This is a genomic window from Pseudomonas sp. WS 5532, assembly GCF_012985445.1.
In the GTDB taxonomy this organism is placed as follows: Bacteria; Pseudomonadota; Gammaproteobacteria; order Pseudomonadales; family Pseudomonadaceae; genus Aquipseudomonas; species Aquipseudomonas edaphica.
Map to the genome: position 1 here is coordinate 111540 of NZ_JAAQWK010000005.1, position 113783 is coordinate 225322.

Sequence of the window (113783 nt, forward strand, 5' to 3'; positions counted from 1 at the left end):
ATAGTTGTGAGCCACTCAGTCTCTGAATAGTTACTTGTTTTTATTCGGGTTTGGGTGTGGAAATGACAAATATTGAAGCAGTGAAAGTATCACCCATCTTATTCAGTACAGGGGCCGATGAGCCTCCTGCGGCTGGCGCCAGGGTTAGCACCGATAAAGCACATGATGAACGCAACACGGATGCTCAGGTGCCTGACACCCCCGAAACCCGGGCGGTGGCTGACGCTCAGTTGGCGAGGCCCTACGCGTTAGCATTAGCGACGCGCTCCTTTCACACCTCAATGGGGCCAATGGATGTTCAAGTGCCTGCGCAGTCCACACTCGGTCGTTGGCGGACCCAATTGGACGACGCCTTTAAAAGCCGGGGGTTTTTATCGTGGGCGAAAGAACAGGGCCTTGATAGCAAAAGCCTCAAAGTGGATCCGTTCGCCGGGGAATTGACGGGAATTGTAAATGGCAAGATCCACACTTTTTCCTTAGAAGACAATTCGGGTTGGTCGGACATCTCCAGGGTGCTGTTGTCGATTGCCAGGGTGATCGCTCCAAAGCCTGGGCAGGCGTTCAGTTATCCTTGGCCGGACGGTAAGGTGCCGCTGTACACGGTGGGTCGATTTTACGCAGAACCTATCGATCTCTCCCCTTCGCAAGCCGCCGCGCATCGAGAGAAACTGAGGGCCGGGTCAGCGTTTGAGTTCGCACCTGTGGGTCATGCGTCCCAGCGATCTGTCGAGGCGTTAGTGGAGCAGGGCAAGGCGCTGGGTGATGACGCTAATCGTCATGCACTTATCGCGGCGCTGAACGCCCAGGTAGACGATGCTGAAGGGAAAATAGATCTGAATAACGTTATGGTCCCGATTGACCGACGTTCAAGTTTATTTATCGAGGAGCAGCGCCGGGAGATAAGTGTTGCTCAGATGCTCGAAAATAAGGGGCATAAGCTACCTGGCAACCGTGCGCAGGCGCTTGGCTTGGCGAACGCACTCTCCTTTGACCTTGCCCATCGGATGCCTGGGGCCGACGGTGGGGGCGTCAGGCATATTGCTGGACTGCTGAATAAAACCGCGTTGCGCAAGATGAAGGCGGTAGTGGAACCGTGGAAGTTGAAACATGCAAGCCCGGCTGCTGATTCTCACGCAGGAGCCGGCAGTTTTATACGTAGCCTGATGAACAGGCCTGGGGCGCCTGCCCAGAAGATGATTCTGGACAATCCCTCATTGGCATTGGACCAGCTCATTCGGACGCCCGATGCACAGACGTTGGGCCTGGACATACAAAAAAGAATCAGCTCAGCAGAGTCGCCGACCGGTGCGATTGAGGCATTGACTGCGGCGCTCTTGCAGGACCTTGATCCTAACCCGGATAAGTCATGCTTCAACGTGGCGGGTTATAACCTCTATCAACGCGACAATATGGGGGCTAGCGCTTCTGAGATTGTTAAACGTTTTACGACTTATCTTGAAACTAAGCTGGGCGCGGATGTGGCCCCTCTTGCTGCGCAGCTATTACTGTCCGCCGTCGCCCCTGAACTCAAAGTAAAAAATATTCCTCCCGAACTGGTTTTTGGGTCTTATACGTGGACTGAATTTTCTATAGCGGTTGCACTGGTAGAGCAGGAAGATCGCGGCGGCGCATCGGGAAACATGACGTTTCGTCAAATAGTGAACTATGCCGATGTGCAACTTAATCTCCTTGAGGATGAGGACGCGTTAGCAAGCATGTCGATCAATCCGCTTAGGGCGTGGGGGGTCGCTAACAAGGTGATAAAATACAGCCCCGACGGTCGATATACGCCCGAGGAGGTTGAGCAATCACAGCGCGTGTTAAAGAAGCAGAAAAGGGAACTGGAATGGGCACGCACTGAGTTATTGAAGCCGCCACCGACGCGGGAGTCGGAGGCGCTGTCTGAGTTCAAACGGGTGTACCCGGATGTTGATCCGACGAAGACAACCTTATGCAGTGTCATGGATAGCCGTTATATCGTATCGCCACTTGATGTCTATATGACGAAGCCTTTTGAGCCAGACAGGTGGAAGTCACGTGATGAAAAGGAGTTGCCTTGGACGCAGATGAAGTCTCGCTTTTCTGAGCTTGATAACAATATCGGCCAAACGTTTGCTGAGAAGTTTGAGGGCTATAAAAAGACTCAGGCCGCGGGGTGGGCTATTCAGTTCAAATATCAGGCGTCTTTGCTGTCTATGGCTGAACAGGAGCGTATAAGTCAATCAACTGTAACGTTCATGCGAGTGTCTCGTCCTTTTTTGGGCACAGAGGAAACGAACAACCTACAGCTTTACCCCGGACGCCAACCCCGAAAGCCCACTCCACACGAACTCAAAGAGTTGGAAGGGGGGCAAGGCTTGCTTATGAAAGTTGAGGGCGGGCAGGGGGCGGTTGAGTACTTTAGTTATTTTCCAGCCCTGGGAAAAATTGTTAAGGAAAAGGGAGTGCCGGCAGAGCAGCCAAACTTTGACGATCGCAGGTATTTTTCTCCGGGTTACGAGGCACGAGTCCCTGGCACGTACAATGTGTTTACAGAATTTGCCACCAATAATGAGCGTGATTCGCCTGATGTAATCGGTGAAGCAAGAACGCCGTATTTTTCTCAACGAAACGGTTCGCTGGGTGCCGCGGTGGGTGATTTTTTTACCAAGGATTATGATTATTTAAAAACAAAGCTTTTCGGTGAAACGAGGATTGAAAAGAACACCAGAGCTAATCAAGCTGTCAACAATTTTCTCCTTTCGCTTATTCCCTTCTATGATGGTATTAAAGATGCGATCGACGGCAATGTTGCCGGCGCAGCTTTTAATATCGGGTTCGATTTTTTAGGGTTTTTTCTCCCCGGGGCGAGTGCCGCGAATAGGGCCTTGAAGCTTGGTAAGTCAGCAGGCAAGGTGCTCAAACGGTCTTTTTTTGCAGGGGTCGGTGCTTCTGTGGGGGTTACCGATATCGTTGATCTGCCAAAAAACTTTAAACGGGGGATAGTCGCCTTAGGTAAGGATTTAAAGACGGTACGCAAACATTCAGATGAGGTGCTTGCTCGACTGAAAGGGAATTACAGATTTTATGAGGTGACAGGAAGTTACAAGGAGGGTGATATTGTCAAGGGCTTCTATCAGGTGGAGTCGGACGGTGTAAGCAGGCCAGTAGTTGCGCTATTTAAAAAGGGCGCTTGGTATGCATACAGTACTGTTACCAATACACCCTTTGGCCCTCAGTTAGCACAGTTTGGAGTGCTGAATGCACTGACGCCTTCGGATAAACCATAATGGTTTTAACGGGCGCGGCTTAGCGAAAAAGTCGCCGCGCCCGTCTGAGTTGTTAATAAGTTCGCGTTTGGTTGAGTCGTCGGGCTGCGATTTTTAGTATCCGTGCGGCTGACGCACTGTGCCTGTGTGCCTGGATCGTTTTTGCCGACGTTGTTGTAGGTCAGTGGCGGGTGCGTATTTTTTTATAGCCTGGAACTGTATGAGGTATTTGTGTCACCTAATGGCTGAAGGAAATGGATGGCTTTCTAATTAAAACTAATTATTAGGCAGAACGTTATGATATTTGCAAATGCAGTTGAACGGCCATTGGTATGCTCAAAGATTTCGAATTTTTTCAGTGGCGGATGGACCAGAAGCGAGCCGCCTAGCCCTGTAAGAACACCTGATGCTCCCAAGATAGAGGGCGCGGCAGCGGCCAAACCCGCAGACGGTAGCAATAACGGTTTTGATCAGGGGTTCATTGATAAACAAGTGACATCCCTCGAAGGTCCGGGGCACGCCAGTGGCCAACGACAGCCGGGGCAGGCCACTGATACAAATGCCACTGCTTCGCAAGTGGCTGACTATAGAGAAGCGAACAGGAAAAAGTGGCAAACGCAAAAAGATGCTGAAGCCCGTGACAAGTTGTTCGCTCAGCCCACACCGGGTCGAGTCGATGGGCAAGAGGTTCCACCGTTCTCTTCTCGAGCGCTTGAGGAAAATGCAGCGGATTTAAGCAAAGCCTCAGGGGCGGAGTCCAAATTTGAGCTGGGTAAGGCGTATAAAAATGCACTGGTGACGTCATCGATTACTTTGCCAGTTACGATAGTTGCTTTTGTGACCATCGGAACTATCAATGAAACTATTAAGCCTCACCTCAGTGCAACCCCCGTTGCTGAGGGTGCCCCCGTTGCTGAGGGTGTCACCGTTGCTGAGGGCGCCCCCGTTGATGAAGGAAAGCTCGTCGATCGTAAGCAGACAAGTGTATTTCAAGTGGCCAATACCTTAGCCAATCTGCGGGGCGAAGGGCATGTTGGGCCATCGGACAAATGGGCAGCGCAAACCGATGAGGAACGTTTGGATTCTCTCGATGCAATACTTGACTATTGCGAGCCCGAACTGGTTAAGGATGCACAAAAGTACGGCGTTAAGTTTCAACCTGCTACCTCGGGCGGTGATAGCGACGATATAAAGACCCGCACAGCTGTCATCGATTCCAGGCTGGCGGCCCTGACGGCACTGTTCGGTGTCTTAAAGGGGAAAGTATCGGGCAGTGCCAACTAGTAGGCCGGCGCGTGTCACGGGTCAGGCGATTGGCGGGAACGAGGTCGACGCTGCGCTGAACGCCTGCACTCTGATTGACCTGCACTCTAATTAAAGAGTGCGGGCTTTTCTTGCGGGTGAAGTAATTTTTTATGACGTGCTTATGTGAGTGCTTCCGGTTTCTGCTGATCTTGCGCATAGCGCTATCGGCGCTGATTGATTGGCATAGAGAAGTGCTGGGCCGGGATGAACACGTTCATCGCGTACGAAAGTGCGCTGCAGCGCCGGCCTGAGCGGCTGTGCAAGTCTAAAAAGATAGCTCGAACAGCAAGGTAGGTGGGAACGCTTAAAGTGTCGAGTTTAACGCTGTGCTTCATCCGTGAGACGGCTTTGTCTTACAGGGCGTGTTGGCAGGCTCTGGCTGGAACTGTACTGGGTGGGGTGCCCACTCATTCAGGGCAACTGCTTAGAGTGTTTTCATACAATAACAATCACGCTGGTGAACACTATGAACATTATTCCTTCAATGGCCACTTTCATTGCTTCACACCCTGTATCCGTCGACCAGCCTGCTGCGCAGCTCGAGTCGTATAAAGGCGATCCTGCTGATTGGCCTTTGTCGCAAACCAAGGGGGCCATCGAGAGCAAAAACCTCAAGTGGGGAGGTGGAAGGGGGCCGAGGCCTCCATCTCCACCACCTGCTCCTGCTCCTGGGCCGCCGCCGCTACCACCGCGCCCACGTCCGCCCGTGCCGCCCAAGCCGAAACCAGATCCTAAACCCGCGCCGCCGAGCAAGCCCGGGCCTGCACCCAAGCCCCAGGGCGGTGGGTTCAAGGACGCGGGGAGCACTGTCATGCAGATCAATAAAATCAAGGCCAATGACGAGTTGATGATGGCCAATTTGCGCAAGCAGGCGCCTATCAGTGTGGCGGAGGCTGCCAAGCGAGTTTTTGATGCCGACAGACTGGTCAAGGCCGGTGTGATTGATACCGGGCCAAGCGCCCTGCGCGTTGCTCGTGATGCGGCTATCAGTGCCGGTATCACCGGGATGGTCAGCGCGCCGATCAACGTAGCAGCCTATGCAGGCTCCGTGGCCGCCGGAGAGCGGATCAAGTCTTCTTACGCCCCTGGTGTATTGCCGCCACCGTTTTTGCCCGGCGCCAGCAGCCCGCCCAAAAAAGGTGACGCTGCCGAGCACGTTGATTCGACGCCCGATTCGACAGCCGATTCGGCAGGCACGATTGACCAGCGCCTGGATGATTTCGAGATAAAGCTGTTGGGCATGGGCTCCACCGTCATGATTCTGTTGGGCGAGAACAACCGTGTATTTACCAAGAGTGAACGTTGGCCAACCGATAACGACGCACGCTTAAGCAACCTGGAAAAGATACTCAGGTTCTCTGAGCAACAATTGAAGAAGATCACCCGGCAGAACGGAATTATTTTTAAACCATATAAACCCGGCGAACCCATACCTGCCGATGCAGAAGGGCGTCTTGACCTGATCGACAAGAAGTTCAAGCGCATGGACGAGGCCTATGAAAACCTGCGTTTGCTCGCTGCTTTGAAAGCCAGTCAGCGCAAAACTCAAGCACCCGCCATCGCTTGAGGATGGCACTATCGAGCGAAATGCCAGACGCATTTCGCTCGCCCGCTGACCGTTTAAAAGGTGCGATTTCCTACTCCCTGCGCTAACCTGCCTCGATGTTTACGAGGTCAACTATGCACATTCATATTCTGGGTATCTGCGGCACATTCATGGGTTCGATGGCGGTCCTGGCCAAAGAGTTGGGCCATCACGTTACTGGCTCCGACGCCAACGTTTATCCGCCCATGAGCACGCAGCTTCAGGCCCAGGGTATTGAGCTGACCCAAGGTTACGACCCCTCACAGTTCGACCCGGTCCCGGATCTGGTGGTGATCGGTAACGCCATGTCACGTGGTAACCCGGCGGTCGAATATGTACTCAACAAGGGCTTGCCCTATGTCTCCGGCCCGCAATGGCTGGCCGACCATGTGCTGCAAGGCCGCTGGGTTCTTGCTGTGGCGGGCACCCATGGCAAGACCACCACCAGCAGCATGCTGGCCTGGGTGCTTGAGCATGCGGGCATGAGCCCGGGTTTCCTGATCGGCGGTGTGCCGCAGAACTTCTCGGTGTCGGCGCGTTTGGGCGATACGCCGTTTTTTGTGATTGAGGCCGATGAATACGACAGCGCCTTCTTCGACAAACGCTCCAAGTTCGTCCATTACCGCCCGCGCACCGCGATCCTCAACAATCTTGAGTTCGACCACGCGGACATTTTCCCTGATCTGGCCGCCATTGAGCGCCAGTTCCACCATTTGGTGCGCACCATCCCCAGCGAAGGCCTGGTCATTCACCCGACCACCGAGCCGGCCCTGCAGCGCGTGATCGACATGGGCTGCTGGACGCCGGTGCAAACCACCGGCGCGGGCGGGCAGTGGCAGGTCAAGTTGCTCAGCGAAGACGGCTCGCGCTTTGAAGTGCTGTTCGAGGGTGAGGCCCAAGGCGTCGTCGAATGGGACATGACCGGTCAACATAACGTCGCCAACGCCTTGGTCACCCTGGCGGCCGCACGGCATGTGGGCGTGGTGCCTTCCATGGGCATCGCCGCCTTGAGCGCGTTCAAGAGCGTGAAACGCCGTATGGAAAAAGTCGCTGATGTGAACGGGATTACCATCTACGACGACTTTGCCCACCACCCAACAGCCATTGCGACCACGCTGGATGGCCTGCGCAAGCGCGTCGGTGATGCCAATATCATTGCCATTATTGAGCCGCGCTCCAATTCCATGAAACTCGGCGCGCACCGCGATGGTTTGCCGGAAAGCGTCAACGACGCCGACCAGGTGGTTTGGTACGCCCCGACTAACCTCGGCTGGGACCTGCCGGCGATTGCGGCGCTGTGCACGGTGCCTTCCATCGTGTGCGACTCCATTGAAGCGATCATCGAACACGTCAAACATCAAGCCAAGCCCGGCACCCATGTGGTGGTCATGAGCAACGGCGGTTTCGGTGGCCTGCACGGCAAGCTGGCCGAGGCGCTCAAATGAGTGGCCCGGAACGCATTACCCTGGCGATGACCGGCGCGTCCGGTGCGCCTTACGGCCTGCGCTTGCTGGACTGCCTGGTGCGCGAAGACCGCGAGGTGCACTTCCTGATTTCCAAGGCCGCGCAACTGGTGCTGGCCACCGAGACGGATGTGCAACTGCCGGCCAAGGTGCAGATGATGCAAGCCTTCCTCACCGAGTACACCGGCGCGGCTGCCGGGCAGATCAAGGTGTACGGTAAAGAAGACTGGATGTCGCCGGTAGCGTCCGGCTCCGGTGCGCCGGCGGCGATGGTGGTAGTGCCGTGCTCCACCGGCACCTTGTCGGCGATTGCCACGGGCGCCTGCAACAATCTGATCGAGCGGGCGGCTGACGTTACCCTGAAGGAGCGCCGCCAGTTGATCCTGGTGCCGCGCGAGGCGCCGTATTCGAGTATTCACCTGGAGCACATGCTCAAGCTGTCGAACATGGGCGTGACCATCTTGCCGGCCTCGCCAGGGTTTTATCACCAGCCGCAAACCATCGATGACCTGGTGGACTTTGTAGTGGCGCGCATTCTCAACCTGCTGAACATTCCCCAGGACATGCTGCCACGTTGGGGCGAGCACCATTTGAGCAGCGATGAATAAGGCGCTGCTGGTAATGTTGGCGCTGCAACTGACAGGCTGCGCCACGGCGCGCACGCTGGATGCCGCGCAACCCGGGGCGCCGGTGGTGTATGCCGGCACGCGGCTGGATGTGTATGCGATCAATGGCGGCTGTTGCGCCAAGGATCGATTTGGCGCTGAGGCGCCGAGCTATCCGCATATCGACCTGCCGGCCAGTGCGGTGCTCGACACCTTGCTGTTGCCGCTGTCGTTATTGACGGTGTTGGGTGTGGGGTTTAACGCAACGGGCGGGCTTTAGTGTTGCGTTGAGTGTGCGGGCCCCATCGCGGGCAAGCCCGGCTCCCACAGGGGAATGCCTTCCAAAGGTGGGAGCTGGCTTGCCTGCGATGGGGCCCGCACAGGCGCTGCTAGATCATTTGCCGAGCTTGCGCAACTCATCCGACTCCACCACCCGCACGCCATCCTGCTCTTCCAGCGCCAGGCGCCACATGGCGCGGGCCAGTTCGCAGACTTCGATACCGTGGTATTTGCCCGGAATCAACCGCGATAACGGCCCGGCGATTTTCTCGGCCAGGCGCGATTCCAAGCGTTCCCCCAGCAGCAACGAAGGCCGTACGATGGTCAGTTGCGGCCAGTCCTGAGCCTTGAGCGCTTGCTCCATTTCGCCTTTGACGCGGTTGTAGAAAATCGAGGACTTCGGGTCGGCGCCAATCGCGCTGATCACGATCAGGTGCCGAGCGCCCATCTCCCGTGCGCGCTTGGCGAAGGCCACCACCATGTCCAGGTCGACCGCACGGAAGGCTTCTTCTGAACCGGCTTTTTTAATCGTGGTGCCCAGGCAGCAGAAGGCGATATCAACCTGGCCGCTCAGTTGCGGCAGGAACACCGCCGGGTCACCCACCGGGTTTTCCAGGTGTGGGTGCTCGGCCAACGGCTTGCGGCTAGGTGCCAGTACGCGGGTCACCGTGGGTTCGTTGAGCAGGCGGTCGAGCAGGTGTTCGCCGGTCAGGCCGGAGGCGCCGGCGAGCAGGATATGCTGAGGTGTCAGGTACATGGTGTTTCCCCCTTGTTACACGTTACAGCTTAGTTGCCTTTGGCTTCCTTGCTATTCATTGAGACGCTTTCGAGCGCCTTTCGTGCCTGCTGTTTACGTAACAATTGCCAGTGGGCGATCACGCCTTTGGGCGCCCAGATCTGCGGTTCAGAGGCTTCGAAGTTGTCCGCCTGTTCACGCTCGGCCACGTGCAGCTGCGCCAGTTTGAAGGCTTGTTGCAAATCGTCGGTCTGGTTGAAGGCCTGGGCGAACAGGGCGTCGCCGAAGTAGGTGAAGTCCGCTTCCTCGGAGCAACCGAAAGACACGCGATCCGCGCGCGAGGCGGTCATGATCAGCGTGTGCTCGTCCTTCAGGGCCGGGATAAACCCACCGGAGTAGCAGGCGGAAATCACGATGATCTTGTCGCGGTCCTTGAGCGGCGCAAGCACGGCGGCCAGCTCATCGGCGGGCAGGTCGGCCAGCTCCATGCGCGGCTGGTCGAGCACCAGTTCATGTTCGTGGGTGCCGTGGCTGGTCATGTAGATAAACACCAGGTCTTGCGGCCCGGTGCGTTCGGCCAGGGTTTGCACAGCGCGGCGCAGGCTTTCGCGGGTGGCCAGCGGGCGGTCGGCGATGTGGTCGCGGTGGTTGACCAGACGAATCTGCCCGCGCGCACCGAAGCGCGTGGCGAGCATGTTGCTGACGTAATCGGCTTCGCGCAGGAACACGCTTTGTTTGCCATCGCCGGCCAATACCAGGGTGTACAGCTCGACGGCAGGCGTGGAGGGTGGCACGGCGGCAAGGGCGGCATCGAGCAAGCGGCCTTGGGCCAGTATGCCGACCTCCAGTGGGTCGGGCAGCAACTTGCCGTCGGCATCGCGCACGCGCATGCCGTTGACCCAAGTGCCGGCCTGCACAGTGCCGTCGGTGAGTACCAGGGTGCCTTTGCCCTGGTAGCTGTCGCTGTCGAAACCGCCGACATAGAAACTGCCGTCGGTGAGGTTCAGACGGCCTTCGCCGCTGAAGCGCCATTCGCTGAACTGGCCCACGTAGTGGCTGCCGTCCACACCGATCAACTCGCCTTTGCCGCTGAGCGCGCCTTCCTTGAACTGGCCGATCCACACGTCGCCGTCGGCGTTTTCATAACGGCCCTTGCCGTTGAGCTGGTTCTGTTTGAACTGGCCGACATAGATATCGCCGTCGGCACTGTTGAAGGTGCCATTGCCTTCAAGCTGGCCATCGACAAAACGACCACTGAACTGGTTGCCACTGTCGTCGTTGCGCTGGCCTTCGCCATTGGGTTTGCCGTGCACGAACTGGCCCTGGTACTGGCTGCCGTCGGCCAATTCCAGGCGGCCAAGGCCGGAATATTGATCGTTTTTGAATTCGCCGCGATAGGTCATCTGCCCCTCTTTGAGGGTGCCTTCGCCGTTGCGTCGCCCATTCTTGAAACCGCCGACGTAGCTGCTGCCCGCCGTGGTCAGGCTGCCTTGGCCATCGAACAGGCCTTGCTGGAACTGGCCTTTATAGACCTCGCCGTTGCTGCCATGCCATTCGCCCTGGCCGTGCCACTGGCCTTTGTCGAACTGGCCGGCGTACCAACTGCCATTGGGGTAGTCCACGCGGCCCTGGCCTTGCAGCAAACCGTTGACCACATCACCCCGGTAACGGCCGCCGTCGGGCAGGCGCGCATCGGGCGGCAACAGCGATTCGCCGTCTCCGCAAGCGGTGAGCAACAGGGCAAGGGCAAGGGGAGCGAGTGGGCGCATAGCGGGATCCGGATAATTGAGCGCCGAGTATGCCGCAGCTGCGAGATTCATACATAAATTTACATACACTGTGGCAAGGTTTATTGCCTCGCCACAGGCCCGGCCTTACACGAAGCAGAGTGACAGCGACTCGGCGATGTAAGCAGGTTTTTCCTGGCCTTCGATTTCCAGGGTGGCGGTGGCCTTAAATAGCCATTGGCCAGGTTTTTTCTCGGTCACGTCGGTGAGGGTGACGTTCAGGCGGACTTTGGAATTAACCTTTACCGGCTGGATAAAACGCACGCTGTCCAGCCCATAGTTGACCGCCATCTTCAGGCCTTCGGGCATGATCAGGATGTCTTCCATGAGCTTGGGCATCAACGACAGCGACAGGAAACCGTGGGCGATGGTGCTGCCGAACGGGGTCTTGGCGGCCTTGATCGGGTCAACGTGGATGAACTGATGATCGCCGGTGGCTTCTGCGAACAGGTTGATGCGCGCCTGGTCGATGGTGAGCCATTCGGAACGTCCCAGTTCCTTGCCGACATAATCTTTGAGCTGCGCTACAGGTACATAGGGCATTGCGACTCTCCTTGGTTCATCGATTCTGTTTTTTATGAGTTACAGAGAACCAATGTAGATCATCATGGGCAACCCACCCGGTCAACCCACCATGCTTTTGGCGAATGCCGAAGCATATGGCGGGCGTGCTTATAATGCGTCCCAGCTTTAGAGGGGGGAGAGAGCGATGCTGTTACGGGGCCTGACCTGGCTGGTGCTGTTTCAATTGATCGGCACCGCGATCAACCATTTGCTGTTGCCGGTGCTGCCGGGGCCGATTATTGGCTTGCTGCTGATGCTGGGTTTTTTGATCTGGCGCGGTGAAGTCGGCGAGCCCCTGAGCCTGGCTGCCAGCAGCCTGTTACGTTACTTGCCGTTGCTGCTGGTGCCGCCGGCGGTGGGCGTGATGGTCTACGCCAAGGACATTGCCGCCGATTTCTGGGCCATCATCGGCGCGCTCGTTTTGTCGCTGGTGATCGCCATGGGTTTTGTCGGCGTGCTGATGCAGCGCATGGTCAAGCGCAAGGAGCGCGATCAATGATCGGCGACTGGCAGGGCGCGTGGGCTGCGGTTATTCATCATCCGTTGTTCGGCATCGGCATCACCCTCGGCGCCTATCAACTGGTGCTGGCGGCATTCGAGAAAACCCGCTGGGTCTTCCTGCAGCCGGTGCTGGTGTCCATGCTGCTGGTGATCGGCGTGCTGCTCAGTTGCGGCCTGACCTACGTCGAGTACCGCAAGAGCACCGAGATCATGGGCATCCTGCTCGGTCCGGCGACGGTGGCTTTGGCGGTGCCGCTGTTCTTGAACCTGCGACGGATTCGTCAATTGTTCTGGCCGATTTTTACTACGCTGGTGATAGGCGGGGTGGTGGCCACCGGCTTGTGTGTGCTGCTGGGCTGGTGGTTCGGCGCCGAACACATGATGCTGATGACCATGGCGCCCAAGTCGGTGACCTCGCCGATTGCCATGCTGGTGGCTGAGCAGATCGGTGGTGTGGCTGCGCTGGCGGCGGTGTTTGTGCTGATCACCGGGGTGATCGGCGCGATGATCGGCCCGGCGTACCTGTCGCGCCTCGGTGTGCACAGCCCCGAGGCGCGTGGCATGGCGCTGGGCATGACCGCCCACGCCGTCGGCACCTCGGTGGCCTTGCAGGAAAGTGAAGAGTGCGGCGCCTTCGCGGCGTTGGCCATGAGTCTGATGGGCGTGGGCACGGCGGTTTTCCTGCCGTTGGCCGTGTCGGTGATCGTTTAAACCAGGTTTAAGGAAACCTTTATGAGTCTGGCGCTGTTCCCGCTCAATACCGTGCTGTTCCCTGGCTGCACCCTCGACTTGCAACTGTTCGAGGCGCGCTACCTGGACATGATCAGCCGCTGCATGAAAAAGGGCGAAAGCTTTGGTGTGGTGTGCATCCTCGACGGGAAGGAAGTCGGCATGGCCCCGGACGGCTACGCGCTGATCGGTTGTGAAGCGTTGATCCGCGATTTTAAACAGCAGGACAACGGCCTGCTGGGGATTCGCGTCGAAGGTGGCCGCCGCTTCCGCGTGCGCGACGCCGGCGTGCAGAAGGATCAGTTGCTGGTGGCCGAGGTGCAATGGCTCGAGGAACTGCCCGACCAGCCTTTGGAAGAAGAGGACGCCGACCTGCTGGCGTTGCTCCAGGCCCTGGCCGAGCACCCGATGGTGGCGTCGCTGGACATGGACGCGCATGCCGAGGGCCAGCAAGCCTTGGGCAATCAGCTGGCGTATCTGCTGCCGTTCACCGAGGCCGACAAGATCGACCTGCTGCAACTCGATGACCCGCAGCAGCGCCTGGATGCGATCCAGATGCTGCTCGACGAGTTGCAGGGCGAACTGTTCACTCAGTAGGCGTAGCGCAACAGGGCGTGGGGTGTGCCGGTGAGGGCGATAAAGCTCAGCACCGCCACCAGCACCGGGAGCAGCAGCCACCAGGTTTTCTGCGGCATGGCCGGCAGCGGGCTTCGATACTGGATGACGGCCAGGCTGAAGGCGCACACCGTCATCGCCAGCAGCGTGCCGGCCAGTATGTCCGTGGGCCAATGCGCGCCCAGGTAAACCCGTGACAGCGCAATAAAAGCGGCGGGAATACAGCCCAGCAACATCCAGGTCAGGCGCAGGCGCGTGGGTTGCCCGCGCCCGGCCAGCACCGCCAGTGCGAGAAAGAACGCAAAGGCGCCGGAGGCGTGGCCGCTGGGCATGCTGAAACTGGTCAGTGGTTCTGTGAGGATTTCCGGGCGGCCACGGGCGAAAAACAGCTTGGTGCCCGTGTTGATCACCGCCGCCCCCGCCAACGTAGCACCGACGAACACGGCATGCCGCCATTGCCGCGCCACCAGCAGCAGGCCAGTGAAAATCGCGCTGGCGATAAACATCTTCCTGAATTCACCCAGTTGGGTAATCCGCACCATCACCTCGTCCAGCCACGGGCTGCGATGCTCCTGGACCAAAGCACTGAGGCCCTGGTCGAAGTGGTTAAGGTGGGGATAGCCGATAAACAGGGCGATCAACAAAGTCAGGCTGGCGCAACCGACCCACAAGGTGGCACGACGATGGCCGCGCAGGCTGCTGTTCAAGCTCAGCCCCAGCAACACCGCGATACACCCGGCGACAATCCCGGCTTCCAGCCAGAAACCTTCCGGCAGCGGCAGGCGGAAGGCGGCGCCAGTGGCCCAGCCTGGCAGCAGGTAGGCCACCGACCAGCCGGCGGCGGCCACAATGCTTACGGCGGCAAAACGCGGGAACGGCATGTCGCACATGCCCGCCACCATCGGCAGCATGGGGCGCAGCGGGCCGATGAAACGCCCGACCAGCAGGCTGGCGATGCCGTACTTGTGGAAGTAGGTTTCGGCGCCGTTCATCCATTCCGGATGGTGGCGTAAACCGGGCAGGCGGCGGATGTTCTGATGGAAGTGTCGGCCCAGGTAGTAGGAAACGCCGTCGCCCAGTAAGCCGCCGAGAAAGCCCAGCAGCAAGGTTTCACTCAACGACAGCGCACCGCTGCCGGCCAGGGCCGCAATGGCAAACAGCAAGACGGTGCCTGGCACGATCAGACCGGCGATGGCCAGGCATTCAACGCACGCGACGATAAATACCGCCACCGCCAGCCATTCGGGGTTCAGTGTGAGCCAGCCGGTAATGCTATCGAGCCATTGGCCCATAAAACTTCACTCCATTTATGTCGGCAGTGGCGATCAACTGTGGGAGCTGGCTTGCCTGCGATGGCGGTGTGTCAGTCACCTCGAGAGTGAATGTTCAACCGCTATCGCAGGCAAGCCAGCTCCCACATTCGATCTGCTGGGCTGCTTCTGTCTGTTCAAATCAAAAAATAATCACGGCCTTCGACCTGGCCCCGGCGCAGCGGGTTCCGGGTGCAATACGGTGCATAACCCGCATCCACGAAGCGGTACATCAGGTGTTCATCGCGCCCGCTGGGGATGCCCAGGCGGGTGGTCTGGATGATTTGCGTCGGGGTTTGGCCCACGTCTTCAACAAACAGCAGTTCCTGATCGAAGCGCTTGGCGTCCCACATCGGCACTTTCAGGCCCAGGGCTTTGCACAGCAGCGTTTGGCCGGCGCAAAGTTTTTGCGAGGGGCGTGGGTGGCCATTGGCGTCCGGGTTGTTGAGCAGCATCTGCGCCAGGCTCGCCGGGCCGGACAGCTCATCGACCCACGGATAAGCCGATTTGATCAGCACCGCATTGCCGGGGCCGTGAGCGCTGAAGTTCAGTGAATCGCCGCCACGGGCGTAGTACATGTAGATGTGCCCACCATCCAGAAACAAAGCCTTACGCTTTTCTGTGTAACCGAGTGAGGCATGGCTGCCTTTTTCGGCCACGTAATAGGCTTCGGTTTCGATAATTCGCGCCGAAAGCCAGGTTTCACCGACGCGGTGGCGGATGACTTTGCCGAGCAATTCGCGCGCAAGTATTTGCGCGTCACGGTCGAAGAAGCTGTCGGGCAGGGCGCTGGCGGGCAGTTGGGGGGCAAAACTGGACATGGCGGTAAGGGTTAATACGGCTAAATGTGACCGAATAATAACAACTCCCACCTTAATTACCGCTGAACCCCAAGTTTTTACAGTTCATTTCGACCATCCGCCCCTCACCGCTGTCAGTCGGGCGGCGTCACAGCTATAATCTGCCGCTTTCCTCTTTGCCAAGACTCCCTGACCATGACTGAGTCCGTTCTTGACTACATGACCCGCCTGGGTCGCGCTGCCCGGCAGGCCTCGCGGTTGATCGCCCGTGCGAGCACTGCGCAGAAGAACCGTGCCTTGCTGGCTGCCGCCGATGCTCTGGATGCTTCGCGCTCCGAGCTGGCCGCCGCCAACGAACTGGACCTGGCCAACGGCCGCGCCAATGGCCTGGAGCCGGCCCTGCTGGACCGTCTGGCGCTGACCCCGGCACGTATCGACGACATGATCGAAGGCCTGCGTCAGGTGGCCAAGCTGCCTGACCCCATCGGTGAAATCCGCGATATGCGCTACCTGCCCTCCGGCATTCAGGTCGGCAAGATGCGCGTGCCGCTGGGCGTGATCGGCATCATCTATGAGTCGCGCCCGAACGTGACCATCGACGCCGCGAGCCTGTGCCTCAAGTCGGGCAACGCCACCATCCTGCGTGGCGGTTCCGAGGCCATTCATTCCAACCGCGCCATTGCTGTGTGCATCCAGCAAGGCCTGGCCGTGGCCGAGCTGCCGGCTGAAGTGGTGCAGGTGGTGGAAACCACCGACCGCGCCGCCGTAGGCGCGTTGATCACCATGCCGGAATTCGTCGACGTGATCGTGCCGCGTGGTGGCAAGAGCCTGATCGAACGCGTCAGCCGTGATGCCAAGGTGCCGGTAATCAAGCACCTGGACGGCGTGTGCCATGTGTACATCGACATCGCGGCCGACCTCGACAAGGCGATCCGCATCGCCGACAACGCCAAGACCCACCGCTACGCGCCATGCAACACCATGGAAACCCTGCTGGTACACGCTGGCATTGCCGAGCGCGTGCTGCCGCCGCTGGCTGCCATCTACCGTGACAAGGGCGTGGAACTGCGTGGCTGCGAACGTACCCGTGCACTGCTGGGCGCGGACGTGATCGAAGCGACTGAAGACGACTGGTACACCGAGTACACGGCGCCGATCCTGTCGATCCGCATCGTTGATGGCCTGGACCAGGCCATCGAACACATCAATAAATACGGCTCCAAGCACACCGACGCTATTGTTTCCGAGCATTTCAGCGATGCCCGGCGTTTCCTCACCGAAGTGGATTCCGCCTCGGTGATGATCAACGCCTCGACGCGTTTTGCCGATGGCTTCGAGTATGGCCTGGGGGCGGAGATCGGCATTTCCACCGACAAGCTCCACGCACGCGGCCCGGTTGGCCTGGAAGGCCTGACCAGCGAGAAGTACGTGGTGTTCGGCGACGGTCATGTGCGCACTTGATGGGTAAACGCATCGGGCTGCTCGGCGGCACCTTCGACCCCGTGCACATCGGCCATTTGCGCAGTGCCCTGGAAGTCGCGGATGCCCTCGCGCTGGATGAGTTACGCGTGATGCCTAACGCGCGGCCACCCCATCGCGATATGCCGCAGGTGTCTGCGCAGCAACGCCTGGAGATGGTGCGCCTGGCTGTAGAAGGTATACCGCCGCTGGTGGTGGACGACCGCGAACTCAAACGCGATAAACCGTCCTACACTGTCGACACCCTGGAACTGATGCGCGCCGAGTTGGCCGCAGATGACCAGTTGTTTCTGCTTTTGGGCTGGGACGCATTTTGCGGCCTGCCCTCTTGGCATCGCTGGGAGGAACTCCTCCAGCATTGCCACATCCTGGTTTTGCAACGCCCGGATGCCGACAGCGAACCGCCGGATGCCTTGCGCAACCTGCTGGCCGCGCGGTCGGTAAGTGACCCCTTGGCCCTGACCGGGCCGAACGGGAATATTGCATTCGTCTGGCAGACCCCGCTTGCGGTGTCCGCCACCCAGATCCGTCAACTGCTGGCCAGCGGGAAGTCGGTACGTTTCCTGGTGCCTGACGCGGTCCTGGCCTACATCGATGCGCACGGGCTTTACCGTGCGTCGAACTGAAAAGGCGCGCTTGATCGCACGAACATTCGTGCAGCGGGCGCCCGAACATACGAGCAAAACGAGTTTTATATGACGAACAAAGACGTAAGCAAAGTTAAGCGCAAAGGCACTTTCAAAAGCGCCCCGCTGCCAGTAGAAGCGCACACCGGCCCTGAGCTGGCTGGCGAAGAGCTGGTAAAAGTCGCCGTGGCTGCCCTGGAAGACGTTAAAGCCCAGGACATCCAGGTGCTGGACGTGCGCGACAAGCAAAGCATCACCGACTTCATGATCATTGCTACCGGTACTTCCAACCGCCAGATCGGCGCGATGCTCGACAAGGTTCGCGAAGCCGTCAAAGCCCAAGGCGTCAAGCCACTGGGTGAAGAAGGCAAGGGCGACAGCGACTGGGTACTGCTGGACATGGACGACGTGATCGTTCACATGATGACCAGCAACGCCCGCCAGTTCTACGACCTGGAGCGTCTGTGGAAAGGCGCCGAGCAGAGCCGTGCGGCTGATGGCAAGCACCACAGCCCGGAAGTGGGCCATGCACACTTCGACAAGCTCAACAAAGACCAGGAATAAGGAACGGCTGTGCGCCTGCGTCTGATCGCTGTCGGTTCACGCATGCCCAAGTGGGTGGAAGAAGGCTGGCACGAGTATGCCAAGCGTCTGCCCGCTGAGCTGTCGCTGGAGCTGGTGGAAATACCGCTCAACACCCGGGGCAAGAATGCCGACGTGGCGCGCTTTATCCGTCAGGAAGGCGAAGCCATGCTGGCCAAGGTCGGCCCCAACGAGCGCATCGTCACCCTCGAGGTGCACGGCAAGCCCTGGAGCACCGAGCAGTTGGCGGTGGAACTGGACCGCTGGCGCCTGGACTCGCGTACCGTCAACTTCATGGTCGGCGGCCCGGAAGGGCTGGCGCCGGAAGTCTGCGCGCGGGCGGACCAGCGCTGGTCGCTGTCGGCACTCACGTTGCCGCACCCGTTGGTAAGGATTCTGATCGGTGAACAGCTGTATCGCGCCTGGACAGTTCTGTCCGGGCACCCTTACCACAAATAATCTGCGCCATTGCCGATGACCCAGCCGATCCGCATCAAGGACCACGAGAAAGACGCACGTCTGGTACGTTCGCGCGTGGTGTTTGGCGCTTTTTTGGTGGTGGGCTTGATTGCGGTGCTGATTGCGCGCCTGTATTACCTGCAGGTGATCCAGTACGACTATCACTCCACGTTGTCGGAAAACAACCGGGTGCATGTGCAGCCGATCCCGCCGACCCGCGGGCTGATTTTCGACCGCAATGGCGTGGTGGTGGCAGACAACCGGCCCAGCTTCAGCCTGAGCATGACCCGCGAGCGTTCCGGCGACTGGCAGCAGGTCCTCGACGTAATCGTCGAGGTACTGCAACTGACGCCGGAAGACCGCGTGATCTTCGAAAAACGCATGAAGCAGGGGCGTCGGCCGTTCGAGCCGGTGCCGATCCTGTTCGAGCTCAACGAAGAGCAGATCGCGCGCATTGCGGTGAACCAGTTCCGTTTGCCAGGTGTGGAAGTGGTGGCGCAGTTGGTGCGGCATTACCCGCAAGGGGCACACTTTGCGCACTCCGTCGGCTACATGGGGCGCATCAACGAGAAAGAGCTGAAAAGCCTCGATCCGGTGAATTACAGCGGCACCCACCATATTGGCAAAACCGGCATCGAGCGCTTCTACGAGCCGGAGCTGCACGGCCAGGTGGGTTACGAAGAAGTTGAGACCAACGCCCGTGGCCGCGTGCTGCGTGTGCTCAAGCGCACCGACCCGATCCCTGGCAAAGACATTGTGCTGAGCCTGGACATCAAATTGCAGGAAGCGGCGGAGATGGCCCTGGGCGGTCGTCGTGGCGCCGTCGTCGCGCTCAACCCGGCCACCGGCGAAGTGCTGGCGATGGTCAGCCAGCCGAGTTTCGACCCGAACCTGTTTGTGACCGGTATCAGCTTCAAGGCCTATGCCGAGTTGCGTGATTCCATCGACCGGCCGTTGTTCAACCGTGTGCTGCGCGGGCTGTACCCGCCGGGTTCGACCATCAAGCCGGCGGTGGCGATTGCCGGTCTGGATTCGGGTGTGGTCACGGCATCGAGCCGCGTGTACGACCCTGGCTACTACATGCTGCCCAACTACGATCACAAATACCGTAACTGGAACCGCACCGGTGACGGCTATGTCGACCTGGACACCGCAATCATGCGCTCCAACGACACCTATTTTTATGACCTGGCCCACAAGCTGGGGATTGATCGGCTGTCTGCCTATATGGGCAAGTTCGGCCTCGGTCAGAAAGTCTCCCTGGATATGTTCGAAGAATCCCCTGGCTTGATGCCGTCGCGGGAGTGGAAACGCGCGACCCGTCGTCAGGCATGGTTCCCGGGCGAAACCCTGATCCTCGGCATCGGTCAGGGCTACATGCAGGCCACACCGCTGCAACTGGCCCAGGCCACCGCGCTGGTGGCCAACAAAGGCGTGTGGAACCGCCCGCACTTGGCCAAGACCATCGAAGGCCAGAAGCCTGTGGATGAAAACCCGATTCCGGACATCGTGCTGCGCGACCCGTCCGACTGGGCCAAGGTCAACCACGGCATGCAGCAAGTGATGCACGGTGCCCGTGGCACGGCGCGCAAGGCCGCGGCGGGCGCGCAATACCGCATTGCCGGCAAAAGCGGTACGGCCCAGGTGGTCGCGATCAAGCAGGGTGAGAAATACGACCGCTCCAAGGTTCAGGAGCGTCACCGCGACCACGCCTTGTTTGTCGGCTTTGCGCCGGCCGACGACCCGAAAATCGTGGTGGCGGTGATGGTCGAGAACGGCGAGTCCGGCTCTGGCGTCGCGGCGCCTGTGGTGCGTCAGATCATGGACGCTTGGCTGTTGGCCGACGACGGCAGACTCAAATCCGAATATGGTGGCCCCCCTTCAAGCACCGAGGTTACGGCCCGTGAAGAGTAATTTTGACCGCATCCTCTCCAGTGAGGATGTGATGCGTCGGCGTGCGACGTTGCTGCAGCGCCTGCACATTGATGGCCCGTTGCTGATCCTGCTGTTGACCTTGGCGGCCGGCAGCCTGTTCGTGCTGTATTCGGCCAGCGGCAAGAACTGGGACTTACTGATCAAACAGGCGTCGTCGTTCGGCCTGGGTCTGTTGTCGATGGTGGTTATCGCCCAGCTGGAGCCACGTTTCATGGCGCGCTGGGTGCCGCTGGGGTATGTCGCCGGTGTTTTGCTGCTGGTGGTGGTGGACGTAATGGGCCACAACGCCATGGGCGCGACCCGCTGGATCAACATTCCGGGGGTGATTCGCTTCCAACCGTCGGAATTCATGAAGATCCTGATGCCGGCGACCATCGCCTGGTATTTGTCCAAGCGCACCTTGCCGCCGCAGCTCAAGCACGTGGGCATCAGCCTGATATTGATCGGCGTGCCGTTCATTTTGATTGTGCGCCAGCCCGACCTCGGCACCTCGCTGCTGATCCTGGCGGGCGGGGCGTTCGTGTTGTTCATGGGCGGCCTGCGCTGGCGCTGGATCCTCAGCGTGCTGGCGGCGGCGATCCCGGTGGCGGTGGCCATGTGGTTCTTCTTTATGCATGACTACCAGAAGCAGCGGATCCTGACCTTCCTGGATCCGGAAAGTGACCCGCTGGGCACTGGCTGGAACATTATCCAGTCCAAGGCGGCGATTGGTTCCGGCGGCGTATTTGGCAAAGGTTGGTTGCTGGGCACCCAGTCACACCTGGACTTTTTGCCCGAAAGCCACACCGACTTCATTATTGCGGTAATGGGCGAAGAGTTCGGCCTGGTAGGCATTTGCGCGCTGTTGCTGATCTATTTGCTGCTGATTGGTCGCGGCCTGGTGATTACCGCCCAGGCGCAGACGCTGTTTGGCAAATTGCTCGCCGGCAGCCTGACCATGACTTTTTTTGTTTACGTTTTCGTCAACATCGGTATGGTCAGTGGCCTGTTGCCGGTGGTTGGGGTGCCGTTGCCGTTCATTAGCTACGGCGGAACTTCGCTGGTGACATTGATGTCAGCGTTTGGGGTTTTGATGTCGATTCACACGCATCGCAAGTGGATCGCGCAGGTTTGAATAAGGTGAAGATGTCAATGCAAGTAATGCGCGGCTGGGCGACTCGGCACGCGTCCTGGATGGGCCTGATTGGGCTGCTGGGCGCGACGCAAGAGGTGCAGGCCGGTGACTACGATGGTTCACCCCAGGTCGCCGAATTTGTCGGTGAAATGACCCGCGACTACGGTTTTGCCGGTGAACAACTGATGGGCGTGTTCCGTGAAGCCCAGCGCAAGCAGGCGATCCTCGACGCGATCTCGCGTCCCGCCGAGCGCGTCAAACAGTGGAAAGACTACCGCCCGATGTTCCTCACCGACGCCCGTGTGGCGCGGGGCGTGGACTTCTGGCGCCAGCACGAAGCGGTGCTGGCCCGCGCCGAGCAGGAATACGGCGTGCCGGCACAGGTGATCGTCGCCATCATCGGCATCGAAACCTTCTACGGGCGCAACACCGGCAGTTACCGGGTGATCGACGCCTTGTCGACCCTGGGCTTCGATTACCCGCCACGTGCCGAGTTTTTCCGCAAGGAGCTGCGTGAGTTCCTGCTGCTGGCCCGTGAAGAACAGGTCGACCCGTTGACCCTCAAGGGCTCCTACGCTGGTGCGATGGGCCTGCCGCAGTTCATGCCGAGCAGTTTCCGGGCGTATGCGGTGGATTTCGACGGCGACGGCCACATCAATATCTGGAGCAACCCGGACGATGCCATCGGTAGCGTGGCCAGCTACTTCAAGCGCCATGGCTGGGTGGCTGGCGAACCGGTGGTGATCCGCGCCGATGTCACCGGCGAGCGCGCCGACGAAGGTTTGACCCAAGGTATTGAGCCGGTCAAGACCGTCGGGGAGTTGCGAGCGCTGGGCTGGTCGAGTCAGAATGCGCCACGCGATGATATGCCGGTGACGGCGTTCCGTCTCGAAGGCGCAAACGGCCCGGAATACTGGATGGGCCTGAAGAATTTTTACGCAATCACGCGTTATAACCGCAGTGTGATGTACGCCATGGCCGTGCATCAGCTGTCAGACATGCTGGTCCAAGCACGGGGCAACAAGTAATGCGGGTATCGCCGTTCCAAAAAACGCTCAAGCTGGTGGCGTTCGCCGCGTTGTCCTTGCTGGTTGTCAGTTGCTCCTCCACCACCAGCCGTGCTCCGGCGCCGAAGGGCGGCGCTGTCGTTCGCGCCCAGCCGGGCCTGGACATCAACCGCGCGCACAAAGACGGCGCGCCGTGGTGGGATGTCGACGTATCAAAGATCCCGGATGCCACGCCGACCCTGCACACCGGGCCTTATAAAGCCAACCCGTATACCGTGCTGGGCAAGAATTACTTCCCGCTGCAGGAATCCAGGACCTACTCGCAAACGGGCACGGCGTCCTGGTACGGCACCAAATTCCATGGCCAGAACACCGCCAACGGCGAAGTGTATGACCTGTACGGCATGAGCGCGGCCCACAAGACTTTGCCGCTGCCCAGCTATGTACGCGTGACCAACCTGGACAACCACCGCACGGTGATCCTGCGGGTCAACGACCGTGGGCCGTTCTATTCGGACCGGATCATCGACTTGTCCTACGCCGCCGCGAAGAAACTCGGTTATGCCGAAACTGGCACCGCGCGCGTGAAAGTCGAAGGTATCGACCCGGCGCAGTATTGGGCTCAGCGTGGCAAACCGGCGCCATTGATGCTCAACGAGCCGCAAACCCCGCAACCGCAAGTGACCGCCTCGGCGGGCAAGATCGAGCAGTGGACACCGCCACCGGCGCAGCACGCACCCGATACGGTCGTGGTGCCGCATGCAGCGCCAGGCGCATCTACAGTCGGCGGCCAGTACCTGCAGGTCGGCGCTTTCGCCAACCCGGATGCGGCAGAACTGTTAAGGTCCAAGCTCAGCGGTATGGTCAGCGCGCCAGTGTTTATCAGCTCCATCGTGCGTAACCAGCAAACTCTGCACCGTGTGCGCATGGGCCCGATTGGTTCGCCAAGTGAAGTGGCGCACGTGCAGAACAGTGTGCGCCTGGCCAACCTGGGGCAACCCAGCGTCGTCACGGCTGAATAAGTAAAAGGATTGATGGTTCAGGTTCGCCTGAACCCAGGTTGTTGGCTCGTGAACAATAAAAACCCAGGGGCAAGGGGTGAGCGGGCAACCGAACACGCGACAGTCTGGCAGCGGGCTGTCTGAATAGTTTTGCCCGCGAGGGCAAGTTTCCATAAGCAATTTCGAGAGACGGATGAACATCACCACCTTAGCCAAACGCACGTGCCTGCTACTTTCGCTGATCATTACCCCGGCCGCCTGGGCGGTGGAAATGGTGCCAGCTTCCCCGCAACTGGCCGCCAAGGCCTGGGTCCTCATGGATGCCGCCAGCGGCAACGTGCTGGTCGAGAACAACGGTGACCAGCGCCTGCCCCCGGCCAGCCTGACCAAGCTGATGACAGCCTACATCGCGACCCTGGAAATCCGTCGCGGCCAGATCGGCGAGAATGACCCGGTTACCGTCAGCGAAAACGCATGGCGCACCGGCGGTTCGCGGATGTTCATCAAGGTCGGTTCGCAGGTTACCGTCAGCGACCTGCTGCACGGCATCATCATCCAGTCCGGTAACGACGCCAGCGTGGCCCTGTCCGAGCACATCGCCGGCAGCGAAGACGCGTTCGCCGACTTGATGAACAAGACCGCCGGCGACCTGGGCATGACCAACAGCCACTTCATGAACCCGACCGGCCTGCCGAACCCGGAGCACTACTCGTCGGCTCACGACATGGCCGTGCTGGCTCGCGCGATCATCCGTGTCGACCCGGTGCACTACGCGATCTATTCCCAGAAGGAATTCTTCTGGAACAACATCAAGCAGCCTAACCGTAACCTGCTGCTGTGGCGTGACAAGACCGTCGACGGTCTGAAAACCGGCCACACCGACGAAGCCGGCTACTGCATGGTGTCGTCCGCCGTACGTGATGGCCAGCGCCTGATCGCCGTGGTATTCGGCACCAACAGCGAGCAGGCCCGTGCGGCCGAGACGCAAAAACTGCTGACTTACGGCTTCCGCTTCTTCGAAACCCAGACCTTCTACCAGAAGGGTGCCGAGCTGGCCCAAGCCCCGGTATGGAAAGGCGCGACCCACCAAGTCAAGGCCGGCCTGGCCGATGACCTGACCCTGACCATGCCTAAAGGCCAGCTGAAAAAGCTCGCGGCCAGCATGACCATGAACCCGCAATTGGTCGCTCCAATCGCCAAGGGTGATGTGATCGGTAAAGTCGAAGTGAAGCTCGATGACAAGGTGGTGCATAGCGCCGACCTGATCGCACTGGACGCCGTTGACGAAGGTGGTATCTTCCGCCGCGTGTGGGATAGCATCCGTCTATTCTTCTACGGCTTGTTCAACTGATTGTGCGCACCTGCAAAGCCCCGCGTTGATCCAGCGCGGGGCTTTGCCCGTCGCCACGGCTTAGCGCTTACGAGGCTGTTCTGCCATGACCGATAAAGAAGTAGAAGTAAAGGCGCCAAAGATCGAATTCCCCAACGTGGACTATCCCGTCAAGGTGATCAGCGATACCGGTGTAGGCAACAAAGACAAGATTCTCGAGATCGTGCGTAAACACGCGACGATCAACGACAACCGGGTGGACGAGCGTTTGAGCTCCAACGGTAAGTACACCACGATCCAGTTGCACATCGTTGCGACCGGTCAAGACCAGCTCTACGACATCAACAGTGAACTGCGGGCCACCGGCTTCGTGCACATGGTGTTGTGATGTCACAGGTTTTGGGCTTTCGCGAGCTCGGCCAGATGGCCTACGAGCCGGTCTGGCATGCCATGCAGCGCTTCACCAACGAGCGCGGCACCTCGGCTCCGGATGAAATCTGGCTGGTAGAACACCCGCCGGTCTTCACCCAGGGCCAGGCCGGCAAGGCTGAGCATCTGCTGCTGCCGGGTGATATTCCGGTGGTGCAGGTCGACCGAGGTGGCCAAGTGACTTACCATGGCCCTGGTCAGCTGGTGGCCTATTTGCTGCTGGACGTGCGCAAGCTGGGTTTTGGCGTGCGTGACCTGGTAAGCCGCATGGAGGCTTGCCTGATCGAGCTGTTGGCCAGTTACGGCGTGACTGCCGCGGCCAAGCCCGATGCACCCGGTGTATACGTGGACGGCGCGAAAATCGCCTCCCTCGGTTTGCGCATTCGCCATGGTTGTTCCTTTCATGGCCTGGCCCTGAATGTGGACATGGACCTGGCGCCGTTTCGGCGCATCAACCCGTGCGGTTACGCCGGGCTGGCGATGACTCAACTGAGCGACCACGCCACACCGATTAAATTTGCCGAGGTAAGTGCCCGGCTGCGTGCGCAGCTCGTCAAACACCTCGACTATGCTGAGCAGACGACCCTTACGGGCGGAATCGACTGATTATGACTACTGATGCAGTGCAAACCATGATCCCGACGCTGGACATCACCGAGCGTCCGGCCCCGGCCCCGCGTGCCAAGGTCGAAGCCGGCGTCAAGCTGCGCGGCGCCGAGAAGGTTGCACGCATCCCGGTGAAAATCATCCCGACCACCGAACTGCCGAAGAAGCCTGACTGGATCCGCGTGCGCATCCCGGTTTCGCCGGAAGTCGACCGTATCAAGGCCCTGCTGCGCAAACACAAACTGCACAGCGTGTGCGAAGAAGCTTCCTGCCCGAACCTGGGCGAATGCTTCTCCGGCGGCACCGCCACCTTCATGATCATGGGTGACATCTGCACCCGTCGTTGCCCGTTCTGCGACGTTGGCCACGGCCGGCCGAAGCCATTGGACGTCAACGAGCCGGAAAGCCTGGCCATCGCCATTGCCGACCTGAAACTCAAATACGTGGTCATCACTTCCGTAGACCGCGACGACCTGCGTGACGGCGGTGCCCAGCACTTTGCCGACTGCATCCGCGAGATCCGCAAGCTGTCGCCGAACGTGATGCTCGAAACCCTGGTGCCGGACTACCGTGGCCGCATGGACGTCGCGCTGGAAATCACCGCGGCCGAGCCACCGGATGTGTTCAACCACAACCTGGAAACCGTGCCACGTCTGTACAAAGCTGCGCGCCCAGGTTCGGACTACCAGTGGTCGCTGACCCTGCTGCAAAAATTCAAGCAGATGATGCCGCACATCCCGACCAAATCCGGGCTGATGCTGGGCCTGGGCGAGACCGACGAAGAAGTCATCGAAGTCATGAAGCGCATGCGCGAACACGACATCGACATGCTGACCCTGGGCCAGTACCTGCAGCCGTCGCGCAGCCACTTGCCGGTGCAGCGTTTTGTGCACCCGGACACCTTCGCCTGGTTCGCCGAGGAAGGTTACAAGATGGGCTTCAAGAACGTGGCTTCGGGCCCGCTGGTACGTTCCTCGTACCACGCCGATGAGCAAGCCAAGCTGGTCAAGGCGAGCCTGGTTTCGTAAGCGTTTCCCCTCTGTAGGAGCAGCCAAACTGCTCCTACAGAGTTTCCCTCCTTTTCTCCCTTCTGTTTGCAACCATCACTGGCTAGAGTGCCTGGGTATCCAACCACGGAGAACCATGGATGACGACTCAACTCGCGGCTGCCGTGCCCGCCCTGCGCACCGAAGGCGTAATTGGCCTGATTGCCCCCGCCGGCCCTGCCGCACTGGATGTTGAAAAAGCCGGCCAGTGGATGCGCGCCCGTGGCCATGAGCTGCGCATATTCCCCGGTGTGTATGAGCGCGACGGCTACCTGGCCGGCAGCGACGAGGTGCGTCTGCGCGATTTGCATGCGGCGTTTGCCGATCCCGAAATCGATGCCATCTTCTGCCTGCGTGGCGGCTATGGCACCCCGCGATTATTGGATCGGCTCGATTTTGACCTGATTAGAGCCAACCCCAAGCCATTTGTGGGGTACAGCGACATCACCGCGTTGCACCTGGCCATCAACCGCTACGCGGGTTTTGTGACCTTTCACGGGCCGATGCTCAATGCCGATCTGCTCGGTGGCAAGCAGCAGCCCACCGAGTCGTCGTTGTTCAGCATGTTGCGTGGGCAACTGAGCGAGTGCAGCGTGCTGGCACACCCGGTTGCTTACCCACTGACCACGATTGAGCCGGGTGTCGCCTGCGGGCGTTTGCTCGGCGGCAACCTGTCGATGATTGCCGCGGTAATGGGCACGGCGTTTGAGATCGACGCCGAAGGCATCATTCTGTTTATCGAAGACGTCAACGAGCCACTCTACCGAATTGACCGGCTGCTGACGCACTTGCGCCTGGCGGGCAAACTGGCTCAGGTGGCCGGCGTGTTGGTCGGGGATGTATCGGGGGTGGATAAGGCGGCGTTGGAGCGGCTGCTCAAGCAGACCTTCGAGCCGCTGTGCATTCCTGTATTGTCCGGCTGGCGCAGCGGGCACTGCGATCCGAACCTGACGCTGCCGATGGGCGCCTTGGTGCGGTTGGATGCGGGGGAGCAGCAGTTGGTGTTGGAGCAGGATGTAGTGTTCAAGCCCTGAGCGTCGATCGTTCCCACGCTCTGCGTGGGAATGCATCCCGTGACGCTCCGCGTCACCCCCTCAAGAGCAGACGCAGAGCGTCCAAGGCGGCATTCCCACGCGGAGCGTGGGAACGATCGTGGTCTCAGCGGCTCTGCAACGACTCCAGCAGCTTCACTGTCGGAAACCCATCCGCCGGCCAACCCAACGACTGCTGCGCCGCCCGGATCGCCTTGCGCGTGTTGGCGCCGATAATCCCGTCCGGGTTGCCCGCGTCATAGCCCTTGGCACTCAGCACCGTCTGCAGGTCGATACGCTGGGAGCGACTCAGCGGCAGCTCATCCTTGGGCCAATCGCCACGAATCACTCCGCCGCCAGCAAACCGCTCCGACAACAGGCCTACGGCCAGCGCGTAGGACGACGAGTTGTTGTACTTGAGGATCGCGCGGAAGTTATCCAGCACCAGGAACGCTGGGCCACGGTAGCCGGCCGGCAGCAGCAGGGCAGCTGACAGGTGCTCGACGTTCGGTGGCATGCTCGCGCCAGGTGGCAGCTGGATACCGAGTCTCATCCACTCGCCAACGGTCTTGCGTATGCCGCCGTCGGCCAGGGCGTAATCGAAGTTCGTCGGCAGTTGTTTCACCTCAAAGCCCCACGGCTGGCCGCGTTGCCAGCCGGAGCTTTGCAGGTAGTGCGCAGTGGAGGCCAGGGCGTCGCCCGGGCTGTTCCAGATATCGCGGCGACCGTCGCCATCGAAATCCACGGCATGGGTGTTGTAGGTGGTCGGGATGAACTGGGTCTGGCCCATGGCCCCGGCCCACGAACCTTTCATCTGGTCGGCAGAGATATCGCCATGCTGGATGATCTGCAGCGCCGCCAGCAGTTGCGCCTGGGCGAACGCCGGGCGGCGGCCTTCATAGGCCAGGGTCGCGAGCGAACGGATCACCGAGTTATTGCCCTGGAACTGGCCAAAGTTGCTTTCCATGCCCCACACCGAAACCAGCGCCTGGCGATCAACGCCATAACGCTCTTCGATGCGTTGCAGGATATCGGCGTATTTGATCAGCAACGCTTGGCCATTACGCACGCGTACTGGCGACAGGGCACCGTCGAGGTATTCCCACACCGGGCGGGAAAATTCCGGTTGGCTGCGATCGGCGCGAATCACCGCCATGTCGGGCGTCACGCCAGCAAAGGCGTTATCGAAGACGGCGGGTGTGATCCCCGCGCTCAGGGCTTGCGCACGAAAGCCAGCCTGCCATTCGGCAAAGGTCTGGGTCGGCTGGATATCAAGATTGTCCACGGCCAAAGGGGGGACCACGGCAGGCGCGACGGCAGGCACGGTCTGGAGCTTTGGCAGGGGTTGCGCGTCCGCGGCGGTGGGTTTCTCGGCGCAGGCGACAAGCAGAATGAGGCTGGAGGCAGCAATCAATTGGCGAAGGTGCCAACGACGGGAAAGGCTAGAGGGCATGCACAGGTCCAGGGATTACAAATCAAGTACAGACCTTATCATGCCGGAGGGGCGCTTGCCTTCAGGCAGCCAGAAAGTAAGAAGCCTCCCAGCTATTAGACTGGAAGGCTTCGCGGCGGTAGCTGCCTTTGCCCTTGCCGGCGCGTTCCTGACGGCTGCGGAACAGTGGCTGGGCGATGATGGATTTGGCTTTGTTGGGGCCATGCTTGGATGGCTTTTTGCTCATGGTCGGTACTCTCTCGAGGTGGGGGGCTTGAGGTGGGGTGAAGCGGTGCAAATCATCTGCCGAAGTGGCGCGGCTGTAAAGCCCTGCGATGTGTAGGTGGTTTCACCTATTCAAGTGGGCACGGTCAATGTGGGAGCTGCTTGCCTGCGATAGCGGTCCATCAGCAAAAATGTAGTGGCTGACACACCGCTATCGCAGGCAAGCCAGCTCCCACAGGGGGCAGTGGGGTTATTCAGCGGGGAGTGTCAGGCGTTGGCCAGACATCAACAGTGACAAACGGCTCAGGCTCATCCACGGCGAACCTGCCGCCTGGCCTTTGATCTGCGCGTCGATGCGTTGCGCTTCCAACAACAGCTGCGCCCAGCGTTGCGCCGAGTGGCGTTGCAGGGCTTTGCTCATCAGGGGTTTGCGCTTGTCCCACACCGGCGGCCTGGCCTGGCTGAAGCATTTGTCCAGCGGCGTGCCTTGGCTGTATTGCAGGGCAATATTGGCCAGCACTCGCAACTCTCGAGCCAGCGCCCACAGAATCACCGGCGGTTCCACACCTTCACCGCGCAAGCCTTCGAGCATGCGCAGGGCGTGGGCGGGTTCGCCATTGAGAATCGCGTCCACCAACCCGAACACATCAAAGCGCGCGCTATCAGCCACCGCGCCCTGGACGGTTTCGACGGTGATCTGCCCGTCTTCGGCCATCAGCTTGAGCTTTTCGATTTCCTGGGCGGCGGCAAGCAGGTTGCCCTCGACCCTGGCGGCGATGAGCTCGACGGCATCTTGCGTTGCCGACAGCCCTGATTGCGACAGGCGCTGACGTATCCATTGCGGCAACTGGTTGCTGTCTACTGGCCAGATCTGGATGAACTGGGTTTGCGGGCCTTCTACCAGCGCCTTGCCCCACTTGGTTTTCTGCGCGCTGCCATCAAGCTTGGGCAAGCTGATCAGCAGTACCGTGTCCTCAGCGGGGCGTGAGCAGTATTCCATCAACGCCGCCGCGCCCTTGTCACCCGGCTTGCCTGAAGGCAGGCGCAGTTCCAGCAGGCGTTTCTCGGCGAACAACGACATGCTCGCACCGGCTTGCAGCAGCGTGCCCCAGTCGAAACTGGCGTCGGCGCTGAACACCTGGCGTTCATCGAAGCCTTGCTGACGTGCGGCGGTGCGAATCGCGTCGGCCGCTTCCTGGCACAGCAGCGGGTCATCACCGCTGACGATATAGACAGGCGCAAGGCCACCTTGCAGGTGCTTGGCGAGTTGGGCGGGGGCAAGTTTCATAGGCGGGGCGAACGGGGCGCCAGGGGCGCCCCGTCTGGCTTACTCGACAGGGACTTCGGCAGGCGATTGTTTCGGCGTGTTGTCTTCGTATTCTTGCGCAGCTTTCAGGGCATCGGCGTCAGCCTTGGCCTTGTTGTCGGCGGTCAGTTGCAAGGCGGCCAGTTTCTCTGGCGTCAGCTGTTGCAGACGAATCATCAGACGCTGGATCACCTCACGACGCATTTCCTTGCGAACCTGGATGATCTCCGAGTCCGAGCCCACCAGGTTGTTACCGTCGTGGCTCACGACTTTCTGCACTTCAACCTTGTCACCCATCAATGGCAGGTGGTCGCGGCCTTGCAGTTCATAGACGACCAGGGTGCTCAGCTCAATGTCCGACGCACGGCCGGCACTGGCGTAGCTGAGGTTACGCTGGGTTTCTTTCTCGTCCACCAGATTCAGTTTGTAAGTCGCGCCGGAACCGACGCGTACACCGCTGCTTTCCAGGGCCTGGCGCAGCTGGGTCACGGTCTCGCCGTAGGCGTTGCGTGCGCTGACGTCCAGTTCCTTGATGCTCAGTTCATTGGTGGCGGTGCCACGCAGCTGGAAGCCGCAAGCGCTCAGCAGCACAGCGAGGCCCATCACCAGCAAATTGCGTTTGATCATTTTGTTGCTCCCCTTGAAACCATGTGGGCCTTATCGAGGCCTTAAAGGTTTAGTTCGGCGCAGGGCTCAAGCCCTGCGCCCGATCCGATTAGCTGGCGACGATGTTGACCAGTTTGCCCGGCACTACGATCACTTTGCGGATCGTCAGGCCTTCGGTAAAGCGCAGCACATTTTCGTTGATGCGCGCTGCGGCTTCCACGTCTTCACGGCTGGCGCTGGCAGGCATGTCGATCTGGCCGCGCAGTTTACCGTTAACCTGGATAACCAGTTGCAATGTGTCCTGTACCAGCGCGCTGTCATCCTGCACCGGCCAGCGCGCATCGATGACCGCGTCGCTGTGGCCCAGGCGGCTCCACAGTTCATGGCTGATGTGCGGCGTGATTGGCGCCAGCAGCAACACCACAGCTTCCAGGCCTTCCTGTACCAGCGCGCGGTCCTGTTCGGTGGCTTGCGGGGCTTTTTCCAGCACGTTCATCAGTGTCATCACCTGAGCGATGGCGGTGTTGAACTTGTGGTTCTGGCCCACGTCCTGGCTGGCCTGGCGGATGGCCAGGTGGGTGCTGCGGCGAATGGCTTTTTGCTCATCGCTCAACGACGCCACGTCCAGTTTGCCCGGTAAACCCTGGCTGACATGGGCGTGCGCCAGGCGCCAGACGCGCTTGAGGAAGCGGTGCGAGCCTTCAACGCCGGAGTCGGACCATTCGGCGCTCATGTCGGGCGGCGAGGCGAACATCATGAACAGGCGGCAGGTATCGGCGCCGAACTGATCGATCATCGACTGTGGGTCGACGCCGTTGTTCTTGGACTTGGCCATCTTCTCGGTGCCACCGATTTCCACCGGCAGGCCGTCGAATTTCAGCGTGGCGCTGATGACCTTGGCTTTGCTGTCACGCTCAAGCTCGACGTCCGCCGGGTTGAACCAGGTGTAGGCGCCATTGGCTTCGCGGCGATAGTAAGTCTCGGCGATCACCATGCCTTGGGTCAGCAGGTTCTTGAACGGCTCATCGGAGCTCACCAGGCCTTCGTCGCGCATCAGCTTGTGGAAGAAGCGCGCGTAGAGCAGGTGAAGAATCGCGTGTTCGATGCCGCCGATGTATTGATCCACCGGCAACCAGTGGTCGGCTGCTGATTTTTCTACCAGGCCGCCTTCATAGTGTGGCGAGGCGTAGCGGGCGTAGTACCACGAGGACTCGACGAAGGTGTCCATGGTGTCGGTTTCACGCTTGGCAGGTGCGCCGCATTTAGGGCACGTGCACTCGTAGAACTCAGGCATGCGCGCCAATGGCGAACCGGCGCCATCCGGCACCACGTCTTCGGGCAGTACCACCGGCAACTGGTCTTCCGGCACTGGCACGTCACCGCAGGTTTCGCAGTGGATGATCGGGATCGGGCAGCCCCAGTAGCGCTGGCGGCTGATGCCCCAGTCGCGCAGGCGGAACTGGGTGCGCGAGGCACCGAGGTTCTTTTTGATCAAGGCAACTTCGATGGCGTCGAAGGCACCCTGGAAGTCCAGGCCATCGAACTCACCGGAGTTGATCAGCGTACCGTGTTCGCCGTAGGCGTCTTGCCACGGGGCCGGGTTGGTATCACCCGAGCTGGTACGCACGACCGACTTGATCGGCAGGCTGTACTTGGTGGCGAACTCGAAATCGCGCTCGTCGTGGGCCGGCACAGCCATGACTGCGCCATCGCCGTAGTGCATCAGCACGTAGTTGGCGACCCACACCGGCAGTTTTTCGCCCGTCAGTGGGTGCTCGACGAACAGGCCGGTTGGCAGGCCTTTTTTCTCTTGGGTGGCAACGTCGGCTTCGGCCACGCTGCCGCCTTTGCATTCAGCGATGAACGCCGAAAGCTCTGGGTTGTTCTGTGCAGCCTGGGTGGCCAGCGGGTGCTCGGCGGCCACGGCGACGTAAGTCGCGCCCATCAGGGTATCGGGGCGGGTGGTGAAGACTTTGAGTGCGCCCGTTTCGCCGATCGAGTCGACGTTGTACGGGAACTGCACTTCCATGCCTTTGGATTTGCCGATCCAGTTGCGCTGCATGGTCTTGACCTGCTCAGGCCAGCCCGGCATGTCATCGAGGCTCGACAAGAGTTCATCGGCGTAGGCCGTGATCTTGAAGTAGTACATCGGGATCTGGCGCTTTTCGATCACCGCGCCGGAACGCCAACCGCGACCGTCGATGACCTGCTCGTTGGCCAGTACGGTCTGGTCGATCGGGTCCCAGTTCACGGTGCCGTTTTTACGGTAGATCACGCCTTTTTCGAACAGGCGCGTGAACAGCCACTGTTCCCAGCGGTAGTAATCGGGCTTGCAGGTGGTCACTTCGCGGGACCAGTCCACCGCCAGGCCCAGGCTGCGCAGCTGGGTTTTCATGTAGGCGATGTTTTCGTAGGTCCACTTGGCGGGCGCCACGTTGTTTTTCATCGCGGCGTTTTCCGCCGGCATGCCGAAGGCGTCCCAACCCATAGGTTGCAGGACGTTTTTGCCGAGCATGCGCTGGTAGCGGGAAATTACGTCGCCGATGGTGTAGTTACGCACGTGCCCCATGTGTAGCTTGCCGCTGGGGTAAGGGAACATCGATAGGCAGTAGTAAGTCTCCTTGCCTGGCTGTTCACTGACTTCAAAGGACTTTTGCTCGTCCCAGAAGGTTTGGGCGGCATTTTCTATTTCACGGGGCTGATATTGTTCGTGCATGGCTACTTTTGAACTGAATAGGGGTGGCCTAATCCTCTTCGGTACAACATTCAGGTTGATCGACACCAAAAAGCGGCGCGTCCGTGCCCAAACCCTGCGGGAAGTGGAGTTACAGGAAGCGCCGTAGCATACATGACCCCACTCTATCGAGGGAAACCCTGATTGCGCGGCGAGGGCCGTCTGTCGCGGCGCGAGGCAGGCGCAGCCATGGGGACTACGCTGTTTATTGGGGAGTGAGTCTTATCTTCAATGAGGTGAGGGGATGGTTGAATCGCAGCGAACTTTAATGAAACCGCAATTGTATGAAGGACTGATCGACCGTTTGGGTCGGGCATTGGATGCCGCAAGAACCGCAGGCCGATTGCGTGATGAGCGGCCTCTGGAGCTGGAGTTGCGAGGCTTGAGCCAGGCTGAACTTGAATTGATCAAGTGCTACCTGGAATTGAATCACCACCGTGCCTCTCAGGAACGGGCTGCCCCGCCCGCCCAAGAGCCTTTGCGTTCGGCCAAGGTGATCTGGCTGAAAGATGTGTCTGCTGGTCGCGGTCCCGATAAGCGTCGGGTCGCACGGTAAACGTGGAGCACCGCGTTATCCTTTGAGTCGTTCTCGAAACAGGTTGGTAAAGATTGTCGCTAAACCCCGTTGCATCTAGGCTTCGGGCATCTTTGGAGATGCCCGATGCCTTTTCGTTATTTCATTAAACAATTGCTCTTGCCGCCCGGCCTCTTTTTGCTGCTGCTGGCGCTTGCCTGGTGGTTGCGTAAAAGTCGCCCGCGCCTGGCCGGATGCTGCTTTGCCGTGGGGTTCGGGGGGCTGTGGTTGATCAGCCTGCCGGTGATGGTGCAATGGGGCGCGCATGCCCTGGAGACCGAGCCGCCGTTGGCCCGTGAAGAATGGGCGACGCTGGCCCAGCGCGCTGACGCGATTGTGGTGCTGGGGTCGGGGCGTGAGCGCGGTGACCCCGCGTGGGGCTCCGATCAACCCACCGGTACTGGGCTTGAGCGCCAGCGTTATGCTGCGCGTCTGGCCAAGGCCTCCGGCTTGCCGGTGCTGACCAGCGGCGGCTTGCACTACGGCACGCCTCCCAGTGAGGCTGAGCTGATGGCGGTGTCGATGCAGGATGACTTTGGCGTCACCGTGCGTTGGAAAGAAGAGCGCAGCCGCACCACCTGGGAAAACGCGCAGATGAGCGCCGAAATCCTGTTGCCGCAAGGCATCAAGCGCGTGGTGGTGGTGACCCAGGCCTGGCATATGCCGCGTGCCGTGTGGAGCTTCGAGAAGGCCGGTTTTACGGTAGTGCCAGGGCCGGTGGGCTTTTTGGGCGTAGACAATGCGCGACCGCTGGGCGGCTGGATGCCCGAGTTTGTGTCAGTGTGGCGCAGCGGGCAGTTGATCAATGAGGCGGTGGGGCAGGTGGGGTATCGGGTGTTTTACCGATAACGCCGCAATTTCAAATGTGGAAAGCGGTTCATGTGGGAGCGGGCTTGCTCGCGAAAGCGGTGTGTCAGTTGACGATATGTTGACTGACACACCGCTTTCGCGAGCAAGCCCGCTCCCACACAAGCCAGCTCCCACATTGGTTTTATGCCGTTCGTTAGACGGTTTTAGACATCCGGCCCGCCAGCAGCGCCCAGCCGAACAAGCCCAGGCACACAATGATCAACGGCCACGAGCGCCATTGCAGGTACGGCGTCAGGTTATGCATCGGCACCACTTCGCCGTAGAGAATCCCACGCTCGAACTGCGGGATCTGCGCGGTAATCTGCCCAAATGGGTTGATCAAACCAGTCACCCCATTGTTAGTGGCGCGGATCATCCAACGGCCAGCCTCCAATGCACGCATCTGCGCCATTTGCAGGTGTTGCAGCGGGCCGATGGAGCGGCCGAACCAGGTGTCGTTGCTGATGGTCAGCAGCAAATCGCTCTGGGCCGACAGGCCTGCGGCGAATTCCGGGTACACCACTTCATAGCAAATGAACGGCGCAATCTGATAGCCCTTGGCCTGCAGCATCGCCTGATCGGACGGGCCGCGGGCGAAGTCCGACATTGGCAAATCGAAGAAGGCGATCAGCCCGCGCAGCATGTCTTGCAACGGCACGTATTCACCAAAAGGCACCAGTTTTTGCTTGAGGTAAGTGCCATCACCTTCACCCACCACCGTGATGCCGTTGAAGTAGCGCTTCTGGTGGTGCACTTCCTGGCGAATCGGTACACCGGTGATCAGCGCGGAGTGCCGGTCGGCGGCAAACTTGCCCATCATGCCCAGGTAGCCTTCGACTGACTCTTTGAGCACCGGCACCGCGGTTTCCGGCCATACCAGCAGGTCTACCGGCTTGGAGCTGAAACTCATGTCGCGGTACAGCGCCAACTGCGCGTCGATCTGCGCGGGGTCCCATTTCATGCTCTGTTCGACATTACCCTGGATCGCCGCCACCGTCAGTGGGGCGCCCGAGGGCGAGGTCCAGGCATGATGCTTGAGCGCCAGGCCGATGGCCCAGGGTGCAACCAACAACACCAAGCCTGCGCCGATGAAGCCGTTGCGCTTGCTTGCCAGCAGGCGCGGCAGGTTGCACAGCACGGCCGCCGTCAGCGCCAGGGCAAAGGAGATCAGCCACATGCCGCCCAGTGGCGCAAGGCCGGTGAGCGGGCCATCGAGTTGGCTGTAACCGGAGTACAACCAAGGGAAACCGGTCAGGAACCAACCACGAAACGCTTCCTGGCCAACCCACAGCGCCGCAAAGGTCAGCGCATCGGCCAGCGGCGCCTCATTGCGACGCAGCCAGCGTGCCCACAGCCAAGCGGGCAGGGCGAAGAACCAGGCAATCGCGGCGGTAAACAACAGCATCAAAAAGCCAGCCAGCAACACCGAAGCGCCGCCGAAGTGGTGGATGCTGTAGTAGATCCAACTGGTGCCGGCGCCAAACAGGCCAAAACCGAAACACCAGCCACGGCCCAGGGCCTGACGTGGCGTCAGCTCGCGCAGGCCCACATAGAACAGCCCGACGGCCAGTAGCGCAAATGGCCACAGATCGAAGGGCGCCAGCGCCAGAGTAGTGATGGCGCCGGCCACCACGGCCAGCAGGTTACCGGGCCAGCCGGGTGCAATCAGACGGCGCATGTAGGGGTGGGTCATCAGCTATTTCCTGTGTCGCGCCGGGCCTGCTGCGGCACAGGGCAAGGCGCGAGGAGTGTGGTTTGGTTTTTCCAAATGAACGACGAGTAACGCAGCCCTGTGCCGCAGCAGGCCCGGCCCTTCGGGTTGCCCCTGAGAGCGGGCCATGCTGCGTTGCAGGCCTTGAAAAGGGAACGCCATTCCCTGCGGCCTGCGCCTTGCCTGGCCCGCTCTCAGGGGCAACGCGACACAGGAAATAGCTGATGCCCCACCCCTTCCTTAGCGGGCAATCGGAGTCAGGCGGATCAAGTGGATACGACGGCTATCCGCATTCAGAATGCGAAAGCGATAAGCGCCAATCTCGGTGGTTTCGTTACGTTTTGGCAGGTGCCCGAACGCACTCATCACCAAGCCGCCCACGGTGTCGAATTCATCGTCGGAGAATTCGCTGTCGAAGAACTCGTTGAAGTTCTCGATCGGCGTGAGCGCCTTGATCAGGAAATCACCGCTGGGCAGCGGCTTGATGTAGCTGTCTTCTTCGACGTCGTGCTCGTCTTCGATGTCGCCGACGATTTGCTCGAGCACGTCTTCGATGGTCACAAGACCAGCCACGCCGCCGTATTCGTCGATCACAATGGCCATGTGATTGTGGTTGGCGCGGAACTCGCGCAGCAGCACATTCAGGCGCTTGGATTCAGGCACGAAGGTGGCCGGGCGCAGCAGGTCCTTGATGTTGAAGCTGTCGCCGTTCTCCTTGAGGATCAGCGGCAGCAGGTCCTTGGCCAGCAGGACGCCCATGACGTCGTCATGGCTTTCACCGATCACCGGGTAGCGCGAGTGCGCCGAGTCGATCACGGCCGGGAGGAATTCCCGTGGGGTCTGGGTCGCCTTGATGCTGATCATCTGCGAACGCGGGACCATGATGTCCCGAACCTGCAGGTCAGCCACCTGGATGGCGCCTTCGACGATGGCCAGCGCTTCGCTGTCCAGCAACTTGTTCTGATGGGCCTCGCGCAGCAGCTCCAGCAGCTCCTGGCGGTTTTTCGGCTCGTGGGCAAAAGCCTGGGTCAGTTTACCCAGCCATGACTTCTGCCCGTTGCTCGATCGGTCTTCGCTCATAGCGATTACTCTAAATCCTTTGTTGTGTCAGTTATGTGTAGTTTCAGTTTTCGTCGTCTGCATACGGATCAGGGTGACCCAGTTCAGCAAGCAACGTTTGTTCCAGTGTTTCCATTTCGCAGGCTTCGTCATCGTCTATATGGTCGTAACCCAAGAGATGCAAGCAGCCGTGGATGACTAGATGGGCCCAGTGGGCCTCAAGTTCCTTGCCTTGTTCCTTCGCCTCGCGCTCCACCACTTCGACGCAGATCACCAGGTCGCCCAGTAACGGGATATCCAGTAACTCATCCGGCACGTCGGCGGGAAAGGACAGCACGTTGGTCGCGTAATCCTTTTGGCGCCAGGTGTGATTCAGTTCACGGCCTTCGGGCTCGTCCACCAGGCGGATGGTCAGTTCCGAGTCGGCGGTGCGCTGGCGCAGGGCCAGGGCGCACCATTGACGGAACTGCGCTTCGCTGGGGGCGGGCGCTTCGGTGGCCAGTTGCAGGTCTAGCTCAAGCATCGCGGCGCACGTCCTTGGCGGGTACGTCATCGCGGTGCTCAAAGCGCTCGTAGGCCTCGACAATGCGCTGCACCAGCGGATGACGAACCACGTCTTTGGGCATGAAATGCGTGAAGCTGATACCTGGTACGTCCTTGAGCACGTCAATCACCTGGGCCAGGCCGGACTTGGTGCCCTTGGGCAGGTCGACCTGGGTGACGTCGCCGGTGATCACGGCGGTGGAGCCGAAACCGATACGGGTGAGGAACATTTTCATCTGTTCGACCGTGGTGTTCTGGCTTTCGTCGAGGATGATGAAGCTGTTGTTCAAGGTGCGACCACGCATGTAGGCCAGCGGGGCGATCTCGATCACCTGGCGCTCAATCAACTTGGCCACGTATTCAAAGCCGAGCATCTCGTACAGCGCGTCGTAGAGCGGGCGCAGGTACGGGTCGATCTTCTGGGCCAGGTCGCCGGGCAGGAAGCCAAGCTTCTCGCCAGCCTCGACCGCCGGGCGCACCAGCAGGATGCGCCGCACTTGCTCGCGCTCCAGGGCGTCGACCGCACAGGCCACGGCCAGGTAGGTCTTGCCGGTACCGGCGGGGCCGATGCCGAAGTTGATATCGTTACCGAGGATTTCCTTGACGTAGCGCTGCTGATTCAAGCCGCGTGGGCGAATCATGCCTTTTTTGGTGCGCAGGGCCACGCTGGCTTCGGCCACCGGGTTGTTGGCCAAGTCTTCCACGGCGGATTCCTGCAGATACAGGTGCACGGTCTCCGGCGACAGCTCACTACCCTTGGTTTCGCGGTAGAGGCGGCGCAGCAGGTTTTCTGCAGACGTGGTGTGCTGGGGTTCACCAATAAGCTCGAACTGATTGCCGCGGTTGCGGATCTCGATGCTCAGGCGTTGTTCGATCAGGCGCAGGTGCTCGTCGAACTGTCCGCACAGGTTGGCGAAACGGCGAGCCTCAAACGGCTCGAGGAGAAAACGATGGGGTTCTGCTATGGGTGCGTTCAAGGTTGCTTTTAGCCGCCCTTTGGCTGTTTAGGTGAAAGAGAGGATAACGCCAGCGCTCGGCGTGCGAAAGCACTTATATAGGCTGGCTCAATCTCAAGAACCATGAAGATCCACTGTGGGAGCTGGTAAGCCAGCTCCCACATTTGATCCTCATATGTCTTGAGGTCAGTTGATCAGCGACCCACGCAGCGAGTGCGGTTGCGCCGCATCGATGTGCACATCGGCAAACTGGCCGATCAGAGTTGGGTTGTCGCAGCGGAAGTTGACGATCCGGTTGTTCTCGGTACGCCCTTGCAATTCGCCCGGGTCTTTTTTCGAGTAGTCGGTGACCAGGATGCGCTGGATCGAACCGACCATTTGTCGGCTGATCTCGAAACCTTGCTGGTTCAGGCGATGTTGCAGCGCGTTCAAGCGCTCTTTTTTCAGCGATTCCGGCGTGTCATCCGCCAAGTCCGCTGCCGGCGTGCCTGGACGCTGGCTGTAGACGAACGAATACGAGAAGTCGAAGCCGACGTCTTCGATCAGCTTCATGGTCTGCTCGAAATCTTTCTCGGTCTCGCCAGGGAAGCCGACGATGAAGTCCGAACTGATGCAGATGCCCGGCACGGCGGCGCGCAATTTACGCAGCTTGGATTTGTACTCCAGGGCGGTGTGGTTGCGCTTCATGGCCGCCAGAATGCGGTCCGAACCCGACTGCACCGGCAAATGCAGGTGCTTGACCAGCTCCGGCACCTCGGCGTGTGCCTGGATCAGGCTGTCGGAGAACTCCAGCGGGTGCGAGGTGGTGTAGCGAATACGCTCGATGCCGTCCACCGCTGCCACCACGCGGATCAACTCCGCGAGGTCGGCCAGGCGCCCGTCGTGGGTCTGGCCGCGATAGCCGTTGACGTTCTGGCCCAGCAAGGTCACTTCGCGCACGCCGTTTTCGGCCAAGTGGATAATTTCCGACAGCACGTCGTCAAACGGCCGGCTGACTTCTTCGCCACGGGTGTAGGGCACCACGCAGAAGGTGCAGTACTTGCTGCAGCCTTCCATGACTGACACATAGGCACTCGGCCCGTCGATGCGCGGTTCGGGCAAATGGTCGAATTTTTCGATTTCGGGGAACGACACGTCCACCTGCGGCAGCTTGGTGATGCGTGCGGCGTCGATCATTTCCGGCAGGCGGTGCAGGGTTTGCGGGCCGAAAACCACGTCGACATAGGGGGCGCGGTCGCGGATCGCGGCGCCTTCCTGGCTGGCCACGCAGCCGCCGACGGCGATCACCATGTCCGGGTTGGCCAGTTTCAATTCACGCCAGCGGCCCAGCTGGGAGTACACACGGTCCTGGGCACGCTCGCGGATCGAGCAGGTATTGAGCAGGATTACGTCGGCATCTTCGGCGCGGGCGGTGACTTCCAGGGCCTGGTGTTCGCCCAGCAGATCGACCATGCGCGAGCTGTCGTACTCGTTCATCTGGCAACCGTGGGTTTCGATGTAAAGCTTCTTGGCCATGGGAATCGTCAACTGGTGGTAAAGAACCGCGCATTATAGGGGGCATGCCCATTGGTTCCTAGCGCTGTGCATCGGGTGCCATGCTATAGTTCGCGCCCTCTTTTATATCCCCGATGTGTTGTTCGCCCACCATGACCAAACGTGAAGCTCCAATCTACAAGGTGATTTTCCTCAACCAGGGCCAGGTGTTCGAAATGTACGCCAAGCAGATCTATCAAAGTGATCTGTGGGGCTTCCTGGAAGTGGAAGAGTTCGTCTTTGGCGAGCGCACCCAATTGGTCGTCGACCCGGGCGAAGAAAAACTCAAGGCGCAGTTTGAAGGCGTGGTGCGCAGCTTTGTGCCGATGCATTCGATTGTGCGCATTGATGAAGTCGAGCGCCTGGGCACGCCGAAGATCAGCGAAGCGCGTGGCACCAGCAATGTGATGCCGTTTCCGATGCCGATGCCTGAGAAGTAAGGCGTTAGACCGAGTCAAGCTATCGCAGGCAAGCCAGCTCCCACATTTGGAATGCATTTCCTTGTGGGAGCTGGCTTGCCTGCGATAGCGGTAGGGGGGCTTAGCTGAAATCAGGGCAGGGGCGAGAAGGGTGAACGCCCGTCGGCACTCTGCAATTCCTGCAGGTAATTGCGGAAGATCTGGCCCAGCACCTGGGTGGCCACTTCCAGTTCATCACGCTGCATGTGCTCGGCGACTTCGTCGGCCGTGTCCAGCGCGTCTTCGGCACCGTTGACCGCTGCCATTTTCAGCACGATGTAGGCCTGGACGTTATTGGCCGGCACACCTTCGCCTTTGAAGAACATGTTACCCAGTTGGAATTGCGCCTGGGCGTGGCCCTGCAACGAAGCCTTTTCGAAGTAGCTCAGGGCTTTGTTGAGGTCGCGGGCCGGGTTTTTGTCGTCGTGGAAGTACTCGCCCAACTCGTATTGCGCCTGCGCATCCCCACCGTCGGCCTGTTTCTGGCACGCGCTCAGGGCTTCGGCCTGGCTGTCTGGCTGGGTATTGAGGGTGCAACGACCCATCGCTGGGATTAACAACGAGTTGCCGCCTGCCTGGGCATGTGCCAGCAGCGGCTGAAGGAGCAACAGGCAGCCCAGAACCAGGGTGCGGCCGGTGCGTTTCATGGGAATCGACTTACCTCTGACGGGGCACGCGGACCCTCGGGGGTCCAATAAGCGCGCATTATGAAATAAGCAGGCCCCTGCTTACAAAGTCTTTACTCGTTTTTCTGCTGCGTAGGCAAGTTATCTGCCGGATTGCAGGTGATTTCTCGAAAAATGCAGGAAATCTCTGTAGGCAAAGTAGCAAATCTGACGCTGCGAGGGGCAACGTCAGATGTGTGTGTCCCTTACTTCAGGGCTTGCTTCAGGGCGGCAAAAGCGCGCTCGGCAGCATCCAGGGTCAATTTCAACTCGGCTTCGCCATGGGCGATCGAGGTGAAACCCGCTTCAAAAGCGCTCGGTGCCAGGTAAACGCCGCCTTCGAGCATCAAGTGGAAGAAGCGCTTGAACAGGTCGGCATCGCTGCCCATCACGTCATCAAAGGTAACGATATCGTCGGCGCCGCTGAAGTACAGGCCGAACATGCCACCTGCTTGTGTGGTCACGAACGGGATACCCGCCGCATCGGCGCGCTGTTGCAGGCCATCGAGCAGGCGTGTGGTGTAGTCGGTCAGCTCGGCGTGGAAACCCGGGCGGCTGATCAGGCGCAGGGTGGTCAGGCCGGCCGCCATGGCCAATGGGTTACCTGACAAGGTGCCCGCCTGATACACCGGGCCAAGCGGCGCGATGTGCTGCATGATTTCGCGCTTGCCGCCGAAGCAGCCCACGGGCATGCCGCCACCGATGATCTTGCCGAAGGTGCTCAGGTCCGGCGTGACGCCGTAGTAAGCCTGGGCGCCGCCGAGGGCTACGCGGAAGCCGGTCATCACTTCGTCGAAAATCAGCACCACGCCGTGCTTGTCGCACTGCTCACGCAAACCTTCCAGAAAACCCGGTGCCGGTGGCACGCAGTTCATGTTGCCGGCTACCGGCTCGACGATGATGCACGCCACGTCCTGGCCGACTTCGCTGAGCATCTGCTCAACGGCAGCGATGTCGTTGAACGGCAGGGTCAGGGTGTGTTTGGCAAACGCGGCCGGCACACCCGCCGAGCTTGGCACGCCTTGGGTCAGCAGGCCGGAGCCGGCTTTTACCAGCAGGCTGTCGGAGTGGCCGTGGTAGCAGCCTTCGAACTTGATGATGCTGTCGCGGCCGGTGAAACCACGGGCCAGGCGGATTGCGCTCATGGTGGCTTCGGTGCCGGAACTGACCATGCGCACCATTTCCATCGATGGCACGATTGAGCACACCAGGTCCGCCATCTCGGTTTCCATGGCGGTCGGCGCGCCATAGGACAGGCCGTGTTGCAGCTGCTGACGCACCGCGTCGAGCACGTCCGGGTGGCTGTGGCCGAGGATCATCGGCCCCCAGGAACCTACGTAGTCAACGTAGCGCTTGTCATCTTCGTCGGTGACGTAGGCGCCTTCGGCATGCTTGAAGAACAACGGTGTGCCGCCGACGCTCTTGAACGCACGCACGGGGGAGTTCACACCGCCCGGGATGTGTTTCTGGGCATTGGCAAACAGGGTTTCGGAACGGGACATGATCGGGCTCTCTACACTTAAACTTTAAGAAGGTCGTTGAAGGCGCGGGCGCGGCGCGTGACTTCCTGGGTGCTGTCGGCACCGAACAGGCCGTGTACCACGGCGAGCAGGTCGGCACCGTGGGCCACCAGGGGGGCGGCGTTCTCCAGGGTGACGCCACCGATCACGCAGATCGGCAACTGCAGACGCGTGCGGGCCTGGGCCAGCATGTCGAGCGTGGCGGCCGGCGCGCCAGGCTTGGTGTTGGAATTGAAAAAGCGGCCGAAGGCGACGTAGCTCGCGCCTTCCTTGGCGGCCTGCTCGGCCAGTTCGATCTGGCTGTGGCAGGTGGCGCCGATGATGGCTTTGGAGCCGAGCAGTGCACGGGCCGGGGTCAGTGGGCCGTCGGTTTGGCCCAGGTGTACGCCGACGCCCAGGCGCGCGGCCAATTCGGCGTCATCGTTGATGATCAACTGGGTCTTGTAGCGTGAGCACAGCTCGCGCAGTTTCTCGGCCTCACGCAGGCGCCGGGCTTCGTCGCTGCTTTTGTCGCGGTACTGCAACAGGGTTACGCCACCGTCCAGTGCTGCTTCGACGTAGGCGAGGAATTTGCCGGCCAACAGTTGGCTGTCGGTAATGGCGTAAAGGCCACGTAGTTTCATCGAGCAGGCCTCTTGTGCGGTTAAGAGCAGAAATCCAGCGGCAGACGGCGCGGCACAAACTGGCCCTGGCCGAGTTGTTCGGCGTCACGCAGGGTGCGCCAAGTGTAGTTGAGCGCCGATTGCACCGCGCTGGCCAAGCCTTCGCCCTGGGCGATCCGGCCGGCCAAGGCGCTGGCAAGCGTGCACCCCGAGCCGTGATAGCTGCCGGGCAGGCGCTGGCAGGTAAAGGTCTGGCGCGTGCCGTCGCGGCTGTACAGGCGGTTGTGCACTTCATGCTCGTCGCCGTGGCCGCCGGTGATCAGCAGATGCTTTACAAACGGCAGCAGCTTCTCGGCGCATTCGTCCGCCGTGCCCTCGGGCAATTCGGCGAGGATGCGCGCTTCCGGCAAGTTCGGCGTAGCGATCAGCGACAGTGGCAACAGCCGCTCACGCATGGCATAACCGACTTCGTCCTTGCCCAGGCTGCCGCCGCCACCGGCGCGCAGCACCGGGTCGCAGACCACCGGCAGGTGCGGGTGCGCCTGCAGCAGTTCGACCACGGTGTCGACCATCGCGGTGGAACCGAGCATGCCGAGCTTCACCGCCGTCACTTCGGAGTCGCTCAGCACGGCATTGGCCTGGGCCAGTACCCACTCGCGGTCGAGCACGCGAAAATCGCTGACATTGACAGTGTTCTGCACGGTCAAGGCAGTGACGGCCGGGGCCGCATGACAGCCTTGTGCAAGCAGGGCTTCGATATCTGCCTGCAAGCCGGCGCCACCACTGGGGTCGTGGCCGGAGAGACAGAGGACAACGGGGCGAGAGCTGTAGATATTCATGGTGCGCGAGCTTACCACCAAACGCTTTTGGCGTGGCTGTTGGGCGAGAGGCGAATTTCCCGCTTATGTTTATGGTTTGGCTTGGCTGGTTTTTTATTCGGAAAGCGCTTGAGATGCCCGTTCTAGAGCCTTTAAAAAAATTATTTCAATGGTGTCCAATGGCCTCTAGCGGCTATGCTAGAGTGGATCCAAACAACTTAATGTATCGCCGGTATACGTCTACTCAAAAGGAATGGGGGACTTTTGACATAACCGGACAGGCCACGCTGGGGCTCTATGCGCTATTTGCTGATCTTTTTATTGTGCGGGCTGCCGATGCTCGCCAGTGCCATCGAGTTCAACCCGGATACTCGAAGCCTGCCGCTGGGCCGCGTCATGCAAGTGTTCGAAGACCCAACCGACGCCCTCACCATCGCCGATGTCAGCACTCCCGCCTTCGCCGCCCAGTTCAAACCCCATGACAAAGCCACCCTCAACGCCGGCTATTCACGCTCGGTGTTCTGGCTCAAGGTCGACCTGCATTACACCGCCACTGATCCTCGCGCCCCGCGCACCTGGTTTCTGGAGTTGGCGTACCCGCCGCTTAACCAACTGGACCTGTACCAGCGCGACAGCACCGGCAATTACCGCCTGACTACCCGCACGGGCAGCACCCTGGCGTTTTCCAGCCGTGAAGTGCGCCAGGCCAACTACCTGTTCAAGCTCAATTTCGTGCCTGACCAGCAGCAAACCGTGTACCTGCGCCTGCAAAGCCAAGGCTCGATCCAGGCACCGCTGACGCTATGGTCTGCCACCGCCTACCTGGAGCAACAGCCACTGCGCCTGTATGTATTGGGGGCGATCTACGGCGTGTTACTGGGGATGCTGGTCTACAACCTGTTCATCTACTTGAGCGTGCGCGACACCAGTTACCTCTTTTACATCCTCTATATCGCTTCGTTCGGCCTCTACCAGCTCTCGGTCAACGGCGTGGCGGTGGAATATTTCTGGCCGAACAATCCATGGTGGGCGAATGCGGCGGTGCCTTTCCTGATCGGTTCGGCGGCGTTGTTCGGTAGCTTGTTCGCGCGCAGTTTCCTGCACACCGCGCAGCACAGCCGCTGGCTTGACCGGGTTTTGCTGGCATTGGCAGCGGCTGGCGCGTTGGTCATGGTGCTGGCGCTGCTGACCAGCTACGCCGTGGCCCTGCGTTTGGCCACAGGTTTGGCGCTGGTGTTTACCGTGACCATCTTTGTGGCCGCCATCAAGGCCTGGTATTGCGGCCAGCGCATGGCGCGTTACTTCATCATCGCCTGGTCGGCGTTCCTGCTGGGCGGGGTGGTCAACACCCTGATGGTGTTGGGCTACCTGCCCAATATGTTCCTCACCATGTACGCCAGCCAGCTCGGCTCGGCCATCGAAGTGGCGCTGTTGTCCCTGGCCCTGGCGGACCGCATCAACGGCATGCGTGAGCAGCAGGCGCAGATCCTGTTCGACGCCAGCCAGAAGCTTGAAGTGCTCAACCAGCAATTGGCGCGCAGTAACCGCCTCAAAGATGAATTCCTCGCCACGCTGACCCACGAACTTCGTACCCCAATGAATGGCGTGATCGGCTCGTTGGAGCTGATGCAGACCGTGCCGCTGGATGACGACCTTGCCCAGTACCAGCAAACCGCCGCCGGTTCTGCGCGGGACATGATGCGCATGGTCAACGGCATTCTCACCCTTACCGAATTGCAGGCCGGGCGCCTCACCGCCCATCCCCAGGTCTTCAGCCTGCGGGGCACGCTCGACACCTTGCGCCAGCAATTCACCGCCAGCGCGCACAGCAAAGGCCTGGAGTTTTCTATCGACGTGGCCGATGAACTGCCGGATCGGGTGATTGGCGATGCCGGCAAACTCACCCAATGCCTGGATTGCCTGCTCGACAATGCCTTCAAGTTCACCCACGAAGGTGCGGTGCGCTTGCGCGTGGTGGGTGTGCCGCACAGTGACGGCGAACTGCGCCTGAGCTTCATTGTGACCGACAGCGGCATCGGCTTCGCTTTCCTCGATGAGGCCACGCTGTATCAGCGCTTCTTCCAGGTCGACGGTTCGATGACGCGCGAATACGGCGGCCTGGGCATCGGCCTGGCGATTTGTCGGCAGTTGATCGAACTGCTCGGCGGGCGCCTGACCCATCATTCCGAGCCCCGCAAGGGCAGCCGCTTCCAGTTGGACATGAGCGTCAACCCGGTACCGCCCGAGCCAAAGCCGGCAACGCACAAACCCCACGCGCAACGAGCGCCCCAGGAATGTACGGTGCTGTTGGTGGACGACAACAGTGTCGGCCAATTGGCGGTACGCGGCATGTTGCTCAAGCTGGGTTATCGGGTGAAAACCGTGGATAACGGCCCGGCCGCCTTGGCGCTTTTTCAGGACCAAACCTTTGATGCGGTGCTGCTGGATATACCCGAGGGCGGCTTCTCGTTGTGCTGTCAGATTCGTGCGCTACCCGGCTGCGGCGAGCTGCCGGTAATTGCCCTGAGCACCTCGCTGCACGCCCCGGATCGAGAGCGTTGTCATGGGGTCGGCATCACCGAACGCCTCAGCAAACCCGTACGTTTCGAGGCGTTGCAAACGGTGCTGGAGCGGCACCTGTTGTGCCCGTTAGAGGGCGAAAGCGCCGAACAATAGGCGGGTATGCCACTTTTTTAAGCCCGATGACGGTGCTTAACTGAAATTCAGGCCTCAACCGCACGTGGCCTATTTTCCAGGAGGCCCGTCATGAACCTGCATCAATTTGCCGAAACCCACGACGTCACCAACCAGCCGCCGTCGCTGGACGGCACCAACCTTTATCGTATCGACCTGCCCCTGCAAGAATGGTCGCGCCGCTTTGGCGCCGGCTGGGCGCAGGCGCGTATTGATGCGTACGGCGCGCTGGCCGGTGGGCCGCTGATGGCGGCCGGGTTCCTGGCGAATCAGAACAAGCCGGTGTTCAACAGCCATGACCGCTACGGCCATCGCATCGACCTGGTGGAATTTCATCCGGCCTATCATGAACTCATGCGCACCGCCGTCGAGCATGGCCTGCCATCGCTGCCGTGGGCGCATTCGCAGCCCGGTGCCCATGTGGCCCGCGCCGCCATGACCTACCTGCACAGCCAGGCCGAAGCCGGCAGCGGTTGCCCGTTGACCATGACCTTCGCCTGCGTCCCGGCCCTGCGCCTGCAACCGGACCTGGCGAAGACCTGGTTGCCGAAAATCCTCAACACCGAATACGACCCACGCAACGTCGGCATCGCCCACAAAGCCGGCGCCACCATCGGCATGGCCATGACCGAAAAGCAAGGCGGCACCGACGTGCGCGCCAACACCACCCGTGCCTATCCCGTGGGCGCCGGCGGCCCCGGCCAAGCCTATGAGCTGGTAGGGCACAAGTGGTTCTGCTCGGCGCCAATGTGCGATGCGTTCCTCACCTTGGCGCAGACTGACAAAGGCCTGACGTGTTTCCTGCTGCCAAGGCATCGCCCGGATGACACACGCAACCAGTTCTACATCCAGCGCCTGAAAAACAAACTCGGCAATTGCTCCAACGCCTCCAGCGAAGTGGAGTTTCGTGGCGCCCTGGCCTGGATGGTTGGCGAAGAAGGCCGGGGCGTGCCGACCATTATCGAAATGGTCGCCATGACCCGTTTCGACTGCATGGTCGGCTCCAGCGCCTTGATGCGCCAGGCGTTGACCCAGGCCAGCCACCATTGCGCCCATCGCTCAGTCGGCGGCCGCGTGCTCAGTGAACAACCGTTGATGCAAAACGTGCTGGCCGACCTGGCGCTGGAGAGCGAAGCCTCCCTGGCCTTGAGCATGCGCATGGGGCGGGCGCTGGACCATCTGGATAACGAACAGGAAGCCAAATTCGCCCGGCTGGTGACGGCGGTGGGCAAGTATTGGATCTGCAAGCGCGCACCGGCCATGATCAATGAGGCCGCCGAATGCATGGGCGGCGCCGGTTATGTCGAGGACAGTATCCTGCCGCGTCTTTACCGTGAGGCGCCGGTGAATTCGACGTGGGAAGGTTCCGGCAATGTGCAGTGCTTGGACGTGCTGCGGGCATTGTCCAAAGAACCGGGCGTGCTGGAGGCATTGTTTGTCGAACTGGGCGATGGGCATGGCGATAAGCAACTGGCGCGGCATATCGAGCAACTGAAGTCGGCGTTTATGGACACTCAGGACATCCAGTACCGCGCGCGGCAGTTGACCGAGGACATTGCCGTGGCGTTGCAGGCCAAGCTGTTGCTGGAGGCCGGGAATGCGCTGGTCAGTGACGGGTTTATCGCCAGCCGCCTGGGGGCGTCGTCCGGCCGCGTGTACGGCACCTTGCCGCGCGGGGTGGACGTGGCGGCGATCGTTACCCGCTCGACTCCAACCCCCTGACAACACAGGGTCAAACTGTGGGAGCTGGCTTGCCTGCGATGGCGGTGTGTCAGTCCTGCATTTGCTGGCTGGTACACCGCCATCGCAGGCAAGCCAGCTCGCACCTTTCAAAGCATTCCAAACCCGGTGTTTCAGTGAGGCCGGGATACAGGCAAGATAAAGGCCTGCAAGTCAGAACACAGGATGCTTACCGTGACCGAAGCTTTTGTTGTCGTTCAAACCGCTGAAGAAGCCGTGGACCGGCTGGCGGCTCTGCATGAGCGTGCCACTGGCGCGCTTAACCAAGCCCTCAAGCAATACCTCAAGGACCGCGTCGAGCCTGACGCCGAACAACGTGCGCAGTTCCGCTACCCGGAACTGCGCCTGACCTACCACTGCCACGGCGAAGTCCCACAGACCACCCGCGCATACGCCAAGGTGCAATTGCCGGGAACCTACAGTGTCACCGTCACCCATCCGGCGGCGTTCCGTAAGTACCTGCTGGAGCAACTGGTGCCATTGATGCACGACTTCACCGTGACGGTGGAAGTCGGCGTCAGCCAGCAGAATATTCCCTACCCGTATGTGGTGGAGCAGGGTGATGAACTGGCTGGCTCCGGCGTTACTGCCGCGACCCTCGCCCGTGTATTCCCCAGCACCGACTTGTCTGCCGCCACCGACGGCATTGCCGATGGCCTCTACGACTGGGAAAACACCGACCCGCTGCCGCTGGCGTTGTTCGATGCGGCGCGCGTGGACTTTTCCCTGCGCCGGCTGGTGCACTACACCGGCAGCGACTGGCGCCATGTGCAGCCATGGATCCTGCTGACCAACTACCACCGCTATGTTGACCAGTTCATCCTGCATGGCCTGGAGCAACTGCGCAGCGACCCGCGGTTTATTCGCATGGTGCTGCCGGGTAACGTGATCATCGACAAGAGCATGGACCACGGTGAAGCGTCGGCCATTGCCGCAGGCGTGGTCTGGCATCGCTACCAGATGCCGGCCTATCACTTGCAGGCCGCCGACGGCCACGGTGTGACGCTGGTGAACATCGGCGTTGGCCCGTCCAACGCCAAAAACATCACCGACCACCTGGCCGTGCTGCGCCCGCATTGCTGGCTGATGATCGGCCACTGCGGTGGCCTGCGCCAATCCCAGACCATCGGCGACTACGTATTGGCTCACGCCTATATGCGCCGCGACGGGATTCTCGACCGCGTCGTGCCGCCGAATATCCCGATCCCGGCGCTGGCCGAAGTGCAGATGGCCTTGCAGCAAGCCGCTGCCAATGTCACCGGCGAGAAAGGCGAAGAGCTGAAAAAGCGCCTGCGCACCGGCACCGTGCTGACCTACGACGACCGCAACTGGGAACTGCGCTGGGCGCAAGAGCGCCCACTGATCAACCTGTCCCGCGCTGTGGCGGTGGACATGGAAAGCGGCACCATCGCGGCCCAAGGCTACCGTTTGCGGGTTCCGTACGGCACTTTGCTGTGCGTGTCGGACAAGCCGCTGCACAGCGAGATCAAGCTGCCGGGTTCGGCCAACGCGTTTTATGAGCGTGCGGTCAGCCAGCACTTGAAAATCGGCATCGAGGCGGTGGATTTGTTGCGCACCGAACTCAACTCGCTGCACTCGCGCAAACTGCGCAGTTTCGACGAGCCGCCGTTCCGCTAAGCGGTTGGGATGGTCATTTAGCGGTCAGGCCACTAGCATTGTCGGTCCTGACCGTTAGATGTTCCTTTGCCATGTCCCGTCCTGCCCGCCCCGATTCGCGCCGCCCTGGCGTGAAACCCCCGTACTCCGCAACGCGGCGTGTCGCCAAGGCGCCACCGGCCGAGCCGAAGTTGATCCTGTTCAACAAGCCCTTCGATGTGCTGACCCAGTTCAGCGACGAAGGTGGGCGCGCGACCCTCAAGGATTTTATCGATATCCCCGGCATCTACCCGGCCGGTCGCCTGGACCGTGACAGTGAGGGGCTGTTGCTGCTGACCAACGATGGCCAGTTACAGGCGCGCATTGCCGACCCCAAGCACAAGCTGGCGAAAACCTACTGGGTGCAAGTTGAGGGTGAGCCCACCGAAGAGCAGCTGCAGCGCCTGCGTGACGGTGTGGAGCTTAATGACGGCATGACCTTGCCCGCCGAAGCGCGGCAGTTGGACGAGCCCGAACTGTGGCCGCGCAACCCGCCGGTGCGCTTTCGCAAAAGCGTGCCGACGCACTGGCTGGAGCTGGTCATTCGTGAGGGGCGTAACCGCCAGGTCCGGCGCATGACCGCTGCGGTGGGCTTGCCCACCTTGCGCCTGGTGCGCGTGCGTATTGGTGACTGGTCGATTGATGGCCTGGACCAGGGCCAATGGAAGGCAGTGCCGGCGCGTTTATAAAGCGCCGGACTCGATCAGGCCGATCACCACGCTCTTGATGATGAACGCGGCCACGCCCAGGCCCAGCACAAAAAACAGGATGAACGACCCAAAGCGTCCGGCCTTGGATTTTTTCGCCAGGTCCCAGACGATAAAGCCCATGAAGATGATCAGGATGGTGACCAGGCCGGTCATCATCCATTCTTCAAAGAGGGCGGGGTCGATGTTGTTCATGGGGATTTTTTCCGACAGGGCAGGCGGGAAGTATAAAGCAGGGCTTCAGGCACAACATTGACCTGCGTCGTAACGCGGTCGATGTGGGAGCTGGCTTGCCTGCGATAGCGGTAGATCAGTGGCATATCCTTAGCTGACACACCGCTATCGCAGGCAAGCCAGCTCCCACAGGGGATCACCAGTGTGCTTGAGGTCAGGTACGCAGGTGCGTCAACGGCAGCTCGGTGCTGTTGAGCACCTGGTTGAGCACAAAGCTCGACCTTACGCTGGTTACGCCTTCAATCCGGGTCAAATGCCCCAGCAGCAATTTCTGGTAGTGGTCCATGTCCGGCACCACCACTTTCAACTGATAGTCCGCATCCATCCCGGTGACTAAACTGCATTCCAGCACTTGCGGCAGGGTGCGGATCGCTGCTTCGAAATTCTCGAAACGCTCCGGCGTGTGACGGTCCATGCCGATCAGCACATAGGCTGTAAGGCTCAGGCCCAGCATCTTGCGGTCGAGCAGTGCAACCTGGCGTGAGATGTAGCCGTCGTCTTCCAACTGCTTGACCCGGCGTGAGCACGGCGACGGCGACAGGCCGATGCGTTCGGCCAACTCCTGGTTGGAGATCCTCGCGTCGCGCTGCAATTCAGCCAAAATACTCAGGTCGTATCGGTCAAGCTTGCTCATTGGGTTGGCCTTTGTCGTAACTATTGCGGTGAATTATCTATGAAGGGTTAAAAATTGCGCAAGCACTGTTTATTGACGCAATCTTCGCAATCATCTGTCGGACGTTGGCCTGTATCTTTATCAACAGAATCACCGCCTGGACAACAGTCCACTGCAGTTGGCCCAATCAGGCCTGCTGCGGCCGCCGCCCCAGCAGGGTTGAGCCGGCCTCCAGGCTGCACACTGTCCACAAGACGGCGTGAGGTGAGCCAACGTCAAAAGCGTTGAGCCAGGACGAAATTCTCAAGGGGCGGCCGACGGGTCGCCCCTTTTTCTTTGTCTGCGCTTTTAGCTCAAAAAATACTTCTCGTGACTGATAACCTGTCTCAGAACCGGGTGAGGCTTTTCCAGTCTCATGCAGTAAGGCCGGACATTCCAGGCCCTAATCCGCAGTGAGGAATAGCATGAAGCGCATCTGGCGTATGGCAGGTGTAGGTTTGCTGATGGTGAGCGTCGGCACACAAGTAATGGCCGATGACCCGCGCTATGAAGGCGGTGGTCAGCATGAAAGAGGCCCGGAAGGCGGGCGCGGCAATGAACAGGCGCGACCACAAAATAATCAACCGCGCCCACAGAACACTCAACCGCGCCCGCAGAACACTCAACCGCGTCCGGAAAACAACCAGCCGCGCCCACAGAACCCGCATGTTGATCGCGCCGAGCAACAGCAGCACGGCGGTGGGCAGTGGCAAGGCCGCCCGCAAAATGCCGAGCAACCGCGGCCGGCACCGCAGCCTGCGAACAACCTGCCGATCCAGGGACGCCCGGACACCGTGCGCCAAACCCAGGAACCCCGCCAGGGCTACTATCAGGACATCCCGCGCCGTAACGATGGCAACCAGCACTGGCAGACCGGCAATGGCCCAGGCCCGCGTCCGGGCGGCGGCTTCAATAATGGTCACCCGAACGACAACCGCTGGCCGGGTCGCCCCAATGGGCATGGCAACGGCTGGGGGCCAGGCCCGCAATATCGTCCCGGTTACACCGTCGACCGCTTCCCGGACCGCAATTACCGTGTGCCTTACCGTGGCCAGGATTACTTCTTCTCCGGCGGCTACTGGTATCGCCCGCAAGGCCCGCGCTATGTGGTGGTGACGCCGCCCTACGGGATCCGTGTGCAATACCTGCCGGACTACGCCCGTGAAGTGTGGGTGGGCAGCGCGCTGTTCTTCCTCGCGGCGGGTTCCTACTACACCTATGAAAACGCTACCCAGCAATACGTCGTGGTGCAGCCGCCTACCGAAGTACCGGCGCCGCAACCCGCGCCGCAGGGCAACGGTTATGACGTAGTGGCCTACCCGGCCAACGGCCAGTCACCGGCCCAGGTACAGCAGGACGGCTACGACTGTTATCGCTGGGCAGTGCAGCAAAGCGGTTTCGACCCACGCACCGTCACCTACGCCCCGGACCCGGCGGTGGTGCAAACCTACCGCCAGGCCCAGGGCAACTGCCTGACCAGTCGCGGCTATCAGGTGCAGTACTAGGCCTTGTTGCCCGTGACCACTTCCCGCGGGTCGGCGTGCACCAGCACTTCAGCACGCGGGTAAGCCTTGTGAATGGCATCGGCGGCCTGGTCGCTGATGCCGTGGGCCACTGACAGGGTCAATTCCCCCGGCAACTCCAGGTGCAACTGCACAAACCAGTGGCTGCCGGAAATGCGCGTGCGCAAATCATGCGCGCCCAGCACGCCCGGCACACTGCGCGCCAATTCCAGCATGTGCTGGCTGACATCCGGCGGCAGTTCTTCATCCATCAACACGGCAAAGCTCTCGCGGGCGATCTGGATCGCGCTCCACAGGATATACGCGGCAATGCCGAGGCCGAACCACGCATCCACCTGATGAAAGCCGAACCCTGCCAACACCAGTGCCACCAGAATGCTGCCGTTGAGCATCAAGTCGGAGCGATAGTGCAGTGAGTCGGCGCGCACGGCATTGGAGCCGGTTTCGCGGATCACCCGGTGTTGCAGCATCAGCAGCGCCACGGTCATCACCAGCGAAAAAACGATGACGCCAATGCTCAGCCACGGCGCACCGACCGGCTCCGGGTGCAGCAAGCGCTGGTACGCCTGGAATGCAATCAACACTGCACTGCCGGCGATAAACAACGCCTGGGCCATGCCCGACAGCGATTCGGCCTTGCCATGCCCATAACGGTGATCGTCATCGGCCGGGCGCAGTGCGTAATGCACCGCCAGCAAGTTCAGCAGCGACGTAATGCCATCGAGCAGCGAGTCGGTCAACCCGGCGAGCATGCTCACCGAGCCGCTGAACCACCAGGCGATGGCCTTGGTGATAATCAGCGCACAGGCCACGCCCACCGAGGCGCGGGTGGCCAGGCGCAGGAGCCTGGCGTGTTCGGGGCTGCTGGTCATACGAATCCTTAAGCGGCGGGTTGCAGGCCCAGGGACGCGAGCTGTTGCACGCTGCCCTTGAACTGGATCATGCGCGGATCGTCCAGCGGTAGCTTGCGGCCGGTTTCTTTCTCAATGATGGATTGCAGCTTGGCGTTGTCGACTTTGCCGTTGGCGCCAATGGCTTCATGCAGCTTCTCGGGTGCGACTTGGGCGGTCTTGCCCGGTTCGAAGTAGATGGCGCCGGTGGCGAAGTCCACGCCAAAGGCGATCAGGCCCGGGATTACATAAAACAGCAGGCCTACGGCGTCGAGCACGGCAATGGCCGGGTCGATCTTGCCGTCGATCTGGCCACGACGGTCCGGGTAGAAAATCGAGCCGCAGGCCGTCAGTTGGCTCAGCAGGGTGACGGCGAGGACACCGCCGATAACACGGGAAGCGATACGCATAAAATGCTCCTGAACACGGTTGATACGAAACTATATGACAATTCTGTCGAGCCACGCCGCTCTAATGTGGGAGCTGGCTTGCCTGCGATAGCGGTGTATCAGTGCCACATTGGCGGGCTGACCCACCGCTATCGCAGGCAAGCCAGCTCCCACATTTGCCTGCATTCCAATTAAGGACGAACGTTCGCCGTTATACTCGCCGCTCTGCTTTGGAGCCAGTATGAATTCGTTGCCGATTGATGATGTTTTACCCGCCCTGCGTGACGCCTTGGCGAATCGCCATGAGGCCGTGCTGGAAGCGCCGCCCGGTGCCGGTAAAACCACCCGCGTGCCGTTGGCTTTATTGAATGAGCCTTGGCTGGCCGGGCAAACCATCCTGATGCTCGAACCTCGGCGGCTTGCTGCGCGTGCGGCAGCCGAACGCCTGGCCAGTGAGCTGGGTGAAAAAGTCGGTGAAACCGTCGGCTACTGCATCCGCCTGGACAGCAAAGTCGGCCCCAACACCCGCATCGAAGTGGTCACCGAAGGCATTCTCACGCGCCGCCTGCAAGACGACCCGGCACTGGACGGCGTGGGTTTGCTGATTTTTGACGAGTTCCACGAACGCAGCCTCGACGCCGACCTGGCACTGGCCCTGAGCCTCAACGGCCGCGAGCTGTTTCGCGACGAGCAACCGCTGAAAATCCTGCTGATGTCCGCCACCCTCGAAGGCGAGCGCCTGGCCGGCTTGCTGAACGATGCGCCGATCCTGCGCAGCGAAGGGCGCATGTTCCCGGTGCAGATGCGCTGGGGGCGGCCGTACCAGGCCGGTGAATTTATCGAGCCGCGCGTGGTGCAGACCGTCCTCGACGCGGTGCAGGACCAAACGGGCAGTATTCTGGTGTTTCTGCCGGGGCAGGCCGAGATTCGCCGGGTCAATCAACAGCTGGCCGACGCCTTGGGTGATCGCCCTGATGTGCTGCTGTGCCCGCTGCATGGCGAACTCGACCTCAACGCCCAGCGCGCCGCCATCGACCCGGCGCCGGTCGGCAAGCGCAAAGTGGTGCTGGCCACCAACATTGCCGAGACCAGCCTGACCATCAATGGCGTGCGCGTGGTGATCGACGCCGGGCTGGCGCGGGTGCCGCGTTTCGACCCCGGCAGCGGCATGACCCGCCTCGACACCCAACGCATCTCCCGCGCCAGTGCCACCCAGCGTGCCGGCCGGGCAGGGCGCCTGGAGCCGGGCGTGTGTTATCGCCTGTGGTCCGAAGACCAGCACGAAGGTTTGGCCGCCTATGGCAGCGCGGAAATTCTCGCCGCCGACCTGGCGGGCCTCGCCTTGCAACTGGCGCGCTGGGGCGTGACGCCCACGCAACTGGTGTGGCTGGATGTGCCGCCGACCGCCGCATATGCCCAGGCCCAGGATTTGCTGGTGCGCCTCGGCGCGTTAAACGACGACACACTCACTGCCCATGGCCAGAAAATGGCGGAGTTGCCCGCGCACCCGCGTATCGCCCACTTGTTGCTGCGCGGCCAGGACCTGGGGCTGGCCGCGACCGCTTGTGATGTGGCGGCCTTATTGGGGGAGCGCGATATCTTGCGCGGCGGCGGCGCGGATTTGCACAGCCGCCTGGCATTGATGTCGGGCGAAGAACGCGCGCGTGGCACCCAGGGCGGCGTGCAGCGGGCCAAGCAACTGGCCCGTCAGTACCGGGGCTATTTGCGCGGCCAGCCGACTCAAGCTGTGGCCGACCCTGACCACCCGCGTTGGCTCGGCGCCTTGTTGGCGTTGGCTTATCCGGACCGCGTCGCTCAGCAACGCCGCCCCGGTGGCGCCGAATATCGCCTGGCCAATGGCCGCGCCGCGCTGTTCGCCGAGGCCGACAGCCTGATGAAACAACCTTGGCTGGTGATCGCCGACCTTGGCAGCCGCCAGGGCCAGCGCGAAGAGCGCATCTACCTCGCGGCGGATTTTGACCCGGCGCTGTTCGACAGCGTGCTGGCCGAGCAAGTGCGCAACGTCGACCAACTGGACTGGGATGAACGCGAAGGCGTATTGCGGGCCGAACGCCAGCGCAAAGTCGGTGAGCTGGTACTAAGCCGTGAACCGCTGACCGGCCTGGATGAGTCCGCGCGCAGCCAGGCACTGGTCAACCTGGTGCGCCGCAAAGGCCTGGAGCTGCTGCCGTGGACGCCCGAACTGCGCCAGTGGCAGGCGCGCGTCATGCTGCTGCGCCAGCTGGATGCGGGTAAAACCAGCGAATGGCCGGATATCAGCGACAAAGCCTTGCTGGCCGATTTGGAACATTGGCTGATGCCTTACCTGGGCAAAGTCTCGCGCCTGAGCCATTTTTCTAATTTGGATATTTCCAGCTTCCTGCACAACCTGCTGCCCTGGCCGCTGCCCCAACGCCTGGACGAGCTGGCGCCACAGCATGTGAAAGTGCCATCGGGTTCGTCGGTGCGCTTGGACTACAGCGAACAGCCGCCGATTCTGGCGGTGCGCCTGCAGGAATTGTTCGGGCTAGCGGACACACCGCGCATTGCCGGTGGGCGCCAGGTGGTCAAGCTGCACCTGCTGTCCCCGGCACGCCGGCCGGTGCAGGTGACGCAGGACCTGGCGAACTTCTGGCGCAGTACGTATGCGGAGGTGAAGAAGGATTTGAAGGGAAGATACCCCAAGCACTATTGGCCGGATGATCCCTTGGTGGCCGAACCCACTGCCCGGATCAAACCCCGAAAGTAGGTGATGTGAAGATCCAATGTGGGAGCTGGCTTGCCTGCGATACAGACGACTCGGTCTGTCCCTTTTCACCGAGGCGATGCTATCGCAGGCAAGCCAGCTCCCACAAAAACCAGCTCCCGCAGGGGAATTGTGGGTTATTGCGCGGCCGGCAGCAGGAACCGGGCGATCACTGGCAGGTGGTTGGAGATGCGCAGTGTGTCGTCTTGGCGCACCTTGGCCTCCACCCGCTTGATCCTTGGGCTGTAGAACAAATAATCCAAGGTCCTATCCGGCCCATCCACACTCGGGTCATTGGGGAAGTGCGTCAGCCACTTCGCCCGGTCAATCCCACTGGATTCGCTGTTACTCGGGATCATCGGGTACTTATCCCACAACAAATGCAGCTCACTGTCCGGCGAATACTGCCCGCGCTTGCCCGCATCCAGGCGCAGGAATTGCCCCAGCGGCAGCAGGTTGAAATCCCCGCCAATCAACCATGGCGTGCCACGGCCTTCGAACTTGTCCAGCAGTTTTACCGTGGCTTTTACCTGCTCCTGCACGGCGGAACGCCCAGGCTTATCGCCATCCAAGCGCGTATTCAGCACGGCCAGTTGGCCACCATCGCTCAGCGGCAGGTAGGTGAGCAGCAACGCCGGTTTAGGCTGGAACTGGCGGCTGATGAAGTTGGCCGGGGACACCGGCAATTGCAGGCGTTCGGCGTGTTCGATCTGGTAGCGGCTCAGCGTGACGAGCTTGCGGCCGACGCTGCCGAAGATGTGCAGGTTGGGCACAAAGTCGGCTTTCCAGTCGAACGCCTGGGCGCTGCAGGGGTAAAGGTCGACCAGGCGCTCCTGGAGCAACGCCACCTGGTCCTGATAGTGAGAGGACTTGGCGCCTTCATCGAGTTCCTGCAGCAACAGGATGTCGGGCTGTTCGTCGCGAATCACGCGAGCCACTTCGTCCAGGCTGAAGGCCATGTCTTCCACAGTGGGTCGATCGTCCGGGCCTTTGCCGTCGGGGCTGTCGTACCAGAACACATAGTTCTTGCCGGCCAGGTATTGCACGTTCCAGGTCATGACCTTGAGCGCCTGCCCCGGCAGCAGGGTCGGCGCACGTGGCGCCACGCAGCTGACGGGCAGGGTCTGCTTGTCGACGGGGCGCCAGGTCAGGCTATAGATCAGGGCCGCGAGCAGGCCCGCGATGATCAACAGGCTCAACAGGGTGATGCGCAATAAACGGGTCATTGGCTCGGCTTATAGCGTTTTCAGAGGTGGCACGGAGCATATCACCGCGCGTCGGCATCGCCACCGATCAGCATAAACAAACGGAAAAGTACCACGCTGGTAAACAGTTGCAGGAAGCTGTGGGCGCTGTCGATCAACAAGCCCAGCAGCGGCGCGGGGTTGGGGTACACCGCCACGCTCGCGCCCTTTAGCAGCCACAACGGCGTCATTACGCACAGCAGGCACACCAGGATTCGCCAGAAATGCCCACGGGTCAGGCGGAAACTTTCCTTCATCGCCTCCAGCGCCGACATGCCGCGCAACACCAGCAGGTACTCGGCAAACGCCAGCACCACCATCAGCCACAGGCCCGGCAGGAAGTACAGCGACAGCCCCAGCAGAATCAACAAGGTACTGACCGCCGTCAGCAGGGCGAAACGCGGCCACATGGCCAGGGCCATGGCCCACACATCTTTAGTGCTGGGCGACTCACCACGGGTGCGCGCATCCAGAAACAGGATCAAGGCGCCGGTGTACAGCGGGTACACCAACAACCCGACGACCACGCTGTAACCGGGGAACGCATCCGGGCCCAGTGTGTGGTCGAGCACCTGTTGCAGCAGGGCTTCGAGGATCACCAACGGCAGGCACAGCTGGACGATGGCGCCCAGGTTGCGTTGGGTGAAACGGAGGGAGTCGCGCAATACGTCTAACGGATTCATCAGGTTCATCACAGCCCTAAAAGCAAGGCCAACACTTTAACCGATCATGACGAGAGGTAAGCAAACGTAAACCTTGCGTAAAGACCATTGAAACGTCTGGTAACACCCCCATAACTACGCTGTAGCTCACCTGATCACAGGCGGGCCCATGATTTCTACCGGCAATCTAACGAGGTCGCCATGAACAGCGAAGAGCAAACCCTGATCGATGGACTGTTTTCACGGTTGCAACAAGCCGAAACGGACTCAGCCCCCCGCGACGCCCTGGCCGAAGCGCGGATCAAGGAGCACATGACTCGCCAACCGGCCGCCGGGTACTACATGACCCAGTCGATCCTGGTGCAAGAGCACGCGATCAAGAGTCTCGACGCGCAGAACAAGCAACAGGCGCAGCAGATCCAGCAATTGCAGGATGAGCTGCAACAGGCCCGCGCGCAGTCGGCGCAACCGGCACCGAGCAGTGGTGGCTTCCTGTCGAGTATCTTCGGCGGTGGCGCCTCCCGTGACACGCAGCCTGCACAGAGCGCACCGCCTTCTTCCGGCGGCGGCTGGCGTGAACCGGCGCGGCCATCGTTCGGCCAGCCTGCACCGCAACAGAACTACGGTGCCCCGCAGCAAAACTATCAACAGCCACAGCAAGCACCCGCCGCGCCTATCGGCAGTGGTTTCCTCGGTGGCGCGTTGAAAACCGCCGCCGGTGTGGCCGGTGGTGTGATGTTGGCCGAAGGCATCAGCAGCCTGTTCAGCCACAACTCGCAGCAGCCGCAGGTGGTGGAAGAAATCATCCGCGAAGAACCGGCACCGGCCAGCGACAACGGCAACTGGGGCAATGACGACCAGAAGTTTGCCGGCAATGACAGCTGGGGCAATGACAACTCATCCGACAGCTTCGCAGACAGCGACTACTCCGACGATTCCTCCTCCTTCGGCGACGACGACTCCTTCGTCTGACCCACCTTCAACCGGGGCGCTTCGTCGCCCCGGGCTGATTTTTCGCTGAAACTTTCCCATGGCTGGCATACTGGCAGCCTTTCCGGGCCTTGGCGCCTGGCTGTCATGAGGAAGTGCGGTGAAAAAAATTGCAGTGTTCGCCGATGTACAAAACCTCTACTACACCGTGCGCCAGGCGTATGGCTGCCACTTCAACTATGCGGCGCTGTGGGCTGATATCAGTTCACGCGGGCAGATCGTCGAGGCGTATGCCTATGCCATCGACCGTGGCGACAGCAAGCAGCAGCAATTCCAGCAGATCCTGCGCAACCTGGGCTTTACGGTAAAACTCAAACCCTACATCCAGCGCGCCGACGGCTCGGCCAAGGGCGACTGGGACGTGGGTATCACCCTCGATATCATGGACGCCGCCGACCACGTTGACGAAGTGGTACTGGCTTCCGGCGACGGTGATTTCGACATGCTGCTCGAACGCATCATCCAAAAGCACGGCGTTGAAGCCGTGGCCTACGGCGTGCCGGGGCTGACGGCCAACTCGCTGATACGCGCCGCCAGCCGCTACGTGCCCATCGAAGGCGCGCTGCTGCTTAAGTAAGCGCTCAGGCTTAATCAATAGTTAGACGGAGTTGGAACAGGTTTGGAACGTATAGCGGTCATCGACTTTGAAACCACCGGCATCACCCCGAGCAGCCACTGCCGGGCCACGGAAATCGCGGTGGTTATCCTCGAGCGCGGCCAAATCGTGGATCGCTACCAGAGCCTGATGAATGCCGGCGTACGCGTGCCGGGTTTTATCGAGCAACTCACCGGCATCAGCAACGCCATGCTGCGCAGCGCGCCACCGGCTGAGCGGGTGATGAATGAAGTGAATGAATTTGTCGGTACCACGCCACTGCTGGCGCACAACGCCGCGTTCGACCAGAGGTTCTGGGACTTTGAACTGGGCCTGATCCGTCGCACCCGCCTGCAAAAATTCGCCTGCTCGCTGCTGCTGGCCCGCCGCCTGATGCCGACTGCGCCCAACCACAAGCTCGGCACGCTGAACGCGCTCGCCCAACTGCCCCACACCGGCAAGGCTCACCGAGCGATGGCGGATGCGGAGATGGCCGCCAACCTCACCGCGCACCTGGCCCAGGAACTGCGCGGCACCCACGGCTTGCGCGAACTGTCCCACGATTTGCTGTGTACCCTGCAAAAAGTGCCGGCGGCGAAGATCAACGAACACCTGAAGAAACACCGCGGGTTCTAACTCAAGCGCAGATGATCGTTCCCACGCTCCGCGTGGGAATGCCTCCTGTGACGCTCCGCGTCACGACGTCAAGAGCGGACGCAGAGCGTCCTGGGCTGCATTCCCACGCAGAGCGTGGGAACGATCGGGGAGCTGCGCGGCACCCACGGCTTGCGCGAACTGTCCCACGATTTGCTGTGCACCTTGCAGAAAGTGCCCGCGGCGAAGATCAACGAACACCTCAAAAAGCACCGCGGGTTCTAACCCTTACGACGATCGTTCCCACGCTCCGCGTGGGAATGCCTCCGGTGACGCTCTGCGTCACGACTTCAAGAGCGGACGCGGAGCGTCCTGGGCTGCATTCCCACGCAGAGCGTGGGAACGATCGGCGGCTGGCTATCGAGGCTGCACACACTCCAACGCCCGATCCACCACACCTTTGGCCATCCCCACCAAATGCATCACCGCCCGCTGCTGGGTGCTGAGCGTTTCACCCGACACATTCACCGTCTCCACCGCGCAATGCAGCAAGTCGGCCGCATGGGCGAGGGCGTCTTCGAAGCTCAGGTTGTCATTGAGTACAAAGTTGGGCGCGTCCGGGGCGGATGCTTTGAGGTAGTAGTCGATGGCTCGGCGGTTGAGGAGGGCGTCTTCGCTGAGGAAGTCTGGCTTGGAGCTGGGTGGATCGGGGGTTACTTTGACCATGATGTAGCTTCTCCGTCAGTTAAGAAGCTGCAACCGTTCGCTCGCACACGAATTAGGGTGGCAGCAGTACGCGGGTGTGCAAGACCGTGACGGAGTCCGGTAGATCCGAAGATCTCCCGCGTACAACTGCCATAACGAATCAATGCCTGAAATACAGACGTTGAGAGTTAAGGCTGATGCGTATTACCGTCGTCGGACTTGCACGTCCAGTCACCGAACATTCGATGACAGAGCGAGACTAGCTACCTGAACCGACGGAAACAAGGCCGTGGAATTCTCTAGGAAACGTCCCGCAAATGAAAGGGATCGGTCCTGCTGGCCACCAAAACATCAGCTGTTTTTAGGGCTTTCTTCATTCTTTCTGAATGGTAAGTAGGGGAAGCCCTATTGCGTCGTCGGACCTTTCTGGTTTTTCCCTTCGCCCGCCAATCGCTCCGGTTTGCGACTTAACATCTCGCCTGCTATTTACGTAAAGGGACTACGTCATGCAGGAAAGCGACCTCTACACAGCAATCATGCGAAGCCAGTCTGAACTCCAGCGCAATGGCGTCGATTTCGGCTCGACGTCCAGCATGACGTTTCATTTGGGAAACATGATGACAAGCTGCCCGGCAGTCATGGTTTTACCTAACTCGCCAGGATGGACTCATGGTGCCAGTTACACGTTGCTCCGGCCCATTCAGGCGGAATCAACGGCGCCTGACACCACTGTTGACGACCTGTGGAAATGCACGCAGCAACACTACGGCCTGACGGCGGCAACGGTTCTCACTGGCGCGGCAGGCATACCGATCAGCAAAATCGCCGTGGGGACTTGGGTCCACGTCGGCTCAAGCAAAACGACAAATTTGGCTAGCCTCATTGGAATGCGCTTTTTCCCTCGAACATTGATCCGGCAACCGACAGCGGCCAAGATGGCAAAAGCAACGTTCGGCACCGTTCGAGTATTTGGCATTATTGGGCGGGGCATTCCCTTCGTTGCTGCAGGGTTGGCTGTTTTTGACCTGATCAGTATTGGTAAGTGTGCCTATGAGGCGAGAAATGGAAGGTAGTCTGACCCGAACCGAGATCAGCGAAAAAGTGATTCAGCTGTTCGTCGATATCATCGGCTTTATCGACCGAAGCCAGGTGACCGAGCAAACGGATTTCATCCATGACTTCAAGATCATTGATGACGACCTGACCTGCTTCGTCATGCAGATCAAATGGCAATTCAACCTGCAAGCGACTCAGGAAGACTGGGATCACATTACGACCATTAAGCAGATTGTCGATTTGATTGTTCAGCGCTCAAGCCTTCAGTGAAGCAACTGACGCCATCGCAGGCAAGCCAGCTCCCACAGTAGATCGCATCCAGCCCTGGCGACTCGGTCAAATGTGGGAGCTGGCTTGCCTGCGATGGCGGTATATCAGCCACCACTTTTTGCTCGTTCCCACGCTCCGCGTGGGAATGCCTCCGGTGACGCTCTGCGTCACGACTTCAAGAGCGGACGCAGAGCGTCCTGGGCTGCATTCCCACGCAGAGCGTGGGAACGATCGGTGTCAGGTGGTTTTTCCCTCCAACTGCCCCAACGGCACCCGCCGTTCTATCGCACTCGACAAAATAATCGAGGTCTTGCTGAACCCGAACTTCGCCACGCGGTTAATCAAATTCTCCAACTCCGGCATCGAACCCACCGCCGCCTGCATGATCACGCATGGGTCGCCCGTGACGCGGTGGCATTCTGTCAGCTCGGGGATTTCAGCGAGGGCGTCGTATACCTTTTGGCTGCCGTTGTTGGTCAAGCGCAGTTCGATCGTGCATTGGATCGGCAGGCCGATTTTGGATAGGTCTACCTTGGCCTGATACCCGGTGATCACGCCGCTGGCCTCAAGTTTGGCCACGCGCTCGGCCACGGCGGGCGCGGAGAGGTTAACTGTGCGGGCCAATTGCGCGTAGGACGCGCGGCCGTCTTCGAGCAGGGCGCTGAGGAGCATGCGGTCGTATTTGTCCATGATAAGGCTCCAGTAACGCGTGGCTTTCGAAAGCACGGTTTATAGCCTTCACAACCATGCTTTGAAAAGTGTATGGGCGCTTTAAACAGGTTTTGTAACTTATGTTTAGTGTGCTGCCTTTTTAGAATAAGCCTCCCCTCTCCTGCCATAGAGCCGCCCAATGCCTGGCCCACGTCGCTTTCCGTTACCGCTGATCGCCGCTTTTTTTGCGCTGTATGTGATTTGGGGTTCTACCTACCTGGTGATTCGAATCGGCGTTGAATACTGGCCGCCGCTGATGCTCGGCGGGATTCGCTTTTTGGTGGCGGGTTTGGTGATGTATGGCTTTTTGCGCTGGCGCGGGGCACCTGCGCCGACGTGGGTGCAGTGGAAGGCTGCGGCCAAGATCGGCATTTTGCTGCTGACGTTCGGCAATGGCGCGGTGTCGGTGGCTGAGCACACGGGGGTTACTTCAGGTGTGGCTGCATTGGCGGTGGCGACGGTGCCATTGTTCACGTTGCTGTGCGGCTATTTCTGGGGCGCGCGTAATACCCGCCTGGAATGGGCCGGGGTGGTGCTGGGGATTATCGGCATTGCCATGCTCAATATGGGTTCCAACCTGCAGTCGAGCCCGACCGGGGCGATGTTGTTGCTGTTCGCCGCTGCCTCCTGGGCTTTTGGCTCTGTGTGGAGCAGGCACTTGCCGTTACCTGCCGGCGCGATGGCCAGTGCGGCGGAAATGATCGTCGCCGGTGCCTTGCTGTTGGTGGGCAGTGCGCTCTCCGGCGAACGGCTGCAGGCTGTGCCGCCGATTGAAGGCTGGCTGGCGTTGGCGTACTTGGCCGTGTTCGGCTCGATCATCGCCTTCAATGCCTATATGTACCTGCTCAAGCACGTGCGCCCGGCGGCGGCGACCAGCTATGCCTATGTGAACCCGGCCGTCGCAGTGTTACTGGGCATTGTGTTCGTCGGTGAGACCATCGGCATGGAAGAAGCCCTGGCGATGCTGGTGATCATCAGCGCGGTGCTATTGATCAGCCTGCCCCAGTGGCGCAAGCCCAAGCCGGAAATAAGGTAAACTGCGGCGCATTACGGCTTTTTTTACCCGCTTATGGCGCTGAACTTTCCCTACGGTAAACACATGACTTTCGCCACACTTGGCCTGATCGAACCCTTGCTGCGCGCCCTTGAGACGCTTGGCTACCAGACCCCGACGCCGGTGCAGGCGCAAGCCATTCCGGCGGTGTTGGCCGGTCGCGACCTGATGGCCGCGGCCCAGACCGGCACCGGCAAAACCGCCGGTTTCGCCCTGCCGCTCCTGCAATTGCTGACCATGGAGGGGCCGAAAGTCGCCGCCAACTCGGCGCGTGCGCTGATCCTGTGCCCGACCCGCGAGCTGGCCGAGCAGGTTCACGCCAGCGTCGCCGAGTACGCGCAGCACCTGCCGCTGACCACTTACGCGGTGTACGGCGGCGTGAGCATCAACCCGCAGATGATGAAACTGCGCAAGGGCGTCGACATCCTGGTGGCCACGCCTGGCCGCCTGATCGACCTGTTCCGCCAGAACGCGCTGAAACTCAACCAGCTGCAAACCCTGGTGCTGGATGAAGCCGATCGCATGCTCGACCTGGGCTTTTCCGAAGAACTGGCGAACATTTATCGCATGCTGCCGAAAAAGCGCCAGACGTTGCTGTTCTCCGCGACCTTCTCCGATGAAATCCGCCAACTGGCCGGGCAGATGCTCAACGACCCGCTGAGCATCGAAGTGAGCCCGCGCAACGTCGCCGCCAGCACCGTGAAGCAGTGGGTGGTGCCGGTGGACAAGAAGCGCAAGCCGGAGCTGTTTGTGCACCTGATGCGCAAAGGCCGTTGGAAGCAGGTGTTGGTGTTTGCCAAGACTCGTAACGGCGTGGATGCGCTGGTGGACAAGTTGCAGGGCCTGGGCATCAATGCCGACGGCATCCATGGCGACAAACCCCAAGCCACCCGCCAACGCGCGCTGGACCGTTTCAAGTCCAGCGATGTGCAGATTCTGGTGGCCACCGACGTGGCGGCCCGTGGCCTGGACATTGAAGACTTGCCGCTGGTGGTCAACTTTGACCTGCCGATCGTGGCTGAAGACTACATCCACCGTATCGGCCGTACCGGCCGGGCGGGCAACACCGGTGAGGCGATTTCGCTGGTGTGTGCCGATGAAGTGAACATGCTGTCGGCCATCGAGATGCTCACGCGTCAGACCCTGACCCGCAAGATGGAGCCGGATTTCGAACCGGAGCACCGTGTGCCGGACACCGATGCAAGCGGGCAGGTGGTGAAGAAGCCGAAAAAGCCGAAGAAGCCTAAGACTTCGGGCGGCGGTGGCGGCAAGCGCAATTTGGGTAAGTGGGTGGACAGTGGTGATGTGGCGCCGGCTGAGCCGTCGATCAAGCCGGTGCGTAAGGTGCCGGTGTTTAATACGGGGCCGCGTAAGAAGAAGTAAGCCTGTCAGGGCCTCATCGCAGGCAAGCCAGCTCCCACATTTGACGGTGTTCACCGCTCAAAATGTGGGAGCTGGCTTGCCTGCGATAGCGGACTTGAACTCAGCGCTTAAGCCACTCCAGCACACCACGCCCAGCCGCTCGCCCACTGGCAAAACACCCCGTCAGCAAATACCCGCCGGTCGGCGCTTCCCAATCCAGCATCTCCCCCGCACAGAACACGCCTGGCAACTGCTTGAGCATCAGCCGCTCATCCAGCGCTTCAAACGGCACGCCGCCTGCGGTGCTGATGGCCTCATCCATTGGTCGAGGTTTCACCAATGTCAGCGGCAACGCCTTGATATCCACAGCCAGTTGCGCCGGATCATTAAAGTGTTCAGCGGGTGCCAACTCACGCAACAGCGCCGCTTTGACCCCATCCAAACCCAACTGACTGTGCAAATGCTTGCTCATCGACCGCGAGCCACGCGGCTTGGCCAAGGCGGCTTGCACCTTGTCCAGCGGCTTGCTCGGCAACAGATCAATATGCACAGTGGCTGAGCCGTCACGGTTGATCGCTTCGCGAATCGGCGCCGACAGCGCGTAGATCAAACTGCCCTCGATGCCCATGGCGGTGACGACGCATTCGCCCAGTCGAGGCTTGTCCTCCCCAAGGCCGATGGCGACGTTCTTCAGTGGCGCGCCCGCGAATTTGCTGACCATCAACTCGCTCCAGCCCGACACTTCGAAGCCGCAATTGCTCGGTTGCAGCGCGGTGTAGGGCACGCCTTTATCTTCCAGCAACTTGAGCCAGGCACCGTCGGAGCCCAGGCGCGACCAGCTGCCGCCGCCCAAGGCCAGCAACACCGCATTGCTGTGGACAGTTTTATCGCCGTCCGGGCTGTGGATAAGTAAACCGCCGTCGTCGGTCCAGCCCAGCCAGCGATGCCGGGTGTGGATAACCACGCCCTGGTCGCGTAGGCGCTTGAGCCAGGCGCGCAGCAGTGGGGCGGCTTTCATGTCGGTGGGGAATACACGGCCGGAGGTGCCGACAAAGGTCTCGATGCCCAGGCCGTGAATCCACTCGCACAAAGCCTCTGCGCCAAACGCGCGCAACAACGGTGCCATGTGCGGCGCGCGTTCGGCGTAACGCGACAGGAACGCCGGGTACGCCTCGGAGTGGGTGATGTTCATGCCGCCCACGCCCGCCAGCAGGAACTTGCGCCCCACTGAAGGCATGCCGTCGTACACGTCTACCCGCACGCCCGCCTGGCTCAAGACTTCCGCGGCCATCAACCCGGCAGGGCCGCCGCCGATAATAGTGACGTGTTGGGAAGGGGTCTGGGGCATGGGCAGGGCTACGGTCGCTTGAATAGGCCGAGCATTCTACCCGACGACGGCGTAGCTGCCTGATCAAAAAACGTACACTTTCCTACACGCCATACGGCTGCTGGCTTTCAGACCCTTACGCTCAAGTTATCCACAGGCCGCTCCACAGGCATTGTGGGTAACGCCCACAACTCAATGACAACCTGATGACGCCCACACCCGTTGTGCGCTGTGGTGCAGGATGCCGTGGCGGCGGGCCAGGGCCGGGCGGTCTTTGCTGTAGCCGCCGCCGATCACGCCCATCACTGGAATGTCGCGGCCCAGGCAGTGGCGCATCACGCTTTCATCGCGTGCGGCCACGCCTGCGTCTGTCAGTTTGAGGTAACCGAGGGCGTCGTCCTTGTGTACATCCACCCCGGCGTCGTACAGCACCAGGTCGGGCTGGTACAGCGGCAACAGGTAGTTGAGCGCGTCGTCGACCACCTTGAGGTAGTCGGCATCGCCCATGCCCATGGGCAGCGGGATGTCCCAGTCGCTCTGGGCCTTGCGCGCCGGGAAGTTCTTTTCGCAGTGCAGCGACACGGTGATGGCGTCCGGTGTGTCATGGAGGATGCGCGCAGTGCCGTCGCCCTGATGCACGTCGCAGTCGAAGATCAGCACGCGGTTGACCCGCCCGCTGGCCAGCAGGTAATGGCTGATCACCGCCAGGTCATTGAAGATGCAAAAGCCCGCCGGGTAGTCGTAATGGGCGTGGTGCGTGCCGCCCGCCAGGTGGCAGGCCAGGCCGTGTTCCAGGGCTTTTTCTGCTGCGAGAATTGAGCCGCCAACTGCACGCACGGTGCGCCGCGCCAGGGCTTCGTTCCAGGGCAGGCCGAGGCGGCGTTGGTCTTCGCGGGACAGCTCACCGCTCATGTAGCGCTCGATATACCCAGGTTCATGGGCCAGGGCCAGAATCTCGGCGGGGCAGACCTCGGGTCGCAGCAAGTGGCTGTCCTGGGTCAGGCCGCTGCTCACCAGGTGGTCACGCAACAGGCGGAACTTGTCCATGGGGAACCGGTGGTCCGCCGGGAACTCAGGGCTGTAGTCATCGTGGTAGATCAATGGCAAAGGCATGGGATTTTCTGACGGGAACCTGCGACGGATCTTACCAGCGCTGTACACTCACGCACATGGCAAGGGAGGGGGACCCATGGAGCCGATACTGGAATTGGAAAGCGCACGGCTGGTGCTGCGCCAATGGCGTGACAGCGACCTGACGGAATTTGCACGCATGTGCGCCGACCCGCAGGTAATGCGCTATTTCCCGGCCAAGCTGAGCCACCTGGAAAGCGCCGCGCTGATCGGCCGTATTCGCGGGCATTTTGCCGAATATGGCTTTGGCCTTTGGGCCTTGCAGCGTAAGGATACCGGCGAGTTTATCGGCCTGACCGGGCTGCTAAACGTCAACTTCGAGGCCAACTTTACCCCAGCGGTAGAAATTGGCTGGCGCCTGGCCCACGAGCATTGGGGCCTGGGTTATGCCAGTGAAGCGGCGTGGACCGCGCTGCGCTGTGGTTTCGACCGGCTGCAGCTGGACGAAATCCTCGCCTTCACCACCGAATCCAATCTGCCATCACAAAAAGTCATGCAGGCCATCGGTATGCATTACGATCCGCAGGCAGATTTTGAACACCCCAAGGTCGCAGCCGATGACCCGCTGCGCCATCATGTGTTGTACCGCATCACCCGCGCCCAATGGTTGGACACGCTGCACGGATAAGCAGCCCGGAATGCCCTATTGATTGTAGGAGTTGCTCTATGAGCCAAGTATTGGAAGATCTGGTGGACTTGCTGACCCTGGAACCGATCGAGGAAAATCTCTTTCGCGGCCGCAGCCAGGACCTGGGCTTTCGCCAACTGTTCGGCGGCCAAGTGCTGGGCCAGTCGCTGTCGGCCGCCAGCCAGACCGTAGAAGAAGCGCGTCACGTGCATTCCCTGCATGGCTATTTCCTGCGCCCTGGCGATGCTGCACTGCCAGTGGTGTATTCGGTGGACCGCGTGCGCGATGGCGGCAGTTTCAGCACGCGCCGCGTCACGGCGATCCAGAAGGGCAACCCGATTTTCACCTGCACCACCTCGTTCCAGTATGACGAAGAAGGCTTCGAGCACCAGACCACCATGCCCGTGGTCGTCGGCCCGGAAAACCTGCCGTCGGAGCTGGAGCTGACCAAGCAACGCGCGCACCTGATTCCCGAGCACATGCGCGACAAGCTGCTGTGCCCCAAGCCGATCGAAGTGCGCCCGGTGACCGAAAAAGACCCGTTCAACCCGCAGCCGTCCGACCCGGTCAAGTACGTGTGGTTTCGTGCTGACGGCGCATTGGCCGATTCGCCGGCGCTGCATAAATACCTGCTGGCCTATGCTTCGGATTTCGGCTTGCTGACGACCTCGCTGCTGCCCCACGGCAAGACGGTTTGGCAGAAAGACATGCAGGTCGCCAGCCTTGACCATGCGCTGTGGTTCCACGCCGACCTGCGCGCCGATGACTGGCTTTTGTATGCGATGGACAGCCCGTGGGCCGGTAACTCACGGGGTTTCTCCCGTGGCAGCGTGTACAACCGCGCCGGGCAACTGGTGGCTTCGGTGACCCAGGAAGGCTTGATTCGCCATCGCAAGGATTGGGCATGAGCCTGTCGGACGTTAAGCACTGGGTTTTTGACATGGACGGCACCCTCACGGTGGCCGTGCATGATTTTGTGGCGATTCGCGTGGCGCTCGATATTCCACCTGAAGACGACATTCTCACGCACCTGGCGGCATTGCCTGCGGATGTGGCGGCGGCCAAGCATGCCTGGTTGCTTGAGCACGAGCGCGAGCTGGCCGTGGGGTCGGTTGCTGCTGTTGGCGCGGTGCAGCTGGTGCGCGAGCTGGCCGGGCGGGGCTATCGCCTGGGCATCCTGACGCGCAATGCGCGCGAGTTGGCGCATATCACCCTTGAAGCGATTGGCCTGGCGGACTGCTTCGCCGTCGAGGATGTGCTGGGGCGTGATGATGCGCCGCCCAAGCCGGATCCGGGTGGGTTGCTGAAACTGGCGACTGCCTGGAAGGTAGCGCCGAGCGCGATGGTGATGGTTGGGGATTACCGCTTTGATCTGGTTTGTGGCCGGGCGGCGGGGACCAGGACGGTATTGGTTAATCTGCCCGAGAACCCGTGGCCGGAACTGGCGGATTGGCATGCTGAGGATTGCGCGGCGTTGCGCCGAATGCTCTAACCCAGGCACCTTGGTCGGGCTTGTGTGGCAGATGGGCTTTTGTGGGAGCTGGCTTGCCTGCGATAGCATCACCTCGCTATGCCTGTTAGACCGAGGTGTCTGCATCGCAGGCAAGCCAGCTCCCACACAAGCCAGCTCCCACATTTTTGATCCTATTTCCCGAACAGCACCTTCTCACCCTCAGGCGACGTAAACATCTTATCGCCGTCGTGCCCAACCCCAGGCACTTCCACCAGCTTCTGCGTCAGTTGCGGATGGCGCTGCTTGAGGTAGTCGAAATAGTTGTGCCCGCGAATCAGGCGATACGCGCCCTGGGTTTCGGCTTCGCAGCTTTTATCCAGCGCCGGGTGGTTGGGGTCGGTGTCTTGCTGGCCCAGCAGGTAGGTGATGTTGCGTGACGCGTAAACCTGCTCCAGCTGCTGCGCGCTCTGGCCTTTGGCGTAATCCGGCAGGTTCTGCATGCCGTACTTCCAGTCGTTGAAGCCTGGGCAACTGGCCACATCAAACTTCACCGGGCGTTGCGGGCTGAAGTAGGCGTAGGACGACGGGTTAGCCACCACATAACGCAGGCTGATACCTTCGGTTTGCAACATCGGGTGGTCGTGGCTGGTGAGGGCGAAACGCTGCACCACCTGGCCGCCGCCGGAATGGCCGGCGACCACGATTTCTTTCAAGGCCGGGAACAGCTTGCGGTTGCCCAGGTGTTTGATGATCTGGTCGAGGGCGCCGTAGGAGCTGATGTGGCCTGGGCCGGTCGACGGGTCGCCGGCCATCCAGTCGTTGTGGTTCCAGCGCAGCACCTGATTGTCGAGGTGGTTGCGCTGGGTATCCAACTCATTCAAAAACTGCGGCGCGATCACCAGGGTATTGGCGGCAAGGCCTGCGTGCTGGGCGGCATCTTCGCCGCTTTGCAGGTAGGTCTGCGCATTGCGCAGGCGACCGTGCACGATGATCAATGCGCGAGTGACGTTGGGCAGCGGCTGGCGCCAGTCCTGGCTCAAGCCCAGGCTCAAGGCGCCGGCCTCCAGTTGGAAACGATCGGGGCTGACCACCTTGACGCCATGTTCTTTCTCGGCGGCCCAGGTGGTGGTGGAACACATCGCTAATGCGCTAAGCAGCAACCCCAATCGTTTATTCATTTAAAGACTCTTGGCTGTAAAGGTGTCGCATTGAGAGATCTGGCCCTCTGCGAAGCCGGTCTTGAACCAGCGAACCCGCTGTGCCGAGGTGCCGTGGGTAAACGAGTCCGGCACTACGCGCCCTTGACCCTGTTGCTGCAAACGGTCATCGCCGATGGCGTTGGCCGCATTCAGTGCGGCTTCAATATCGCCGGGCTCCAGCCAGTTCAGGCGTTTTTGCGCGCGGTTGGCCCACACGCCGGCGAAACAGTCGGCTTGCAGTTCCTGGCGTACCAGTAAACCGCCGTCACCTTCCATCTGCCGGCCTTGCTGGCGTGCGGCCTGGATCTTGGCCGAGATGCCCAGCAGCGTTTGCACGTGGTGCCCGACTTCGTGGGCGATCACATACGCCTGGGCGAACTCGCCCGAAGCCTTGAAGCGTTGCGACATCTCCCGGAAGAAATCCAGGTCCAGATACACTTGCTGGTCGGCCGGGCAGTAGAACGGGCCGCTGGCCGAGGTGGCGCCACCGCAGGCGGAGTTGACCCGGCCACGGAACAGAATCAGTTTCGGGTTCTTGTAGGCCAACCCGTTTTCCTTGAACACCTGGCCCCAGGTGTCTTCCGTGTCGCCCAGCACGGCGCGCACGAAATCGGCCTGTTGATCATTGGCCGGCGGCGCCTGGCGCGCCTGCGTACTCGCCGGGGGCGCTTGCTCCATTTGGCCGCTTAGCTGGCCGAGGATCTGCATCGGGTCCTGGCCGGTCAGCCAGCCGATGCCGACGATCAGCACGATCGCCGTGAGGCTCAGGCCTTTGCCGCCGCCAAAGCGCATGCCGCCACCGCCGCCGCCACCACTGTCATCGCGGGCGTCCACCACGTTGTCGCTGCGTCGGCCTTTTTTCCATAGCATGGGTGCAGTCCTCTCGTTAAGCCTGCGCTCTTTATTTTAAGAGCAGTGTTGTTGGTGCAGGGGCATGGCGCCAGCCCGGCTGTCTGACAAGCAACGAGAGCTGCCTAGTATCGCTGCTGTCAGGCCGTGTCGGCAGGGGCGCCAGATGAAAGTTATGTCAGGTTTGCCGCCTCAGTCGCGGCAGTAGCCTTCACCGGTGTCGACGATCAGGCAGTCTTTTTTATCTGCCAGCCATTTCAAGCCTGTGGCTTCACCGTCGCCGGCGCTCAGCTGTTGCGGGCCGTCCGGGCGGGTGAAACTGATGCCGTCTTCATTGGCTTCGCCTTTGAAGGTGCCGGCGTCGTCGGCATCAAGGCCGTATTTCATGGTCAGCAGGTAGTGCCCACGGCCGATGCTGTCGTCCTTGGCGATGGTCAGGTTCAGGCCTTCGACGCCGATCCATTTGCCGACCCATTTATCGGTCGGTGGGTTTGCCGGCACCAGCGTGGCTTGCACGGAAGCGGGGGCGGGTTTTGGGGCTTCCTTGGGTTCCTTGTTGCACGCGGTGAGCAGGGCAAGGGCAGAAAGAACAAAGAGTGTTTTTTTCATAGCGACATGGCCTTGGTTGAAAAATGTGCAACACGACGGTGAACGTGCAGCGTTGGACTCGAAACCCGTGATTTAGTGCGCTGTTCGCACGGTGTTTGGTTATGCTCTTGGGGCAGACGCAAGCCCGGCTGCTAGATTACCGGGTTAAGTGCAAATGCGTTCAGCCCGCCATGCAAGAGAATTCAATGACTGTCAGCACACCGCTTTCCGGCGTCAACCATCCTTTCAAAGGCATCCTGCTGATTGTGCTGGCGACGTTTCTGTTCTCCAGCCACGACGCCTTGTCCAAATACCTGGCCGGGTTCTACCCGATTGTGATGGTGGTGTGGGCGCGCTACCTGGTGCACACCTTGCTGATGGCCGGGATTTTCCTGCCGCAATCCGGCTTGCGGGTGCTGCGCAGCAAGCGGCCGGGCATGCAGGTGGTGAGGGCGTTGTGCCTGCTGGGCACAAGTCTGTTTTTTACCGCGGCGCTGCATTACATCCCGTTGGCGGAAGCCACGGCGGTGAACTTCCTGGCGCCGATCCTGGTGACGGCGCTGTCGGTGCCCTTGCTCGGCGAGCACGTCACGCGTGGCCAATGGCTGGCGGTGATCTGCGGGTTTGTCGGTGTGCTGATCATCATCCACCCCGGTGGCGAGTTGTTCACGCCTGCGGTGTTGCTGCCGCTGTGTTCGGCGATGTTCTTCTGTTTCTACCAATTGCTCACGCGCATCCTCAGCCAATACGACACACCGACCACCAGCAACTTCTTCGCCGGGCTGTGCAATACCTTGGTGATGAGCGCGCTGGTGCCGTTCTTCTGGCAGGTCCCGACGCTGTGGCATGCCTGTTTGATGCTGGCGCTGGGCACTTGCGGCATGACCGCGCACTTGATGCTGACCCAGGCGTTCCGCTTCGCGGCGCCAGCCTTGCTGGCACCGTTTGGCTATTGCCAGATCGTGTTTGCGGGATTGTTGGGTTGGTTGGTGTTCAGCCATACCCCCGACGTGACCACGGTGGTCGGCATCGGGGTGATCTGCATGAGCGGGCTGGCCGCTGCCTGGCAGCAGCGGCGGCGGTGAGTTACACGTCGACTGTGGGAATCTTGCGCGGCGCCATGAAGTACATCCAGGTCAGCGCAATGAAATACATCGCCGGAATCAGGGTGAACAACACGGTGTAGTTGTTGTTGGTCACGGTAAGGATGTGCCCGACGACCTGGGTCATGAACATGCCGCCGATGGCCGCGCACATGCCGCCGAAACCGAACACCGTGCTCATCATGTGCTTGGGCGTGTAGTCCATCACCAGGCTCCAGATATTGGCAGTCCAGGCCTGATGCGCGCCGATCGCCAGGGAAATGGCGAACACTGCAACCCACAGCTGGCTGGAACCGGCAGCCATGATCACGCCAACGATGCAGCAGGCAAACAGCAGCATCGACAACAGCCGCGCCTTGATCGCATTCATCCCGCGGCCGATCAGGAATGACGACAGGATCCCGCCACCCACACTGCCGAAGTCGGCGGTCAGGTAAATGATGATCAGCGGGATGCCCATCTGGGTCACGTTGATGCCCAGGTTGTATTGCTGGTTCAGGAACGGCGGCAGCCAATACAGGTAGAACCAGAACACCGGCGCGGTCATGGCGTAGGCGAGGGCGAAGGCCCAGGTGCCGCGCATGCGCAGGATGCGGCTGAACGGCACGCTCGGTTGCTCGGGTTCGGCTTCCTGTTGCACGTAGTCCAATTCGGATTGTTTGGCGGTCGGGTGGTCTTCCGGGTTGTAGTACTTCAACCCCCAGAACACCAGCCAGATCGCGCCGAGTGCCGACATGCACAGGAACGCCGCCTGCCAGCCCCACACGTGCAGGATCAGCGGTAGCAGCATTGGGGTCATCATCGCGCCGACGTTGGTGCCGGCGTTGAAGATGCCGGTGGCCACTGCGCGTTCACCGGCCGGGAACCACAAACGCGTGGTCTTGACGCAGGCCGGGTAGTTGGCGGCTTCGGTCAGGCCGAGGATAAAGCGGCAGACCATAAAGCCCACCGCCGAGGTGGCCAGGCCGTGGGCGCCGGTGGCCAGGCTCCACAGCAGCACGGCGCAGAAGAACACGCGCTTCACGCCCACACGGTCAATCAGCCGGCCTTGCAGCACAAAACCGATGGCATAACCGACCTGGAACCAGAAGTTGATGTTGGCGTAGTCCATCGCCGTCCAGCTCATCTCTTTGGCCAGGATCGGTTGCATCACGCCCAGGGCGGCGCGGTCGATGTAGTTCAGGGTGGTGGCGAAGAACACCAGGGCCAGCATGCCCCAGCGCGTTTTACCCACGGCCATGGCGCCACGGATCTTGTCGCCGATGCCGGCGTGCGGGTTGCCCGGGCGCGCGGCCAGAGCGGAGTTTTGCGAAGGCATGAGGTCGTACCCGTTTTTGAAATTTTTATGGTGTGTTCTGGGTCTTGGTGCAGGTTCGATGGTGCGCAGTGGTTAAAAAGTCGTCAATTCGCCAACAGGGCATAGTGTTCGGTAATCGCACGAAAAACTAACCGGTTCGTACATTTTAATTGCTGGGTGTAGGCTAGGGGCCAATAATTTGCTGCAAATAAAAACTGCCGGGAGTCGCCCATGCAACGTTCCATTGCCACTGTTTCCTTGAGCGGCACCCTGCCGGAGAAGCTCGAAGCCATCGCCGCTGCCGGGTTCGACGGGGTGGAGATCTTCGAGAACGACCTGTTGTATTACGACGGCAGCCCGCGGGAAGTTAGGCAGATGTGCGCCGACCTGGGCATTGCCATCACCTTGTTCCAGCCGTTTCGCGACTTTGAAGGATGCCGCCGCGACCGGCTGGCGCGCAACCTGGAGCGCGCCGAACGCAAATTCGATTTGATGCAGGAGCTGGGCACCGACCTGGTGCTGGTGTGCAGCAATGCTTCGGCGGATTGCGTGGGCGATGAGCGCATTTTGCTCGATGACCTCAGCTTGCTGGCCGAGCACGCCGGTCGCCGTGGTTTGCGTATCGGCTATGAAGCGCTGGCCTGGGGCAAACATGTGAACACCTGGCAGCAGGTGTGGAACCTGGTGCGCCAGGTCGATCATCCAAACCTGGGCGTGTTGCTCGACAGCTTCCACACGCTGTCGCTCAAGGGCGATCCTAGCGGCATTGCCGACATTCCCGGCGACAAGATCTTCTTTGTGCAAATGGCCGACGCGCCGGTCCTGGCCATGGATGTGCTGGAGTGGAGCCGGCATTTCCGCTGTTTTCCGGGGCAGGGCGAATTTGACCTGGCAGGTTTTCTCGCGCCGATCATCAAAAGTGGCTACACCGGGCCGTTGTCCCTGGAGATTTTCAACGACGGTTTCCGCGCCGCACCCACCCGCGCGAATGCGGCGGATGGCTTGCGTTCGCTGCTGTACCTGGAGGAGAAAACCCGCGAACGCCTCAAGCAAGAGGCGCCGGCCCAGCCCGTCGAGATTCTGTTTGATACCCCGGCGGCCAGCGAATACAACGGCATCGAATTCCTCGAGTTTGCCGTGGATGAAAGCCTCGGTGCCAAGCTGACCCACTGGCTGGAGCGCCTGGGGTTCGTCAAGGCGGGCCAGCACCGTTCCAAGAGCGTGAGCCTGCTGCGTCAGGGTGATATCAACCTGATCCTCAACTGTGAACCCTATTCGTTTGCCCACAACTTTTTCGAAGCCCACGGCCCGTCGTTGTGCGCCACGGCGATTCGGGTCAAGGACAGCGCCAAGGCGCTGGAGCGGGCCGTGGCCTACAAAGGCCAGCCGTATCGCGGGCTGGTCGGGCCTAACGAGCTGGAGCTGGCGGCGGTGCGTGCGCCAGATGGCAGCCTGATTTATCTGGTCGACCCTGCCGAGGGCGCGCTGTACGACACCGACTTCAACTTGCAAGCGGCAACGGCGTCCAGCGGCGGCCTGCTGCGCATCGACCATATGGCCATGGCCTTGCCGGCCGACAGCCTCGACAGTTGGGTGCTGTTCTACAAGAGCCTGCTGGATTTCGAAGCCGATGACGAAGTGGTGCTGCCCGACCCTTATGGCCTGGTGAAAAGCCGAGCGTTGCGCAGCCGTTGCAGCTCGATCCGCTTGCCGCTGAATATTTCCGAGAACCGCAACACGGCAATTTCCCACGCGCTGTCGAGTTATCGTGGTTCGGGCGTGCACCACATTGCTTTTGACTGCGCGGATATTTTCGCAGAGGTCAGCCGCGCCAAAGCGGCCGGCGTGCCGTTACTGGATATCCCGCTCAACTACTACGACGACCTGGCCGCACGGTTTGATTTCGACGATGAGTTCCTCAGCGAACTGGCGTACTACAACGTGTTGTACGACCGTGACGCCCAGGGCGGTGAGTTGTTTCATGTGTACACCGAGGCTTTTGAGGGGCGGTTTTTCTTCGAGATTATCCAGCGCAAAAACGGCTATGCCGGGTATGGCGCGGCCAACGTGGCGGTGCGCCTGGCGGCGATGGCCAAATCGCGCAGCGGTGCGGTACGTCAGGCGCGTTTATAACGGCCGGGCCAGGTGCTTCCTTCGGGAAGCGCCTCGGCCCATAATCGCCGCCTGCACAACAAAAATGGCCGTGAGCGCACCATGACCCTGACCCCCGACCTCTCCGCCGTGCCAGACACACCGCGCAAGAGTCGCAAGAACAACCCGGAAAAGACCCGCGAAAACATCCTGCAGGAAGCCATCGTCGAGTTTGTTCAGCAGGGCCTGTCCGGCGCGCGCGTGGATGCGATCGCCGAGCGTATCCACACCTCCAAACGCATGATCTATTACTACTTCGGCAGCAAGGAGCAGTTGTACGTCGAGGTGCTGGAAAAACTCTACGGCGATATCCGCAACACCGAAACGCGCATGAACCTCACGGCCCTGGAGCCGCGTGAGGCGATCCGTCGTCTGGTGGAGTTCACCTTTGATCACCACGACCAGAACGTGGATTTCGTGCGCATCGTCAGCATCGAAAATATCCACAACGCGGAATACGTGAAGCGCTCGGATTCGATCAAGGCGATGAACAGCAACATCCTCGAAGCGCTGGGCGCCACATTGCGGCGGGGTGCCGAGATGGGGGTGTTTCGCGAAGGGCTGGAGCCGCTGGATGTGCACCTGCTGATCAACTCATTCAGCTTTTACCGGGTGTCCAACCGCCATACGTTCAGTGAGATTTTTCAGATCGAGCTGTCCGATGAAGCGATTAAACAGCGGCATCGGGAGATGATTTGTGAGTCGGTGATGCGGTACTTGCAGGCTTGAATTCACCCGATTCCCAATCTGGAATGCAACCAGTGTGGGAGCTGGTTTGTTGTGGCGAGGGAGCTTGCTCCCGCTGACTGCGCAGCAGTCTCCGGCTTTTTTGGGGGCGCTTCGCACCCCAGCGCAAGCAAGCTTGCTCGCCACAACAAGCCAGCTCCCACATTTTTTGATTCAGTTTCGGCAGTCAGCTATTCATGCTCTGAAAGTGCGCCAGCATTCGCTGCACATCCGGTGTTTGGCCACTGAACAACTCAAACGCCTTCACCGCCTGAAACACCGCCATATTGCCGCCGTCCAGCGTTCGGCAACCCAGGGCGCGGGCGTTGCGCAGCAGTTCGGTTTCCAGCGGGAAATACACGATTTCCGCGACCCACAATTGGGCTCGCAACAGCGCAGGCGGTACCGGCGTGCCGGGCAGCTTGGCCATGCCCATGGGCGTGGTGTTCACCAAGCCATCCGCTTCGGCCATAGCGTTTTCCAGGTGGGTGCCGACCTGGGCACGACCGGCACCAAAACGCTGCGCAAGGTTATCCACCAGGTCGCGGGCGCGGGCCATGTCCACGTCAAAAATACTCAAGTGCTGCACGCCTTCTGCCAGCAATGCATGGGCCACCGCCGCGCCTGCACCGCCGGCGCCCATCTGTACCACCCGTTCTCGCGCGACGTCATGCAAGTTGCGCCGGAAACCTTCGGCAAACCCCAGGCAATCCGTGTTGTGGCCAATGCGCTTACCGTCCTTGAACACCACGGTGTTGACGGCGCCAATGCCTCGCGCCTCGTCAGACAATTCATCGAGCAATGCCAGCACTGCCTGCTTGCATGGGTAGGTAATGTTCAAGCCGGTAAAACGCATCAATTCAGCGGCGTCCAGCAGGTCGGGCAGGGCGTTGATGTTCAGTTGCAGCGCGTCCAGATCGATCAACTGATACAGGTAGCGCAAGCCTTGGGCGTCGCCTTCCTGTTCATGCAGGGCGGGCGTGCGGGAGGCTTGGATGCCGGCGCCGATCAGGCCGGCGAGGATGCGCGGTTTCATCGGGCGGATCCTTTGAGGGTGTGGCTGAAGTGTTCCAGCGCCAGGTGATAACCATGGCTGCCGAAGCCTGCGAGCACCGCCTTGGCAATGGGCGACACAAACGAGTGATGCCTGAACGCCTCGCGCGCATGCACGTTGGATAAATGCACTTCGATCACCGGCACTTCACTGGCCACCAGTGCGTCGCGAATCGCTACGGAGGTGTGGGTCCAGGCCGCCGGGTTGATCACGATACCGGCGCAACGGGCGCGGGCGCCGTGGATCCAGTCGAGCAGTTCACCTTCGTGGTTGGTCTGGCGAAATTCGATTTTCAACCCCAGGTTTTCCGCGCTGCGACCGCACAGTGCGGCGATGTCGGCCAGGGTTTCATGCCCGTAGGTAGCAGGCTCGCGGGTGCCGAGCAGGTTGAGGTTGGGGCCGTTGAGCACCAGCACGATGGGCGGCATAAAGGTCTCTCCACACTTATTATTGGTTGTGCGGATAAAATGTACTGGATGGTTAATTTGGTCAATTGAAGGCGGCTGATGTGTTCGATTATCGAACGCTTATTCTGAGGCATACCGGCACAGCATCAGATTAGATATCAATTGAAAATCAACCTCGATGCCGGACTGGGCGAGCGCACGGCATGCGTATTTGCTGGCGCGGATTCAGTTGAAGTATTACGCGGGGTTGCTGAGCGAGCAGGACTTGCGGGCGTTGGCAGGGTAGTCCCAACCCTCGGCATGAGTGGTTACAACCCCGCATTCGCGGGGTTGTTCGTCGTTACTAATCTGTGAAACAGCTTCGCAAGGATGGAGCCGGTTGTCGGGTGCCACGGAAAATTGTTACCTGACGGAAAATAACCTAACGGATGGGTTACGATGAAAGTAGGTGCTTACAAGGGATATGTGATTTCAGTGCTTCTGCGGGATGAACACTGCCCGCCCCACGTTCATGTCAGGGGCAAGGCATGGGATGCGCGTTTTCGTTTCAGCTTCCTGGATGGGGATGTGGAGTTGTGGGATGTAGAGCCGGATCGCAGGCGGCCGCCTACTGCGCTCCTGAAGGAATTACGCGAGGCGATCATGCAGCGGCACTACCTGGCCCGTGCACGCCGGATCTGGTGGGAGAAACTGCAAACGGTTTGCCTGGAGAACCATTCCTGGGATTGGGACGCTGGTGAATTGGTTCAAGGGTTGGTTATTCGACGTGGTGTCTATGTCATCGCAAGCGCCCGGCACGATGTCGTAGAGCAAAGAACAATTTTGAATCTGGTCAGAGCGCCAGATTGCGTGGGGATTAATTTATGAAAATCGTAAAAGCCAAAGTCGTACCCTATAAGCCGCTCACTGACGCCGATGTCGACAAGGCTATCGCCCGTGGGCGCAAGCTCAAACGTCTGTACGCAAATGCCAGCAATGTGCGCTATGAACACGAGTGCATTTCCATCGGTTTCAGCGACGGCAGCCGCGTCATGTTGCCTGTAGCCGGGTTGCCGGAGTTCGAAGGGTTTTCCCTGGAGGACTTTCAGCAACTGGAGGTCGGCTTTGGCGGCAAGGCGCTGTGCTGTGAGGCGCAGGATCTGGACGTTTCGATCACCGGGCTCATCGCCACCAGCCAGCCCTTGATGGACCTGGCAACAAGCCTGGTAGCGTCGCGCAACGGTCGCAAGAGCAGCGCCGCCAAAACCGCCGCCGCCCGAGCCAATGGCAAGAAGGGCGGTCGGCCACGCAAGGAGCCGTTGGATAACGGTGATTCAACAGATGCATGAAAACCCAGTGTGGGAGCTGGCTTGCCTGCGATAGCGGTGTATCAGTTGACCGATGCAGGGCAGGCCTACCGCCATCGCAGGCAAGCCAGCTCCCACAGTTTACCGCCGGGTCAATAACACCCCGGATTCCATATGGTGCGTCCATGGGAACTGGTCAAACATTGCACACTGGGTAATCCGGTGCGTGTCATGCAGTTGCGCAATGTTCGCCGCCAACGTCTCCGGGTTGCAGGAGATGTACAGGATGTTGTCGAAGCGACGGGTCAGTTCGCAGGTGTCCGGGTCCATGCCGGCGCGCGGTGGGTCGACGAAGACGCTACCGAATTCGTAGCTCTTCAGGTCGATGCCGTGCAGACGGCGAAACGGCCGAACCTCGTTGAGCGCCTCGGTGAGCTCTTCGGCAGACAGGCGCACCAGCGTGACGTTATCCACTGTATTTTCATCGAGGTTGCTTAAGGCAGCATTCACCGAGGTCTTGCTGATTTCGGTGGCCAGTACCTTACGCACGCGGGTCGCCAGTGGCAGGGTGAAGTTGCCGTTGCCGCAGTACAACTCCAGTAAATCATCCGGGCGATCGCCCAGGGCTTCATAGGCCCAGTTGAGCATCTTCTGGTTCACGGTGCCGTTGGGCTGGGTGAACGCGCCCTCGGGTTGACGGTAGCTGAAGGTGCGCCCGCCGACGTCGAGTTTTTCCACCACGTAGTCGTGGCCGATCACATCGCGCTTGCCCTTGGAACGGCCGATGATGCTGACATTCAAGTCCGCCGCCAGCTTGTTCGCAGCCGTGTGCCAATGTTCGTCCAGCGGGCGGTGATAGCACAGGGTAATCATCGCGTCGCCGGCCAGTGTGGTCAGGAACTCCACCTGGAACAGCTTGTGGCTGAGGGCCGCGCTGGCTTGCCAGGCGGCTTTGAGTTGCGGCATCAGCTGGTTGATGCGCTGGCTTGCGATGGGGAACTCTTCGATCAGGATCGGCGTGCGCTTGTCGTCCTGGGAGAACATTGCGTAGTGGCGCTCACCGCCCTCGCGCCACAGGCGGAACTCCGCGCGCAGGCGGAAGTTCTGCAGCGGCGAATCGAAGACCTGCGGTTCGGGGGCGTCGAACGGTGCCAACAGGTCACGCAGACGCGTGACCTTGTCTTGCAGTTGAACGGTGTAGCTTGCGGCGTCAAAAGTCATGCGTTGAACCAGCCCAGCTTGATCACAAACAGAATCGACAGGATCACCAGTGCCGGGTTCAGCTCACGGTAGCGGCCCGAAAGCAGCTTGATGGCGGTCCAGGCGATGAAACCGAAGGCGATGCCGTTGGCAATGGAGTAAGTGAAAGGCATCGCCAGGGCGGTGACCACCACGGGCGCTGCAACGGTAATGTCATCCCAGTCGATTTCGGCCAGGCCCTGGGTCATCAGCACGGCCACGAACAGCAGCGCCGGCGCGGTGGCAAACGCTGGAACACTGGCGGCCAGTGGCGAGAAGAACAGCGCCAGCAGGAACAGGATGGCGACCACGATGGCGGTCAAACCGGTACGGCCACCGGCACTCACACCCGCAGCCGACTCGATGTAGCTGGTGGTGGTCGACGTACCCAGCAGCGAACCGGCCATGGCGGCGGTACTGTCGGCGATCAGTGCACGGCCCATTTTCGGCATGTGGCCGTCTTTGCCCATCAGGCCGGCGCGCTTGGCCACGCCGATCAGGGTGCCAGAGTTGTCGAACAGGTCAACGAACAGGAAGGCGAAGATCACGCTGACCAGGCCGATATCCAGCGCACCTTTGATATCCAGTTGCAGGAAGGTCGGGGCCAGGGACGGTGGCATCGAGGTTACGCCGCCGAACGGGGTGAACCCCATCGCGATAGACACGATGGTCACCGCCAGGATGCCGATCAGCACCGCACCGCGCACCGCCAGGGCTTCCAGCGCCACGATCAGCGCGAAACCCAAGGTAGCGAGGATCGGCGCCGGTTGTTTCAGGTCGCCCAGGCCGACCATGGTGGCCGGGTTGCTGACCACGATGCCGGCGTTGTGCAGGGCGATCAGTGCCAGGAACAGGCCGATACCGGCGGCAATCGCCGAGCGCAGCGGCAGCGGGATGCTGTTGATGATCCACTCACGGATGCGGAAGATCGACAGCAGGAAGAACAACACCGCCGAAATGAATACCGCGCCCAACGCGACTTGCCAGGTGTGGCCCATGTGCAGGACCACGGTGTAGGTGAAGAAGGCGTTGAGGCCCATGCCCGGTGCCAGCGCGATCGGGTAGTTGGCGATCAGGCCCATCACGGTCGAACCGATGGCGGCGGCCAGGCAGGTGGCGACAAACACCGCGCCCTTGTCCATGCCGGTCTCGCCGAGGATGCTCGGGTTCACGAACAGAATGTAGGCCATGGCCAGAAAGGTCGTGATACCCGCGAGAATCTCGGTGCGCACGTTGGTGTTGTGTGCTTTGAGTTGAAACAGCTTTTCCAGCATGCCGGCTCCCTGTGACGCTATTTTGCGTCGTTATTTGTTGACCTCTAAGTCAAAGCACAAACTGCGCCAAGCGCCTGTGGTTTCAGAGAGGATCGGAAAAAGCGGCGCATGATACCAGCAGCCGACGCGATGTGGCGGATAGGCTGCGTATTCTCGAATCTGGCCTTGAGGCATACTGCGCCGACGTTAAATACAGGGTCGTTCTCAGCATGAAAAAAGCCAACGCCAGCAGTCTAGCTCTGTTCGCCGCAATCGGCCTGGGGCTTGTGGCACCGGTGTGGGGCGCGGCTGCACCGCCGTTGAGCGAGGTGCGGGTGTTCAAGGTCGAGTCGGCGCGTTGCACGGAAACCATCCCCACAGATGTGACGACCACCCAGATGTGTACTCATCGTGGGCCGACCAAGGTCTCGGTGATGGAGGTCGGCCTGGGCAAAAGCCCGATGGGGCGCTTCAATGGCGCCGAATTGAATGGGCAACGCACGCCGGTCTGTCAGGTGGGCAACATCAGCGAAGTCTGTAACGGCGCAGGCACTGTGATGGGCTACATCTATGTGTTTGACTTGAATGTCCAGGCCCAAGGCTGGTTTGAATTCAGCAATATCTCGATCAATGGCCCGCAAAACACGTTGAAGCTCTTGTTCAACATCCTCTGATCAATCCCCTTGAACGCTCACTACCTCGGGAAGTCGTAGCCCTTAGACGGCGACTTTCCTGAACGCCGCGGAAGTGCACCAACCCGTGAGGTGTTTATGAGCGCGACCCCCAATGGCGCGACGACCAAACCGTTCGTCAGCCACCCGATACGCCTGACCCTGAATGGCCAAGACCGCCAGCTGCAGGTGTTGCCCTGGACCACCTTGCTGGACCTGCTGCGCGAACAGCTGGATCTGGTGGGTAGCAAAAAAGGCTGCGACCACGGCCAGTGCGGCGCCTGCACGGTGTTGCGCGATGGCAAACGCATCAACGCCTGCCTGACCCTGGCGGTGATGTGCGACGGTGCCGAGGTGACCACCATCGAAGGCCTGGCCGACGGCGACCAGTTGCACCCGATGCAGCAGGCTTTTATCCAGCGTGACGCGTTCCAGTGCGGCTACTGCACGCCGGGGCAGATTTGCTCCGCCGTCGGCCTGGCCAATGAAGGCCGCGCCCACAACACCGCGCAAATTCAGGAACTGATGAGCGGCAACCTGTGCCGCTGCGGGGCCTACAGCAATATTCGCGATGCCATTGAAGACGTTGTGCTGGGAGGTGACCAATGAACCCCTTCCAGTACAGCAAGCCGGCCGATGTGCAGGAAGCCGTGCACCTGAGCAGCGCGACGTCGCGGTTTATCGCCGGCGGCACCAACCTGTTGGACCTGATGAAAGAAAACATCAGCCGCCCCGAACACCTGATCGACATCACCGGCTTGGCGCTGCATGGCGTAGAAGCGACTGCCGACGGCGGGGTGATGATCGGCGCGTTGGTCAGCAATGCCGACCTGGCCTGGCACCCGCTGATCGAGACACGCTACCCATTGCTGTCCCAGGCCATTCTGGCGGGCGCCTCGCCGCAACTGCGCAATATGGCCAGTACCGGCGGTAACTTGTTGCAACGTACCCGTTGCTACTATTTCTACGATGCCAGCGTGCCATGCAACAAGCGTGAACCTGGCAGCGGCTGCCCGGCGCGCACCGGGTTGAACCGCATTCATGCGATCCTCGGTGCCAGCGAACATTGTGTGGCTACCCATCCCTCGGATATGTGCGTCGCCCTCGCAGCGCTGCAGGCGCGGGTGCATGTAGAAGGGCGTGGCGGCGCACGGGTGATCGAGTTTGCCGACTTTCATCGATTGCCCGGCGATACGCCTGAGCGCGACAACCTGCTGGCCGACGATGAGCTGATCACCGCCATCGAACTGCCGCCTGATCATCTCGCCAGCCATAGCCACTACCTGAAGATTCGTGACCGTGCGTCCTACGCCTTCGCGCTGGTCTCCGTTGCCGCCGCGCTGGAGCTTGCGGGCGACACCATCGTCGATGCGCGCCTGGCCCTTGGCGGTGTGGCCCACAAACCTTGGCGCGATCGCGCGGTGGAAGCCGCGCTGATCGGGCAAGCGGTCAGCCGCGAGACCTTCAGCCAGGCCGCTGACGCCTTGCTGCAAGACGCCGAACCCTTGGAACACAACAGTTTCAAAATCAAGCTGGCACGCCGCGCAATCATCCGTGCCCTGAGCGACGCCGCTGTCGCAGGAGAACGCCCATGACCGCCGTCGGTAAACCCCTGGACCGCGTTGACGGTCTGCTCAAGGTCACCGGCCAGGCGCGTTATGCCGGTGAGTTTCCAGGCAACGACCTGCTGCATGGCAGTGTCGTCTCAAGCACGATTGCCAAGGGCCGGGTAATCCGGATCGACGCGTCCAAAGCCCTGGCGCTGCCGGGCGTGGTCTGGGTGCTTGATCATCTGAACCGGCCCAAACTCGCCAGCTACGATGAGGCTTTCGCCGATGCCGATGCAGCCGACGGCTCGCCGTTTCGCCCGCTGTATAACGACCGCGTGCTTTATAACGGCCAACCCCTGGCCCTGGTGATCGCCGACAACCTTGAGCTGGCGCGACACGCTGCCTCGCTGGTCGAGATCGAATACGCGAGCGAGGCTTTTGCCACTGACCTCGCGGCCCTGCAGGAACAGGCGCACCCATCGCCGCAAACGCCGCCCAAGCCACGCGGTAACTTCCAGGCCGAGTGGGCTGCTGCCGCTGTCAGCCTGGATATGCACTACAGCACGCCCATCGAGCACCACAACCCGATGGAACCCCACGCCAGCACCGTGCTGTATCAGCCGGACGGCACCCTGCATATCCACGACAAGACCCAAGGCCCGCAGAACTGCCAGGCGTATGTGCAAAAAGTCTTCGGCCTGGATAAAAGCCAGGTAAGGATCTTCGCTGCGTTCGTCGGCGGTGCCTTTGGCTCGGGCCTGCGCCCGCAGTATCAACTGCCTCTGTCGGTGATGGCAGCGCTGGCGCTCAAGCGTTCGGTGCGCGTCACCCTGACCCGGCAACAGATGTTCACGTTCGGCTACCGCCCGCGCACCCTGCAGCGTTTGCAACTGGGCGCTGCTGCCAATGGCCGCCTGTTGGCGTTGGGCCACACAGCGATTGGCCAGACCTCGCGTTTCGAGGATTTCAGCGAACATGTGGTGGAGTGGAGCGGCATGCTCTACCACTGCGACAACGTGCAATTGACCTACAAACTGGTTCCCCTGGACGTGTCCACGCCGATGGACATGCGCGCGCCGGGCGCCGCGCTGGGCGTGATCGGCCTGGAATGTGCGATGGATGAACTGGCCTGCGCCCTGGGGATGGACCCTGTGCAACTGCGCCTGATCAACTACGCCGAGCGCAACCAGAACGAAGACAAACCCTGGTCGAGCAAAGCCCTGCGCGAGTGTTACCGCGAAGGTGCCGAGCGCTTCGGCTGGAGCCAGCGCAACCCCGAGCCGCGCAGCATGCGTGATGGCAACCAGTTGATCGGTTGGGGTATGGCCGGTGGTGTATGGGAGGCCCTGCAGATGAAGGCCAGCGCCAAGGCGCAGTTGGATGCCCAAGGCCAATTGACCGTCAGCAGCGCCACCACCGATATCGGCACGGGCACGTATACGGTAATGACGCAGATTGCCGCGCAAACCAGCGGTGTGGCGATGGCCGATGTGCGTTTTCTGCTGGGTGACTCGTCGTTACCCACGGCGCCGTTACAGGGCGGCTCGTTTACCGTGTCGTCCGTTGGCACTGCCGTGCAGCAGGCCTGCGAGGCGCTGAACGCCAAGCTGTTGGCGGTTGCCCGGCAGACTTACCCGGTGTTCAAAGAGGCTGAATCGGTGCGCTTTGAAGACGGCCAGTTGCACACCGGTGATGTGAGTGTGTCCTTGGCACAACTGGTCAAGGACAGTGGCGAAGAGGTGTTGGCCGTTCAGGTTGACAGCCAACCGGACAAAAAGCGCGAAGGCTATTCGACGGCGACCCATTCGGCGGTGTTTGTCGAAGTTCAGGTCGATGAAGACCTGGGCACGATCAAGGTGCGTCGAGTGGTCAGCGCCATCGCCGCCGGGCGGGTGGTCAACCCGAAGATGGCCCGCAGCCAGATCCTCGGCGGCGTGGTCTGGGGCATCGGCATGGCACTGCATGAAGAAACCCAGGTCGACCATCAACTGGGTCGCTACATGAACCACAGCCTGGCCGAGTACCACATCCCGGTGAATGCCGATATCGGCGACATAGAGGTGATTTTTGTCGACGAACACGACGAAATCGTCAACGCCCTGGGCTCCAAGGGTGTGGGCGAAATCGGTATTGTCGGGGTGGCGGCGGCGGTGGCGAATGCGATCTACCATGCCACTGGCAAGCGGGTGCGGGAGTTTCCTGTCACGCTGGATAAGGTGCTGTAACCCGGTCTTCGAACCACAGAAGATCAAAATGTGGGAGCTGGCTTGCCTGCGATAGCTATCTGTCAGCCAATCATATGTTGGCTGAGACACCGCCATCGCAGGCAAGCCAGCTCCCACATTGCCTGTTTTTCAACCGGCTTATAGCTTGGCTTCCTCCACCGGCACATGCATCCGATCGCGGTTGGCCAGGGTCGGAAACAGCTTTATCCACACCCCCGTCACCAACAGCGTACCAATCCCGCCCATGACCACGGCGGGCACGGTGCCGAACCAGTGGGCGGTAATCCCCGATTCAAATTCGCCCAGTTGATTGGATGCGCCAATAAACAGGCCGTTGACCGCACTGACCCGCCCGCGCATTTCATCCGGAGTCTCCAGCTGCACGAACGAAGCGCGGATCACCATGCTGATCATGTCCGCCGCGCCCAGCACCACCAGTACCGCCAGGGAGAACCAGAACGACGTCGACAGGCCGAACGCAATGGTTGCCACGCCAAACACACCGACGGCGGTAAACATCACGCGCCCGACATGCCGGTCTACCGAGAACCTCGCCAGCCACAGCGACATCAACAATGCGCCCACCGCCGGCGCCGAACGCAACAGACCCAGGCCCCAGGCGCCGGTCAGCAGGATGTCCTTGGCGAACACCGGCAGCAACGCTGTGGCGCCGCCCAGCAGTACGGCAAACAGGTCCAGCGAAATGGCGCCGAGAATGTCCGGGCGGCTGCGAATAAAGCGGATCCCGGCCAGCAGCGAATCCATCGTGGCCTTGGCTTTATTGATCGGTGTCTGGCGCGCGGGCAGGTTGAGGGTCAGCCCGCAGGCGATCAGGTACAGCACCACGGTTGGGCCATACACCCACACGCTGCCAAACGCATAGAGCAAGCCGCCCAACGCTGGCGCGACGATGGTGGCCAGTTGCTGCGCCGATTGCGACGAGGCCACGGCACGCGGGAACAGCGCGCTCGGCACGATGCTCGGCAGCAGCGCCTGGGTGGTGGGCATCTCAAACGAGCGTGCGGCGCCGAGCAGGAACGCGAGGATAAAGATCATCTCGCGGGTCACATTGCCGGTCAGGCCGCCGATGGCCAGGGACAAGGCAATCAATGCCTGCACGGTCTGGCAGATGGCGGCGACTTTGCGCCGCTCATAGCGATCGGCCACGTGGCCTGTGTGCAACATGAACAGAACGCGCGGAATGAACTCCACCAGGCCTACCAGGCCCAGGTCCAGCACATTGCCAGTCAGTTGATAGAGGTTCCAGCCGATGGCCACGGTAAGCATCTGGAAACCGCTGGCGGTAAAGATCCGGGCCAGCCAGAACGCGATGAAAGGGCGGTGGTGGCGCAACAGCAATGCGGGTTCACTGGGCATCGGGAAGTCAGGTCTGGAGCAGAGGGTGCAGGCAGATTAGCATCAAGCTGTAACAAATAGTTGCAAGAACTGAGCTGAGACAACCTGTCACGCGTCAATGAACCACACGGCTTTCGTCCGAAAATGGGACTACTCTTTGAGCAATGCTTGATCCAGATCAAAACCGGCCCCGGGATTGATCTGGCGGCCGCAAGGCCAGGATCCCTACGTGATGGGTAAAAAAAGAAACGAATTGAAATTCGCCACACTCCATATCCGTGGGGGCAGTGGGTGCAGGCTCCCGCCAGCAGCCGGTATTACCTGACAGAGGAAGACTTATGTTCGGTTTGGAGGCGCTAGATCTCGCCCGAATTCAATTCGCGTTCACCATCTCGTTTCACATCCTGTTCCCGGCGATCACCATCGGCCTGGCCAGTTATCTTGCGGTGCTGGAAGGCTTGTGGCTCAAGACTCACAACGACACCTACCGTGACCTCTACCATTTCTGGTCGAAGATCTTTGCCGTCAACTTCGGCATGGGGGTGGTTTCGGGCTTGGTCATGGCTTACCAGTTCGGTACCAACTGGAGCCGTTTCTCGGACTTTGCCGGCGCCGTTACCGGACCGCTACTTACCTACGAAGTGCTCACGGCCTTCTTCCTGGAGGCGGGTTTCCTCGGGGTGATGCTGTTCGGCTGGAACAAGGTGGGGCGCAAGCTGCACTTCTTTGCCACGGTGATGGTGGCCGTCGGTACGCTGATTTCGACCTTCTGGATTCTGGCTTCCAACAGCTGGATGCAGACGCCGCAAGGCTTTGAAATTATCGATGGCCGGGTGATTCCTACCGACTGGCTGGCGGTGATCTTCAACCCCTCGTTCCCCTATCGCCTGATGCACATGGCCACGGCAGCCTTTGTGGCCACGGCGTTCTTCGTCGGCTCTTCGGCGGCCTGGCACTTGTTGCGCGGCAAGGACAACCCGGCGATCCGCACCATGCTGTCGATGGCGATGTGGATGGCCCTGATCGTGGCGCCTATCCAGGCGGTGATCGGTGACTTCCATGGCCTCAACACCTTGAAGCACCAACCGGCGAAAATTGCCGCGATTGAAGGCCACTGGGAAAATATCGGCAATGAGCCGACGCCGCTGATCCTGTTCGGCTGGCCCGACATGAAGGCCGAGAAAACCAAATACGCGGTCGAAATTCCGTACCTCGGCAGCCTGATCCTGACCCACTCCCTGGACAAGCAGGTGCCGGCGCTCAAGGAGTTCCCGCCTGAGGATCGCCCCAATTCGACCATTGTGTTCTGGTCGTTCCGGGTCATGGTCGGCCTGGGCTTCCTGATGATCTTCACCGGTCTGTTCAGCCTGTGGCTGCGCCGAGGGGACAAGATGTACACGTCCAAGCCGTTCCTGTACTTGGCGTTGTGGATGGGCCCGTCCGGCCTGATCGCGATTCTTGCCGGTTGGTTCACCACCGAAATCGGCCGCCAGCCGTGGGTGGTCTACGGGTTGATGCGCACGGCGGATGCTTCCTCCGGGCATAGCCTGGCGCAGATGACCATTACGCTGGTGCTGTTTGTGGTGGTGTACTTCGCGCTGTTCGGCGCCGGGTTGGGCTACATGATGCGCCTGGTGCGCAAAGGCCCGCAGACCCACGAGGGCAGCGAGCCAACCCATGGTGGCCCTGGCCAGAAACGTACACCGGCCCGTCCGTTGTCCGCCGCCGATGATGGCAGCGACGACGACCACACCCACATCCAGCACAAGGGGAATTGAGATGGGTATTGATCTTCCGCTGATCTGGGCCGTGATCATCATCTTCGGCATCATGATGTACGTGGTGATGGACGGTTTCGACCTGGGCATCGGCATCCTCTTTCCGTTTATCCCCGGCAAAGTCGACCGCGATGTGATGATGAACACCGTCGCGCCGGTATGGGACGGCAACGAAACCTGGCTGGTACTCGGCGGCGCGGCGCTGTTCGGCGCGTTCCCGCTGGCCTATTCGGTGGTGTTGTCGGCGTTGTACCTGCCACTGATCCTGATGCTGATCGGGCTGATCTTCCGGGGCGTGGCCTTCGAGTTCCGCTTCAAGGCCAAGGACGACAAGCGTCACCTCTGGGACAAGGCGTTTATCGGTGGCTCCATCGCCGCGACGTTCTTCCAGGGGGTGGCACTGGGGGCGTTTATCGATGGCATTCCGGTGGTGAATCGCCAGTTTGCCGGCGGCTCGCTGGATTGGCTTACGCCATTCACCCTGTTCTGTGGCGTTGCATTGGTGGTCGCCTATGCCTTGCTCGGCTGCACCTGGCTGATCATGAAAACCGAAGGCAAGTTGCAGGAGCAGATGCACAACCTGGCGCGGCCATTGGCGTTTGTGGTGCTGGCAGTGATCGGTATCGTCAGTGTGTGGACGCCGCTGGCGCATCCGGAAATCGCTTCACGCTGGTTCACCCTGCCGAACCTGTTCTGGTTCCTGCCGGTGCCGATTCTGGTGCTGGTGACCATGTACGGGTTGATCCGCGCCGTGGCGCGTAATGCCCACTACACGCCGTTCCTGCTGACGCTGGTGCTGATCTTTCTCGGCTACAGCGGCTTGGGCATCAGCCTGTGGCCGAACATCATTCCGCCTTCCGTGTCGATCTGGGACGCCGCTGCTCCACCGCAGAGCCAGGGCTTCATGCTGGTGGGCACGTTGTTCATCATCCCGTTTATCCTGGGCTACACCTTCTGGAGCTACTACGTGTTCCGCGGCAAGGTCACCCACGAAGACGGCTACCACTAGGAGGGTCGTTGTATGTCCGGCAAACCTTCGTTACACGAGATTGAACAGGCCGAGAAACAGCCGTTATGGCGGCGCCTGGGGTGGCTGGCGATGATCTGGACCGGCAGCGTGCTGGCCCTGTTCGTCGTGGCCAGCCTGATGCGCATGTTCATGAATGCCGCCGGCCTGACCACTCACTGATATCCCGATCCGGGCTTTGCGGCCCGGTTTTCCAGCCCTCGCTACGAGGGCTTTTTTATTTGCGGGCTTTGAGAATGACGAACTTCGGCGTGGCGGCTACTTGTTCAACGCCACGGAACAAACGCGCCAATTTGCTGTGATAACCCAGGTGGCGGTTGCCGACGATATAAAGGGCACCGCCCACTACCAGGGCTTCGCGCGCCTGCTGGAACATGCGCCAGGCCAGGAAGTCGCCGACCACCTGTTGCTGGTGGAACGGCGGGTTGCACAGCACCACGTCCAGTGACTGGGCTTCCTGGCCGGCGAGGCCATCGGCGGCGCGTACGCTTACATCGCGCGTACCGAAGGCAGCCTGCCAGTTTTCGGCCGCCGACTGCACGGCCATGTAGGACTCATCCACCAGGGTGTACTGCGCGTCGGGGTTTTGCAGGGCACTGGCGATCGCCAACACGCCGTTTCCGCAGCCCAGGTCCGCCACGCGGGCGCTGCCGAGATTGTTTGGCAGGTGCGGGAGGAAGGCACGGGTGCCGATGTCCAGGCCTTCGCGGCAGAACACGTTGGCGTGGTTCAACAGCTCGATGGCCGGTGCGTCCAGGGTGTAGCGGGTAGGGTAGGGCGAGACGGTGGCCGGGCGGGCGTCCACCGTGGCGATCAGCAAACGGGCTTTTTTCAGGGCAAGGGACGCGTGCATCGGGCCGATATAGCGCTCCAGCAACTCGCCCGCCGCCCGTGGCAGGTGCTTGACCATCGCGCCGGCAATCACCTGGGCGCCTGGCGCCAGTTGCCCTTGCAGGCGGATCAACTGCTCCTCCAAAAGGGCCAGGGTCTTTGGCACGCGGATCAGCACGCGGTCGAACGGCCCGGTCGGGACCTGGCTGGCGGGGACGAATGCTACGGCATCAAAAGCTTTGCCATTGCGCACCAGGTTTTTCTCCAGACCCTGGGCTGCCAGAAACGAGTCACCGCTGGACGTCACGTGCACCCGGCCTTCGAGGCTGGCCGCCAAGGCGCCGAAGCTGTCGTTGAGTACCAGCACACGGGTAGCAGCGCCGGGCTGCTGCTCGGCCAGGTAGCTGAGCAGGTACTCATCGGCAGCATCAAAGGCCTGCAACGGGTCATTGTGTTGCTCAGGCTGGCGAATCAGGTCGAGCTGGGCGAAGGGGCTGTCAAGCAGGGGCATGGCGGGGAAGCTCTGGGTCATCGATGGGGCGGCAGCGGGCATGGGCAACCGGCGCAACCATCTGAGTGAACAACGAAGCGGCATCAATGCGCCGTATCAACACTCAGAATTGGCCGTAAATGTTACTTTTTTTTCGATGGGATTACATGCGGTGTTTCTTCAGCGGTTAAAACAACCCTGCTTTGGAAGCACACAGTACGGCGGCAATCTTGTTATTGACCCCCAGTTTTCTCAAGCAACTGCTGATATGAAAGCCCACGGTGCGCTCCGACAGGCACAGGATCGTGGCAATGTCCGAAGCCGTCTTGCCCAGGGCCGACCACCTGAGGATTTCCGTTTCTCGTGGGGTCAATTTGCAAGGCGCTGTGACGCTCGGCTTTTCGGCATAATTTTGTGCCACCGCAGCATGCATCACATGACAAAGCCAGAGCACCTGGCCGGCTTTCTCGTAAAGCTCCTGTGGGCTGACTTCGCCGTTGCTTCTGCCCAGGGTCAGCATGCTGAACACGCCCTGGAAATCGTGCACGGCTTGGGTCCATCCAAAATGCACACCAAACGACTGGGCCAACGACCAGAGGTGGGGTGCGGCGCTGAAGGTTTTTTCATCCCACACGATAGGCAGCACGCTACGTTTGCAGTGGGCGACTACCGGATCGATGTCAAAAAAATGCGCTTGTTTGTAAACGGTATTCCATTCATTGGGGTAGTTATTAAAGTGAATCGGTTTGGTTTGGGTAGCTTGTTGTTGCGAACTCATCGTAAATGAGCAGTATTCGAATCCTAGCTCATAGGTGTGATTGACGACCATCTCATAAATAGTGGTGATCTTGTTCTCACCTTCCAGTTTGGGGAGTCGTGTATTGCGCCAGTTGACCATTTGTAACTCTCCATGGGTGTTGTTGCCTGGGCACGTCCTGGATCCCAGCGAGGTACGGAAATCAGTGTAGGACAAAGCCTACACATCGTAATGTGAAAAAATTTTACTGAATGCCCGTATTTTGTTTGTTTATTACTTATACAATGAGTGATCGTTTGTACATATAGTGCTTTATGTTCGGGTTATTCCTATAAGTTCAATGGGTTGGTGGTGATATTAAATTGGCATTTGTTTAGTTGCACTGCGACATCTAATGGCCTGTTAGAAGGGGAGAAATAGCTAAATAATTAGTTGGGACTGGATAGCTCCGATCCGAGCGCTTGCGCTGTAACAGCATAGCTGTTGCTCGCACTGGCAATGCCAGTACAAACCACTGGTGTTTCCCTGCGCGACTTTGAGAGACACTAGGGCACCTGTTCAACGGAGCCCCCCATGACGGCCAGCGCTGAGAAATTTACCCGCCAGACCCTGCTCGAAGTGCAATCGCTGACGCCCAGCCTGTTTACCCTGCGCACCAGCCGTGACTCGGGCTTTCGGTTTACCGCCGGCCAGTTTGTGCGCTTGGGCGTGACCAAGGCGGACGGCAGCACGGTGTGGCGCGCCTATTCCATTGTGTCCTCGCCATTTGATGAACACTTGGACTTCTTCTCTATCGTCGTTCCGGGGGGCGAGTTCACCAGTGAATTAAGCCGTCTGCAGGTGGGCGATACCTTGATGGTTGAGCGTCAGGCCACAGGCTATCTGACCTTGAATCGTTTTGTGGACGGGCGTGATCTGTGGCTGCTGGGCACCGGCACGGGGGTGGCACCGTTTCTGTCGATCCTGCAGGACTTCGAGGTCTGGGAAAAATTCGAGCGCATCGTACTGGTGTACAGCGCCCGAGAGGCCAAGGAGCTGGCGTATCAGTCGCTGATTAACACGCTCGGCGAGCGTGAGTACCTGGCCGAGTACGCGCATAAACTCACCTACATTCCCATCGTCACCCGTGAGCAGCACCCTGGGGCACTGAACGGGCGCATCACCACGCTGATCGAGAATGGCGAGTTGGAGCGCACTGCCGGTGTAGAACTGACCCCGGAGCACTCCCGCGTGCTGATCTGCGGCAACCCGCAGATGGTCGATGACACGCGCCAATTGCTCAAGCAGCGCGACCTGCAACTGAGCCTGAGCCGGCGCCCAGGGCAAGTGGCGGTGGAAAATTACTGGTAATAAAAAAGGCGCCTGAAACAGGCGCCTTTTCCAGGCAAACGCGGGTTAAAGCGGTTTGTCGTTTTGTGCTTTGAGCAGATCACGAATCTCACCCAGCAGCAGCTCTTCCTTGGTCGGCGTCGGCGGCAGGCTTGGGGCCACAGCTTCTTCGCGCTTCAGGCGGTTGATGGCTTTCACGCCCATAAAGATGGCGAAGGCGACGATCACGAAGTCGATGATGCTCTGGATGAACTTGCCATAGGCCAGGACCACAGCGGGCACATCACCCTGCGCGGCCTTGAGGGTTATCGCCAGGTCAGCGAAGTCCACACCACCGATCAACAGACCAATAGGTGGCATCACCACGTCGCCTACAAACGAGGAAACGATTTTACCGAAGGCGGCGCCGATGATGATACCGACGGCCATATCGACCACATTACCTTTGACCGCGAAGGCCTTGAACTCACTGATCACGCCCATAGGTTATTCCTTGTTACAGTTGAGGAGGGTGGAGGTCAGTGTAAGTCAGTCGTAGCCCGCTTGCTCGACACAACCGTTAACACTGTCAATTTTTATCGACCCATTAAATCGCAAATAGTTTGCAAAGTGCCACCAATCGCGCGCGAAATACGCGCTACTTCAGGGGCTTGCCACACTTTTTTCTTAATCAGCCCGGTGGTGTTTTTCTATTTATCTTCTGACTCGCAGGTCACTAGCCTCTGGCAAGCACAACTGAATGTGCACTAAAAAAGCCAGAGGAAACCCCGATGAACACGTCAATGAGCCGCAGGCCTGTTTCCGCGCGATATGCGCTGGGATTGGTCACTGCCAGTCTGCTGTCCCTTTCCGTACAAGCCGCCAACCTGACCCGCGATAACGGCGCCGCCGTGGGGGACAATCAGAATTCACAAACCGCCGGGGCCAATGGCCCGGTGCTGCTGCAAGACGTGCAGCTCATTCAAAAACTGCAGCGCTTTGACCGTGAACGCATCCCGGAGCGCGTGGTTCACGCCCGTGGCACCGGCGCCCATGGCACCTTTACCGTCACCGATAACCTCAGCGACCTGACCAAAGCCAAAGTCTTCGCAGCCGGTGAAGCCACCCCTGTATTCGTGCGTTTCTCTGCCGTGGTGCACGGCAACCATTCCCCGGAAACCCTGCGTGACCCACGCGGTTTCGCCACCAAGTTCTACACCAGCGAAGGTAACTGGGACCTGGTGGGCAATAACTTCCCGACGTTCTTTATCCGCGACGCCATCAAGTTCCCGGACATGGTCCATGCGTTCAAACCGGACCCGCGTACTAACCTTGACGACGACTCGCGTCGTTTTGACTTCTTCTCCCATGTTCCAGAGTCCACCCGCACGCTCACCGAGTTGTATTCCGACTCCGGCACGCCAGCCAGTTATCGCGAAATGGACGGCAACGGCGTACATGCCTACAAGTTGATCAACGCCAAGGGCGAAGTGCATTACGTCAAGTTCCACTGGAAGAGCCTGCAGGGCATCAAGAACCTTGACCCCAAGCAAGTTACCGACGTGCAGGGGCGTGACTACAGCCATATGACTAACGACTTGGTCACTCACATCAACAAGGGCGATTTCCCCAAGTGGGACCTTTACGTGCAAGTGCTGAAACCTGAGGATTTGGCCAAGTTTGATTTCGACCCGCTGGACGCCACCAAGATCTGGCCGAATGTACCGGAACGCAAAGTCGGGCAAATGGTGCTGAACCGCAACCCGGCCAACGTCTTCCAGGAAACCGAGCAAGTGGCCATGGCCCCGGCCAACCTGGTGCCGGGCATCGAGCCGTCGGAAGACCGCCTGCTGCAAGGTCGAGTGTTCTCCTACGCCGACACGCAGATGTACCGCCTGGGGCCGAACGCCCTGCAACTGCCGATCAACGCACCGCGTGTCACCGTCAACAACGGTAACCAGGATGGCGCAATGAACGCCGGCAAGACCACCACGGGCGTGAACTACCAACCAAGCCGCCTGCTGCCACGTGACGAACCACAAGCCGCGCGTTACAGCCAGTCGGCGCTGTCGGGCAGCACCCAGCAGGCGAAGATCCAGCGCGAGCAGAACTTCAAGCAGGCCGGTGACTTGTACCGCTCCTATAGCCAGAAAGAGCGTCAGGACTTGATCGAAAACTTCGGCGGCTCCCTGGCCACCACCGATGACGAGAGCAAGCACATCATCCTGTCGTTCCTCTATAAGGCTGACCCTGAGTACGGCACTGGCGTGACCAAGGTTGCCAAAGGCGACCTGGCGCGCGTCAAGGCGCTGGCAGAAAAACTGACTGACTGACGTTGGTTACGGTCGGCGCCCGCTGATAGGCGTCGACCCCGAGCTGGAGAAAACTCATGCGAATTTCTATCGGTTTACTGATGGCCATGCTGGCCTTTGTCGCCCATGCCGAGTCACCCGACCCGGTCGCGCTCAAGGCTCAGTTGCAGGACTACTATTTCGATGCTGCCCGTCGTGGCGATATCGAGATGCTCAACACCTTCATAGAATCCGGCTACAGCCTCAACACCCAGGACGACAAGGGTTACACCGCGCTGATCCTTGCCGCCTACCACGGCCAGGCTCCATTCGTGGAACGCCTGCTCAACGCCGGCGCCGACGCCTGTGTGCAGGACAAGCGCGGTAACACCGCATTAATGGGCGCGATCTTCAAAGGCGAGCTGAAAATCGCCCAGCGACTGCTCGCCACCGACTGCAACCCCGACCAGCGCAACGGCGCCGGGCAGACCGCCGCCATGTACGCCGGGCTGTTCAAGCGCGTTGAATTGCTGGATGAGTTAAAGGCCAAAGGCGCCAACCTAAACGCCGAAGACCCGATCGGCAACAGCGCTTCACGTTTGGCCAGTGGTGAAATCCGGACCCCGGCGCCGCGCTGAGCTATCATCGCGGTTTTTCGGTTGGAGGTTCTCAAATGGCAAAGGCCAAGCGCATGTACGGCTGCACCGAGTGCGGCGCGACCTTTCCCAAGTGGGCCGGCCAGTGCACCGAGTGCGGTGCATGGAACACCCTGACGGAAACCATGATCGAAAGCGGCGGCGCCGCAGCCCCCACCGGCCGCGCCGGCTGGACCGGGCAACAGGCGCAGATCAAGACGTTGGCTGAAGTCAGCGTCGAGGAAATCCCACGTTTCTCCACGGCGTCCGGCGAGCTGGACCGCGTGCTCGGCGGCGGGCTGGTGGACGGTTCGGTGGTGCTGATCGGCGGCGACCCCGGCATCGGCAAATCGACCATCCTGCTGCAAACCCTGTGCAGCATTGCCAGCCGCATGCCGGCGCTGTACGTCACGGGTGAGGAGTCCCAGCAGCAAGTGGCCATGCGCGCCCGTCGCCTGGGCTTGCCCCAGGATCAACTGCGGGTCATGACCGAAACCTGCATCGAAAGCATCATCGCCACGGCCCGTATCGAAAAACCCAAGGTCATGGTGATCGACTCGATCCAGACGATTTTCACCGAGCAGCTGCAATCGGCACCCGGCGGCGTGTCCCAGGTGCGCGAAAGTGCGGCGCTGCTGGTGCGGTATGCCAAGCAGAGCGGTACGGCGATTTTTCTGGTGGGCCACGTGACCAAAGAGGGCGCCTTGGCCGGGCCGCGAGTGCTTGAGCATATGGTCGACACCGTGCTGTATTTCGAAGGCGAATCCGATGGCCGTTTGCGTTTGCTGCGGGCGGTGAAGAACCGTTTCGGCGCGGTCAACGAATTGGGCGTGTTCGCCATGACCGACCGGGGGTTGAAAGAAGTCTCCAACCCTTCGGCGATTTTTCTGACCCGCGCCCAGGAAGAAGTCCCCGGCAGTGTGGTGATGGCGACGTGGGAAGGCACCCGCCCGATGCTGGTGGAAGTTCAGGCACTGGTGGATGACAGCCACTTGGCCAACCCACGGCGTGTCACGCTCGGTCTGGATCAGAACCGATTGGCGATGCTGCTGGCGGTGCTGCACCGTCACGGCGGCATTCCTACCCACGACCAGGACGTGTTCCTCAACGTGGTCGGCGGGGTCAAGGTGCTGGAAACCGCTTCCGACCTGGCGTTGATGGCGGCGGTGATGTCGAGCCTGCGCAATCGCCCGCTGCCCCATGACTTGCTGGTATTCGGCGAAGTCGGCCTGTCGGGCGAGGTACGCCCGGTGCCGAGTGGCCAGGAGCGCCTGAAAGAAGCGGCCAAGCACGGTTTCAAACGCGCGATCGTGCCCAAGGGCAATGCGCCGAAGGAAATGCCGGCAGGGTTGAAGGTCATTGGCGTCACGCGCCTTGAACAGGCGCTGGATGCCTTGTTCGAGTAATCAGTACCACTGCAAAACCAATGTGGGAGCTGGCTTGCCTGCGATGCAGGCACCGCGGTCTTTCAGGAAGACCGAGGTGAATCTATCGCAGGCAAGCCAGCTCCCACATTTCGTCAGTGTTGGCTGTTAGATTTCCAGCAGCGCCGCTAACTCACGGTGCAGCTCTTCCTCATCCCCGAGGTTCAGCTCAATCAACCGCCGCAAATGGCTGATCGACTCCAGGTCTATGTGCTCACACACAAACCCCAACTGCCCATGATCATCGTGGGCCAGCCTTACCTGCATCTTTATATGCGCCTGCGGATCCAGACGGATATCCACATCAAACGGCTGAGCGCGATTGCCCTGCCAGTCATCAGGGCGCTGCACCAACAAACCTTTGAGCGACAGGTCCACCAATTGCACCGGCGAATTCCAGCTGTTTTGCGCAATGGTCGTTCGGGCATCAAAGGCAATACGCCGAAAACGGCGCCGATCTGACGGTTGCTCGCTCATGGTCAAACCCTCTGGAGATAAGGGGATTGTAGCCCTGCGCCATCATCGGGCCTTTATTTCTGCTTTTTTTACGGTTGCAAGGCTCTAGACCAACGTAGGGGGGTGGCCTTTAAGGCCAACAGCGCTAAACTCGGGCTGGCTGTCTTTCTGTCCACCCTGGCTGGAATATAAAAATGAAAAATAATAATAGCCTGCTACGCCACCTACCCTGGCTGGTGCTGGCAATCGTAGGAGCGTGCGCCCTGGGCGTAGTGGCCTTGCGCCGCGGCGAGGCGATCAACGCCTTGTGGATTGTGGTTGCTGCTGTCGCCATCTACCTGGTTGCGTACCGTTACTACAGTCTGTTCATCGCTAACAATGTGATGCAGCTCGATCCACGGCGGGCCACCCCCGCAGTGCTCAACAATGACGGCCTGGACTATGTGCCGACCAACAAACACATCCTCTTTGGGCACCACTTTGCGGCGATTGCCGGCGCAGGTCCGCTGGTCGGCCCAGTATTGGCGGCGCAAATGGGCTACCTGCCCGGCACGCTTTGGCTGATTGCCGGTGTGGTGCTGGCCGGTGCGGTGCAGGACTTCATGGTGCTGTTCCTGTCCACTCGTCGCAATGGGCGTTCCCTGGGGGACATGGTTCGCGAAGAGATGGGCCGCATTCCGGGGACCATCGCGCTGTTCGGCTGCTTCCTGATCATGATCATCATCCTCGCGGTGCTGGCGCTGATCGTGGTCAAGGCCCTGGCCGAGAGCCCGTGGGGCATCTTCACGGTGATGGCGACCATCCCGATCGCGATGTTCATGGGCGTGTACATGCGCTACATCCGTCCGGGCCGCATTGGCGAAATTTCGGTCATCGGCGTGCTGTTGCTGCTGGGTTCGATCTGGCTGGGCGGGCAGATTGCCGCTGACCCGGTGTGGGCCAAGGCTTTCTCGTTCACCGGTATCCAGATCACCTGGATGCTGATCGGCTACGGTTTCGTGGCGGCGGTATTGCCGGTGTGGCTGATTTTGGCACCGCGTGACTACCTCTCCACCTTCCTCAAAATCGGCACCATCATCGCTCTGGCGATCGGCATTCTGGTCACCATGCCAGAGCTGAAAATGCCGGCCCTCACCCAATTCATCGATGGCACCGGTCCGGTTTGGAAGGGCGGCCTGTTCCCGTTCCTGTTCATTACCATTGCCTGTGGCGCGGTCTCGGGTTTCCACGCGCTGATTTCCTCGGGCACCACGCCCAAGCTGCTGGATAACGAAGTCAACTCGCGCTACATCGGTTACGGCGCGATGCTGATGGAGTCGTTCGTGGCCATCATGGCCATGGTTGCCGCCTCGGTGATCGAGCCCGGCGTGTATTTCGCCATGAACAGCCCGGCTGCGGTGGTCGGTGGTGATGTGGTGACTGTGGCGCAAACCGTCAGCAGCTGGGGCTTTGCAATTACCCCGGAAGCCTTGACGGCCGTGGCCCATGACATCGGCGAAACCACCATCCTGGCGCGTGCCGGCGGTGCGCCGACCCTGGCGGTCGGTATCGCGCAGATCCTGCACAGTGTGCTGCCGGGTGAAAACACCATGGCGTTCTGGTACCACTTTGCGATCCTGTTCGAAGCATTGTTCATCCTGACCGCAGTCGACGCCGGCACCCGTGCGGGGCGCTTCATGCTCCAGGATTTGCTCGGCTCCTTCGTACCGTCGCTCAAGCGTACCGAGTCCTGGACCGCTAACTTGATTGCTACGGCAGGTTGCGTGGCGATGTGGGGTTACCTGCTGTACCAAGGCGTGATCGACCCGCTGGGCGGCATCAATACCTTGTGGCCGCTGTTCGGTATCTCCAACCAGATGCTCGCCGGTATCGCGCTGATGCTCGCCACCGTTGTGCTGATCAAAATGAAGCGCCAGCGCTACATTTGGGTGACCATGCTGCCGGCAGTCTGGCTGCTGATCTGCACCACCACCGCAGGCTTCATCAAGCTGTTCGACGCTAACCCGGCGATTGGCTTCCTGTCGCTGGCCAAGAAGTACAGCGATGCCCTGGCCAACGGCCAGATCCTCGCACCGGCCAAGAACATCGACCAGATGCAGCACGTGATCTGGAACGCTTACACCAACGCAACGCTGACGGCGCTGTTCCTGTTCGTGGTCTTCAGCATCCTGTTCTATGCGCTCAAGGTCGGCGTCGCCGCCTGGGGCAACAAAGAGCGCACGGATAAAGAAGCCCCGTTCCAGGCTGTACCGGACGCGTAAACGAGGATTGCAACCATGTTCAATGACATCAGTCGCCTCGGTAAATACCTCGGTCAGGCCGCGCGCCTGATGGTCGGCATGCCCGACTACGACACCTACGTCGAGCATATGCAAACCAAGCACCCGGACAAACCGGTGATGGACTACAAGGCGTTCTTCCGCGAACGCCAGGAAGCCCGTTACGGTGGCAAGGGTGGGCCCAAGTGCTGCTGACCCGGTATTCGGGTTAGCGCTTCTCCCTGTGGGAGCAAGGCTTTATGTGGGAGCTGGCTTGCCTGCGATAGCATCACCTCGGTCTGCCTGATAGACCGAGTTGCTTGCATCGCAGGCAAGCCAGCTCCCACATGGGTCTGCTCCCACATTTGTTTCTGTGTTCCTTCAAGGAGAATTTTTTGTCCTCTCCCATCCCCGTCACCATCCTCAGCGGCTTCCTCGGCGCCGGCAAAACCACCTTGCTGCGCCACCTGCTCAAAGCCGAGCACGGCCTCAAAATCGCCGTAATCGAAAACGAATTCAGTGATGCCGGCATCGACACCCAACTGTTGGGCGCCGAGCCTGTACAAGTCATGACCCTGTCCAACGGTTGCGTGTGCTGCACCATCCACACCGACCTGACCAAAGCCCTGTACCTGCTGCTCGAGCGCCTGGACAGCGGCGAGATCGCCTTCGACCGGCTGGTGATCGAGTGCACCGGCCTGGCCGACCCTGCGCCTGTGGCCCAGACCTTTTTCATCGACGAGGAGCTGCGCGAGCGCTACATCCTCGACGGCATCATCACCTTGGTGGACGCGGCCCATGCTGAGCACCACCTGACCCAGACCATCGCCCAGGCTCAGATCGGTTTTGCCGACCGCCTGCTGGTGAGCAAGCGTGATCTGGTGGATGAGGCATCCTTCGACGCCCTCAGCCAGCGCTTGACCCGCATCAACCGCCGTGCGCCGATTCGCGTGGTCGACCACGGCAAAATCGACCTGGCCGAACTGCTCGACGTGCGCGGCTTTAATCTCAACGCGGGCATGACCCTGCGCCCGGTCAGTGCCGCGCCGTCCATCGACCGTATTTCCAGCCTGGTGCTGCGTACCGACCAGCCGCTGGATATCGACCGGCTCAGCGAGTTTATGAACGAACTGCTGGAGGACCATGGCAAACAACTGCTGCGCTACAAAGGCGTACTGAATATTGCCGGGGAAGACCGGCGCATGGTGTTCCAGGGCGTGCTCAAGCTTTACGGTTTCGATTGGGACACCGAATGGGCCGAGGGTGAGGCGCGCGAAAGTGTGATTGTGTTTATTGCTGATGAGTTGCCGGAAGCCAAAATTCGCGAGGGCTTTGCCCGGGTCTACCAACCCTGACTCGAAATGCATTCAAAATGTGGGAGCTGGCTTGCCTGCGATGGCGGTGGGTCAGCTAATGGTGTGCCAACTGACAGGCCGCTATCGCAGGCAAGCCAGCTCCCACATTGAACCGTATTTCAATTTGAGAACGGCCATAAAAAAGCCCGGCTCAAGAGCCGGGCTTTTTATTCAAGCAACTGCAATCAAGCGCCGTACACCGGCAGCTTTTTGCAGATGGCCTTGACCTTCTCACGGACCGCGTCAATCACGGCTTCGTTGTTCAGGTCAGCCAGGATGTCGCAGATCCAGCCGGCCAGTTCCTTGCACTCTGCTTCTTTAAAGCCACGAGTGGTCACAGCCGGGGTGCCGAAGCGCAGGCCGGAGGTGACGAACGGCGAACGTGGGTCGTTCGGCACGGAGTTTTTGTTCACGGTGATGAAGGCTTTGCCCAGTGCGGCGTCAGCATCTTTACCGGAGATGTCCTGCTTGATCAGCGACAGCAGGAACAGGTGGTTTTCAGTACCGCCGGACACCACGTCAAAGCCGCGCTCGATAAACACGCTGGCCATGGTCTGGGCGTTTTTCACCACTTGCTGCTGGTAAGTCTTGAACTCAGGCTGCAGGGCTTCTTTGAAGCAGATCGCTTTAGCGGCGATCACGTGCTCCAGCGGGCCGCCTTGGGCGCCAGGGAATACGGCAGAGTTCAGCTTCTTCTCGATCTCGGCGTTGGCGCGAGCCAGGATCAGGCCGCCACGTGGACCGCGCAGGGTCTTGTGCGTGGTGGTGGTCACGACGTCAGCGAAAGGCACCGGGTTCGGGTAGACGCCAGCGGCGACCAGACCGGCTACGTGAGCCATATCAACGAAGAGATATGCGCCGACTTTGTCAGCGATAGCGCGGAAACGTGGGAAATCCAGGATCTGCGAGTAGGCAGAGAAACCGGCCACGATCATTTTTGGCTTGTGCTCAACGGCCAGGCGCTCGACTTCGTCGTAGTCGATCAGGCCGTTGGCATCGATACCGTATTGAACGGCGTTGTACAGCTTGCCGGAGGAGGAAACGCTGGCGCCGTGGGTCAGGTGACCGCCGTGGGCCAGGCTCATGCCCAGGATGGTGTCGCCGCCTTGCAGCAGGGCCAGGTACACGGCGCTGTTGGCTTGGGAACCGGCGTGTGGCTGAACGTTGGCGTAATCGGCGCCGAACAGTTCCTTGGCACGGTCGATTGCCAGTTGCTCAACCACGTCGACGTACTCGCAACCACCGTAGTAGCGCTTGCCTGGGTAGCCTTCGGCGTATTTGTTGGTCAGAACCGAACCTTGAGCCTCCATCACCGCAGGGCTGGTGTAGTTTTCCGAAGCGATCAGCTCAATGTGCTCTTCCTGGCGCACGGCTTCTTGCTCCATGGCGGCGAAGAGATCGGCGTCGTACTTGGCAATAGTCAAATCACGGCTGAACATGGCGGTCCTCAAGGATCGGGGGCAGAAAAGGAAGGCATTCTAACCCAATGGGTTTTAGATGGCATATGAAAGGACATCATGTCGCGGACAAGTGGGGCTCATCCAGGGATGGGCGGTGCCTGTACTGGCCCTATCGCAGGCAAGCCAGCTCCCACACCTGAAGGTATTCACAATTCAAAATGTGGGAGCTGGCTTGCCTGCGATAGGGCCATCAGCCCCACCACAAGGCTTCAGTCGAACATGAACAGCGCATCATTGCTGAACTGCGCTTCAAACCGATTTGCCGGCATTGGCCGCCCAAACAGATAACCCTGCACCTCATCACAGCCATGTTCACGCAGGAAATCCAGCTGCTCATGGGTTTCCACGCCCTCGGCGATCACCGCCAGGTTGAGGCTGTGGGCCATGGCGATAATCGCGCGGGCAATTTGCGCGTCCTGCTCGCCGGACGGCAGGCCGTCGACGAAAGTTCGGTCGATCTTCAACACATCGATGGGGAATTGCTTGAGGTAGTTGAGCGACGAATAACCGGTGCCGAAGTCGTCCACCGCAATGCTCAGGCCCAGGTTTTTCAGGCTGGCGAGGATCTGCATGGCCTCGTTGACTTCGCGCATCAGGATACTTTCGGTCAGCTCCAGCTCCAGGCACGCCGGCGGCAGGCCGGTGTCCTTGAGAATAGTGGCGATGCGTTCGCCCAACTGCCCATCGGAGAATTGACGCGCCGAGATGTTCACCGAGACTTTCGGCACGCGCACCTTGTTCTGGTGCCAGGTCTTGAGCTGGCGGCAGGCTTCCGCGATCACCCAGTCGCCCACGTCTACCACCAGCCCCAATTCCTCCAGTACCGGGATGAAATCCCCCGGCGGCACCAGCCCTCGGCGTGGGTGACGCCAGCGCAGCAGGGCTTCGGCGCCGGTCAGGCGCTTGCCGTCGCCGCTGAACTGCGGTTGGTAATACAGCACGAATTCGTTCTGGTCCAAGGCGTGGCGCAGGTCGCTCTCCAGCTCCAGGCGCTCCAGGGCGCTGGCATTCATGTCCGCCTGGTAGAACTGGAAGTTGTTCTTGCCGCGCTCTTTGGCGTGGTACATCGCCGTGTCGGCGTTTTTCATCAGTTGGCTCAGTTCGTTGCCGTCCTGCGGGCTTAAGGCGATGCCGATACTGGCGGTCACAAAGAACTCGCGGCCCTCCAGCACAAATGGCTTCACCAGGCTTGCCAGGATCTGCTCGGCCACGGTAATTGCACGGTTCAGCGCCATCTCGCGGCTGACCCGCGGTTGCAGCAGCAAGGTGAACTCGTCGCCGCCCATACGTGCCACGGTGTCGTCTTCGGCCACGCAGCCCAGCAGGCGGGTGGCCATTTCCTTGAGCATGCGGTCGCCGGCGGCGTGGCCCAGGGAGTCGTTGATCGGTTTGAAACGGTCGAGGTCGAGGAACATCAGTACCACCCACGACTTTTGCCGTTCGGCCGACTGCAGCGCGGTGTGCAGGCGGTCCTGGAACAGTGTGCGGTTGGGCAGGTGGGTCAGGGCGTCGTAATACGCCAGGCGGTGGATGCGCTGCTCGCTGGCCTTGCGCTCGCTGATATCACTGAAGAAACACACGTAGCTGGCCAGGTCGCCTTCATCGTCGAATACGGCGGTAATGCCGACCCAGGCCGGGTAATGCTCGCCATTGCGACGCTTGAGCCACACTTCACCTTCCCAGGTGCTGTGCTGATGCAACTGCTTGAGCACGTAACGCAGGTGCGCCTCCTGCTGTTCATCCACCGTGAGCATGTTCGGCAATTGATCCAGCACGTCTGCCACTGCATAGCCGCTGACCCGGCTGAACGCCTCGTTGGCCTGCACGATATAACCGGCCGGGTCGGTGATCAGGATCGCCGAGGTTGAGTGCTCGAATACCGTGGCCGCCATGCGCAGGTCTTTTTCGGCGCGGCGTTGCTGGCTGATATCGCGGCCCACACCCAGGATGCCTTCAAACGCGCCGTGTTCGTCCCAAACCAGCACCAGGCGCAACTCGATCGGCACCTTGCGGCCGTCGGCGCGCAGGCAGTCGAACAGGAACAGTTGGGTGTGGATATCATCACGCAGTCTGTTCAGCGCCTCGGGGTCGCCGAGCGCACGGCTGACCTGTTCCACCAAACTGTAGATACCGGTCAGTTGCTGCGGGTTGGCGATGATCGACTGCCAGCCGTTCTTGAACACCCAGTCCACGTCATAACCCAGCACGGCGTTGACTGATGGGCTGATGTAATTGAGCGCAAGCTGGCTGTCGGTGGAGCAGATCACGTCGCTGATGCTTTCGGCCAGCATGCGGTAGCGCTGCTCGCTGTCACGCAGGGATTCACTGGCTTCGATCTGGTCGGTGATGTCCTTGGCCACGCCGATGATCCGCGTGACCACAGCGGTTTTATCCCGCGCCAGCGCTTGCTCACGGATATCAAAGCGCCGCCACTGGTTATTGCGATGGCGAAAGCGCAGCTGGCATTGCAGTTGGGTGGTGTAGCCGACCTCGCGCTGTTGCAGGCGCAAGTCGTGGTAATACTCGGCATCCTCGGGGTGCAGCAGGATTTCCCAGAAGTACTCGCCCATTTGCTGCAGTTCGGCCTTGTTGTAGCCGAGGGTATGGCCCAAATGGTGGTTGCTGAAAATCATGCGCTGGCTGATCACGTCCTGCACATACAGGTGATCAGGCACGGTGCGCACCACGTCCGACCAGAAACTCTCACGCTCCACCAGCGACAGTTCGATCAGCTTGCGGCTGGTGATATCGCTGATGCTGAGAATCACGGCCTTGAAGTCGTCCTGCTGCTCCGGCAGGCGCATCACCAGCCACAGATATTGGTCATTGCCGGCCACGTCATTGAGCTGGATTTCCAGCTCCAGCTGTTTTTGCTGGGTCAGAACGGCTTCGAGCACTTGATAGCCGATGGCGGTGGCATTGCTTGGGCAATCATCGATCAGGCGTTCCCAGGCTTGCTCGCATGAGCCGACATTCAGCAGGCGCACGGCCACCTGGTTGACCTCGGTAATGCGCAGTTCCTTGAGCAGTTGCTGGCGCCCGGCGGTGTTGTTGAGCAACCAGACCTGCAATTGCTCACGGGTCTGCACGTGGGTCTTGTCAAAAAACGCCTTGAGCCCCGACAGATCCAACACGCACAGGGCCACGCCGGTGCCTTCGAAAATATCCTGATAACGCCGGCGGCCTTCATGCACCTGGCGCTGGCGGCGGCGCATGTTCAGCAGCACGATCAGCGGGATCAGCGAGAACGCCAGGCCCAGCAGGCATTTGCCGATAAACGCCGGCAGCAGTTGCTCCAGCACCGCGCTGCGGTCAAACAGGCCGCGCAATTGCCAATCGCTTTTACTCAGGAGCGTAACCAGCACGCTTTTGTTCAATTCATCCGGCGTCAGCGCCGCGGCCCATTGCGCAGGCATGCCACTGTCGCGGCTGACCACGCGGTGGTTCAGGCGGTTCTCGATGGCCCACATCGGGCGCTGGCCCTGGCCGTCCTGGCGGGTGAGGTTGCTCAGGTAGCTGGGCGCCAGGCGCAAGGCCCAGTACATTTTCGAGCCGCCGCTGGGCTGCTGAAGCAACAGATAGATCAGGGTGCCGTCGGGGCTGTTGCTCAAGTAATAAGGTTGCGAGTGGCTGCGCTGCACCAGCTCTTCAAGCCAGGCGCGGTCCTGGCTGCCTTTGGCGCTGTCGCTGATCAGCGCGCCGCTGGGGGCGAGCAGGGCGAAACTGCGCAGCTCCGGCAACGAGCGTTGCAAGGTGCGCATCAGCGCCTGTTGTTGCTCGTCGTTGCGCGGCGGCTCGACCATCGGCAGCAGGTTCAAGGCGATTTTCGCGCTCAGGGCCATGTTCAGGCTGATCTGTTCAGCCAGGTCGGCGCTGTAATCGATGGTGTATTGCTGTTGGTTTTTCTGGTTTTGCTGCAGTTGGTCCAACAGCTGCCAGAACAATAACGCCAGCAGCACCAGCACCAGCATCGCCAGTGCGCCTTTTAAAGTGCCGTGCAGGGGCGCGCCCGGCGCTATATGAGCGGCGCGCAAGGGCGTGGGCGGCGTGACTTTGGACAAGCTGTGATCCTGCGGTTTGGCTGGACTGGCGCGCGACGTGCACTATAAGCCGGACGCCCGGAGGGCGGCTAGCATGCCTTGCCTTGTGGCAAAGTGCCAGCCCCGCTTGGCTGGACTGCCCAAGCGCATTCAGGTAGCTTTGCCGGTTACGCGGGGGCGTTCCAGCCCCAGACATTCAGGCTTTTTCCGCTCGCAGGCATTGATGATAGTCAACGGCCCGCGCGGCGCATGGCCTGCACGGGCTTCGCCCGCTTAATTCATCAGTCACTGACGCTAGGTTCACCATGGCTCAATACGTCTTCACCATGCATCGGCTGGGAAAAGTTGTTCCGCCGAAGCGGGAAATCCTGAAAAATATTTCGCTGTCCTTCTTCCCCGGCGCCAAGATCGGCGTGCTCGGCCTCAACGGTTCGGGTAAGTCCACGCTGCTGAAAATCATGGCCGGCGTCGACACCGAGTTCGAAGGCGAAGCGCGCCCGATGCCCGAACTGAACATCGGCTACCTGCCGCAAGAGCCGATCCTGGACCCGACCAAGACCGTGCGTGAAGTGGTCGAAGAAGCGGTGGCCGTGATCAAGAACGCCCAGGCCCGCCTGGACGAGGTCTACGCCGCCTACGCCGAAGAAGATGCCGACTTCGACAAGCTGGCCGCTGAACAGGCCAAGCTCGAAGCCATCCTGCAGGCTGGCGACGGCCACAACCTGGAGCGCCAGCTGGAAGTCGCCGCCGACGCGCTGCGTTTGCCAGCGTGGGATGCCAAGGTCGAATTCCTCTCCGGCGGTGAAAAACGCCGTGTGGCCCTGTGCCGCCTGCTGCTGTCGGCTCCCGACATGCTGCTGCTCGACGAACCGACCAACCACTTGGACGCCGATTCCGTCGCCTGGCTGGAGCACTTCCTGCACGATTTCCCGGGCACCGTGGTAGCGATCACGCACGACCGCTACTTCCTGGACAACGTCGCCGGCTGGATCCTCGAGCTCGACCGTGGCGCCGGTATCCCTTACGAGGGCAACTACTCCGGTTGGCTGGAAGCCAAGTCCGACCGTCTGGCCGCCGAATCCAAGCAGCAATCGGCCCACGAAAAAGCCATGAAGGAAGAACTGGAGTGGGTGCGCAAAGGCGCCAAGGCCCGCCAGTCCAAATCCAAGGCACGTCTGCAACGCTTTGAAGAAATGCAGTCGCAGGAATTCCAGAAGCGCAGCGAAACCAACGAGATCTACATCCCGGCCGGCCCGCGCCTGGGTGACAAGGTCATCGAATTCAAGAACGTCTGCAAAGGCTATGGCGACCGCGTGTTGATCGACAACCTGTCGTTCTCCATGCCAAAAGGCGCGATCGTCGGCGTTATCGGTGGTAACGGTGCGGGTAAATCCACACTGTTCCGCATGCTGATGGGCAAGGAAACCCCGGATTCGGGCAGCATCGAAATCGGTGAAACCGTGCAACTGGCCTGCGTGGATCAAAGCCGCGAAGACCTGGACGGCAGCAAAACGGTATTCCAGCAAGTCTCCGAGGGGTCCGACCAGATCCGCATCGGCAACTATGAGATTCCGTCGCGCACTTACGTCGGCCGTTTCAACTTCAAGGGCGGCGATCAACAGAAGTTCGTCAAGGACCTGTCCGGTGGTGAGCGCGGTCGCTTGCACCTGGCACTGACCCTGAAAGAAGGCGGCAACGTGTTGCTGCTCGACGAACCGTCCAACGACCTCGACGTTGAAACCCTGCGTTCCCTGGAAGAAGCCCTGCTGGACTTCCCGGGCGCCGCCATTGTGATCTCTCACGATCGGTGGTTCCTTGACCGCGTCGCGACGCACATCCTGGCGTACGAAGATGACTCCCAAGCGGTGTTCTTCGAAGGTAACTACACCGAGTATGAAGCGGACCGTAAGAAGCGTTTGGGCGATGCTGCTGCCCAGCCGCAC

The 113783-nt window shown here is 60.5% G+C and carries 105 protein-coding genes and 1 pseudogene (1 of these 106 only partly in view); 62 read left to right on the forward strand and 44 right to left on the reverse strand.

What is annotated here, in order from left to right; genetic code table 11:
* The first annotated feature begins 62 nt into the window (after positions 1-62).
* The 6 genes from HBO23_RS11080 to HBO23_RS11105 all read left to right on the forward strand — a co-directional run bounded on the left by HBO23_RS11080 (position 63) and on the right by HBO23_RS11105 (position 8486).
* Positions 63-3269, forward strand: coding sequence for a hypothetical protein (locus tag HBO23_RS11080; RefSeq protein WP_170038066.1), 3207 nt, complete (start codon positions 63-65; stop codon positions 3267-3269).
* A 276-nt stretch (positions 3270-3545) separates the two neighbouring features.
* Positions 3546-4532: a hypothetical protein gene (locus HBO23_RS11085; RefSeq protein WP_170038068.1), complete on the forward strand. Its 987-nt coding sequence runs from the start codon at positions 3546-3548 to the stop codon at positions 4530-4532.
* A gap of 487 nt (positions 4533-5019) precedes the next feature.
* The gene (locus HBO23_RS11090) at positions 5020-6120 is read left to right on the forward strand and encodes a hypothetical protein (RefSeq protein ID WP_225933012.1); all 1101 of its coding nucleotides are present in this window, start codon (positions 5020-5022) and stop codon (positions 6118-6120) included.
* A 113-nt stretch (positions 6121-6233) separates the two neighbouring features.
* Positions 6234-7583 (forward strand): UDP-N-acetylmuramate:L-alanyl-gamma-D-glutamyl-meso-diaminopimelate ligase, encoded by a 1350-nt coding sequence (gene mpl / locus HBO23_RS11095; protein ID WP_017136037.1) that lies wholly within the window; start codon positions 6234-6236, stop codon positions 7581-7583.
* On the forward strand, positions 7580-8209 hold the full coding sequence (ubiX, locus tag HBO23_RS11100) for a flavin prenyltransferase UbiX (protein WP_017136038.1): 630 nt from the start codon (positions 7580-7582) through the stop codon (positions 8207-8209). The genes mpl and ubiX overlap by 4 nt, the downstream gene beginning before the upstream one ends.
* On the forward strand, positions 8202-8486 hold the full coding sequence (locus tag HBO23_RS11105) for a YceK/YidQ family lipoprotein (protein ID WP_170038070.1): 285 nt from the start codon (positions 8202-8204) through the stop codon (positions 8484-8486). Before ubiX ends, HBO23_RS11105 begins: the two co-directional genes overlap by 8 nt.
* 114 nt (positions 8487-8600) lie before the next feature.
* On the opposite strand, the gene HBO23_RS11110 is transcribed toward HBO23_RS11105, so the two are convergent.
* From HBO23_RS11110 to HBO23_RS11120, 3 genes are all read right to left on the reverse strand, one after another.
* Entirely contained in the window at positions 8601-9242 is a 642-nt protein-coding gene (locus HBO23_RS11110) for an oxidoreductase (RefSeq protein WP_017136040.1), read from the reverse strand.
* Between the two features lie 29 nt (positions 9243-9271).
* Positions 9272-10990: a C13 family peptidase gene (locus HBO23_RS11115; RefSeq protein WP_017136041.1), complete on the reverse strand. Its 1719-nt coding sequence runs from the start codon at positions 10988-10990 to the stop codon at positions 9272-9274.
* A gap of 105 nt (positions 10991-11095) precedes the next feature.
* Positions 11096-11551: a MaoC family dehydratase gene (locus HBO23_RS11120; protein ID WP_099547585.1), complete on the reverse strand. Its 456-nt coding sequence runs from the start codon at positions 11549-11551 to the stop codon at positions 11096-11098.
* Between the two features lie 166 nt (positions 11552-11717).
* Here HBO23_RS11120 and HBO23_RS11125 point away from each other — a divergent pair, with 166 nt between their 5' ends.
* From HBO23_RS11125 to HBO23_RS11135, 3 genes are read left to right on the forward strand one after another with little or no spacing between them, the layout of a single operon-like run.
* Positions 11718-12071: a CidA/LrgA family protein gene (locus HBO23_RS11125; protein WP_017136042.1), complete on the forward strand. Its 354-nt coding sequence runs from the start codon at positions 11718-11720 to the stop codon at positions 12069-12071.
* Positions 12068-12784 carry an LrgB family protein gene (locus tag HBO23_RS11130; protein WP_017136043.1) on the forward strand — a complete coding sequence of 239 codons (717 nt, stop codon included), beginning with the start codon at positions 12068-12070 and terminating at the stop codon, positions 12782-12784. The genes HBO23_RS11125 and HBO23_RS11130 overlap by 4 nt, the downstream gene beginning before the upstream one ends.
* A gap of 21 nt (positions 12785-12805) precedes the next feature.
* Entirely contained in the window at positions 12806-13399 is a 594-nt protein-coding gene (locus tag HBO23_RS11135; protein ID WP_017136044.1) for an LON peptidase substrate-binding domain-containing protein, read from the forward strand.
* Here HBO23_RS11135 and HBO23_RS11140 read toward each other — a convergent pair.
* On the reverse strand, positions 13393-14709 hold the full coding sequence (locus HBO23_RS11140; RefSeq protein ID WP_017136045.1) for a bifunctional DedA family/phosphatase PAP2 family protein: 1317 nt from the start codon (positions 14707-14709) through the stop codon (positions 13393-13395). The two genes, HBO23_RS11135 and HBO23_RS11140, sit on opposite strands and share 7 nt — an antisense overlap.
* Before the next feature lie 155 nt (positions 14710-14864).
* Entirely contained in the window at positions 14865-15548 is a 684-nt protein-coding gene (locus tag HBO23_RS11145; RefSeq protein ID WP_099547586.1) for a DNA-3-methyladenine glycosylase, read from the reverse strand.
* A 174-nt stretch (positions 15549-15722) separates the two neighbouring features.
* Between HBO23_RS11145 and HBO23_RS11150 the strand changes: the two genes are divergently transcribed.
* From HBO23_RS11150 to HBO23_RS11210, 13 genes are all read left to right on the forward strand, one after another.
* On the forward strand, positions 15723-16988 hold the full coding sequence (locus HBO23_RS11150) for a glutamate-5-semialdehyde dehydrogenase (RefSeq protein ID WP_099547587.1): 1266 nt from the start codon (positions 15723-15725) through the stop codon (positions 16986-16988).
* Complete coding sequence (gene nadD, locus HBO23_RS11155; RefSeq protein WP_017136048.1) at positions 16988-17632, forward strand: nicotinate-nucleotide adenylyltransferase; 645 nt, start codon at positions 16988-16990, stop codon at positions 17630-17632. Before HBO23_RS11150 ends, nadD begins: the two co-directional genes overlap by 1 nt.
* A 69-nt stretch (positions 17633-17701) precedes the next feature.
* Positions 17702-18196, forward strand: a complete 495-nt coding sequence (rsfS, locus tag HBO23_RS11160; protein WP_003215432.1) for a ribosome silencing factor — start codon at positions 17702-17704, stop codon at positions 18194-18196.
* 9 nt (positions 18197-18205) lie between these two features.
* Entirely contained in the window at positions 18206-18673 is a 468-nt protein-coding gene (gene rlmH, locus HBO23_RS11165; protein ID WP_003176297.1) for a 23S rRNA (pseudouridine(1915)-N(3))-methyltransferase RlmH, read from the forward strand.
* Between the two features lie 15 nt (positions 18674-18688).
* Entirely contained in the window at positions 18689-20587 is a 1899-nt protein-coding gene (gene mrdA, locus HBO23_RS11170) for a penicillin-binding protein 2 (protein ID WP_017136049.1), read from the forward strand.
* Positions 20588-20618: 31 nt separating this feature from the next.
* Positions 20619-21722 carry a rod shape-determining protein RodA gene (gene rodA, locus HBO23_RS11175; protein WP_050547734.1) on the forward strand — a complete coding sequence of 368 codons (1104 nt, stop codon included), beginning with the start codon at positions 20619-20621 and terminating at the stop codon, positions 21720-21722.
* A 17-nt stretch (positions 21723-21739) separates the two neighbouring features.
* A complete protein-coding gene (mltB, locus tag HBO23_RS11180; RefSeq protein ID WP_017136051.1) occupies positions 21740-22750 on the forward strand; it encodes a lytic murein transglycosylase B in 1011 nt (336 codons plus the stop codon).
* Positions 22750-23751 (forward strand): septal ring lytic transglycosylase RlpA family protein, encoded by a 1002-nt coding sequence (locus HBO23_RS11185; RefSeq protein WP_170038072.1) that lies wholly within the window; start codon positions 22750-22752, stop codon positions 23749-23751. The genes mltB and HBO23_RS11185 overlap by 1 nt, the downstream gene beginning before the upstream one ends.
* A 172-nt stretch (positions 23752-23923) precedes the next feature.
* Positions 23924-25081 carry a D-alanyl-D-alanine carboxypeptidase family protein gene (locus HBO23_RS11190; protein WP_017136053.1) on the forward strand — a complete coding sequence of 386 codons (1158 nt, stop codon included), beginning with the start codon at positions 23924-23926 and terminating at the stop codon, positions 25079-25081.
* A gap of 85 nt (positions 25082-25166) precedes the next feature.
* Positions 25167-25448, forward strand: coding sequence for a DUF493 domain-containing protein (locus HBO23_RS11195; RefSeq protein WP_017136054.1), 282 nt, complete (start codon positions 25167-25169; stop codon positions 25446-25448).
* On the forward strand, positions 25448-26095 hold the full coding sequence (gene lipB, locus HBO23_RS11200; protein WP_017136055.1) for a lipoyl(octanoyl) transferase LipB: 648 nt from the start codon (positions 25448-25450) through the stop codon (positions 26093-26095). The genes HBO23_RS11195 and lipB overlap by 1 nt, the downstream gene beginning before the upstream one ends.
* Positions 26096-26121: 26 nt before the next feature.
* Positions 26122-27123, forward strand: coding sequence for a lipoyl synthase (lipA, locus tag HBO23_RS11205; protein WP_057444888.1), 1002 nt, complete (start codon positions 26122-26124; stop codon positions 27121-27123).
* Between the two features lie 119 nt (positions 27124-27242).
* Entirely contained in the window at positions 27243-28175 is a 933-nt protein-coding gene (locus HBO23_RS11210; RefSeq protein WP_170038074.1) for an LD-carboxypeptidase, read from the forward strand.
* Between the two features lie 124 nt (positions 28176-28299).
* On the opposite strand, the gene HBO23_RS11215 is transcribed toward HBO23_RS11210, so the two are convergent.
* The 5 genes from HBO23_RS11215 to leuS form a co-directional block, all read right to left on the reverse strand.
* Entirely contained in the window at positions 28300-29625 is a 1326-nt protein-coding gene (locus tag HBO23_RS11215) for a lytic murein transglycosylase (RefSeq protein ID WP_017136057.1), read from the reverse strand.
* Positions 29626-29686: 61 nt separating this feature from the next.
* A complete protein-coding gene (gene arfA, locus HBO23_RS11220) occupies positions 29687-29851 on the reverse strand; it encodes an alternative ribosome rescue factor ArfA (RefSeq protein WP_003176285.1) in 165 nt (54 codons plus the stop codon).
* Positions 29852-30079: 228 nt separating this feature from the next.
* A complete protein-coding gene (holA, locus tag HBO23_RS11225; protein ID WP_017136058.1) occupies positions 30080-31117 on the reverse strand; it encodes a DNA polymerase III subunit delta in 1038 nt (345 codons plus the stop codon).
* A gap of 39 nt (positions 31118-31156) precedes the next feature.
* A complete protein-coding gene (gene lptE, locus HBO23_RS11230; protein WP_099547591.1) occupies positions 31157-31762 on the reverse strand; it encodes an LPS assembly lipoprotein LptE in 606 nt (201 codons plus the stop codon).
* Between the two features lie 88 nt (positions 31763-31850).
* Positions 31851-34457: a leucine--tRNA ligase gene (leuS, locus tag HBO23_RS11235; protein WP_170038076.1), complete on the reverse strand. Its 2607-nt coding sequence runs from the start codon at positions 34455-34457 to the stop codon at positions 31851-31853.
* A gap of 262 nt (positions 34458-34719) precedes the next feature.
* Here leuS and HBO23_RS11240 point away from each other — a divergent pair, with 262 nt between their 5' ends.
* Positions 34720-35031 carry a hypothetical protein gene (locus HBO23_RS11240; protein ID WP_017136061.1) on the forward strand — a complete coding sequence of 104 codons (312 nt, stop codon included), beginning with the start codon at positions 34720-34722 and terminating at the stop codon, positions 35029-35031.
* Positions 35032-35136: 105 nt separating this feature from the next.
* Positions 35137-35898 carry a YdcF family protein gene (locus HBO23_RS11245; RefSeq protein WP_099547592.1) on the forward strand — a complete coding sequence of 254 codons (762 nt, stop codon included), beginning with the start codon at positions 35137-35139 and terminating at the stop codon, positions 35896-35898.
* Between the two features lie 154 nt (positions 35899-36052).
* Here the strand turns inward: HBO23_RS11245 and lnt are convergent, their stop codons facing one another.
* From lnt to miaB, 5 genes are all read right to left on the reverse strand, one after another.
* The gene (lnt, locus tag HBO23_RS11250) at positions 36053-37576 is read right to left on the reverse strand and encodes an apolipoprotein N-acyltransferase (RefSeq protein WP_026013602.1); all 1524 of its coding nucleotides are present in this window, start codon (positions 37574-37576) and stop codon (positions 36053-36055) included.
* Between the two features lie 273 nt (positions 37577-37849).
* On the reverse strand, positions 37850-38689 hold the full coding sequence (locus HBO23_RS11255; RefSeq protein WP_010206772.1) for an HlyC/CorC family transporter: 840 nt from the start codon (positions 38687-38689) through the stop codon (positions 37850-37852).
* Positions 38690-38732: 43 nt separating this feature from the next.
* On the reverse strand, positions 38733-39191 hold the full coding sequence (ybeY, locus tag HBO23_RS11260; protein WP_056861975.1) for an rRNA maturation RNase YbeY: 459 nt from the start codon (positions 39189-39191) through the stop codon (positions 38733-38735).
* Positions 39184-40188, reverse strand: a complete 1005-nt coding sequence (locus HBO23_RS11265) for a PhoH family protein (RefSeq protein ID WP_170038078.1) — start codon at positions 40186-40188, stop codon at positions 39184-39186. Before HBO23_RS11265 ends, ybeY begins: the two co-directional genes overlap by 8 nt.
* A 165-nt stretch (positions 40189-40353) precedes the next feature.
* Positions 40354-41682 carry a tRNA (N6-isopentenyl adenosine(37)-C2)-methylthiotransferase MiaB gene (gene miaB, locus HBO23_RS11270; RefSeq protein WP_017136067.1) on the reverse strand — a complete coding sequence of 443 codons (1329 nt, stop codon included), beginning with the start codon at positions 41680-41682 and terminating at the stop codon, positions 40354-40356.
* Positions 41683-41813: 131 nt separating this feature from the next.
* Here miaB and HBO23_RS11275 point away from each other — a divergent pair, with 131 nt between their 5' ends.
* Complete coding sequence (locus HBO23_RS11275) at positions 41814-42140, forward strand: DUF1820 family protein (RefSeq protein ID WP_003194436.1); 327 nt, start codon at positions 41814-41816, stop codon at positions 42138-42140.
* Between the two features lie 110 nt (positions 42141-42250).
* Here HBO23_RS11275 and HBO23_RS11280 read toward each other — a convergent pair whose 3' ends face one another.
* The 4 genes from HBO23_RS11280 to HBO23_RS11295 all read right to left on the reverse strand — a co-directional run bounded on the left by HBO23_RS11280 (position 42251) and on the right by HBO23_RS11295 (position 45784).
* The gene (locus HBO23_RS11280; protein WP_017136068.1) at positions 42251-42805 is read right to left on the reverse strand and encodes a tetratricopeptide repeat protein; all 555 of its coding nucleotides are present in this window, start codon (positions 42803-42805) and stop codon (positions 42251-42253) included.
* A gap of 224 nt (positions 42806-43029) precedes the next feature.
* Positions 43030-44325 (reverse strand): glutamate-1-semialdehyde 2,1-aminomutase, encoded by a 1296-nt coding sequence (gene hemL / locus HBO23_RS11285; RefSeq protein ID WP_169987373.1) that lies wholly within the window; start codon positions 44323-44325, stop codon positions 43030-43032.
* Between the two features lie 17 nt (positions 44326-44342).
* On the reverse strand, positions 44343-44966 hold the full coding sequence (thiE, locus tag HBO23_RS11290) for a thiamine phosphate synthase (RefSeq protein ID WP_017136070.1): 624 nt from the start codon (positions 44964-44966) through the stop codon (positions 44343-44345).
* Between the two features lie 20 nt (positions 44967-44986).
* Entirely contained in the window at positions 44987-45784 is a 798-nt protein-coding gene (locus tag HBO23_RS11295) for a hydroxymethylpyrimidine/phosphomethylpyrimidine kinase (RefSeq protein WP_017136071.1), read from the reverse strand.
* Between the two features lie 276 nt (positions 45785-46060).
* Here HBO23_RS11295 and HBO23_RS11300 point away from each other — a divergent pair, with 276 nt between their 5' ends.
* The 4 genes from HBO23_RS11300 to HBO23_RS11315 all read left to right on the forward strand — a co-directional run bounded on the left by HBO23_RS11300 (position 46061) and on the right by HBO23_RS11315 (position 52542).
* Positions 46061-48439, forward strand: a complete 2379-nt coding sequence (locus HBO23_RS11300) for a hybrid sensor histidine kinase/response regulator (RefSeq protein ID WP_017136072.1) — start codon at positions 46061-46063, stop codon at positions 48437-48439.
* 90 nt (positions 48440-48529) lie between these two features.
* Entirely contained in the window at positions 48530-50179 is a 1650-nt protein-coding gene (locus HBO23_RS11305; RefSeq protein ID WP_017136073.1) for an acyl-CoA dehydrogenase family protein, read from the forward strand.
* A gap of 183 nt (positions 50180-50362) precedes the next feature.
* Positions 50363-51835, forward strand: a complete 1473-nt coding sequence (amn, locus tag HBO23_RS11310) for an AMP nucleosidase (protein WP_169987367.1) — start codon at positions 50363-50365, stop codon at positions 51833-51835.
* Between the two features lie 71 nt (positions 51836-51906).
* The gene (locus HBO23_RS11315; RefSeq protein ID WP_017139357.1) at positions 51907-52542 is read left to right on the forward strand and encodes a pseudouridine synthase; all 636 of its coding nucleotides are present in this window, start codon (positions 51907-51909) and stop codon (positions 52540-52542) included.
* Here the strand turns inward: HBO23_RS11315 and HBO23_RS11320 are convergent.
* Positions 52537-52746, reverse strand: a complete 210-nt coding sequence (locus tag HBO23_RS11320) for a DUF2788 domain-containing protein (protein WP_025999909.1) — start codon at positions 52744-52746, stop codon at positions 52537-52539. The genes HBO23_RS11315 and HBO23_RS11320 overlap by 6 nt on opposite strands.
* A gap of 202 nt (positions 52747-52948) precedes the next feature.
* Positions 52949-53428 (reverse strand): Lrp/AsnC family transcriptional regulator, encoded by a 480-nt coding sequence (locus HBO23_RS11325; protein WP_003176264.1) that lies wholly within the window; start codon positions 53426-53428, stop codon positions 52949-52951.
* Between the two features lie 443 nt (positions 53429-53871).
* On the opposite strand from HBO23_RS11325, the gene HBO23_RS11330 reads away from it, so the two are divergent.
* On the forward strand, positions 53872-54951 hold the full coding sequence (locus HBO23_RS11330) for a DUF6515 family protein (RefSeq protein ID WP_170038080.1): 1080 nt from the start codon (positions 53872-53874) through the stop codon (positions 54949-54951).
* On the opposite strand, the gene HBO23_RS11335 is transcribed toward HBO23_RS11330, so the two are convergent.
* Both HBO23_RS11335 and HBO23_RS11340 read right to left on the reverse strand, forming a co-directional pair.
* On the reverse strand, positions 54948-55841 hold the full coding sequence (locus HBO23_RS11335; protein WP_017139355.1) for a cation diffusion facilitator family transporter: 894 nt from the start codon (positions 55839-55841) through the stop codon (positions 54948-54950). The two genes, HBO23_RS11330 and HBO23_RS11335, sit on opposite strands and share 4 nt — an antisense overlap.
* An 8-nt stretch (positions 55842-55849) precedes the next feature.
* Positions 55850-56269: a polyribonucleotide nucleotidyltransferase gene (locus tag HBO23_RS11340; protein WP_170038082.1), complete on the reverse strand. Its 420-nt coding sequence runs from the start codon at positions 56267-56269 to the stop codon at positions 55850-55852.
* A 220-nt stretch (positions 56270-56489) separates the two neighbouring features.
* Here HBO23_RS11340 and hrpB point away from each other — a divergent pair, with 220 nt between their 5' ends.
* Positions 56490-58997, forward strand: a complete 2508-nt coding sequence (gene hrpB / locus HBO23_RS11345) for an ATP-dependent helicase HrpB (protein WP_170038084.1) — start codon at positions 56490-56492, stop codon at positions 58995-58997.
* Positions 58998-59131: 134 nt separating this feature from the next.
* Here the strand turns inward: hrpB and HBO23_RS11350 are convergent, their stop codons facing one another.
* Positions 59132-60220: an endonuclease/exonuclease/phosphatase family protein gene (locus HBO23_RS11350; RefSeq protein ID WP_017139352.1), complete on the reverse strand. Its 1089-nt coding sequence runs from the start codon at positions 60218-60220 to the stop codon at positions 59132-59134.
* Positions 60221-60261: 41 nt separating this feature from the next.
* Positions 60262-60921 (reverse strand): YciC family protein, encoded by a 660-nt coding sequence (locus tag HBO23_RS11355; RefSeq protein WP_026013864.1) that lies wholly within the window; start codon positions 60919-60921, stop codon positions 60262-60264.
* Positions 60922-61101: 180 nt separating this feature from the next.
* On the opposite strand from HBO23_RS11355, the gene HBO23_RS11360 reads away from it, so the two are divergent.
* The 4 genes and pseudogenes from HBO23_RS11360 to HBO23_RS11375 form a co-directional block, all read left to right on the forward strand.
* A complete protein-coding gene (locus tag HBO23_RS11360) occupies positions 61102-61872 on the forward strand; it encodes a DUF2076 domain-containing protein (RefSeq protein WP_099547599.1) in 771 nt (256 codons plus the stop codon).
* Positions 61873-61990: 118 nt separating this feature from the next.
* A complete protein-coding gene (locus tag HBO23_RS11365; RefSeq protein ID WP_017139349.1) occupies positions 61991-62467 on the forward strand; it encodes an NYN domain-containing protein in 477 nt (158 codons plus the stop codon).
* Positions 62468-62509: 42 nt separating this feature from the next.
* Entirely contained in the window at positions 62510-63121 is a 612-nt protein-coding gene (locus HBO23_RS11370; protein ID WP_017139348.1) for a 3'-5' exonuclease, read from the forward strand.
* A gap of 129 nt (positions 63122-63250) precedes the next feature.
* Positions 63251-63364, forward strand: a pseudogene (locus tag HBO23_RS11375) (3'-5' exonuclease); the annotation flags it as partial.
* Between the two features lie 132 nt (positions 63365-63496).
* Here HBO23_RS11375 and HBO23_RS11380 read toward each other — a convergent pair.
* The gene (locus tag HBO23_RS11380; protein WP_017139347.1) at positions 63497-63805 is read right to left on the reverse strand and encodes a DUF3077 domain-containing protein; all 309 of its coding nucleotides are present in this window, start codon (positions 63803-63805) and stop codon (positions 63497-63499) included.
* A gap of 485 nt (positions 63806-64290) precedes the next feature.
* Here HBO23_RS11380 and HBO23_RS11385 point away from each other — a divergent pair, with 485 nt between their 5' ends.
* Together HBO23_RS11385 and HBO23_RS11390 are read left to right on the forward strand one after the other, a co-directional pair.
* Positions 64291-64857, forward strand: a complete 567-nt coding sequence (locus HBO23_RS11385) for a hypothetical protein (RefSeq protein ID WP_170038086.1) — start codon at positions 64291-64293, stop codon at positions 64855-64857.
* On the forward strand, positions 64847-65110 hold the full coding sequence (locus HBO23_RS11390) for an acyl carrier protein (RefSeq protein ID WP_169987356.1): 264 nt from the start codon (positions 64847-64849) through the stop codon (positions 65108-65110). The genes HBO23_RS11385 and HBO23_RS11390 overlap by 11 nt, the downstream gene beginning before the upstream one ends.
* Positions 65111-65347: 237 nt before the next feature.
* On the opposite strand, the gene HBO23_RS11395 is transcribed toward HBO23_RS11390, so the two are convergent.
* Positions 65348-65800, reverse strand: coding sequence for an Lrp/AsnC family transcriptional regulator (locus HBO23_RS11395; protein ID WP_017139344.1), 453 nt, complete (start codon positions 65798-65800; stop codon positions 65348-65350).
* A 160-nt stretch (positions 65801-65960) separates the two neighbouring features.
* Between HBO23_RS11395 and yedA the strand changes: the two genes are divergently transcribed.
* Together yedA and HBO23_RS11405 are read left to right on the forward strand one after the other, a co-directional pair.
* Entirely contained in the window at positions 65961-66857 is an 897-nt protein-coding gene (gene yedA, locus HBO23_RS11400) for a drug/metabolite exporter YedA (protein WP_017139343.1), read from the forward strand.
* Between the two features lie 63 nt (positions 66858-66920).
* Positions 66921-68258, forward strand: a complete 1338-nt coding sequence (locus tag HBO23_RS11405) for a DEAD/DEAH box helicase (protein WP_138453398.1) — start codon at positions 66921-66923, stop codon at positions 68256-68258.
* A 100-nt stretch (positions 68259-68358) separates the two neighbouring features.
* On the opposite strand, the gene HBO23_RS11410 is transcribed toward HBO23_RS11405, so the two are convergent.
* Positions 68359-69585, reverse strand: coding sequence for a TIGR03862 family flavoprotein (locus HBO23_RS11410; RefSeq protein ID WP_170038088.1), 1227 nt, complete (start codon positions 69583-69585; stop codon positions 68359-68361).
* 171 nt (positions 69586-69756) lie between these two features.
* A complete protein-coding gene (locus tag HBO23_RS11415) occupies positions 69757-70677 on the reverse strand; it encodes a histone deacetylase (protein ID WP_099547605.1) in 921 nt (306 codons plus the stop codon).
* Positions 70678-70753: 76 nt separating this feature from the next.
* Here HBO23_RS11415 and HBO23_RS11420 point away from each other — a divergent pair, with 76 nt between their 5' ends.
* Genes HBO23_RS11420 through HBO23_RS11430 form a run of 3 tightly spaced genes read left to right on the forward strand, consistent with a single transcriptional unit; the run spans position 70754 to position 72815 of the window.
* Positions 70754-71323 carry a GNAT family N-acetyltransferase gene (locus HBO23_RS11420; protein ID WP_017139339.1) on the forward strand — a complete coding sequence of 190 codons (570 nt, stop codon included), beginning with the start codon at positions 70754-70756 and terminating at the stop codon, positions 71321-71323.
* 38 nt (positions 71324-71361) lie between these two features.
* Positions 71362-72231 (forward strand): acyl-CoA thioesterase II, encoded by an 870-nt coding sequence (gene tesB / locus HBO23_RS11425; protein ID WP_017139338.1) that lies wholly within the window; start codon positions 71362-71364, stop codon positions 72229-72231.
* Positions 72228-72815, forward strand: coding sequence for an HAD family hydrolase (locus tag HBO23_RS11430; RefSeq protein ID WP_017139337.1), 588 nt, complete (start codon positions 72228-72230; stop codon positions 72813-72815). The genes tesB and HBO23_RS11430 overlap by 4 nt, the downstream gene beginning before the upstream one ends.
* Positions 72816-72967: 152 nt before the next feature.
* On the opposite strand, the gene HBO23_RS11435 is transcribed toward HBO23_RS11430, so the two are convergent.
* From HBO23_RS11435 to HBO23_RS11445, 3 genes are all read right to left on the reverse strand, one after another.
* Positions 72968-73954: an alpha/beta hydrolase gene (locus HBO23_RS11435; protein WP_169987350.1), complete on the reverse strand. Its 987-nt coding sequence runs from the start codon at positions 73952-73954 to the stop codon at positions 72968-72970.
* The gene (locus HBO23_RS11440; protein WP_099547607.1) at positions 73955-74845 is read right to left on the reverse strand and encodes a neutral zinc metallopeptidase; all 891 of its coding nucleotides are present in this window, start codon (positions 74843-74845) and stop codon (positions 73955-73957) included.
* A 171-nt stretch (positions 74846-75016) separates the two neighbouring features.
* A complete protein-coding gene (locus HBO23_RS11445; RefSeq protein ID WP_017139334.1) occupies positions 75017-75433 on the reverse strand; it encodes a membrane lipoprotein lipid attachment site-containing protein in 417 nt (138 codons plus the stop codon).
* 185 nt (positions 75434-75618) lie between these two features.
* On the opposite strand from HBO23_RS11445, the gene HBO23_RS11450 reads away from it, so the two are divergent.
* The gene (locus tag HBO23_RS11450) at positions 75619-76497 is read left to right on the forward strand and encodes a DMT family transporter (protein WP_017139333.1); all 879 of its coding nucleotides are present in this window, start codon (positions 75619-75621) and stop codon (positions 76495-76497) included.
* A gap of 1 nt (position 76498) precedes the next feature.
* Here the strand turns inward: HBO23_RS11450 and HBO23_RS11455 are convergent, their stop codons facing one another.
* Entirely contained in the window at positions 76499-77833 is a 1335-nt protein-coding gene (locus HBO23_RS11455; protein WP_017139332.1) for an MFS transporter, read from the reverse strand.
* Between the two features lie 210 nt (positions 77834-78043).
* Here HBO23_RS11455 and quiC point away from each other — a divergent pair, with 210 nt between their 5' ends.
* Positions 78044-79945 (forward strand): 3-dehydroshikimate dehydratase QuiC, encoded by a 1902-nt coding sequence (gene quiC / locus HBO23_RS11460; protein WP_170038090.1) that lies wholly within the window; start codon positions 78044-78046, stop codon positions 79943-79945.
* 81 nt (positions 79946-80026) lie between these two features.
* Positions 80027-80692, forward strand: coding sequence for a TetR/AcrR family transcriptional regulator (locus tag HBO23_RS11465; RefSeq protein WP_026013861.1), 666 nt, complete (start codon positions 80027-80029; stop codon positions 80690-80692).
* Positions 80693-80876: 184 nt separating this feature from the next.
* On the opposite strand, the gene HBO23_RS11470 is transcribed toward HBO23_RS11465, so the two are convergent.
* Positions 80877-81725, reverse strand: coding sequence for a shikimate dehydrogenase (locus HBO23_RS11470; protein WP_170038092.1), 849 nt, complete (start codon positions 81723-81725; stop codon positions 80877-80879).
* A complete protein-coding gene (gene aroQ / locus HBO23_RS11475; RefSeq protein WP_017139328.1) occupies positions 81722-82171 on the reverse strand; it encodes a type II 3-dehydroquinate dehydratase in 450 nt (149 codons plus the stop codon). Before aroQ ends, HBO23_RS11470 begins: the two co-directional genes overlap by 4 nt.
* Positions 82172-82588: 417 nt before the next feature.
* Here aroQ and HBO23_RS11480 point away from each other — a divergent pair, with 417 nt between their 5' ends.
* Both HBO23_RS11480 and HBO23_RS11485 read left to right on the forward strand, forming a co-directional pair.
* A complete protein-coding gene (locus HBO23_RS11480; protein WP_099547610.1) occupies positions 82589-83017 on the forward strand; it encodes a DUF4160 domain-containing protein in 429 nt (142 codons plus the stop codon).
* A complete protein-coding gene (locus HBO23_RS11485) occupies positions 83014-83478 on the forward strand; it encodes a DUF2442 domain-containing protein (protein ID WP_017139325.1) in 465 nt (154 codons plus the stop codon). The genes HBO23_RS11480 and HBO23_RS11485 overlap by 4 nt, the downstream gene beginning before the upstream one ends.
* Before the next feature lie 99 nt (positions 83479-83577).
* Here HBO23_RS11485 and trmA read toward each other — a convergent pair whose 3' ends face one another.
* Both trmA and HBO23_RS11495 read right to left on the reverse strand, forming a co-directional pair.
* Positions 83578-84657 (reverse strand): tRNA (uridine(54)-C5)-methyltransferase TrmA, encoded by a 1080-nt coding sequence (gene trmA, locus HBO23_RS11490; protein ID WP_017139324.1) that lies wholly within the window; start codon positions 84655-84657, stop codon positions 83578-83580.
* Positions 84654-85949: an NCS2 family permease gene (locus HBO23_RS11495; protein ID WP_017139323.1), complete on the reverse strand. Its 1296-nt coding sequence runs from the start codon at positions 85947-85949 to the stop codon at positions 84654-84656. Before HBO23_RS11495 ends, trmA begins: the two co-directional genes overlap by 4 nt.
* A gap of 209 nt (positions 85950-86158) precedes the next feature.
* On the opposite strand from HBO23_RS11495, the gene HBO23_RS11500 reads away from it, so the two are divergent.
* The 4 genes from HBO23_RS11500 (at position 86159) to HBO23_RS11515 (ending at position 90374) form a co-directional block, all read left to right on the forward strand.
* Positions 86159-86602: a DUF4879 domain-containing protein gene (locus HBO23_RS11500; RefSeq protein ID WP_017139322.1), complete on the forward strand. Its 444-nt coding sequence runs from the start codon at positions 86159-86161 to the stop codon at positions 86600-86602.
* Between the two features lie 96 nt (positions 86603-86698).
* Positions 86699-87208, forward strand: coding sequence for a 2Fe-2S iron-sulfur cluster-binding protein (locus HBO23_RS11505; RefSeq protein ID WP_017139321.1), 510 nt, complete (start codon positions 86699-86701; stop codon positions 87206-87208).
* Complete coding sequence (locus tag HBO23_RS11510; RefSeq protein ID WP_170038094.1) at positions 87205-88194, forward strand: xanthine dehydrogenase family protein subunit M; 990 nt, start codon at positions 87205-87207, stop codon at positions 88192-88194. Before HBO23_RS11505 ends, HBO23_RS11510 begins: the two co-directional genes overlap by 4 nt.
* Complete coding sequence (locus tag HBO23_RS11515) at positions 88191-90374, forward strand: xanthine dehydrogenase family protein molybdopterin-binding subunit (RefSeq protein WP_170038096.1); 2184 nt, start codon at positions 88191-88193, stop codon at positions 90372-90374. The genes HBO23_RS11510 and HBO23_RS11515 overlap by 4 nt, the downstream gene beginning before the upstream one ends.
* 138 nt (positions 90375-90512) lie before the next feature.
* Here HBO23_RS11515 and HBO23_RS11520 read toward each other — a convergent pair whose 3' ends face one another.
* Entirely contained in the window at positions 90513-91751 is a 1239-nt protein-coding gene (locus tag HBO23_RS11520; RefSeq protein ID WP_170038098.1) for an MFS transporter, read from the reverse strand.
* Between the two features lie 317 nt (positions 91752-92068).
* Here HBO23_RS11520 and HBO23_RS11525 point away from each other — a divergent pair, with 317 nt between their 5' ends.
* Genes HBO23_RS11525 through HBO23_RS11535 form a run of 3 tightly spaced genes read left to right on the forward strand, consistent with a single transcriptional unit; the run spans position 92069 to position 94697 of the window.
* Entirely contained in the window at positions 92069-93508 is a 1440-nt protein-coding gene (locus tag HBO23_RS11525; protein WP_017139317.1) for a cytochrome ubiquinol oxidase subunit I, read from the forward strand.
* A gap of 1 nt (position 93509) precedes the next feature.
* Positions 93510-94517, forward strand: coding sequence for a cytochrome d ubiquinol oxidase subunit II (gene cydB / locus HBO23_RS11530; protein ID WP_138453261.1), 1008 nt, complete (start codon positions 93510-93512; stop codon positions 94515-94517).
* A 12-nt stretch (positions 94518-94529) separates the two neighbouring features.
* Positions 94530-94697, forward strand: a complete 168-nt coding sequence (locus HBO23_RS11535; protein ID WP_010206690.1) for a DUF2474 domain-containing protein — start codon at positions 94530-94532, stop codon at positions 94695-94697.
* 55 nt (positions 94698-94752) lie between these two features.
* On the opposite strand, the gene HBO23_RS11540 is transcribed toward HBO23_RS11535, so the two are convergent.
* Both HBO23_RS11540 and HBO23_RS11545 read right to left on the reverse strand, forming a co-directional pair.
* The gene (locus HBO23_RS11540; protein ID WP_170038100.1) at positions 94753-95877 is read right to left on the reverse strand and encodes a methyltransferase; all 1125 of its coding nucleotides are present in this window, start codon (positions 95875-95877) and stop codon (positions 94753-94755) included.
* Positions 95878-96043: 166 nt separating this feature from the next.
* A complete protein-coding gene (locus HBO23_RS11545) occupies positions 96044-96754 on the reverse strand; it encodes a LuxR family transcriptional regulator (protein WP_170038102.1) in 711 nt (236 codons plus the stop codon).
* A 432-nt stretch (positions 96755-97186) separates the two neighbouring features.
* Here HBO23_RS11545 and HBO23_RS11550 point away from each other — a divergent pair, with 432 nt between their 5' ends.
* Positions 97187-97963, forward strand: coding sequence for a ferredoxin--NADP reductase (locus tag HBO23_RS11550; RefSeq protein ID WP_170038105.1), 777 nt, complete (start codon positions 97187-97189; stop codon positions 97961-97963).
* A 45-nt stretch (positions 97964-98008) separates the two neighbouring features.
* On the opposite strand, the gene mscL is transcribed toward HBO23_RS11550, so the two are convergent.
* Complete coding sequence (mscL, locus tag HBO23_RS11555) at positions 98009-98425, reverse strand: large-conductance mechanosensitive channel protein MscL (RefSeq protein ID WP_017139311.1); 417 nt, start codon at positions 98423-98425, stop codon at positions 98009-98011.
* Between the two features lie 287 nt (positions 98426-98712).
* Between mscL and HBO23_RS11560 the strand changes: the two genes are divergently transcribed.
* Genes HBO23_RS11560 through radA form a run of 3 tightly spaced genes read left to right on the forward strand, consistent with a single transcriptional unit; the run spans position 98713 to position 102253 of the window.
* Positions 98713-100254 (forward strand): catalase, encoded by a 1542-nt coding sequence (locus HBO23_RS11560; RefSeq protein ID WP_017139310.1) that lies wholly within the window; start codon positions 98713-98715, stop codon positions 100252-100254.
* Between the two features lie 56 nt (positions 100255-100310).
* A complete protein-coding gene (locus HBO23_RS11565) occupies positions 100311-100850 on the forward strand; it encodes an ankyrin repeat domain-containing protein (RefSeq protein ID WP_170038107.1) in 540 nt (179 codons plus the stop codon).
* Between the two features lie 35 nt (positions 100851-100885).
* The gene (gene radA, locus HBO23_RS11570; RefSeq protein ID WP_138451911.1) at positions 100886-102253 is read left to right on the forward strand and encodes a DNA repair protein RadA; all 1368 of its coding nucleotides are present in this window, start codon (positions 100886-100888) and stop codon (positions 102251-102253) included.
* Between the two features lie 126 nt (positions 102254-102379).
* Here the strand turns inward: radA and HBO23_RS11575 are convergent, their stop codons facing one another.
* The gene (locus HBO23_RS11575) at positions 102380-102748 is read right to left on the reverse strand and encodes a PilZ domain-containing protein (protein ID WP_170038109.1); all 369 of its coding nucleotides are present in this window, start codon (positions 102746-102748) and stop codon (positions 102380-102382) included.
* Between the two features lie 173 nt (positions 102749-102921).
* On the opposite strand from HBO23_RS11575, the gene HBO23_RS11580 reads away from it, so the two are divergent.
* The 3 genes from HBO23_RS11580 to yjiA all read left to right on the forward strand — a co-directional run bounded on the left by HBO23_RS11580 (position 102922) and on the right by yjiA (position 106340).
* Positions 102922-104988, forward strand: coding sequence for a carbon starvation CstA family protein (locus tag HBO23_RS11580; RefSeq protein WP_017139303.1), 2067 nt, complete (start codon positions 102922-102924; stop codon positions 104986-104988).
* Between the two features lie 15 nt (positions 104989-105003).
* Positions 105004-105201 (forward strand): YbdD/YjiX family protein, encoded by a 198-nt coding sequence (locus HBO23_RS11585; protein ID WP_003194308.1) that lies wholly within the window; start codon positions 105004-105006, stop codon positions 105199-105201.
* Between the two features lie 131 nt (positions 105202-105332).
* A complete protein-coding gene (gene yjiA / locus HBO23_RS11590; protein ID WP_017139302.1) occupies positions 105333-106340 on the forward strand; it encodes a GTPase in 1008 nt (335 codons plus the stop codon).
* A gap of 185 nt (positions 106341-106525) precedes the next feature.
* On the opposite strand, the gene glyA is transcribed toward yjiA, so the two are convergent.
* Positions 106526-107779, reverse strand: a complete 1254-nt coding sequence (gene glyA, locus HBO23_RS11595) for a serine hydroxymethyltransferase (protein ID WP_053137906.1) — start codon at positions 107777-107779, stop codon at positions 106526-106528.
* A gap of 230 nt (positions 107780-108009) precedes the next feature.
* The gene (locus HBO23_RS11600) at positions 108010-111861 is read right to left on the reverse strand and encodes a bifunctional diguanylate cyclase/phosphodiesterase (RefSeq protein WP_170038111.1); all 3852 of its coding nucleotides are present in this window, start codon (positions 111859-111861) and stop codon (positions 108010-108012) included.
* Between the two features lie 284 nt (positions 111862-112145).
* Here HBO23_RS11600 and ettA point away from each other — a divergent pair, with 284 nt between their 5' ends.
* Positions 112146-113783 carry the 5' portion of an energy-dependent translational throttle protein EttA gene (gene ettA / locus HBO23_RS11605; RefSeq protein WP_056858231.1) on the forward strand. It continues 27 nt past the right edge of the window, so 1638 of the gene's 1665 nt are visible here — the first part of the coding sequence; the start codon lies at positions 112146-112148; the stop codon falls past the right edge of the window.

Bases quoted from the DNA above. Each gene is read 5' to 3' on its own strand.
- HBO23_RS11080 (WP_170038066.1), top strand. From the start codon at position 63: ATGACAAATATTGAAGCAGTGAAAGTATCACCCATCTTATTCAGTACA.
- HBO23_RS11085 (WP_170038068.1), top strand. From the start codon at position 3,546: ATGATATTTGCAAATGCAGTTGAACGGCCATTGGTATGCTCAAAGATT.
- HBO23_RS11090 (WP_225933012.1), top strand. From the start codon at position 5,020: ATGAACATTATTCCTTCAATGGCCACTTTCATTGCTTCACACCCTGTA.
- mpl (WP_017136037.1), top strand. From the start codon at position 6,234: ATGCACATTCATATTCTGGGTATCTGCGGCACATTCATGGGTTCGATG.
- ubiX (WP_017136038.1), top strand. From the start codon at position 7,580: ATGAGTGGCCCGGAACGCATTACCCTGGCGATGACCGGCGCGTCCGGT.
- HBO23_RS11105 (WP_170038070.1), top strand. From the start codon at position 8,202: ATGAATAAGGCGCTGCTGGTAATGTTGGCGCTGCAACTGACAGGCTGC.
- HBO23_RS11110 (WP_017136040.1), bottom strand. From the start codon at position 9,242: ATGTACCTGACACCTCAGCATATCCTGCTCGCCGGCGCCTCCGGCCTG.
- HBO23_RS11115 (WP_017136041.1), bottom strand. From the start codon at position 10,990: ATGCGCCCACTCGCTCCCCTTGCCCTTGCCCTGTTGCTCACCGCTTGC.
- HBO23_RS11120 (WP_099547585.1), bottom strand. From the start codon at position 11,551: ATGCCCTATGTACCTGTAGCGCAGCTCAAAGATTATGTCGGCAAGGAA.
- HBO23_RS11125 (WP_017136042.1), top strand. From the start codon at position 11,718: ATGCTGTTACGGGGCCTGACCTGGCTGGTGCTGTTTCAATTGATCGGC.
- HBO23_RS11130 (WP_017136043.1), top strand. From the start codon at position 12,068: ATGATCGGCGACTGGCAGGGCGCGTGGGCTGCGGTTATTCATCATCCG.
- HBO23_RS11135 (WP_017136044.1), top strand. From the start codon at position 12,806: ATGAGTCTGGCGCTGTTCCCGCTCAATACCGTGCTGTTCCCTGGCTGC.
- HBO23_RS11140 (WP_017136045.1), bottom strand. From the start codon at position 14,709: ATGGGCCAATGGCTCGATAGCATTACCGGCTGGCTCACACTGAACCCC.
- HBO23_RS11145 (WP_099547586.1), bottom strand. From the start codon at position 15,548: ATGTCCAGTTTTGCCCCCCAACTGCCCGCCAGCGCCCTGCCCGACAGC.
- HBO23_RS11150 (WP_099547587.1), top strand. From the start codon at position 15,723: ATGACTGAGTCCGTTCTTGACTACATGACCCGCCTGGGTCGCGCTGCC.
- nadD (WP_017136048.1), top strand. From the start codon at position 16,988: ATGGGTAAACGCATCGGGCTGCTCGGCGGCACCTTCGACCCCGTGCAC.
- rsfS (WP_003215432.1), top strand. From the start codon at position 17,702: ATGACGAACAAAGACGTAAGCAAAGTTAAGCGCAAAGGCACTTTCAAA.
- mrdA (WP_017136049.1), top strand. From the start codon at position 18,689: ATGACCCAGCCGATCCGCATCAAGGACCACGAGAAAGACGCACGTCTG.
- rodA (WP_050547734.1), top strand. From the start codon at position 20,619: ATGCGTCGGCGTGCGACGTTGCTGCAGCGCCTGCACATTGATGGCCCG.
- mltB (WP_017136051.1), top strand. From the start codon at position 21,740: ATGCAAGTAATGCGCGGCTGGGCGACTCGGCACGCGTCCTGGATGGGC.
- HBO23_RS11185 (WP_170038072.1), top strand. From the start codon at position 22,750: ATGCGGGTATCGCCGTTCCAAAAAACGCTCAAGCTGGTGGCGTTCGCC.
- HBO23_RS11190 (WP_017136053.1), top strand. From the start codon at position 23,924: ATGAACATCACCACCTTAGCCAAACGCACGTGCCTGCTACTTTCGCTG.
- HBO23_RS11195 (WP_017136054.1), top strand. From the start codon at position 25,167: ATGACCGATAAAGAAGTAGAAGTAAAGGCGCCAAAGATCGAATTCCCC.
- lipB (WP_017136055.1), top strand. From the start codon at position 25,448: ATGTCACAGGTTTTGGGCTTTCGCGAGCTCGGCCAGATGGCCTACGAG.
- lipA (WP_057444888.1), top strand. From the start codon at position 26,122: ATGATCCCGACGCTGGACATCACCGAGCGTCCGGCCCCGGCCCCGCGT.
- HBO23_RS11210 (WP_170038074.1), top strand. From the start codon at position 27,243: ATGACGACTCAACTCGCGGCTGCCGTGCCCGCCCTGCGCACCGAAGGC.
- HBO23_RS11215 (WP_017136057.1), bottom strand. From the start codon at position 29,625: ATGCCCTCTAGCCTTTCCCGTCGTTGGCACCTTCGCCAATTGATTGCT.
- arfA (WP_003176285.1), bottom strand. From the start codon at position 29,851: ATGAGCAAAAAGCCATCCAAGCATGGCCCCAACAAAGCCAAATCCATC.
- holA (WP_017136058.1), bottom strand. From the start codon at position 31,117: ATGAAACTTGCCCCCGCCCAACTCGCCAAGCACCTGCAAGGTGGCCTT.
- lptE (WP_099547591.1), bottom strand. From the start codon at position 31,762: ATGATCAAACGCAATTTGCTGGTGATGGGCCTCGCTGTGCTGCTGAGC.
- leuS (WP_170038076.1), bottom strand. From the start codon at position 34,457: ATGCACGAACAATATCAGCCCCGTGAAATAGAAAATGCCGCCCAAACC.
- HBO23_RS11240 (WP_017136061.1), top strand. From the start codon at position 34,720: ATGGTTGAATCGCAGCGAACTTTAATGAAACCGCAATTGTATGAAGGA.
- HBO23_RS11245 (WP_099547592.1), top strand. From the start codon at position 35,137: ATGCCTTTTCGTTATTTCATTAAACAATTGCTCTTGCCGCCCGGCCTC.
- lnt (WP_026013602.1), bottom strand. From the start codon at position 37,576: ATGCGCCGTCTGATTGCACCCGGCTGGCCCGGTAACCTGCTGGCCGTG.
- HBO23_RS11255 (WP_010206772.1), bottom strand. From the start codon at position 38,689: ATGAGCGAAGACCGATCGAGCAACGGGCAGAAGTCATGGCTGGGTAAA.
- ybeY (WP_056861975.1), bottom strand. From the start codon at position 39,191: ATGCTTGAGCTAGACCTGCAACTGGCCACCGAAGCGCCCGCCCCCAGC.
- miaB (WP_017136067.1), bottom strand. From the start codon at position 41,682: ATGGCCAAGAAGCTTTACATCGAAACCCACGGTTGCCAGATGAACGAG.
- HBO23_RS11275 (WP_003194436.1), top strand. From the start codon at position 41,814: ATGACCAAACGTGAAGCTCCAATCTACAAGGTGATTTTCCTCAACCAG.
- HBO23_RS11280 (WP_017136068.1), bottom strand. From the start codon at position 42,805: ATGAAACGCACCGGCCGCACCCTGGTTCTGGGCTGCCTGTTGCTCCTT.
- hemL (WP_169987373.1), bottom strand. From the start codon at position 44,325: ATGTCCCGTTCCGAAACCCTGTTTGCCAATGCCCAGAAACACATCCCG.
- thiE (WP_017136070.1), bottom strand. From the start codon at position 44,966: ATGAAACTACGTGGCCTTTACGCCATTACCGACAGCCAACTGTTGGCC.
- HBO23_RS11295 (WP_017136071.1), bottom strand. From the start codon at position 45,784: ATGAATATCTACAGCTCTCGCCCCGTTGTCCTCTGTCTCTCCGGCCAC.
- HBO23_RS11300 (WP_017136072.1), top strand. From the start codon at position 46,061: ATGCGCTATTTGCTGATCTTTTTATTGTGCGGGCTGCCGATGCTCGCC.
- HBO23_RS11305 (WP_017136073.1), top strand. From the start codon at position 48,530: ATGAACCTGCATCAATTTGCCGAAACCCACGACGTCACCAACCAGCCG.
- amn (WP_169987367.1), top strand. From the start codon at position 50,363: ATGCTTACCGTGACCGAAGCTTTTGTTGTCGTTCAAACCGCTGAAGAA.
- HBO23_RS11315 (WP_017139357.1), top strand. From the start codon at position 51,907: ATGTCCCGTCCTGCCCGCCCCGATTCGCGCCGCCCTGGCGTGAAACCC.
- HBO23_RS11325 (WP_003176264.1), bottom strand. From the start codon at position 53,428: ATGAGCAAGCTTGACCGATACGACCTGAGTATTTTGGCTGAATTGCAG.
- HBO23_RS11330 (WP_170038080.1), top strand. From the start codon at position 53,872: ATGAAGCGCATCTGGCGTATGGCAGGTGTAGGTTTGCTGATGGTGAGC.
- HBO23_RS11335 (WP_017139355.1), bottom strand. From the start codon at position 55,841: ATGACCAGCAGCCCCGAACACGCCAGGCTCCTGCGCCTGGCCACCCGC.
- HBO23_RS11340 (WP_170038082.1), bottom strand. From the start codon at position 56,269: ATGCGTATCGCTTCCCGTGTTATCGGCGGTGTCCTCGCCGTCACCCTG.
- hrpB (WP_170038084.1), top strand. From the start codon at position 56,490: ATGAATTCGTTGCCGATTGATGATGTTTTACCCGCCCTGCGTGACGCC.
- HBO23_RS11350 (WP_017139352.1), bottom strand. From the start codon at position 60,220: ATGACCCGTTTATTGCGCATCACCCTGTTGAGCCTGTTGATCATCGCG.
- HBO23_RS11355 (WP_026013864.1), bottom strand. From the start codon at position 60,921: ATGAATCCGTTAGACGTATTGCGCGACTCCCTCCGTTTCACCCAACGC.
- HBO23_RS11360 (WP_099547599.1), top strand. From the start codon at position 61,102: ATGAACAGCGAAGAGCAAACCCTGATCGATGGACTGTTTTCACGGTTG.
- HBO23_RS11380 (WP_017139347.1), bottom strand. From the start codon at position 63,805: ATGGTCAAAGTAACCCCCGATCCACCCAGCTCCAAGCCAGACTTCCTC.
- HBO23_RS11385 (WP_170038086.1), top strand. From the start codon at position 64,291: ATGCAGGAAAGCGACCTCTACACAGCAATCATGCGAAGCCAGTCTGAA.
- HBO23_RS11390 (WP_169987356.1), top strand. From the start codon at position 64,847: ATGGAAGGTAGTCTGACCCGAACCGAGATCAGCGAAAAAGTGATTCAG.
- HBO23_RS11395 (WP_017139344.1), bottom strand. From the start codon at position 65,800: ATGGACAAATACGACCGCATGCTCCTCAGCGCCCTGCTCGAAGACGGC.
- yedA (WP_017139343.1), top strand. From the start codon at position 65,961: ATGCCTGGCCCACGTCGCTTTCCGTTACCGCTGATCGCCGCTTTTTTT.
- HBO23_RS11405 (WP_138453398.1), top strand. From the start codon at position 66,921: ATGACTTTCGCCACACTTGGCCTGATCGAACCCTTGCTGCGCGCCCTT.
- HBO23_RS11410 (WP_170038088.1), bottom strand. From the start codon at position 69,585: ATGCCCCAGACCCCTTCCCAACACGTCACTATTATCGGCGGCGGCCCT.
- HBO23_RS11415 (WP_099547605.1), bottom strand. From the start codon at position 70,677: ATGCCTTTGCCATTGATCTACCACGATGACTACAGCCCTGAGTTCCCG.
- HBO23_RS11420 (WP_017139339.1), top strand. From the start codon at position 70,754: ATGGAGCCGATACTGGAATTGGAAAGCGCACGGCTGGTGCTGCGCCAA.
- tesB (WP_017139338.1), top strand. From the start codon at position 71,362: ATGAGCCAAGTATTGGAAGATCTGGTGGACTTGCTGACCCTGGAACCG.
- HBO23_RS11430 (WP_017139337.1), top strand. From the start codon at position 72,228: ATGAGCCTGTCGGACGTTAAGCACTGGGTTTTTGACATGGACGGCACC.
- HBO23_RS11435 (WP_169987350.1), bottom strand. From the start codon at position 73,954: ATGAATAAACGATTGGGGTTGCTGCTTAGCGCATTAGCGATGTGTTCC.
- HBO23_RS11440 (WP_099547607.1), bottom strand. From the start codon at position 74,845: ATGCTATGGAAAAAAGGCCGACGCAGCGACAACGTGGTGGACGCCCGC.
- HBO23_RS11445 (WP_017139334.1), bottom strand. From the start codon at position 75,433: ATGAAAAAAACACTCTTTGTTCTTTCTGCCCTTGCCCTGCTCACCGCG.
- HBO23_RS11450 (WP_017139333.1), top strand. From the start codon at position 75,619: ATGACTGTCAGCACACCGCTTTCCGGCGTCAACCATCCTTTCAAAGGC.
- HBO23_RS11455 (WP_017139332.1), bottom strand. From the start codon at position 77,833: ATGCCTTCGCAAAACTCCGCTCTGGCCGCGCGCCCGGGCAACCCGCAC.
- quiC (WP_170038090.1), top strand. From the start codon at position 78,044: ATGCAACGTTCCATTGCCACTGTTTCCTTGAGCGGCACCCTGCCGGAG.
- HBO23_RS11465 (WP_026013861.1), top strand. From the start codon at position 80,027: ATGACCCTGACCCCCGACCTCTCCGCCGTGCCAGACACACCGCGCAAG.
- HBO23_RS11470 (WP_170038092.1), bottom strand. From the start codon at position 81,725: ATGAAACCGCGCATCCTCGCCGGCCTGATCGGCGCCGGCATCCAAGCC.
- aroQ (WP_017139328.1), bottom strand. From the start codon at position 82,171: ATGCCGCCCATCGTGCTGGTGCTCAACGGCCCCAACCTCAACCTGCTC.
- HBO23_RS11480 (WP_099547610.1), top strand. From the start codon at position 82,589: ATGAAAGTAGGTGCTTACAAGGGATATGTGATTTCAGTGCTTCTGCGG.
- HBO23_RS11485 (WP_017139325.1), top strand. From the start codon at position 83,014: ATGAAAATCGTAAAAGCCAAAGTCGTACCCTATAAGCCGCTCACTGAC.
- trmA (WP_017139324.1), bottom strand. From the start codon at position 84,657: ATGACTTTTGACGCCGCAAGCTACACCGTTCAACTGCAAGACAAGGTC.
- HBO23_RS11495 (WP_017139323.1), bottom strand. From the start codon at position 85,949: ATGCTGGAAAAGCTGTTTCAACTCAAAGCACACAACACCAACGTGCGC.
- HBO23_RS11500 (WP_017139322.1), top strand. From the start codon at position 86,159: ATGAAAAAAGCCAACGCCAGCAGTCTAGCTCTGTTCGCCGCAATCGGC.
- HBO23_RS11505 (WP_017139321.1), top strand. From the start codon at position 86,699: ATGAGCGCGACCCCCAATGGCGCGACGACCAAACCGTTCGTCAGCCAC.
- HBO23_RS11510 (WP_170038094.1), top strand. From the start codon at position 87,205: ATGAACCCCTTCCAGTACAGCAAGCCGGCCGATGTGCAGGAAGCCGTG.
- HBO23_RS11515 (WP_170038096.1), top strand. From the start codon at position 88,191: ATGACCGCCGTCGGTAAACCCCTGGACCGCGTTGACGGTCTGCTCAAG.
- HBO23_RS11520 (WP_170038098.1), bottom strand. From the start codon at position 91,751: ATGCCCAGTGAACCCGCATTGCTGTTGCGCCACCACCGCCCTTTCATC.
- HBO23_RS11525 (WP_017139317.1), top strand. From the start codon at position 92,069: ATGTTCGGTTTGGAGGCGCTAGATCTCGCCCGAATTCAATTCGCGTTC.
- cydB (WP_138453261.1), top strand. From the start codon at position 93,510: ATGGGTATTGATCTTCCGCTGATCTGGGCCGTGATCATCATCTTCGGC.
- HBO23_RS11535 (WP_010206690.1), top strand. From the start codon at position 94,530: ATGTCCGGCAAACCTTCGTTACACGAGATTGAACAGGCCGAGAAACAG.
- HBO23_RS11540 (WP_170038100.1), bottom strand. From the start codon at position 95,877: ATGCCCCTGCTTGACAGCCCCTTCGCCCAGCTCGACCTGATTCGCCAG.
- HBO23_RS11545 (WP_170038102.1), bottom strand. From the start codon at position 96,754: ATGGTCAACTGGCGCAATACACGACTCCCCAAACTGGAAGGTGAGAAC.
- HBO23_RS11550 (WP_170038105.1), top strand. From the start codon at position 97,187: ATGACGGCCAGCGCTGAGAAATTTACCCGCCAGACCCTGCTCGAAGTG.
- mscL (WP_017139311.1), bottom strand. From the start codon at position 98,425: ATGGGCGTGATCAGTGAGTTCAAGGCCTTCGCGGTCAAAGGTAATGTG.
- HBO23_RS11560 (WP_017139310.1), top strand. From the start codon at position 98,713: ATGAACACGTCAATGAGCCGCAGGCCTGTTTCCGCGCGATATGCGCTG.
- HBO23_RS11565 (WP_170038107.1), top strand. From the start codon at position 100,311: ATGCGAATTTCTATCGGTTTACTGATGGCCATGCTGGCCTTTGTCGCC.
- radA (WP_138451911.1), top strand. From the start codon at position 100,886: ATGGCAAAGGCCAAGCGCATGTACGGCTGCACCGAGTGCGGCGCGACC.
- HBO23_RS11575 (WP_170038109.1), bottom strand. From the start codon at position 102,748: ATGAGCGAGCAACCGTCAGATCGGCGCCGTTTTCGGCGTATTGCCTTT.
- HBO23_RS11580 (WP_017139303.1), top strand. From the start codon at position 102,922: ATGAAAAATAATAATAGCCTGCTACGCCACCTACCCTGGCTGGTGCTG.
- HBO23_RS11585 (WP_003194308.1), top strand. From the start codon at position 105,004: ATGTTCAATGACATCAGTCGCCTCGGTAAATACCTCGGTCAGGCCGCG.
- yjiA (WP_017139302.1), top strand. From the start codon at position 105,333: ATGGGTCTGCTCCCACATTTGTTTCTGTGTTCCTTCAAGGAGAATTTT.
- glyA (WP_053137906.1), bottom strand. From the start codon at position 107,779: ATGTTCAGCCGTGATTTGACTATTGCCAAGTACGACGCCGATCTCTTC.